Source organism: Mesorhizobium sp. M0145, from assembly GCF_040322355.1.
Lineage (GTDB): Bacteria > Pseudomonadota > Alphaproteobacteria > Rhizobiales > Rhizobiaceae > Mesorhizobium.
In genome coordinates this window covers 225,998-330,498 of the sequence record NZ_JAMYTK010000004.1, presented here as the reverse complement: position 1 = coordinate 330,498, position 104,501 = coordinate 225,998, and the positions used below count along the sequence as shown (strand labels likewise).

At 63.4% G+C, this 104,501-nt stretch carries 104 protein-coding genes and 3 pseudogenes (1 of these 107 cut by a window edge); 66 read left to right on the top strand and 41 right to left on the bottom strand.

The features are described from left to right. From NKJ28_RS10625 to NKJ28_RS10610, 4 genes and pseudogenes are all read right to left on the bottom strand, one after another. Nucleotides 1-409 (bottom strand): annotated as a pseudogene (locus NKJ28_RS10625) (IS4 family transposase); the annotation flags it as partial. Nucleotides 410-487: 78 nt separating this feature from the next. Beyond that, on the bottom strand, nucleotides 488-844 hold the full coding sequence (locus tag NKJ28_RS10620; protein ID WP_352569431.1) for a DUF488 domain-containing protein: 357 nt from the start codon (nucleotides 842-844) through the stop codon (nucleotides 488-490). A 57-nt stretch (nucleotides 845-901) separates the two neighbouring features. Further along, entirely contained in the window at nucleotides 902-2,158 is a 1,257-nt protein-coding gene (locus tag NKJ28_RS10615; protein WP_352569432.1) for an aminopeptidase, read from the bottom strand. An 80-nt stretch (nucleotides 2,159-2,238) separates the two neighbouring features. After that, nucleotides 2,239-3,153 carry a LysR substrate-binding domain-containing protein gene (locus NKJ28_RS10610; protein ID WP_352635402.1) on the bottom strand — a complete coding sequence of 305 codons (915 nt, stop codon included), beginning with the start codon at nucleotides 3,151-3,153 and terminating at the stop codon, nucleotides 2,239-2,241. 97 nt (nucleotides 3,154-3,250) lie between these two features. On the opposite strand from NKJ28_RS10610, the gene NKJ28_RS10605 reads away from it, so the two are divergent. From NKJ28_RS10605 to sbmA, 3 genes are all read left to right on the top strand, one after another. Continuing rightward, nucleotides 3,251-3,457 (top strand): hypothetical protein, encoded by a 207-nt coding sequence (locus NKJ28_RS10605; RefSeq protein WP_023674059.1) that lies wholly within the window; start codon nucleotides 3,251-3,253, stop codon nucleotides 3,455-3,457. A 152-nt stretch (nucleotides 3,458-3,609) separates the two neighbouring features. Next, nucleotides 3,610-4,725, top strand: coding sequence for a YbfB/YjiJ family MFS transporter (locus NKJ28_RS10600; RefSeq protein ID WP_352635431.1), 1,116 nt, complete (start codon nucleotides 3,610-3,612; stop codon nucleotides 4,723-4,725). Nucleotides 4,726-4,839: 114 nt separating this feature from the next. Beyond that, nucleotides 4,840-6,117 (top strand): peptide antibiotic transporter SbmA, encoded by a 1,278-nt coding sequence (gene sbmA / locus NKJ28_RS10595; RefSeq protein ID WP_031211034.1) that lies wholly within the window; start codon nucleotides 4,840-4,842, stop codon nucleotides 6,115-6,117. Between the two features lie 27 nt (nucleotides 6,118-6,144). On the opposite strand, the gene NKJ28_RS10590 is transcribed toward sbmA, so the two are convergent. Next, the gene (locus tag NKJ28_RS10590; RefSeq protein ID WP_352635429.1) at nucleotides 6,145-7,137 is read right to left on the bottom strand and encodes a polysaccharide deacetylase family protein; all 993 of its coding nucleotides are present in this window, start codon (nucleotides 7,135-7,137) and stop codon (nucleotides 6,145-6,147) included. Between the two features lie 204 nt (nucleotides 7,138-7,341). Between NKJ28_RS10590 and NKJ28_RS10585 the strand changes: the two genes are divergently transcribed. Both NKJ28_RS10585 and der read left to right on the top strand, forming a co-directional pair. Next, nucleotides 7,342-8,007, top strand: coding sequence for a tetratricopeptide repeat protein (locus NKJ28_RS10585; RefSeq protein WP_023674063.1), 666 nt, complete (start codon nucleotides 7,342-7,344; stop codon nucleotides 8,005-8,007). A gap of 6 nt (nucleotides 8,008-8,013) precedes the next feature. After that, nucleotides 8,014-9,447, top strand: a complete 1,434-nt coding sequence (der, locus tag NKJ28_RS10580) for a ribosome biogenesis GTPase Der (protein WP_352635400.1) — start codon at nucleotides 8,014-8,016, stop codon at nucleotides 9,445-9,447. A gap of 10 nt (nucleotides 9,448-9,457) precedes the next feature. Here the strand turns inward: der and NKJ28_RS10575 are convergent, their stop codons facing one another. Then, complete coding sequence (locus tag NKJ28_RS10575) at nucleotides 9,458-10,375, bottom strand: LysR substrate-binding domain-containing protein (RefSeq protein WP_352635398.1); 918 nt, start codon at nucleotides 10,373-10,375, stop codon at nucleotides 9,458-9,460. Between the two features lie 120 nt (nucleotides 10,376-10,495). On the opposite strand from NKJ28_RS10575, the gene NKJ28_RS10570 reads away from it, so the two are divergent. The 7 genes from NKJ28_RS10570 to NKJ28_RS10540 all read left to right on the top strand — a co-directional run bounded on the left by NKJ28_RS10570 (nucleotide 10,496) and on the right by NKJ28_RS10540 (nucleotide 16,022). Further along, on the top strand, nucleotides 10,496-11,815 hold the full coding sequence (locus tag NKJ28_RS10570) for an MFS transporter (protein WP_352635396.1): 1,320 nt from the start codon (nucleotides 10,496-10,498) through the stop codon (nucleotides 11,813-11,815). A 107-nt stretch (nucleotides 11,816-11,922) separates the two neighbouring features. After that, nucleotides 11,923-13,107, top strand: coding sequence for a cell wall hydrolase (locus tag NKJ28_RS10565; RefSeq protein WP_352635394.1), 1,185 nt, complete (start codon nucleotides 11,923-11,925; stop codon nucleotides 13,105-13,107). Nucleotides 13,108-13,362: 255 nt separating this feature from the next. Further along, a complete protein-coding gene (locus NKJ28_RS10560) occupies nucleotides 13,363-13,761 on the top strand; it encodes an AtpZ/AtpI family protein (RefSeq protein WP_352635392.1) in 399 nt (132 codons plus the stop codon). 70 nt (nucleotides 13,762-13,831) lie between these two features. Beyond that, on the top strand, nucleotides 13,832-14,590 hold the full coding sequence (locus NKJ28_RS10555; RefSeq protein WP_352635390.1) for a F0F1 ATP synthase subunit A: 759 nt from the start codon (nucleotides 13,832-13,834) through the stop codon (nucleotides 14,588-14,590). A 66-nt stretch (nucleotides 14,591-14,656) separates the two neighbouring features. Continuing rightward, nucleotides 14,657-14,881, top strand: coding sequence for a F0F1 ATP synthase subunit C (locus NKJ28_RS10550; protein ID WP_006206606.1), 225 nt, complete (start codon nucleotides 14,657-14,659; stop codon nucleotides 14,879-14,881). Nucleotides 14,882-14,944: 63 nt separating this feature from the next. Then, nucleotides 14,945-15,520 carry a F0F1 ATP synthase subunit B gene (locus tag NKJ28_RS10545; RefSeq protein WP_352635388.1) on the top strand — a complete coding sequence of 192 codons (576 nt, stop codon included), beginning with the start codon at nucleotides 14,945-14,947 and terminating at the stop codon, nucleotides 15,518-15,520. A gap of 10 nt (nucleotides 15,521-15,530) precedes the next feature. Next, nucleotides 15,531-16,022, top strand: coding sequence for a F0F1 ATP synthase subunit B (locus NKJ28_RS10540; RefSeq protein ID WP_352635386.1), 492 nt, complete (start codon nucleotides 15,531-15,533; stop codon nucleotides 16,020-16,022). Between the two features lie 251 nt (nucleotides 16,023-16,273). Here the strand turns inward: NKJ28_RS10540 and rnhB are convergent, their stop codons facing one another. After that, nucleotides 16,274-16,969 carry a ribonuclease HII gene (rnhB, locus tag NKJ28_RS10535; RefSeq protein ID WP_352635384.1) on the bottom strand — a complete coding sequence of 232 codons (696 nt, stop codon included), beginning with the start codon at nucleotides 16,967-16,969 and terminating at the stop codon, nucleotides 16,274-16,276. Between the two features lie 167 nt (nucleotides 16,970-17,136). Then, the gene (locus tag NKJ28_RS10530; protein WP_254818651.1) at nucleotides 17,137-18,291 is read right to left on the bottom strand and encodes a PA0069 family radical SAM protein; all 1,155 of its coding nucleotides are present in this window, start codon (nucleotides 18,289-18,291) and stop codon (nucleotides 17,137-17,139) included. Between the two features lie 151 nt (nucleotides 18,292-18,442). Here NKJ28_RS10530 and NKJ28_RS10525 point away from each other — a divergent pair, with 151 nt between their 5' ends. Together NKJ28_RS10525 and NKJ28_RS10520 are read left to right on the top strand one after the other, a co-directional pair. Next, nucleotides 18,443-18,946, top strand: a complete 504-nt coding sequence (locus NKJ28_RS10525) for a glycosyltransferase (protein ID WP_292664385.1) — start codon at nucleotides 18,443-18,445, stop codon at nucleotides 18,944-18,946. 185 nt (nucleotides 18,947-19,131) lie between these two features. After that, a complete protein-coding gene (locus tag NKJ28_RS10520) occupies nucleotides 19,132-20,106 on the top strand; it encodes a phytanoyl-CoA dioxygenase family protein (RefSeq protein ID WP_352571418.1) in 975 nt (324 codons plus the stop codon). 33 nt (nucleotides 20,107-20,139) lie between these two features. Here the strand turns inward: NKJ28_RS10520 and moaB are convergent, their stop codons facing one another. The 6 genes from moaB to NKJ28_RS10490 form a co-directional block, all read right to left on the bottom strand. Beyond that, the gene (moaB, locus tag NKJ28_RS10515) at nucleotides 20,140-20,682 is read right to left on the bottom strand and encodes a molybdenum cofactor biosynthesis protein B (RefSeq protein WP_352540121.1); all 543 of its coding nucleotides are present in this window, start codon (nucleotides 20,680-20,682) and stop codon (nucleotides 20,140-20,142) included. Then, nucleotides 20,669-21,571, bottom strand: coding sequence for a 4-(cytidine 5'-diphospho)-2-C-methyl-D-erythritol kinase (locus NKJ28_RS10510; RefSeq protein WP_352571430.1), 903 nt, complete (start codon nucleotides 21,569-21,571; stop codon nucleotides 20,669-20,671). Before NKJ28_RS10510 ends, moaB begins: the two co-directional genes overlap by 14 nt. A gap of 26 nt (nucleotides 21,572-21,597) precedes the next feature. Next, on the bottom strand, nucleotides 21,598-21,783 hold the full coding sequence (locus tag NKJ28_RS10505) for a membrane protein (protein WP_023674078.1): 186 nt from the start codon (nucleotides 21,781-21,783) through the stop codon (nucleotides 21,598-21,600). Between the two features lie 81 nt (nucleotides 21,784-21,864). Then, on the bottom strand, nucleotides 21,865-22,722 hold the full coding sequence (locus NKJ28_RS10500) for a S49 family peptidase (protein ID WP_352456850.1): 858 nt from the start codon (nucleotides 22,720-22,722) through the stop codon (nucleotides 21,865-21,867). Between the two features lie 87 nt (nucleotides 22,723-22,809). After that, on the bottom strand, nucleotides 22,810-23,610 hold the full coding sequence (locus tag NKJ28_RS10495) for a tRNA1(Val) (adenine(37)-N6)-methyltransferase (protein WP_352571417.1): 801 nt from the start codon (nucleotides 23,608-23,610) through the stop codon (nucleotides 22,810-22,812). Further along, nucleotides 23,610-23,834, bottom strand: a complete 225-nt coding sequence (locus NKJ28_RS10490; protein ID WP_023674082.1) for a putative signal transducing protein — start codon at nucleotides 23,832-23,834, stop codon at nucleotides 23,610-23,612. The genes NKJ28_RS10495 and NKJ28_RS10490 overlap by 1 nt, the downstream gene beginning before the upstream one ends. A gap of 160 nt (nucleotides 23,835-23,994) precedes the next feature. Between NKJ28_RS10490 and NKJ28_RS10485 the strand changes: the two genes are divergently transcribed. After that, a complete protein-coding gene (locus NKJ28_RS10485; RefSeq protein WP_292663011.1) occupies nucleotides 23,995-25,011 on the top strand; it encodes a polyprenyl synthetase family protein in 1,017 nt (338 codons plus the stop codon). Nucleotides 25,012-25,037: 26 nt separating this feature from the next. On the opposite strand, the gene NKJ28_RS10480 is transcribed toward NKJ28_RS10485, so the two are convergent. Next, nucleotides 25,038-25,532 carry an MFS transporter gene (locus NKJ28_RS10480; RefSeq protein ID WP_352635381.1) on the bottom strand — a complete coding sequence of 165 codons (495 nt, stop codon included), beginning with the start codon at nucleotides 25,530-25,532 and terminating at the stop codon, nucleotides 25,038-25,040. After that, on the bottom strand, nucleotides 25,418-26,473 hold the full coding sequence (locus tag NKJ28_RS10475) for an MFS transporter (RefSeq protein WP_352635379.1): 1,056 nt from the start codon (nucleotides 26,471-26,473) through the stop codon (nucleotides 25,418-25,420). The genes NKJ28_RS10480 and NKJ28_RS10475 overlap by 115 nt, the downstream gene beginning before the upstream one ends. Before the next feature lie 104 nt (nucleotides 26,474-26,577). Here NKJ28_RS10475 and NKJ28_RS10470 point away from each other — a divergent pair, with 104 nt between their 5' ends. The 5 genes and pseudogenes from NKJ28_RS10470 (at nucleotide 26,578) to NKJ28_RS10450 (ending at nucleotide 33,745) form a co-directional block, all read left to right on the top strand. After that, nucleotides 26,578-27,183, top strand: coding sequence for a TetR/AcrR family transcriptional regulator (locus NKJ28_RS10470; RefSeq protein WP_352635377.1), 606 nt, complete (start codon nucleotides 26,578-26,580; stop codon nucleotides 27,181-27,183). 211 nt (nucleotides 27,184-27,394) lie between these two features. After that, a complete protein-coding gene (locus NKJ28_RS10465; protein WP_352635427.1) occupies nucleotides 27,395-29,170 on the top strand; it encodes a tetratricopeptide repeat protein in 1,776 nt (591 codons plus the stop codon). A gap of 327 nt (nucleotides 29,171-29,497) precedes the next feature. After that, nucleotides 29,498-30,211 (top strand): annotated as a pseudogene (locus NKJ28_RS10460) (glycine--tRNA ligase subunit alpha); the annotation flags it as partial. Between the two features lie 147 nt (nucleotides 30,212-30,358). Next, nucleotides 30,359-30,541 (top strand): annotated as a pseudogene (locus NKJ28_RS10455) (glycine--tRNA ligase subunit alpha); the annotation flags it as partial. 447 nt (nucleotides 30,542-30,988) lie between these two features. Then, complete coding sequence (locus tag NKJ28_RS10450; protein WP_352635375.1) at nucleotides 30,989-33,745, top strand: glycine--tRNA ligase subunit beta; 2,757 nt, start codon at nucleotides 30,989-30,991, stop codon at nucleotides 33,743-33,745. Between the two features lie 56 nt (nucleotides 33,746-33,801). Here NKJ28_RS10450 and NKJ28_RS10445 read toward each other — a convergent pair whose 3' ends face one another. Then, nucleotides 33,802-34,233 carry a hypothetical protein gene (locus tag NKJ28_RS10445; RefSeq protein ID WP_352635373.1) on the bottom strand — a complete coding sequence of 144 codons (432 nt, stop codon included), beginning with the start codon at nucleotides 34,231-34,233 and terminating at the stop codon, nucleotides 33,802-33,804. Nucleotides 34,234-34,391: 158 nt separating this feature from the next. On the opposite strand from NKJ28_RS10445, the gene NKJ28_RS10440 reads away from it, so the two are divergent. The 3 genes from NKJ28_RS10440 (at nucleotide 34,392) to NKJ28_RS10430 (ending at nucleotide 37,574) form a co-directional block, all read left to right on the top strand. Then, complete coding sequence (locus NKJ28_RS10440) at nucleotides 34,392-35,372, top strand: L-threonylcarbamoyladenylate synthase (protein ID WP_352635371.1); 981 nt, start codon at nucleotides 34,392-34,394, stop codon at nucleotides 35,370-35,372. An 18-nt stretch (nucleotides 35,373-35,390) separates the two neighbouring features. Further along, complete coding sequence (locus NKJ28_RS10435) at nucleotides 35,391-36,821, top strand: FAD-binding oxidoreductase (protein WP_352635369.1); 1,431 nt, start codon at nucleotides 35,391-35,393, stop codon at nucleotides 36,819-36,821. 186 nt (nucleotides 36,822-37,007) lie between these two features. Then, a complete protein-coding gene (locus NKJ28_RS10430) occupies nucleotides 37,008-37,574 on the top strand; it encodes a DUF6101 family protein (protein WP_023674094.1) in 567 nt (188 codons plus the stop codon). A 173-nt stretch (nucleotides 37,575-37,747) separates the two neighbouring features. Here NKJ28_RS10430 and ubiA read toward each other — a convergent pair whose 3' ends face one another. Next, nucleotides 37,748-38,731, bottom strand: coding sequence for a 4-hydroxybenzoate octaprenyltransferase (ubiA, locus tag NKJ28_RS10425; protein ID WP_352635425.1), 984 nt, complete (start codon nucleotides 38,729-38,731; stop codon nucleotides 37,748-37,750). Nucleotides 38,732-38,887: 156 nt separating this feature from the next. Between ubiA and purD the strand changes: the two genes are divergently transcribed. Beyond that, on the top strand, nucleotides 38,888-40,165 hold the full coding sequence (gene purD / locus NKJ28_RS10420; protein WP_352635367.1) for a phosphoribosylamine--glycine ligase: 1,278 nt from the start codon (nucleotides 38,888-38,890) through the stop codon (nucleotides 40,163-40,165). Between the two features lie 21 nt (nucleotides 40,166-40,186). On the opposite strand, the gene NKJ28_RS10415 is transcribed toward purD, so the two are convergent. The 3 genes from NKJ28_RS10415 to NKJ28_RS10405 all read right to left on the bottom strand — a co-directional run bounded on the left by NKJ28_RS10415 (nucleotide 40,187) and on the right by NKJ28_RS10405 (nucleotide 42,363). Further along, entirely contained in the window at nucleotides 40,187-41,344 is a 1,158-nt protein-coding gene (locus NKJ28_RS10415; RefSeq protein WP_502902172.1) for a glycoside hydrolase family 25 protein, read from the bottom strand. A 138-nt stretch (nucleotides 41,345-41,482) separates the two neighbouring features. Beyond that, on the bottom strand, nucleotides 41,483-41,986 hold the full coding sequence (locus NKJ28_RS10410) for a GNAT family N-acetyltransferase (protein WP_352635365.1): 504 nt from the start codon (nucleotides 41,984-41,986) through the stop codon (nucleotides 41,483-41,485). Continuing rightward, a complete protein-coding gene (locus NKJ28_RS10405; RefSeq protein ID WP_352635363.1) occupies nucleotides 41,983-42,363 on the bottom strand; it encodes a type II toxin-antitoxin system TacA family antitoxin in 381 nt (126 codons plus the stop codon). The genes NKJ28_RS10410 and NKJ28_RS10405 overlap by 4 nt, the downstream gene beginning before the upstream one ends. A 159-nt stretch (nucleotides 42,364-42,522) precedes the next feature. Between NKJ28_RS10405 and NKJ28_RS10400 the strand changes: the two genes are divergently transcribed. Further along, entirely contained in the window at nucleotides 42,523-44,286 is a 1,764-nt protein-coding gene (locus NKJ28_RS10400) for an acyl-CoA dehydrogenase family protein (protein ID WP_352635361.1), read from the top strand. Between the two features lie 53 nt (nucleotides 44,287-44,339). Continuing rightward, a complete protein-coding gene (locus NKJ28_RS10395) occupies nucleotides 44,340-45,092 on the top strand; it encodes a crotonase/enoyl-CoA hydratase family protein (protein ID WP_352635359.1) in 753 nt (250 codons plus the stop codon). Nucleotides 45,093-45,164: 72 nt separating this feature from the next. On the opposite strand, the gene NKJ28_RS10390 is transcribed toward NKJ28_RS10395, so the two are convergent. Both NKJ28_RS10390 and pdxH read right to left on the bottom strand, forming a co-directional pair. After that, on the bottom strand, nucleotides 45,165-45,524 hold the full coding sequence (locus tag NKJ28_RS10390; RefSeq protein ID WP_352635357.1) for a hypothetical protein: 360 nt from the start codon (nucleotides 45,522-45,524) through the stop codon (nucleotides 45,165-45,167). 331 nt (nucleotides 45,525-45,855) lie between these two features. Further along, nucleotides 45,856-46,473 (bottom strand): pyridoxamine 5'-phosphate oxidase, encoded by a 618-nt coding sequence (gene pdxH / locus NKJ28_RS10385; RefSeq protein WP_292663882.1) that lies wholly within the window; start codon nucleotides 46,471-46,473, stop codon nucleotides 45,856-45,858. A gap of 39 nt (nucleotides 46,474-46,512) precedes the next feature. Here pdxH and NKJ28_RS10380 point away from each other — a divergent pair, with 39 nt between their 5' ends. Then, nucleotides 46,513-46,974 carry an RT0821/Lpp0805 family surface protein gene (locus tag NKJ28_RS10380; RefSeq protein ID WP_352635355.1) on the top strand — a complete coding sequence of 154 codons (462 nt, stop codon included), beginning with the start codon at nucleotides 46,513-46,515 and terminating at the stop codon, nucleotides 46,972-46,974. Between the two features lie 100 nt (nucleotides 46,975-47,074). Next, entirely contained in the window at nucleotides 47,075-48,004 is a 930-nt protein-coding gene (locus NKJ28_RS10375) for a DnaJ C-terminal domain-containing protein (protein WP_352578626.1), read from the top strand. 76 nt (nucleotides 48,005-48,080) lie between these two features. Here the strand turns inward: NKJ28_RS10375 and NKJ28_RS10370 are convergent, their stop codons facing one another. After that, nucleotides 48,081-49,319, bottom strand: a complete 1,239-nt coding sequence (locus NKJ28_RS10370) for a YcaO-like family protein (protein ID WP_023674104.1) — start codon at nucleotides 49,317-49,319, stop codon at nucleotides 48,081-48,083. Between the two features lie 169 nt (nucleotides 49,320-49,488). Between NKJ28_RS10370 and NKJ28_RS10365 the strand changes: the two genes are divergently transcribed. Next, nucleotides 49,489-51,219, top strand: a complete 1,731-nt coding sequence (locus NKJ28_RS10365; RefSeq protein WP_031211050.1) for an adenylate/guanylate cyclase domain-containing protein — start codon at nucleotides 49,489-49,491, stop codon at nucleotides 51,217-51,219. A gap of 10 nt (nucleotides 51,220-51,229) precedes the next feature. Here the strand turns inward: NKJ28_RS10365 and NKJ28_RS10360 are convergent, their stop codons facing one another. Beyond that, nucleotides 51,230-51,808: a hypothetical protein gene (locus NKJ28_RS10360; protein WP_023674106.1), complete on the bottom strand. Its 579-nt coding sequence runs from the start codon at nucleotides 51,806-51,808 to the stop codon at nucleotides 51,230-51,232. Between the two features lie 173 nt (nucleotides 51,809-51,981). Here NKJ28_RS10360 and NKJ28_RS10355 point away from each other — a divergent pair, with 173 nt between their 5' ends. The 4 genes from NKJ28_RS10355 to NKJ28_RS10340 all read left to right on the top strand — a co-directional run bounded on the left by NKJ28_RS10355 (nucleotide 51,982) and on the right by NKJ28_RS10340 (nucleotide 56,459). Beyond that, nucleotides 51,982-53,349 carry a S8 family serine peptidase gene (locus NKJ28_RS10355; RefSeq protein WP_023674107.1) on the top strand — a complete coding sequence of 456 codons (1,368 nt, stop codon included), beginning with the start codon at nucleotides 51,982-51,984 and terminating at the stop codon, nucleotides 53,347-53,349. After that, complete coding sequence (locus NKJ28_RS10350; RefSeq protein ID WP_352635352.1) at nucleotides 53,340-54,497, top strand: DUF1501 domain-containing protein; 1,158 nt, start codon at nucleotides 53,340-53,342, stop codon at nucleotides 54,495-54,497. The genes NKJ28_RS10355 and NKJ28_RS10350 overlap by 10 nt, the downstream gene beginning before the upstream one ends. Nucleotides 54,498-55,021: 524 nt before the next feature. Further along, nucleotides 55,022-55,840 (top strand): enoyl-ACP reductase FabI, encoded by an 819-nt coding sequence (fabI, locus tag NKJ28_RS10345; RefSeq protein ID WP_031211054.1) that lies wholly within the window; start codon nucleotides 55,022-55,024, stop codon nucleotides 55,838-55,840. Between the two features lie 31 nt (nucleotides 55,841-55,871). Further along, on the top strand, nucleotides 55,872-56,459 hold the full coding sequence (locus NKJ28_RS10340) for a histidine phosphatase family protein (protein WP_352635350.1): 588 nt from the start codon (nucleotides 55,872-55,874) through the stop codon (nucleotides 56,457-56,459). A gap of 63 nt (nucleotides 56,460-56,522) precedes the next feature. Here the strand turns inward: NKJ28_RS10340 and NKJ28_RS10335 are convergent, their stop codons facing one another. Continuing rightward, a complete protein-coding gene (locus NKJ28_RS10335) occupies nucleotides 56,523-56,786 on the bottom strand; it encodes a DUF1344 domain-containing protein (protein ID WP_023716902.1) in 264 nt (87 codons plus the stop codon). Nucleotides 56,787-57,061: 275 nt separating this feature from the next. On the opposite strand from NKJ28_RS10335, the gene aroC reads away from it, so the two are divergent. Next, a complete protein-coding gene (gene aroC / locus NKJ28_RS10330; protein WP_352635348.1) occupies nucleotides 57,062-58,162 on the top strand; it encodes a chorismate synthase in 1,101 nt (366 codons plus the stop codon). A gap of 105 nt (nucleotides 58,163-58,267) precedes the next feature. Next, nucleotides 58,268-59,368: a 3,4-dihydroxy-2-butanone-4-phosphate synthase gene (gene ribB / locus NKJ28_RS10325; RefSeq protein ID WP_352635347.1), complete on the top strand. Its 1,101-nt coding sequence runs from the start codon at nucleotides 58,268-58,270 to the stop codon at nucleotides 59,366-59,368. A 58-nt stretch (nucleotides 59,369-59,426) separates the two neighbouring features. Here the strand turns inward: ribB and NKJ28_RS10320 are convergent, their stop codons facing one another. After that, complete coding sequence (locus NKJ28_RS10320; protein WP_352635345.1) at nucleotides 59,427-60,650, bottom strand: MFS transporter; 1,224 nt, start codon at nucleotides 60,648-60,650, stop codon at nucleotides 59,427-59,429. 118 nt (nucleotides 60,651-60,768) lie between these two features. On the opposite strand from NKJ28_RS10320, the gene NKJ28_RS10315 reads away from it, so the two are divergent. From NKJ28_RS10315 to NKJ28_RS10285, 7 genes are all read left to right on the top strand, one after another. Next, nucleotides 60,769-61,422: a TetR/AcrR family transcriptional regulator gene (locus NKJ28_RS10315; protein ID WP_352615266.1), complete on the top strand. Its 654-nt coding sequence runs from the start codon at nucleotides 60,769-60,771 to the stop codon at nucleotides 61,420-61,422. A gap of 133 nt (nucleotides 61,423-61,555) precedes the next feature. Continuing rightward, nucleotides 61,556-62,482 carry a histone deacetylase family protein gene (locus NKJ28_RS10310; RefSeq protein WP_023674116.1) on the top strand — a complete coding sequence of 309 codons (927 nt, stop codon included), beginning with the start codon at nucleotides 61,556-61,558 and terminating at the stop codon, nucleotides 62,480-62,482. Between the two features lie 3 nt (nucleotides 62,483-62,485). Then, nucleotides 62,486-62,737 (top strand): exodeoxyribonuclease VII small subunit, encoded by a 252-nt coding sequence (locus NKJ28_RS10305; protein WP_352635344.1) that lies wholly within the window; start codon nucleotides 62,486-62,488, stop codon nucleotides 62,735-62,737. Between the two features lie 109 nt (nucleotides 62,738-62,846). After that, nucleotides 62,847-63,113, top strand: a complete 267-nt coding sequence (locus NKJ28_RS10300; RefSeq protein ID WP_023716908.1) for a DUF2277 domain-containing protein — start codon at nucleotides 62,847-62,849, stop codon at nucleotides 63,111-63,113. A gap of 9 nt (nucleotides 63,114-63,122) precedes the next feature. After that, nucleotides 63,123-64,043, top strand: coding sequence for a pirin family protein (locus NKJ28_RS10295; protein WP_023674119.1), 921 nt, complete (start codon nucleotides 63,123-63,125; stop codon nucleotides 64,041-64,043). Between the two features lie 81 nt (nucleotides 64,044-64,124). Continuing rightward, complete coding sequence (gene dxs / locus NKJ28_RS10290; RefSeq protein WP_352635342.1) at nucleotides 64,125-66,038, top strand: 1-deoxy-D-xylulose-5-phosphate synthase; 1,914 nt, start codon at nucleotides 64,125-64,127, stop codon at nucleotides 66,036-66,038. Between the two features lie 210 nt (nucleotides 66,039-66,248). Next, nucleotides 66,249-66,542, top strand: coding sequence for a hypothetical protein (locus NKJ28_RS10285; protein WP_352635340.1), 294 nt, complete (start codon nucleotides 66,249-66,251; stop codon nucleotides 66,540-66,542). Nucleotides 66,543-66,569: 27 nt separating this feature from the next. Here NKJ28_RS10285 and NKJ28_RS10280 read toward each other — a convergent pair whose 3' ends face one another. Continuing rightward, complete coding sequence (locus tag NKJ28_RS10280) at nucleotides 66,570-66,971, bottom strand: GFA family protein (protein WP_023674122.1); 402 nt, start codon at nucleotides 66,969-66,971, stop codon at nucleotides 66,570-66,572. A 175-nt stretch (nucleotides 66,972-67,146) separates the two neighbouring features. On the opposite strand from NKJ28_RS10280, the gene NKJ28_RS10275 reads away from it, so the two are divergent. The 4 genes from NKJ28_RS10275 to NKJ28_RS10260 all read left to right on the top strand — a co-directional run bounded on the left by NKJ28_RS10275 (nucleotide 67,147) and on the right by NKJ28_RS10260 (nucleotide 70,104). Continuing rightward, nucleotides 67,147-67,926: a TlyA family RNA methyltransferase gene (locus NKJ28_RS10275; protein ID WP_352635338.1), complete on the top strand. Its 780-nt coding sequence runs from the start codon at nucleotides 67,147-67,149 to the stop codon at nucleotides 67,924-67,926. Beyond that, entirely contained in the window at nucleotides 67,923-69,164 is a 1,242-nt protein-coding gene (locus NKJ28_RS10270) for a class I SAM-dependent RNA methyltransferase (RefSeq protein WP_352635336.1), read from the top strand. The genes NKJ28_RS10275 and NKJ28_RS10270 overlap by 4 nt, the downstream gene beginning before the upstream one ends. 75 nt (nucleotides 69,165-69,239) lie before the next feature. Continuing rightward, a complete protein-coding gene (locus tag NKJ28_RS10265; RefSeq protein ID WP_352635334.1) occupies nucleotides 69,240-69,611 on the top strand; it encodes an antitoxin Xre/MbcA/ParS toxin-binding domain-containing protein in 372 nt (123 codons plus the stop codon). Continuing rightward, nucleotides 69,577-70,104: an RES family NAD+ phosphorylase gene (locus NKJ28_RS10260; protein WP_502897587.1), complete on the top strand. Its 528-nt coding sequence runs from the start codon at nucleotides 69,577-69,579 to the stop codon at nucleotides 70,102-70,104. The genes NKJ28_RS10265 and NKJ28_RS10260 overlap by 35 nt, the downstream gene beginning before the upstream one ends. Before the next feature lie 248 nt (nucleotides 70,105-70,352). On the opposite strand, the gene NKJ28_RS10255 is transcribed toward NKJ28_RS10260, so the two are convergent. The 3 genes from NKJ28_RS10255 to NKJ28_RS10245 form a co-directional block, all read right to left on the bottom strand. Further along, complete coding sequence (locus tag NKJ28_RS10255; protein WP_352635330.1) at nucleotides 70,353-71,060, bottom strand: NAD-dependent deacylase; 708 nt, start codon at nucleotides 71,058-71,060, stop codon at nucleotides 70,353-70,355. 66 nt (nucleotides 71,061-71,126) lie between these two features. After that, on the bottom strand, nucleotides 71,127-72,539 hold the full coding sequence (gene tldD, locus NKJ28_RS10250) for a metalloprotease TldD (RefSeq protein ID WP_352456885.1): 1,413 nt from the start codon (nucleotides 72,537-72,539) through the stop codon (nucleotides 71,127-71,129). Between the two features lie 128 nt (nucleotides 72,540-72,667). Further along, entirely contained in the window at nucleotides 72,668-73,192 is a 525-nt protein-coding gene (locus tag NKJ28_RS10245; RefSeq protein ID WP_023674131.1) for an invasion associated locus B family protein, read from the bottom strand. A 359-nt stretch (nucleotides 73,193-73,551) separates the two neighbouring features. Between NKJ28_RS10245 and coxB the strand changes: the two genes are divergently transcribed. From coxB to NKJ28_RS10185, 12 genes are all read left to right on the top strand, one after another. Next, nucleotides 73,552-74,442, top strand: coding sequence for a cytochrome c oxidase subunit II (coxB, locus tag NKJ28_RS10240; protein WP_352635328.1), 891 nt, complete (start codon nucleotides 73,552-73,554; stop codon nucleotides 74,440-74,442). A 38-nt stretch (nucleotides 74,443-74,480) separates the two neighbouring features. Further along, a complete protein-coding gene (ctaD, locus tag NKJ28_RS10235) occupies nucleotides 74,481-76,133 on the top strand; it encodes a cytochrome c oxidase subunit I (protein ID WP_031211058.1) in 1,653 nt (550 codons plus the stop codon). 76 nt (nucleotides 76,134-76,209) lie between these two features. Continuing rightward, complete coding sequence (locus NKJ28_RS10230) at nucleotides 76,210-77,154, top strand: heme o synthase (protein ID WP_352483710.1); 945 nt, start codon at nucleotides 76,210-76,212, stop codon at nucleotides 77,152-77,154. Continuing rightward, nucleotides 77,151-77,318 carry a cytochrome c oxidase system small membrane protein gene (locus NKJ28_RS10225; RefSeq protein ID WP_502898063.1) on the top strand — a complete coding sequence of 56 codons (168 nt, stop codon included), beginning with the start codon at nucleotides 77,151-77,153 and terminating at the stop codon, nucleotides 77,316-77,318. Before NKJ28_RS10230 ends, NKJ28_RS10225 begins: the two co-directional genes overlap by 4 nt. Before the next feature lie 7 nt (nucleotides 77,319-77,325). Next, complete coding sequence (locus NKJ28_RS10220) at nucleotides 77,326-77,958, top strand: cytochrome c oxidase assembly protein (RefSeq protein ID WP_352593359.1); 633 nt, start codon at nucleotides 77,326-77,328, stop codon at nucleotides 77,956-77,958. Between the two features lies 1 nt (nucleotide 77,959). Further along, nucleotides 77,960-78,841: a cytochrome c oxidase subunit 3 gene (locus NKJ28_RS10215; protein ID WP_023674137.1), complete on the top strand. Its 882-nt coding sequence runs from the start codon at nucleotides 77,960-77,962 to the stop codon at nucleotides 78,839-78,841. Nucleotides 78,842-78,923: 82 nt separating this feature from the next. Then, nucleotides 78,924-79,310, top strand: a complete 387-nt coding sequence (locus NKJ28_RS10210; RefSeq protein ID WP_352593362.1) for a DUF983 domain-containing protein — start codon at nucleotides 78,924-78,926, stop codon at nucleotides 79,308-79,310. Next, on the top strand, nucleotides 79,307-80,062 hold the full coding sequence (locus tag NKJ28_RS10205; RefSeq protein WP_352593365.1) for an SURF1 family protein: 756 nt from the start codon (nucleotides 79,307-79,309) through the stop codon (nucleotides 80,060-80,062). Before NKJ28_RS10210 ends, NKJ28_RS10205 begins: the two co-directional genes overlap by 4 nt. A 107-nt stretch (nucleotides 80,063-80,169) precedes the next feature. Then, nucleotides 80,170-81,174 (top strand): 4-hydroxy-3-methylbut-2-enyl diphosphate reductase, encoded by a 1,005-nt coding sequence (gene ispH / locus NKJ28_RS10200; RefSeq protein WP_352593368.1) that lies wholly within the window; start codon nucleotides 80,170-80,172, stop codon nucleotides 81,172-81,174. A gap of 5 nt (nucleotides 81,175-81,179) precedes the next feature. Beyond that, nucleotides 81,180-82,142, top strand: a complete 963-nt coding sequence (locus tag NKJ28_RS10195) for a homoserine kinase (RefSeq protein WP_352635325.1) — start codon at nucleotides 81,180-81,182, stop codon at nucleotides 82,140-82,142. Then, a complete protein-coding gene (rnhA, locus tag NKJ28_RS10190; RefSeq protein ID WP_352593371.1) occupies nucleotides 82,139-82,666 on the top strand; it encodes a ribonuclease HI in 528 nt (175 codons plus the stop codon). Before NKJ28_RS10195 ends, rnhA begins: the two co-directional genes overlap by 4 nt. A 42-nt stretch (nucleotides 82,667-82,708) precedes the next feature. Next, nucleotides 82,709-83,302, top strand: coding sequence for a histidine phosphatase family protein (locus tag NKJ28_RS10185; RefSeq protein WP_352456891.1), 594 nt, complete (start codon nucleotides 82,709-82,711; stop codon nucleotides 83,300-83,302). Nucleotides 83,303-83,306: 4 nt separating this feature from the next. Here the strand turns inward: NKJ28_RS10185 and NKJ28_RS10180 are convergent, their stop codons facing one another. The 3 genes from NKJ28_RS10180 to NKJ28_RS10170 form a co-directional block, all read right to left on the bottom strand. Further along, complete coding sequence (locus NKJ28_RS10180; protein WP_352571387.1) at nucleotides 83,307-83,786, bottom strand: DUF2938 domain-containing protein; 480 nt, start codon at nucleotides 83,784-83,786, stop codon at nucleotides 83,307-83,309. 147 nt (nucleotides 83,787-83,933) lie between these two features. Further along, nucleotides 83,934-84,434 (bottom strand): peroxiredoxin, encoded by a 501-nt coding sequence (locus NKJ28_RS10175; RefSeq protein ID WP_023674145.1) that lies wholly within the window; start codon nucleotides 84,432-84,434, stop codon nucleotides 83,934-83,936. A gap of 82 nt (nucleotides 84,435-84,516) precedes the next feature. Next, nucleotides 84,517-85,323: a protein-disulfide reductase DsbD domain-containing protein gene (locus tag NKJ28_RS10170; protein WP_023674146.1), complete on the bottom strand. Its 807-nt coding sequence runs from the start codon at nucleotides 85,321-85,323 to the stop codon at nucleotides 84,517-84,519. 147 nt (nucleotides 85,324-85,470) lie between these two features. Here NKJ28_RS10170 and NKJ28_RS10165 point away from each other — a divergent pair, with 147 nt between their 5' ends. After that, nucleotides 85,471-86,079, top strand: coding sequence for a YqgE/AlgH family protein (locus NKJ28_RS10165; RefSeq protein WP_031211061.1), 609 nt, complete (start codon nucleotides 85,471-85,473; stop codon nucleotides 86,077-86,079). A 24-nt stretch (nucleotides 86,080-86,103) separates the two neighbouring features. Here NKJ28_RS10165 and NKJ28_RS10160 read toward each other — a convergent pair whose 3' ends face one another. Genes NKJ28_RS10160 through thrC form a run of 4 tightly spaced genes read right to left on the bottom strand, consistent with a single transcriptional unit; the run spans nucleotide 86,104 to nucleotide 92,311 of the window. Next, nucleotides 86,104-88,992, bottom strand: a complete 2,889-nt coding sequence (locus NKJ28_RS10160) for an EAL domain-containing protein (protein WP_352635322.1) — start codon at nucleotides 88,990-88,992, stop codon at nucleotides 86,104-86,106. A 2-nt stretch (nucleotides 88,993-88,994) separates the two neighbouring features. After that, nucleotides 88,995-89,591 (bottom strand): GNAT family N-acetyltransferase, encoded by a 597-nt coding sequence (locus NKJ28_RS10155; protein WP_254818464.1) that lies wholly within the window; start codon nucleotides 89,589-89,591, stop codon nucleotides 88,995-88,997. 15 nt (nucleotides 89,592-89,606) lie between these two features. Continuing rightward, nucleotides 89,607-90,899 carry a M16 family metallopeptidase gene (locus NKJ28_RS10150; protein ID WP_023674150.1) on the bottom strand — a complete coding sequence of 431 codons (1,293 nt, stop codon included), beginning with the start codon at nucleotides 90,897-90,899 and terminating at the stop codon, nucleotides 89,607-89,609. Between the two features lie 14 nt (nucleotides 90,900-90,913). Then, nucleotides 90,914-92,311 (bottom strand): threonine synthase, encoded by a 1,398-nt coding sequence (gene thrC / locus NKJ28_RS10145; RefSeq protein WP_352593386.1) that lies wholly within the window; start codon nucleotides 92,309-92,311, stop codon nucleotides 90,914-90,916. Nucleotides 92,312-92,439: 128 nt separating this feature from the next. Here thrC and NKJ28_RS10140 point away from each other — a divergent pair, with 128 nt between their 5' ends. Beyond that, the gene (locus NKJ28_RS10140) at nucleotides 92,440-93,138 is read left to right on the top strand and encodes a hypothetical protein (RefSeq protein WP_023674152.1); all 699 of its coding nucleotides are present in this window, start codon (nucleotides 92,440-92,442) and stop codon (nucleotides 93,136-93,138) included. A gap of 38 nt (nucleotides 93,139-93,176) precedes the next feature. On the opposite strand, the gene NKJ28_RS10135 is transcribed toward NKJ28_RS10140, so the two are convergent. Then, on the bottom strand, nucleotides 93,177-93,866 hold the full coding sequence (locus NKJ28_RS10135) for an HAD family hydrolase (RefSeq protein ID WP_023674153.1): 690 nt from the start codon (nucleotides 93,864-93,866) through the stop codon (nucleotides 93,177-93,179). Nucleotides 93,867-94,046: 180 nt separating this feature from the next. On the opposite strand from NKJ28_RS10135, the gene NKJ28_RS10130 reads away from it, so the two are divergent. Continuing rightward, nucleotides 94,047-95,180 (top strand): site-specific DNA-methyltransferase, encoded by a 1,134-nt coding sequence (locus tag NKJ28_RS10130; protein ID WP_023674154.1) that lies wholly within the window; start codon nucleotides 94,047-94,049, stop codon nucleotides 95,178-95,180. A gap of 65 nt (nucleotides 95,181-95,245) precedes the next feature. On the opposite strand, the gene NKJ28_RS10125 is transcribed toward NKJ28_RS10130, so the two are convergent. Continuing rightward, a complete protein-coding gene (locus NKJ28_RS10125; RefSeq protein WP_023674155.1) occupies nucleotides 95,246-95,857 on the bottom strand; it encodes an HAD family hydrolase in 612 nt (203 codons plus the stop codon). Nucleotides 95,858-95,868: 11 nt separating this feature from the next. Then, a complete protein-coding gene (gene mutY / locus NKJ28_RS10120; protein WP_023674156.1) occupies nucleotides 95,869-96,981 on the bottom strand; it encodes an A/G-specific adenine glycosylase in 1,113 nt (370 codons plus the stop codon). Between the two features lie 49 nt (nucleotides 96,982-97,030). On the opposite strand from mutY, the gene NKJ28_RS10115 reads away from it, so the two are divergent. The 5 genes from NKJ28_RS10115 to asnB form a co-directional block, all read left to right on the top strand. Beyond that, nucleotides 97,031-97,531 (top strand): DUF721 domain-containing protein, encoded by a 501-nt coding sequence (locus tag NKJ28_RS10115; protein ID WP_023674157.1) that lies wholly within the window; start codon nucleotides 97,031-97,033, stop codon nucleotides 97,529-97,531. Nucleotides 97,532-97,660: 129 nt separating this feature from the next. Continuing rightward, complete coding sequence (locus NKJ28_RS10110; protein WP_352571386.1) at nucleotides 97,661-98,386, top strand: DsbA family protein; 726 nt, start codon at nucleotides 97,661-97,663, stop codon at nucleotides 98,384-98,386. Between the two features lie 117 nt (nucleotides 98,387-98,503). Next, nucleotides 98,504-101,962, top strand: a complete 3,459-nt coding sequence (smc, locus tag NKJ28_RS10105) for a chromosome segregation protein SMC (protein ID WP_352635317.1) — start codon at nucleotides 98,504-98,506, stop codon at nucleotides 101,960-101,962. Between the two features lie 109 nt (nucleotides 101,963-102,071). Continuing rightward, nucleotides 102,072-103,043, top strand: coding sequence for an NAD-dependent epimerase/dehydratase family protein (locus tag NKJ28_RS10100; protein ID WP_352455763.1), 972 nt, complete (start codon nucleotides 102,072-102,074; stop codon nucleotides 103,041-103,043). A gap of 186 nt (nucleotides 103,044-103,229) precedes the next feature. Continuing rightward, nucleotides 103,230-104,501, top strand: partial view of an asparagine synthase (glutamine-hydrolyzing) gene (asnB, locus tag NKJ28_RS10095; RefSeq protein WP_352635315.1) — the 5' portion only. Its footprint extends 666 nt past the window's final position; the window shows 1,272 of its 1,938 coding nt (coding positions 1-1,272); its start codon is at nucleotides 103,230-103,232; its stop codon lies off the right edge, out of view.

Sequence of the window (104,501 nt, the reverse complement as noted above, 5' to 3'; positions counted from 1 at the left end):
TGGCATGCAGCCGCCAGTCCGTGCCGGCACTGCCGGGGCGCGAGATCGAACTGCCGTCGACAACGCGCAGCCGACGCCCCGTCGGCGCGGCGCTTTTGGCGCAAGCGTTTTGGAGCAAGGCGCCGGCAATGTCGCCAAGCCAATCGGCCGCTCCGCGCAAGCGCTTCAAAAGAGCAACATCCGAAAGGCTCGCAACGTCATTCACCCCGGCCCAGGCGGCAGCCGAGCGCAGGCTCATCGCGCCGGGGCCATAAGCCAACGCCAGGCGCAGCAATGTCGCTGCGTCCGCAACATTGCGACGACGCACCAGCGCTCCCGTCGCCCGCGCCGTCGCCTCAAGGTCAAGCGATTGCGACAGCCTCGATATCAGAGCCTGCCAGTCGGTTTCGATCGAATCATTCGTTCCCATCTGGCCGAGGAATCACATCTCGATTCCACCAGTCCACATCTAAGTTAGCGCTTATGGGGCGCTGTCCCGCCGGCGTGGCTAATTGATCCCACGTAAATAGCTCGCCAGTGCCACCGCATTGTTGTGCGCCTCGTCATGGGCGCCGTAGAGCAGCGTCACCTTGCCTTCACGGAGCAAGGCACGTAGTTCCGCCACCGCCTCGCCGTTCCGGTCGAGCTCATCGCGGTATCGCCGCTGGAACTCCGCCCAGCGCGCCGGCTCATGGCCGAACCATTTGCGCAACCCATTGCTTGGCGCGATGTCCTTTAGCCAGAGCGTCAGCGCCGCGTCCTCTTTGCGGACGCCGCGAGGCCATATGCGGTCGACGAGCACCCGCTGCCCGTCATCGGGCGCCGGCGGCTCATAGATGCGCTTGACCGCGAGCTCCATTGCCAACTCCGCATGGGCCAGCAGGCGCCGCTGCTTGCTGGCCTTCGTTTAGAGATCCCGGGCCTAAACCCACTCGCCCTTGCGCATCACCGGCACGCGGCTGCCGTCCTTATGGACACCGTCTATGTCGATCTTGTCCGAGCCGATCATCCAGTCGATGTGGATGAAACTCTTGTTGCCGCCGCGCGCCGCGATCTCGTCCTGGCTGAGCGAGGCGCCGTCGACGAAGCACTTCGAATAGCACTGGCCGAGCGCGATGTGGCAGGCGGCGTTCTCGTCGAACAGCGTGTTGAAAAACAGCAGCCCGCTCTTGGCGATCGGCGAGGAATGCGGCACCAGCGCCACCTCGCCGAGACGGCGCGAGCCTTCGTCGGTATCGAGCACCTTTTGCAGCACATCCTCGCCCTTCGTGGCCTTGGCCTCGACAATGCGGCCCGCCTCGAAACGCACCGCAATGCCGTCGATCAGGGTACCCTGATAGGACAGCGGCTTGGTGCTGGTGACATGGCCTTCGACGCGCCTTGCATGCGGCGTGGTGAAAACCTCTTCGGTCGGGATGTTGGGGTTGCAGGTGATGCCGTTCTTGGCGGTCGAGGCGCCGCCCATCCACTCGTGGCCGTCGGCCAGCCCGACGGTCAGGTCGGTGCCGGGGCCGGTGAAATGCAGTGCGTGGAAATTGTGGCCGTTCAGCCATTCGGTGCGGCTCTTCAACGCCGCATTGTGCGCCGTCCAGTTGCCGATCGGGTCTTCGACATCCACGCGCGAGGCGGCAAAGATAGCGTCGGCGAGCTTGGCCACGGCGACGTCTTCGGCATCGTCCGGAAATACCTGCTTGGCCCAGGCCTCATCGGGATAAGCGACGATGTTCCAGTTGATGTCGAAGCCGGTGATCTTCTCCAGCGCCGGCTGGTAAGCCATCGAATTCGCCTTGTTGGCACGCGCCACCTTTGCCGGGTCCTGCGCCGAAAGCAGCGACGGATCCTCGCCGCGCACGGCAAGCCTCGCCGCATTGTTGGCGAAGGCTTTTGTCATGCCTTCATAGAGCCAGCCGGCGGCGCGGTCGAAGCCGGCGTCGGCGCCGTAGCGGAAGCGCGCGAGAGTGATCTCATCGTCGTTGAAGATCGGCGTCACCAGGCCCGCGCCTGCCTTGTAGGCGTGCTCGACGATCCGCCGCGTCAAAGGCAGCGCGGCAATAGACGAGGTCAGCACCAGATCCTGCCCCGGCTGCAATTGCAGCCCGACCTTGACGGCGACCTCCGCCAGCCTGTCGAGCTTCACCGGGTCGATGCTTGCGGAAACGCCGCGCGAATGTGTGGTCATGATCCTGCCTGCCGTGATTGGGGACTGTTTCTTACATAGACCGGCGCTGCCGACCTTTCCACTGTGATGTGCCGGCAGGTTTAGCGCGTGCTCTCGAGCGACCTGAACTGCGCCATCGTCGCCTCGATCTCTTCGCGGATCCAGGTCTTGAAATCCCTGACCTTACGGCTTTCGCTCTTGATGGCCGAGGTCACCAGCCAATAGCCGAGCCCGCTCTGGGCGCGTATGCCGAACGGCGCAACGAGACGGCCGTCGGCCAGCGCGTCGGCGGCCAGCAACTGCCAGCCGAGCATGACGCCGTGGCCGGCAATCGCCGATTCCAGGCACAGCATCGGATCGGTGAAGCGCGCGCCCTTCATGAAGGTGACAGGCTCCACTCCGGCCGCTTCGAACCAGCTCTCCCAACTGATCATCGATCTTTCGTCCGTGATCGCACAGGTCAAAGCAAGGTCCTCGATCGATTTCAGCTTGCTGGCGATCACCGGTGCACAGACCGGAAACACCTCCTGCGCCAGCAGCAATTCGGCCCGCCCGCCCGGCCATTTGCCGTCGCCGAGCCGAATGGCGACGTCGATGTCCGAACGATCGAGATCGGCAAGCCCAACCGAGGCATCGATGCGCAGAAGCACGTTCGGATGCCGGGCGAAATGCCGCGACAGCCGCGGCAGCAGCCATTTCGAGGCGAAAGCCGGCGCCACCGAAACCACCAGCGTGCACTCCGAGCTTTCATCGGCAAGCGCCACCGCCTGTGCGAGTTCGCGGAAGCCTGCGCTGAGCCGCGCGGTAAAGACGGTGCCGAATTCCGTCGCCACCAGGCCAGCTGGCGTTCGTTCGAATAGCGCCCGGCCGAGCTGCTTTTCTGTTCGGTTGATCTGCTGGCTGACGGCGCTGACCGAGACGTTGAGCTCGCCGGCCGCCGCCGCGAGCGAGCCCAGGCGGGCAACAGTTTCCACGGCGCGCAAGCCGTTGAGATGGACGCGGTTCAGAGTAGCCATACAGTTTTTCTAAACTGGAGCGGCTGAAATCTCAATTGCCAGACGCTAAGGAACGGCGGATTCTAAGTGGGCTACTCAGAGTGAGGAGGCAAATCCGATGAAGATTTTGTCATGGCTTGGCGCCTTTTCCCCGATCGGGGCGCAGCCGCACCGGGATGACAGCCAGGCCACCAGCTGGGTGACCGATCCGCTGTCGCATCCGGTGCTCGACACCATGTCGGAGCGCGAACTCGCCGACATGCCATTCAGGCTGACCGCGTGTCGTACCCGCTTCGAGACGGCGCCAAGGACCTGCTGCGGCTGAACAAGGACTTGCTGGCACTTCAGGTGAGCCGGCCGCCGACGCGGCTGCGCAACCCTTCTGGCCCAACAAAAGGCGGATTGTCTGACCGGCAGGCGCACCTATTGTGCATCGCGATGAAAGCCGCTTCGCCCTTGCGCCTGGCAATCGCCGGCATGATTGCCCTGGCCGTCGCCATGGGAATCGGCCGCTTCGTCTATACGCCGATCCTGCCTGGCATGATGGAAGAGCTCGGCCTGTCGCCGGCTGATGCCGGCTGGATCGCATCGGCCAATTATCTCGGCTATCTCGTCGGCGCGCTTGCCGCCACCGGCGGCTGGGCGCAAGGCCGCGAGCGCCAGCTGATGCTGGCCGGCCTTGCCGCCACCGCGATCCTCGCCGGCCTGATGGGCCTGAGCGGCACCATGCCCGGCTTTCTCCTCATCCGCTTTCTTGCCGGCCTCGCCAGCGCCTTCGTGCTGGTCTTCATGACCAGCATCGTTTTCGGTCATCTCGCCGCGGCCGGGCGAAACGACCTGCAGGCGCTGTATTTCGGCGGTGTCGGCCTCGGCATCGCGGCGTCCTCGGCGCTGTTGGCAGTCCTCGTCACCGAACATGCCGGCTGGGCGGCGGGCTGGCTGTGGTCCGCGGTGATTTCGGCCTGCGGCTTTGCCGTCGTCGCCTTGCTGGCCGGCGGCACCTCGGCCGCGAACAGCACCACCGAGAGCGAGCCGGCACTGCCGAAAGACCGGTCGCTGGTGAAGATCATCGTCGCCTACGGCCTGTTCGGCTTCGGCTACATCGTCACGGCAACGTTCCTGGTCGCCATCGTCCGCCAGGGCGGCGGCGGCCGCGTCTTCGAGGCCGTGGTCTGGATGGTCACCGGACTTGCCGGTTTCCCATCGGTCTGGCTGTGGCAGAAGCTTACGGCTAAAATCGGGCTCTATGCCACCTACGCCCTGGGGTGCCTGGTCGAGGTGGTCGGCGTCAGCGCCAGTGTCGTCATGGGCGGGCGCACCGGGCCGCTGCTCGGCGGCCTTCTTGTCGGCGGCACCTTCATCGCCATAACCGCGCTTGGCCTCCAGGCCGGACGGCAGCTTGCCCCGCAAGCACCACGCCGGATGCTGGCGGTGATGACGGCCGCCTTCGGCCTCGGCCAGATCATTGGCCCGATCGTCGCCGGTCTGCTTGCGCAGGCCTCGGGTAACTTTTTCCTTGCCTCGATCGTGGCCGCCGCCGTCCTGCTCGCCTCGGGTGCGATCGCCTGGTCGGCTGCGCCAAAATCGCCATGATTATGGTCTTGCTCGGCGCCGGGCGTTGGGCACGGGCATTTTCTTTCCCGCTAATGTGTGACTTTATGCCCGCTGAACCCGCTGATTTGCGCATCGACCGAGGATTTCGCCACAGTGTTCGTATCGTTTTTTCCGCAGCCGAAGCTGTTCTTCAGTTCGGTCGCCGTCTGGAGCCTCGCGGCCGTTCTGTTTTGGTTTTTTGGAGGAGAGCAACTTGGAGCAGTGTTTGGACTGCCCCCGATGGCCGCCGGCGTCGACAAGATCATTGGCGTGTCGCTCTTTTGGTCGAAGCCATTTCTCTGGTTCTATATATATTTTGCGGCTGTCGTCCTCATCTTCTACGGCTTTTGGGCCTGGTACCGACCTCATCCATGGCGGAATTGGTCGATCCTTGGCACCTCACTGATTCTCTTTGTGATCTATTACCAGGTGCAGGTAAATGTCGCCTTCAATGACTGGTATGGCCCTTTCTACGATCTTATTCAGAAGGCTTTAGGCACACCGTACTCTACGACGCCGTGGGACTTCTATATCCAACTGCTGACAATCATGTGGATTGCGCTTCTGGCTGTGACCGTTGGCGCCCTCAACCGGTTTTTTGTAAGTCATTGGATATTTCGTTGGCGCACCGCAATGAACGAATACTACATGACCAACTGGGAAAGATTGAGGCGCATCGAAGGTGCGTCCCAGCGTGTTCAAGAAGACACGATGCGCTTCTCCAGCACGATGGAGGATCTGGGCGTAAGCTTAGTCGGGTCCATCATGACACTGATAGCGTTCCTTCCCGTGCTGCTGCATCTCTCTGAAAACGTCACGGAACTGCCGATTGTCGGCACGGTGCCTTACTCCCTGGTCGTTGTAGCAATCCTTTGGTCGGCCTTCGGAACTACTTTCTTAGCTGCGGTAGGAATCAAACTGCCGGGTCTCGAATTCCGCACCCAACGTGTCGAGGCAGCCTACCGCAAAGAATTGGTCTATGGTGAGGACGATGCAGATCGCGCCCAACCGCCAACTGTCGCTGACCTTTTTAGAAGTGTAAGAAGCATCTATTTTCGTAAATACTTCCACTACTTATATTTTAACGTCGCTAGAATATTCTATCTACAGATCGACAATATATTTCCATATATTGTTCTTGTCCCTACGATGGTCGCGGGAAAGATCAAGCTCGGCGCTCTGAACCAGATTCTCAACTCCTTTGAGCAGGTCCGATCTTCATTTCAGTATCTGGTCAATGCCTGGCCGACGGTCGTGGAACTGATCTCGATCTACAAACGCTTGCGCGCCTTCGAGGCCACGCTCGAAGGCGAGCCGCTGCCGGAAATCGACCAGCGTTATCTCGAACGTGAGCAAGCCGGCTTGCGTCCGGAGGATCAGCCGGCAAGCTGAGATGGGGCAGCGGCGATCACTTGCGGCTCAGCCGCCCACCGCTGCCTGTCTTTCGCCTCGCCGCGAAACGTAGTCGCGAAAACTGATGCACTCGACATCGGACCTGGTGCAGACCTCGCCGGCAAAGCGTTCCAGCGCGTTCCAGTAGGCGCCGTCGTTCATCAGCGTGAAATGGAAGCCGAGCTCAAGCGGAATGCGCTTGCCCTGGTATTGCGCGTCGAAGGCGGCGCGAAAGGCCTTATAGGTCCGGTCGGCAAACTCTTCTGCCATGCTCGGCCGCTCGAAGCCGCCGGAATGCCTGACATAGAGATTGTAGTCCATGGCGATCACACGCCTTGAGTTCGGCCCTTCCGGGATCTGCGGCAGCGAAAAGCGCGTGATGCCGTTGACGGTTGGCGGCTCGACCGGCCCACGCGAGACGCCGCTTGCGTCGAGCAGGAAACCGGCCGCGGGCAGCGCCTCGTAGAGCGCCTTGTTTGCCGACAGATAAGGCGCGCGGAAGCCGACCACCGATTTGCGGGCGAAATCGCGCCAGCCCTTCGGTTCGGGAGCGATGCCGTTGATCGAATAGGCGTTTTGGAGAATGTGCTTGAACGAGCCGAACTCGCTCAGCCAGTCGGCCTTGCTCCAGTCCTTGCCGTCGAAGTGCCCACAGCCATGGCTGCCGATGTCGTGGCCTTCCGACGCCGCAAGGTTGATCTGCTCGAGGCGCTCGGCGATTTCCTGTTTGGAGGCGGCAAAGCCGATGTTTGATTTGCCGGCTGTCTTGCCGGGTGCGGTGTATTCCTTGCGCGTCTCGGGCGACAGCAGGAACACGCAGGAGACAAAATAGGTGAAGTGCGCACCTGTGCGCGCGGCCAGCGCCCGGCTGCGCTGCCACTGCGAAATGTCGCGGGCGCTGTCGAATGAGATGATCACGACCTGTTTCGGCTTTGCCGGCGCCGCCGGCGGGTCGGCGCAAGCCGCGCCGGCAGCAAACACGGCAATGGAAAACGCAATAACGCGGGACAAACGGGGCAAAGGCATCTGACCGGATCAAGGAATGTAGAAGCGACGCCTACCGGTGAAATATGGCACGGGTAGGATCGACCTGTACGGCCGCCGTTGGCCGCGACTGCCTCGTGAATAGGCGATTTTCCTGCCGAACCCCTTCCATGCCGGCAAAATTTCGCTAAAACGCGGGCTCATCAACCGCCCCGGCCGGGGCATGAATGGTTTTGATCCATGTCGGACGACAGTTTTATCCGCGAAGTCAACGAAGAGATTCGTCGCGACCAGGCGCATGCGCTGTGGGATCGTTTCGGTCCCGCCTTGCTTGTGCTGGCTGTGCTGGTGGTGCTCGGCACTGCCGCTGTCGTCGGCTACCGCTATTGGGACGAAACTCGCGCCAACCGCTCGGGCGATGCTTTTTCGCAGGCGCTCAAGCTTGCCAATGACGGGAAGAACGACGAGGCGCTTGCCGCTCTGGAGGCGTTGGAGAAGGACGGCTACGGCGCCTATCCGCTGCTCGCCCGCATGCGCGCGGCAACCGTCAAGGCGGACAAGGGCGACGTCGACGCCGCCGTCAAGGATTTCGACGAGGTCGCCGCCGACACCAAGATCCCCTCCGGCATTCGCGACATGGCTCGTCTCAGGGCAGCGCTGCTTCTGGTCGACCACGGCTCTTTCGCCGATGTCTCCAGCCGCGTCGAGGCGCTCACCGCCGACACCAACACGCTGCGCCATACGGCGCGCGAGGCGCTTGGCCTTGCCGCCTGGAAGGAAGGCAAGGCGGCCGATGCATTGAAGCTGTTCGACCAGATCGCCGCGGATGACGGCGCCCCGCGCAACACGCGCGAGCGGGCGACTTTGATGTCCGAGCTGATCCGCGGCTCGGGCGGCGTGTCGTGATAGTCCATGACCTTCAAAGTCGCCATCATCGGCCGGCCTAACGTCGGCAAATCGACCCTTTTCAATCGGCTGGTGGGAAGGAAGCTGGCGCTTGTCGATGATACGCCCGGCGTCACTCGCGATCGCCGCGTCCATGCCGCAAAGCTCTACGACCTGCATTTCGACGTCATCGACACCGCCGGCTTCGAGGATGCGGCTGCCTCGACGCTGCCCGGCCGCATGCGCGCCCAGACCGAGATCGCCATCCGCGAGGCCGACCTGATCTTTTTTACGATCGATGCCAAGTCCGGGCTGATGCCCGACGACAAGACGTTCGCCGAGATCGTGCGCAAGTCCGGCAAGCCGGTTGTCGTCGTTGCCAACAAGGCTGAGGCGCGCGGCGCCCAGGGCGGCATGCTGGAGGCCTGGGAGCTCGGCCTTGGCGAACCGATCCCGGTCTCGGCCGAACACGGCCAGGGCCTGCCCGATTTGCGCGACGCGGTGATCGCAGCACTTGGCGAGGCGCGCGCCTTCGGCGAGGACGAAGAGGCCGGCGAGGATGAGGTCGCCGCCAGCGAGGTGCTGATCGGCGAGGACATCACCGACCCGGACGCCGAGCCGGGCTATGACGACACCAAGCCGATGCGCATCGCCGTCGTCGGCCGCCCCAACGCCGGCAAGTCGACGCTGATCAACGCACTGATCGGCGAAGAGCGGCTGTTGACCGGTCCTGAGGCCGGCATCACTCGCGATTCCATCTCGGTCGACTGGGACTGGCATGGCCGCCGCTTAAAATTGTTCGACACCGCCGGCATGCGCCGCAAGGCCAGGATCCACGAAAAGCTCGAAGTGATGTCGGTGCAGGACGGCTTGCGCGCCATCCGCTTTGCCGAGATCGTCATCATCGTGCTCGACGCCACCATTCCCTTCGAGAAGCAGGATCTGCAGATCGCCGACCTGATCATCCGCGAGGGCCGTGCCCCGGTGATCGCCTTCAACAAATGGGACCTTGTCGATCATCCCCAGGAGTTGCTGGCCGAGCTGCGCGAAAAAACCGAGCGGCTGCTGCCGCAAGCGCGCGGCATGCAGGCGGTGCCGGTGTCGGCCGAGACCGGGCGTGGCCTCGACAAGCTGATGGACGCTGTCATCAGGACGCATCGAGTTTGGAACAGCCGTGTGTCGACCGGCAAGCTCAACCGCTGGCTGGAAGGCATCCTGGCGCATCATCCGCCGCCCGCTGTCGCCGGGCGTCGGCTGAAGATCAAATATGTCACGCAGGCCAAGACGCGGCCGCCGGGCTTCGTCGTCTCCTGCTCACGGCCGGATGCGATGCCGCAATCCTACGTCCGCTATCTCTCGAACAGCCTGCGCGAGGCTTTCGACATGCCCGGCGTGCCGATCCGCATCGCCTTGCGCACCTCGGACAATCCTTTCGCCGGCAAGGCAAAGAAGCGCCACTGAGCCTCTGCCTTTACGCTACGTTGCGCAGAACGGGCGCCGGTTGCGTCTGCGGCAAGGCTTCAAGCGCTGCCTGCAGCAGGATGTCGCCAAGCCGCGCTGCCACGGGGTCGGGCTCGGCCTCCTTGCGATGCAGGAACAGCGCCATCTTGGGCAAGGCGGGCAGCCCGGCGATCTCCGGCGTCATCGCCCTGACGGTGGCCGGCAGGCCGATATCGGTGCGGATCGTCAGTCCGAGCCCGGCGGCGACGGCTGCCCAGATGCCGCCAAGGCTCGGGCTGGAGAAGGCCATCCGCCATGCCAGGCCGGCGCGGTCGAGCGTTTCGGTCGCCACACTGCGCAGCAGGCACGGCGCTTCGAGCGCCACCAGCGGCAACGCCTCGCCATCGCGCAGGCTGGTCTCGATCTGTTTTGCCGGGCCGATCCAGCGCATCTGGACGTCGGCGACATGCCGGCTGCAGGGCAGCGTCGCGCCATTGTGCCAGGCAAGCGCGATATCGAGGCTGCCCGAAATGATCCGTTCGGCAAGCTCATGGCTGCGTGCGATCCTGGCCTCGATCTTGACCTTGGGATGGGCGCGGGCGAAGCGCCCGAGCACCTCCGGCAGCACCGCCTCGCCGAAATCCTCCTGTAGCCCAAGCCGCACCCAACCCTCCAGCTCGACATCGTGGATGGCGGAGGCGGCCTCGTCATTGAGCTCGATCAGCCGCCGCGCGTAGCCGAGCATGGTCTCGCCCGCGTCCGTCAGCGCCAGGCCACGCCCAGATTTGCGGAAGATCGGCGTCGCCGCCTGCTCCTCCAGCTTCTTCAATTGCGCACTGATTGCCGAGGTCGAGCGGCCGAGCCGGTCGGCGGCCTTGGCGAAGCTGCCCAGCTCCATGCCGGTGACGAAGCTGCGCAGGACGTCGAGATCGAATGTCACGCGTCGCATGCCAATAATCCTGATATTCGGGACATTATGTCAAAAACTTCCTGATATTCAGTACGAAGCTATGGCGGTAGAGAGAGCGCGTCAAGACCGAATGCAGCCGACCCATGCAGGAGCTGAACCATGTCCGCTGTCGCCACACGAGCAGAATGCAAACCGCTTCGCACGGCCGCCGTTACCACCCCGTCAGAGGCGGCGGCACTTCGAGCCAATCATCGCTGGAAGGTGCTGGGCATCGGCGTCGCCGCCAATGCCTGCTTTTCCGCGACCTTCTCCGGCATTCCGGCGACGGCGGTGTTCCTGCGCTCGGGCTACCATCTCTCCAATGGCGAACTCGGCCTGGTGCTTGGCCTTCTCGGCCTGGGCGTGGCGCTGAGCGAATTGCCGCGGGGGCTGCTGACCGATCGCTGGGGCGACCGCCGCGTGCTGCTGACCGGGCTCGGCGCAACCGCGCTATGGCTGCTTGTCATGGCCGCGCTGGTCGTGCCGTCACCGGCCCATATTCCCGGCATCGCGCTTCTCGCCGCTGCCCTGCTGGTCACCGGATTGCTCGGCGGCAGCGTCAACGGCTCCAGCGGCCGCGCCATCATGGCCTGGTTCGGCGAAGGCGAGCGCGGCTTTGCCATGAGCATCAGGCAGACGGCGGTGCCGCTTGGCGGCGGGCTTGGCGCGCTCGTGCTGCCATCGCTCGCTTCAGCCCATGGCTTCACGGCAGTCTTCGGACTTCTGGCGGCTGCATCCGCGGTCTCGACCTCGCTCGCCTGGCGCTGGCTGCATCAGCCGCCGGCGCATGACGATGCCAATTCGGGCAGCATGGCATTGTCGGCCGGCCCGGCGCCGCTGCGCAACCCGGCCGTCTGGCGCATCGCAACAGCCATCGGCCTGCTTTGCTTTCCGCAGGTGGCGGTGCTCACCTTTGCTTCCGTGTTTCTGCATGATTTCGCCGGCATGGGAACAGCCGTGGTCAGCGCTAGCCTGGCTGCCGTGCAGGTCGGCGCCATGGTCATGCGCGTCTGGAGCGGCCGCTACACCGACCGTCACGGCAACCGCCGGTCGTTCCTGCGTCTGTGCAGCCTGTTGAGCGTGGTCGCCTTCACCGTGCTTGCCGCGCTCGTCTTGTTGGCGGCCCAATTCTTGTCAGGCCAAGCGCCGATGCTGTCGCCGGCGATGGTCGCGATGCTGGTCGTGGCCGGTATCTGCGTCTCCTCCTGGCACGGCGTTGCCTACACCGAGCTTGCGACGCTGGCCGGCGCCAGCCAGGCCGGAACGGCGCTCGGCCTTGCCAACAGCCTGGTCTTCATCGCCTTCTTCCTGGTGCCGATCGCCATTCCCGGGCTTCTCGTGCTCTGCTCGTGGGCAGGCGTCTGGCTGGGTGCGGCTATTTGCGCGCTGATCGCCTGGCCGATCTTTCTTCCGTCAAGCGACGGCCGCAAAAGCGCCTGACTTCGACACGAGATGGGAAAACAACGTTCTAAGCTGTTAACGCCCCATCAAGGTTAATGCATCATTGTAGCTCTCCAGTGGGGTCCGTTGCGTTTCTGGAGAGTTCCGTGCATCGACGTATTTTGACGCGGCTTGTCGCCGCCGCCGGTGAGAAAAAGCGTTCCTTCCTGTCTCCGTTCATTATTGGCCTTGGCATCTGGATCGGCTTTCCGACGGTCGCTGCCTATCAGGACATGACCAGCCTGGTCTCCGGCCTGGAGGCGCCGAGCGTCCGCTGGAACGCCTATGTCGAGAAATCCGTCGCAGGCTCCGTTCACGCCGCCGAAATGCCCTTCCTCGATTCCAGCAGCACCGGCTCGCTCTCCGGCTCCGGTGTCCAGTTGCCGGGCGTCGGCGCCGTCTCGTTTCGCGGCAAGGGCGGCATCGCCGGCACGACGCCGGACGAGAACCGCATCACGCGTGCCGACAAGAAGGGCCGCATCATCCAGGTCTCGCCCGTCTCGCCGCCGAAGAACTTCAACGCCGGCTCTATCTTCGAGCGCACCTCCTCGCTGCTCCGCCCAAGCATGGACAGCGGCCTGAGGATGGCCTTCGCCAAGCCCGAGATCAAAGGCAAGGAAATCCAGATCGCCGCCGCCTTCCACACGCGCGTCGACAAGAAGCCGGATCCCGGCGTGCCGGCGATGCTTGCCGCGCTGGTCAACAACGATCATCCCGACGTGCTGGCGACCGCCTACGCCTCGTCCGCTCCCGATTATGCACAGGCGTCGCCCTTCGAGGCCTTGCTGCAGGACGAGGACCCGAACGATGGCCGGTTCATTCCGCCGCTGAGCAAGGGCGATCATTTTTGGATGCAGACGCCGCTGCCGGCGAGCGTCTTTTCCAAACCGGAGCAGGCCTGTCTCGCCAACGGCATCTATTTCGAGGCGCGCGGCGAGACCGTGCGCGGCCAGGCCGCCGTTGCCCAGGTCATCCTCAACCGCGTCCGCAACCCCGCCTATCCGAACTCGATCTGCGGCGTCGTCTACCAGAACGACAATTGGTTCAACCGCTGCCAGTTTTCCTTCGCCTGCGACGGCAGGAAGAAGCGCATCGACAACCCCGCTGCCTACCAGACTGCACAGGATGTCGCCATGGCCGTCACAGCCGGCAAGATCTTCATTCCGGAAGTCGGCTCGTCGACCCATTATTATGCCAACTACGTCCATCCGGGCTGGGCGCGGACGATGAAGAAAATGACCAGGATCGGCCTGCACATCTTCTACCGCACCTATGGCGGCGGCTGGAGCTGAGCGCTCGGGCAGCCCTTGCATCTTTCCCACGAGAGCGGCCGATCGAAGACCCATCGCCGCGGGGATTCGGCCACGGCCCGCCAGAGACTGTGTCGGGCACGATGTCGCACCCAGGCAAGTAACTGATTTATAACGAAAAAATACTTGAGCTTGAACGTCCGCCCGTGACTTGACGGGCGCGGACCCTCTAACTATGTTGCCGGCGACTTTAAGAAGCGGACGGACGGTGACGGTCTGACCGGGCAGGGGGGTTGCGTGGCCGACAAGAATGGGCCAGACGGAACCGGAAAAACCGGCCGCGGCAAGCAGCATGAAGCCGATATCCGCGACGAGGATCTTGAGCGCCGCCGGCGCGACCTTGAAGCATCGCTTGCGGCAAGGCGGCCGGACCGGCTCGAGGGGAAAGACGACGCGAAAGCGGGCAGTGCGGCCGGGTACGGCCAGGCGCTCAAGCTGTCCAGCGAGTTCATCGCCGGGATAGTGGTCGGTGCGGCTCTCGGCTGGTTTATCGATCGCGTGGCGGGGACATCGCCATGGGGTCTGATAGTCGGGCTGCTGCTGGGTTTTGGCGCCGGCGTGCTCAATGTCCTGCGTTCAGCCGGGCTTGTGTCGGAATTCGGAACGGGCGACAAGCCGCGCGATCCGAAAGAATGAATTGAGGCGCCGCATGCCGGCGCATTGAACAGGATACTGAAGCCGTCTGCGGCTTTGATGGGGATTTAAAGTGGCTGCTGACAAGGTCGATCCGATCCACCAATTCCAGATCCATCCGATCATTCCGATTCACATCGGCGGCTACGACCTGTCTTTCACCAATTCGGCTCTGTTCATGCTTGCGACGGTTGCTGTCGCATCGGCGTTTCTCTACCTCAGCACGTCGAGCCGCAGCCTCGTCCCGGGCCGCCTTCAGTCGGTCTCGGAAATGGCCTATGAATTTGTCGGCAATATGCTGAGGGACGCCGCGGGCACGCAAGGCATGAAGTTCTTCCCCTTCGTGTTCTCGCTGTTCATGTTCGTGCTTGTCGCCAACCTGCTTGGCCTGTTCCCGTATTTCTTCACCGTCACCAGCCACATCATCGTCACTTTCGGCCTTGCGGCGCTGGTGATCGGAACCGTGATCGTCTACGGCTTCATGAAACATGGCCTTGGCTTCCTGAAGCTGTTCGTACCGAAAGGCGTGCCGATCGTCATGATGTTGCTGGTCGTTCCGATCGAGGTGATTTCCTTCGTCTCGCGGCCGGTCAGCCTCTCGGTTCGTCTGTTCGCTAACATGCTCGCCGGCCACATCACGCTGAAAGTGTTTTCGGGATTTGTCGTCAGCCTGAGCGCACTCGGCACGCTTGGTATCGCAGGTTCGATCCTGCCGCTGGCGATGGCCGTGGCGTTGACGGCTCTGGAGTTGCTCGTAGCGCTCTTGCAGGCCTACGTCTTTGCCGTGCTGACCTGCATGTATCTGAACGACGCATTGCATCCCTCGCACTAATTGGATTTCCGGCATTGCCGCCGGATGGAATCGCAACGGAATTTTAGATCCAAAGGAGTTGAACAAATGGACGCAGAAGCAGCAAAGTACATCGGCGCCGGCATCGCATGCCTCGGCATGGGCGGCGCGGGCATTGGCCTCGGCAACATTTTCGGCAGCTATCTGGCGGGCGCGCTGCGCAACCCGTCGGCCGCCGACGGCCAGTTCGGCCGCCTGATTTTCGGCTTCGCCGTGACCGAAGCGCTGGGTATTTTCTCGCTTCTCATCGCGCTTCTCGCTCTGTTCGGCTGAACATTGAAGAATTGAACAGGCCGGCCGCGATGCTGCGGCGGGCCTGAATTTCGGGGATAGTCCATGTTCGTGACATCTGCCTTTGCGCAAGAGACCGCGCCCGCCGTCGAAGGCGGCAGCGCTGGGACCGGCGTGCCCGCCGAGGCGCACGGCACGTTTCCGCCATTCAATCCGGCGACGTACCCGTCACAGCTGCTGTGGCTGGCAATCACCTTCGGGCTGTTTTATCTCTTCTTGAAACGGGTGGTGATGCCGCGCGTTGGCGGCATCATCGACGTGCGCAACGACCGCATCACGCAGGATCTCGATCATGCTGCCCGGCTGAAAGGCGAGGCCGATGCCGCCGTTGCCGCCTATGAGCAGGAATTGGCGGAAGCCAAGGGCAAGGCCAATGCGATCGGTCAGCAGGCCAACGATGCGGCCAAGGCGGAAGCCGAAGCTGCCCGCAAGACGATCGAGGCAGCGCTTGACCAGAAGCTTGGCGAGGCCGAGGCGCGCATATCTTCCATCAAGGCCAATGCCATGAAGGAAGTCGGCACGATCGCCGAGGACACCGCTTCGGCCATCGTCGAGGCGCTTGTCGGCGGCAAGGCCAGCAAGGCCGAAATCGCGGCCGCGGTCAAATCCGTGGCCGGGTGAGGAGCGCATCATGGACGCCACATCTCTCGCGACGCTTTGGGCAACGGTTGCCCTCGTAATCTTCCTCGGCATCGCCATCTACATCAAGGTGCCGGGCATGATCGCCAAGGCGCTCGATGCGCGTGCCGACAAGATCAGCAGCGAGCTCGAGGAAGCGCGCCGGTTGCGCGAAGAAGCCCAGCAGCTGCTTGGCCAATACCAGCGCAAGCGCAAGGAAGCCGAGCAGGAGGCCGCGGCCATCGTTGCCGCCGCCAAGCGTGAAGCCGACATGCTTGCCGCCGAGGCGCACAAGAAGACCGAGGACTATGTCGCCCGGCGTACCGCTTTGGCCGAGCAGAAGATCGGCCAGGCCGAGCGCGAAGCAATCGGCGAAGTGCGTGCCAGCGCCGTCGATATCGCGGTAGAGGCCGCGCGCGCGCTGCTGGCCGGCAAGATCGACGCCAAGGCCGGCGCCGACCTGTTCAACGCCTCGCTGCACGATTTGAAGTCGAAGCTGAACTGAACGGCTACATCGACAAGTCATCGAAAGCCGCCTGGGAAACCTGGCGGCTTTTTCTGTGGGCGAAAGCGGCTGAGCGCGTAATCTCCCCCCTCGAGGGGGAGATGGCCGGCAGGCCAGAGGGGGTCGCCGCGCGTGAAGCGCCAGCCTTCTCTTTCGTCCCGCATGGCGTCGCGCCAGGACGTACCGACCCCCTCTGTCGCCTTTGGCGACATCTCCCCCTCGAGGGGGGAGATCACACCTAGCCGAATCGCTCAATCCAAACCCGAAAAACCCTCTTCCTCCAGCACCTCGGTGCCGCCGAACCGGAACGGCGCGAAGGAGGCGCGGTGCAGCCGCGCCACCGGCCCGTGCAGATCGATCGCCGTGCGATGGCGCACAGTGGCGTAGCCCATATGCAGTTCGAAGCCGTAACGCGCATGATGGCTGCCGCAGCCGCACATCATGCGGTCGCGGATCACCTTGGCGACGATCGAGGCTGCGGCGATCGACTGCGAGCGCTGGTCGCCCTTGATCAGTGCTTTGCCCTCGCAGGGCAGGCCGGGCGGCACGTCGCGGCCGTCGGCCAGCGCCAGCTTCGGCCGGATTGACAGGCCGGCCACGGCACGGCGCATCGCCTCCAGGCTGGCCTTGAGGATGTTGCTGGCATCGATGCCTTCGGCGCTGACCGACGCCATCGTTACGGCGAGCGCGGAGCCGAGGATTTTCAGGAACAGCGCCTCACGCTGCAAATGCGTCAGCCGCTTGGAATCGTCGAGGCCGTCGGGGATGTTGGCGGGATCGAGCACCACCGCTGCCGCCACCACCGGCCCGGCGAGCGGGCCGCGGCCGGCCTCGTCCATCCCCGCCACCGGCCACAGGCCTTCGGCCATCGCCCTCGTCTCGAACGAGAAGTCGGGTTTCTCGACGATTTCGAAGAGAAGCGGAGAATCGGAACGCGGGCGAGCCATGGTGCGGCGAGGTTCGCATCGGCTCCGATTCTCCGCAAGTCCCCTCCGGGTCGGGCGGGGCACCGGACCAGGAGGGGGCTACCGTCTGCAAGCCCGGGGACAGGACAGGCCGGACGGGATTTTTCGCCTGCTGCGGCCGCTTCAAGCGGCTGGCGCGAGACGCTTTGTCACAGCAGCATCAGCTGCTCGGTTGCCTTGGCAGCGGGGACGAACTGGTCGGTCCTCAGCGAGCGCCGCTCGGCATTGAGGCCGAGCCGTTTGGCGGCGATCTCGAAGCGCCGGCCAATCTGCCAGGCATACGGGCCGGAGCCTTTCATGCGCTTGCCCCATTCCGAATCGTAGTCCTTGCCGTCGCGCATCGACCGGATCAGCGACATGACGTGGCGATAGCGGTCGGGATAGTGGCGCAGCAGCCAGTCCTTGAAGATTGGCGCGACCTCCAGCGGCAGGCGCAGCAGCACATAGCCGGCCTCGCGTGCGCCCGCTGCCTGTGCCGAATCGAGGATGCGCTCCATTTCCGGGTCGGTCAGTCCGGGGATGATCGGCGCGACCATCACCGAGGCCGGAATGCCGGCGTCCGAAAGCTGCCTGATCGCCTCCAGCCGCTTGGTCGGCGTCGACGCGCGTGGCTCCATGGTGCGCGCCAGCATGCGGTCGAGCGTCGTCACCGACAATGCCACCTTGGCCAGCCCGCGTTCGGCCATGCGCGACAGAATGTCGATGTCACGCGTCACCAGCGCCGATTTGGTGACGATGCCGACCGGGTGCCCGCGCGCCTCCAGCACTTCGAGGATCTCGCGCATGATCCGGTATTGCTTCTCGATCGGCTGATAGGGATCGGTGTTGGTGCCGATGGCGATGGTGCGCGGCTGGTAATTATCCCTGGACAATTCCTTGTCGAGCAGCCGCGCCGCATCCGGCTTGGCAAACAGCTTCGATTCGAAATCCAGCCCCGGCGACAGCCCCATGAAGCTGTGCGTCGGCCGCGCGAAACAATAGACGCAGCCATGTTCGCAGCCACGATAGGGGTTGATCGAGCGGTCGAAGGAGATGTCGGGCGATTCGTTGCGGGTGATGATGGTGCGCGGCTTCTCGACCTGTACCTCGGTCTTGAAGGGCGGCAGCTCCTCCAGCGAATTCCAGCCGTCGTCGAACACGTGCCGGCTGACCGGCTCGAAACGGCCGGACGGATTGATGCCCGCCGACCTGCCGCGATTGCGGTCGGGACGGACGCGCATGCCGCTCTGCTCGATCATCGCATTCGCCATCTCGGCCCTGCCAGCGCCGAAGGCTGCAATATCGGCACGCACGATCTGTTCCATTTTGGCCCTTTCCCAGGGACTGTCCGCCCGCTGTCGAATCGCTCTGCTCATGAATGTATTCCTATCGCATTGACGAGAACAAAGCAAGAACTTTCTCGCGGCGCGCCGCAAAAACTGGCGCTGCCCACCGCTTTCCGCTATTCGGCTAAACATGCTCAGCGTCCTGATCGAAACCCTGAATGACGAGGAGGGCCTTGCCCGCACGCTCGCCTCGCTGATCGGCGGCGCGGTCGAAGGCGTGGTGCGCGACGTTCTCGTCTGCGATACCGGCTCGACCGATCAGACGCACCGCGTCGCCGAACATGCCGGCTGCCACTATGTCAGCGGCGGCATCGCCGCCGGCATCAGGCAGGCCAAGGGCGATTGGCTGCTTTTGCTGGAACCGGGCGCGCGGCTGGGGGAGGGCTGGATCGACGAGGTCGTCGCTCATACGGCGAGGCAAACCATGGCGGCGCGATTTTCGCGGGCACGCGGCAGCCGCGCGCCGTTCCTGTCACGGGTCTTTGCCGGAAATCGCGCTCTCGCCGAAGGCTTGGTGATCAGCAAGCGACAGGCCGCCGCGCTGTCGAAGAATGCCCGCAGCGCGGAAGCGATCGCCCGCGGCCTGGCGACCAGAAGGCTCCACGCCGAGATCTGGGTCGCGCCGCGGAAGTGACGGCTTACCGTGCCGGTTCGGGGAACGCCCAAGCAAATTTTCTGGCGGGTCGTGGTTTATTGTGCATTGCACAAAATCTGGCCGGGGGTTACCATTCCCAGCGATATGGGCGAATAGGGTTTGGGGTGTGCCGGAGCGGCGACGACTAACGTCGATGCTGTTCCCTCGACATTTTGAGGACCCCGATGACCCTTTCAAGCCCTGACAAGTCCGGCGCTGCAAGCCTCGAGGCGATCGCGCGCAACGGCGGCACGCTGCGCCGCATCGCCGCCCGCATCCCGACCTATCTTTCCGACCTTCGCGAGAATCCGGCATGGCTGCCGATGTTCATGCTGGCCCGCACCATGCCGGCGCGGCGGCTGCACTGGCGCGGTGCAAAGCCTGTTCGGCCGGCGCGCAACGTCGGTGAAACGATGTTCGCCGGCGTCGACCGCGATGCCGTCGTCGGCGCGCTGCGGACGGAGGGGCTCTATTCGGGCCTGATGCTGCCGGCCGCCATCCATGAGGAGATCGCCCGCTTCGCCGAGCGCACGCCATGCTTCGGCAATTTCGACCGCCGGCTGGAATTCCTGCCCGAAAAACACGCCGATGCCGAAAAGCATTTCGGCCGTCCGCTGCTCAGCGGCCATTATTTCGAGCGGGTCCTCGACTGCAGCGCGGCGGTCGCCGTGCAGCGCGATCCGCTGCTTCTCGACATCGCGGCGCACTATCTCGGCAGTCAGGCCAAGCTGATCACCACCCGTGTCTGGTGGAGCTTTCCGACCGGTGGCGTCTCGGACGCCGACAAGAACATGGCCTCGCTCGGCAAATACCATTTCGACCTCGACGACTGGCGCATGCTGAAGTTCTTTTTCTACCTGGTGCCGGTCGACGCCGACACTGGGCCGCATGTCTATGTCCGCGGCTCCCATAACCGCCGCATCCTGAAGCATCAGCTGACGCTGCTGGTCGGCCATTCGGCGGAAGAGGTGCTGGGCGTCTACGGCGAGCAGAGCCCGGTCACGCTGACCGGGCCGGCCGGCCTCGGCTTTGTCGAGGATCCGTTCGGCTTCCATATGGGCACCGTGCCGACGCGCACGCCGCGGCTGATGATGGAGGTTGGCTTCGGCGTGTCGCCGCCGTCGCGCCGGCGTTTTCACGGCGAGCCGGTCATTCGCTAAACCGAGGTCGCTTGGCTGATACCTCGGTTCGTCTCAGCCGCGCCGCAAATGCTCGTCCAGCCGCGGCATGATCTCGACGAAGTTGCAGGGCATGTGCCGATAGTCGAGCTGCGGCTTCAAGATGCCGTCCCAGGCGTCCTTGCAGGCGCCGGGCGAGCCCGGCAGCACGAAAACGAAGGTGGCGTTGACGACGCCGCCGGTTGCTCGGCTCTGGATCGTCGAAGTGCCGATCTTGTCGTAGGAGATGCGGTGGAACACTTCGGAAAAGCCGTCCATGCGCTTTTCGAAGATCGGCTCCAGCGCTTCCGGCGTCACGTCGCGGCCGGTGAAGCCGGTGCCGCCGGTGGTGATGACGACATCGATCGCTTCGTCCCTTGACCAACCCAGGACCTTGTCGCGGATCTTGTCGCGGTCGTCGGTGACGATGTCGCGGGCGGCCAGGACATGGCCGGCCTCGGCAATGCGGTCGGCCAGCGTCTGCCCGGATTTGTCGTCGGCGAGGCTGCGCGTATCGGAAACGGTCAGTACTGCGATGTGCACGGGAACGAAGGGGCGGCTCTCGTCAATCCTGGCCATGGGCATCAACCTCCGATGTCACGCTTCGCGTCGCGGCGACAAACCAGTCGGGATGGCGGCCGCGGATATCGACGGCCGCGCGCTTGGCCACATTGCCGGTCTCGAACAGCCCGAAGCAGGTGGCGCCGGAGCCGGACATCCTGGCAAAACCGGCTCCGGCCTTGTTCAGCACGGAAAGCGCCTTGCCGATGGCGGGCTGGATTGCACGCGCCGCAGGCTCGAGATCGTTGCGGGTGATCTCCAGCCAGTTGCGGATGCTGTGGAAGTCGAGGCTGTGCGGCAGCGGCGGCAGCCCCGCATTGTCGCGGCGGCCAAGCGCCTCGAACACGTCGGCCGTCGAGACGGCAGTGCCGGGATTGACGAGCACCAGACCCAGCGCCGGGAAACCCGGCACGAGCGTCAGCTCGTCGCCGACGCCGCGGGCTATCAGCGGCTTGGCAGCGAGGCACATCGGCACGTCGGCGCCGAGCGACAGGCCGATCCGCGCCAGTTCGGCATCGCCGACATCAAGTCCCCAGGTCTGGACCAGGGCGCGCAGCACAGCCGCCGCATCGCTCGACCCGCCGCCGACACCGGACGCGACCGGCAGGTTCTTTTCGAGCCTGATGGCGACAGCCGGTGCGTGCTGGGGACCGGCCTCGCGCCGCAGTGCATCGCGCGCTCTCACCACCAGATTATTGTCGTCGACCGGCACCGCGGAGGCGTATTTGCCAGACACGGAAAACCCATCGCTGTCGGCAAGTTCCGTCTCGATGCGATCGCCGAAGCGCGTGAACACAGCCAGGCTTTCGATCGTGTGATAACCGTCGGCGCGCTGGCCGGTGACGTGCAGCGCGAGATTTATCTTGGCGTGCGCATGCGACGCCCGGATGCTGGCCTCGGCGTTCACTGGCTCGGCCGCGAGGGGGACGACGGTCAATCCTTGGCCAGACGGTATTCGCCGGTCTTCGGGTCCTTGACCAATGTTCCCATTGTACCGTTGGCGGCCTGCTTTTCGGTACGCCGCACCTTGGCGGTCACACGCTCGGCTTCCCTGACGAAGGAGCGGTAGCCGAAATAGGCGGCAATGCCGACGACGGCGAAGAAAATGATCTGCGGCATGTCAAACTCCTCCCTCGCAAGGCCGGCAAGGCGGCCGGTCGGGTCGGTTGATGATTTATGCTAGACGCTTTCACCAGCTTTTCAAAGCCCGAAGCGCGCCCACAGCGCGCGCTCTTCCGCCGCATCGATGACGCCGCTTGCCGCGGCGGCGGCGATATCGGGCGCCGAAAAGCTCGAGCCGAACAGGCCGAAGCGGCCGAACAGGCCGCGCGGCGCGGTGATCAGCTTGAGCTGGGTTTTCGGCCCGAAACGGCTCTTCAGCACGCTGCGCATGTCGCCGAGCGCATCGACCAGCCCGAGCTCTAGCCCTTTTTTGGCCGTCCAGAACAGGCCAGTGAACAGGTCGGGATCGTCCTTGAGCTTGCTGCCGCGCCTGTCCTTGACGAGGTCGATGAAGGTCTCGTGGACCTCGAGCTGCAGCGCCTTCAGGCGCTCGACGTCTTCCTTCTTTTCCGGCTTGAACGGGTCGAGCACCGCCTTGTTCTGGCCGGCGGTGTGGACGCGGCGCTCGACACCGATCTTCTTCAACAGCTCCGGAAAGCCGAACGAGGCCGACACCACGCCGATCGAGCCGACGATGGAGGACGGGTCGGCAAAGATCTCGTCGCCGGCGACCGCGATCATGTAGCCACCCGATGCCGCCACGTCCTCGACGAAAACCAGGACTTTCTTGTTCTTCTCGCTCGCCAGGTCGCGGATGCGCCTGAAGATCAGCCGCGACTGCACCGGCGAGCCACCTGGCGAATTGATCGAGATGGCGACCGCCGGCGCGTCGAAGGAAAACAGCTTTTCGAGAAGGCCGGCGGTGGAAGCGAGCGACAAGCTCGGCCGGAACTGGCCGCCGCCGGGCATGATCGTGCCGTGCAGCCGGATGACCGGAATGGTGACGACGGTGGAGCGCCAGGACTTCGGCAGCAGGCGGTTGAAAAGGCGTTTCACGAGGGGGCTGTCTCCGGTCGATATGCTTGAGGCATGTAGGAATTCGCCGGCCAACGGCAATGCCGTCACCCCGGCAATCAAAATGGATCAGTCTCCGAACAGCGACGCCAGCCCGTTATTGATCAGCTCCGCCCGTTCCGAGGGGCCATTGCCTGAATAGGCATGCAGCATCAGCGGCGGCCGGATCGACAGTTTGCCGCGTGCGCCGAGAATTGCCCGGACGACGATGCGGATCGCTGCCGCCTCGGGGCGAGGGTGGACGGCCAGCATCTCGGCGTCGCCGAAGCGGCCGGCAATGGCATCGAGGATGGCGCCGAGCTGTTCCGGCCTGGCGATGACGGCCAGCCCGCCGCCCGGCCTGACCACCGCGGCCGCGCTGCGGACCCAGCTGTCGAACAATCCATCCTCCGAGACATGCGCGGCCTTTCTCAGCGGATCGGGCGTCGCGCGATCCTCGGCGGCATTGAACGGCGGGTTCATGACGACGAAATCGAAGCTGTTGTCCTCGAGGCCGGCGGCCGCTCGCGCCCGGCCCGACAGCGCGACATCGGCGACAAGCACCGAGGCGCGGTCGCTGAGATGCGCATTGCCGGGATGGGCAAGCGTGGTGGTGGCGAAGGCCGCCATTTCCGGGGAACGCTCGACGAGCACGGCCGCGGCACCGGGGCAGCGCGACAGGACCGCCAGGCCGGCGGCACCGGCACCCGCGCCAAAATCAGCAAGCCGCCCGGCGAACGAGGACGGCACGGCAGCCGCCAGCATCATCGCATCCATGCCGGCGCGGTGGCCCGCCTTTCTCGGCTGCACCAGCCAGAAGCGACCGCGATGAAAGGCGTCGACCGTATGAGCCGGCATGTCCGGGACAAGGGCAGCGGGCGACGCGGACATTATTTTTGGCGGATCTCGTTGGCGATGCCGGCATCCGTCAGGATGCGCCGCGCCGCATCGGCCTTGTCGGCGTCCACCATGACACGGCGGGGCAGGATGCCGATCGAGCCGTCGAGGACGCTCATATTCTGGTCGGCGACGAAACAGCCGATGCCGGCATCGCGCATCAGCGATTCGACAAACGAAATGATGACGGCGTCGTTGGTGCGGATGAGCTCTATCATCGGATGAAACTCGCAGTTTGCGGCGTTGATGTAAACGTAGGCGTGATCATGTACCAGAGCCGGCGCGCCAATTCGCCTCTTGCCGCGCCGGTGGGTGACACCCTAGAGTCTGTCCAGGGACCATGTTGCCGTCGTGCATATCGAGGTTGGGAGTTTTGCCGTGGGTGTCGTTCTCAACATTGAAAACGGGAAGCGCGAAGCCGCCTCGATAAAGGACCTCATCGACCTGACCGCGGCCGACATGGGGCGCGTCAACAAATTGATCCTGTCGAAGGCCGGCTCCGATGTCGAGATGATTCCGGAGATAGCCAACCATCTGATCTCGTCCGGCGGCAAACGGCTGCGGCCGATGCTGACGCTCGCCGCCGCCCAGATGTTCGGCTATTCCGGCGACGGCCATGTCAAGCTCGCCACATCGGTCGAATTCATGCATACCGCGACACTTCTCCACGACGATGTTGTCGATGAAAGCGGCATGCGGCGCGGCAAGAAGACGGCACGCATGATCTGGGGCAACCAGGCCAGTGTTCTGGTCGGCGATTTCCTGCTCGGCCAGGCCTTCCGCATGATGGTCGATGTCGGCTCGCTTGAAGCGCTCGATATCCTGTCCAGCGCCGCTTCGGTCATCGCCGAAGGCGAGGTGATGCAGCTTGCCGCCGCCAAAAACCTCGAGACGACCGAGGACGAGCATTTCGCGGTGATCAAGGCCAAGACCGCGGCGCTGTTTTCGGCCGCCGCCGAGGTCGGCCCCGTCATCGCTCAGGCGACGCGCAATGATCGCGCAGCACTCCGCTCCTACGGCATGAATCTCGGCCTTGCCTTCCAGCTGATCGATGACGCGCTGGATTACGGCGGCACCAGCAAGGACCTCGGCAAGAATGTCGGCGACGATTTCCGCGAGGGCAAGGTCACGCTGCCGGTGATCCTCGCCTATCGGCGCGGCACCAAGGCCGAGCGCAGCTTCTGGAAACGCGCCATCGAGGACAATGCCGCCGACGATGCCGGGCTGGAGAAGGCCATCGGCCTGATGCTCCGCCACGGCGCAATTGCCGACACCATCGGGCGCGCCCGCCATTTCGGCGAGATCGCCCGCGACGCGCTGGCGCCGCTCGAGGCGACGCCGCAGAAATCGGCGCTGATCGACGTCATCGATTTCTGCATCAGCCGGGTGAATTGAGAGGCATCGGCGCCCCGCGCCTGTTCTCATCGCGCCTTTGCCGGAAGCACCATTGCTGCCAGCAGACTGACGACGATGCCCGCCGCCGCGAGCCAGAAGGCAACCTGGATGCCGTCGGCGACGGCAATTTTCAACGCATTGCCGGACAATTCGCCGATTTGGCTGTTCGCAATCGCAATCAGCACGGCCATGCCGATGGCGTTGCCGACATTGAGCGTCGTCGAAGCCATCCCCGAGGCGACGCCTTGCTGGTCATGGGCAACGCCGGAAGCGGCGGCAATCCACATTGCGGTCCAGACGATGCCTTGTCCGACGCCGGAGACGATCAGGCCGGGTACGAGGGCCAGATAGCTGCTGTCTGCAGTCGCGCCTGATACCATCCATGCTGTGCCGACCGCGCCGACGATCATGCCGCCGACCAGGGTGCTGCGCGTCGAAAAGCGCGTTGCCAGACGCTCGCCGGCTTGCGTGCCGGTGGCGATGGCGACCGACGGCACGAGAAAGGCGAGGCCTGTCTGCAAGGCAGTGAAGCCGTGCACGTTCTGCAGCAGCACGGTGAGGAAGTAGGGCAGCGCGCGCCGAAAGTGACCATGTAGAGGAAGGTGATCGTCATGCCGGCGATGAGGCTGCGGTTGTGGAACAGGCGCAGCGGCATCAGCGGATCGGCGCTGTTGGCCTCGATCACGGTGAAGGCGATCAGGAAGAATGCCGCCAGTGCCGCGCTGGCGATGATTGCGCCAGAGCCCCAGCCATATTCGGGCCCTTGAACCAGGGTGAAGACAAGCAGCGTCGCGCCGGCGGTGACGGTCAGGGCGCCCGGCAGATCGAAGCTGCGCTGCTCGTGCCACTTGCGATCGCGCGGGATGATGGCGAAAGCCGCGATGATGGCGATCCCGGCCAACAGCACGTTGACGTAGAAGACCGACGGCCAGCCGAAGGCGCTGGTCAGAAACCCGCCGGCAAGCGAACCGAGCGTCAGGCCGCTGGCGCCCGCGCCGCCCCAGACGGCGAGCGCCCGGTTGCGTTCCGGTCCCTCGGCGAACAGGCGGTTGATCAGCGACAGCGTCGCCGGAAACAGGAACGCGGCGCCGATGCCTTGTACGGCGCGGGCCGCGATGATGATTTCCGGCGACCAGGCGAGGCCGCCGATCAGAGATGAGAGCGCGTAGAGCCAGAGCGCGAAGATGAAGACGCGGCGCTGGCCGATCAGGTCGGCCGCCCGGCCGCCGAACAGCAGGAAGCCGCCGGTGAACACGGTGTAGGCGCTGACCACCCACTGCAGGGTCTGGCCTGAAAATCCGAGGCCGGCGCCGATCTCCGGCAGCGCCACGAAGACGATGTTGAGGTCGAGCGAGATGATGAGCTGCGCGAAGGCGAGGAGCGCCAGCGTTGCGCCATGTTTCGCCCTGCTTGCTCCCTGCGTTATCGCCCCGAGCGGCGCGCCTTGGTCGAGTGAACTCATGCCGGACTCCTTGTCGACAATTATTTAATGATCGACAAAGAATTGAGATTTGCAATCCGAAGTCAAGCGGATTATTTGTTGATCGACAAAAATTGGAGACCGCCATGGCAGGCAGGCCAAGGCAATTCGACCGCGACCAGGCGCTGGAGAAAGCCCGCGACGCTTTCTGGAGGCGCGGCTACGAGGGCACTTCGATGGCCGATCTCGTATCGGCGCTTGGCCTCGCATCGGCGCGCATCTATGCCGCCTTCGGCTCGAAGGAGGATCTGTTTCGCGAAGCAGTGGCGCTTTACGAGGCCAATGAGGGCGGCTTCGCCACGCGCGCGCTGCAGGAAGAACCAAATGTCCGGCGCGTCATCGAGCGCATGCTTCGCGACGCCGTCGAAATCTATACGCGGCCCGGGCGGCCGCAGGGCTGCATGGTGGTGACGGCCGCGACCAATTGCGCCGTCGAAAACGACGCCGTGCTGCAATGGCTGGCGGAGCATCGGCTGGCGCGTACCGCGTCGATCGTCGAGCGATTGAAAAAGGCCGTGCGCGATGGCGAATTGAAGCCGGATACCGATGCCGAGACGCTGGGTGACTATTACGCCACGCTGATGCACGGCCTTTCGGTCCAGGCACGCGACGGCGTGCCGAAAAAGCGGCTGCACGATCTTGTCACCGTCGCCATGCAGGCGCTCGACGCAAGCCTTTCGCAAGCGCCCTGAGTTTTCAGGGCCGTGACGCCGGTTTCCCATTGCCGGAGTGTCGCAATGCGGTCGTGCGACCTCTTTCGGCATGGTTTATTAATTGCTTGACCCGATTGTGAATTCGGGCCGGGTTGAAGCACGACCCCAAAAAGGCCATGCTTTACCTGTAAAGATCGAGTCTACGGCGATCCCGCTGACGCGGAGATGGCGTTTGGCTGAAAGGGATATGATGCGGCAAGGATATGCGCGCTGGCTGACGGGGCTGGCAATCGCGACGGGCATGGCGATTTCGGCTTTGCCGGCGCATGCCAAACAGACCGCCGAGCCGGTCAGGATCACATCCTTCTCGGGGGCCTATCTCGCCGCCAGGATTGCCGACGGCGACAACGACCTCGACAGCGCCATTTCCTATTACAAGCAGGCGCTTGCGTTCGATCCGAACGATACGGGACTGCAGCAGAGTCTGATGCTGTCGCTGATCGCGCAGGGGCGCTTCGACGAATCCCTGGTCTATGCCGACAAGCTCAAGGCGGTTCCCGATGTCGAGCGCTTCTCGCGCCTGGCGCTGGCCATCGATTCCTTCCACAAGAAGGATTTCTCCAAGGCCGAATACTGGCTCAAGCTGTCGCTCGAATCCGATCTCGACCGGCTGATCTCCGGCGTCATGACCGGCTGGGCCAAGCAGGGTGCGGGAGACGCCGGCGAGGCCATGGCTTCCATCGACAAGCTGCAGGGCCCCGACTGGTTCAGCCTGTTCAAGTCCTTCCACCGCGCCTTGATTGCCGACGCCTCCGGCCTGCCCGACAGGGCGGATGCGCTCTACACCGCCACCGTGCAGGACACGGCGGCAGGCGGTGCGGCCCCCGAAACATGGATGCGCAACGCGCAGGCCTACGCCTCTTTCCTCGCCCGCAAAGGCGACAAGGCCAAGGCGCTGTCGGTGCTCGACAAGGCCGAGGCGTTCGCCCCCGGCAAGGTCGAGATTGCGGCCCTTCGCGACAAGATCAACAAGGGCGAAAAGATCGAGCCCTTCGTTGCCGGTCCGTCGGACGGCGCCTCGGAAATCCTGCTCGATCTCGCCACCGCGCTCAACCGCGGCGGCGGCGAGCCGTTCGTGCGGCTTTATCTGCAATATGCCCTGGCGCTGCGGCCCGACAACGACGCGGCGCTCGTTCAGCTTGCCGCCGTTGCCGAGCAGTTGAAAGATGGCGAGGGCGCCATCGCGCTCTATCGCCGCATTCCCGCTGGCTCGCCGCTGAAGGAGCTTTCGGACCTGCAGCTTGGCCTCAACCTTGCCGATCTCGACCGCAACGACGAGGCGATCACTCACCTCAAGGCCATCGTCGATGCGCATCCCGACGACATGCGCGCCTATCTGGCGCTCGGCGGCGTCTATTCCTCGAAGGAGGATTTCCGCTCCGCCGCCAATCTTTACGACAAGGCGGTCGAGGTGCTGAAGGCGCCGACCGCCGCCAACTGGAACATTTTCTACCAGCGCGGCATCGCCTATGAGCGACTGAAGGAATGGCCGAAGGCCGAGCCGAATTTCCGCAAGGCGCTGGAGCTCTACCCCGACCAGCCGCAGGTTCTGAACTATCTCGGCTATTCCTGGGTCGACAAGAGCATGAACCTCAAGGAAGGCCTCGCGATGATCCAGAAGGCCGTCGACCTGAGGCCGAGCGACGGCTACATCGTCGATTCGCTGGGCTGGGCCTATTACCGCCTTGGCCAGTTCGACGATGCGGTGCGCGAAATGGAACGCGCCGTTTCGTTGAAGCCGGAGGATCCGGTGCTCAACGATCACCTCGGCGACGTCTACTGGCGCGTCGGCCGCAAGCTGGAAGCCACCTTCCAGTGGAACCAGGCCCGCGACCTGAAGCCGGACCCGGACGTGCTTGCCGCCTTGCAGCAAAAGCTGATGAAAGGCCTGCCGCCGATCGAATCCAACACGGCGCAGGAAACCCCGAACGTAAAGCCCGTGCCGGCGCCCGCGCCGAAGGGGTGATCAATCGCTGCAGGTTTGCGCCGCCCCTCATCGCCCTGCCGGGCACTTCTCCCCGTATGGTGACGGGGAGAAGGACGCCTTCGCAAAGGATTTCGCCAATCTCCAGCGTTGCAGAATGAGTACCGAGGTCGCGGCCAGCCCCTTCTCTCCGTCACTATACGGGGAGAAGATGCCGGCAGGCAGATGAGGGGCGGCGCCGAGATCGATAACTGGTCTGAAGTGATTGCCCGAAGGGGTAACCTGTCGCCTTGACGCTCGGAGGTCGGGCATCTACGAGGTGCCGCATCCCCGCCGGAGGCCGCCGTGACCGTTGATATCCCTGCCCACATGCACCCCAGCCGCTCGTTCCAGGGGCTGATCCTGACGTTGCATAATTACTGGGCGGACTATGGCTGCGTCGTCCTCCAGCCTTACGACATGGAAGTCGGCGCCGGCACATTCCATCCGGCAACGACATTGCGCGCGCTCGGCCCAAAACGCTGGAACGCGGCCTATGTCCAGCCCTCGCGCCGCCCCAAGGACGGCCGCTATGGCGAGAACCCGAACCGGCTGCAGCACTATTACCAATACCAGGTGATCCTGAAGCCCAATCCACCCAATCTGCAGGAGCTTTACCTCGGCTCGCTGGCCGCGATCGGCATCGATCCGCTGCTGCATGACATCCGCTTCGTCGAGGACGACTGGGAAAGCCCGACGCTGGGCGCCTGGGGGCTGGGCTGGGAGTGCTGGTGCGACGGCATGGAGGTGTCGCAGTTCACCTATTTCCAGCAGGTCTGCGGCATCGAATGCGCACCGGTGGCGGGCGAGCTCACTTACGGGCTGGAACGGCTGGCCATGTATGTGCAGGGCGTCGACAATGTCTACGACCTCAACTTCAACGGCCGCGAAGGCGCCGACAAGGTGACCTATGGCGACGTCTTCCTGCAGGCCGAGCAGGAATATTCGCGCCACAATTTCGAATTTGCCAACACCGCGATGTTGCTGCGCCATTTCGAAGACGCCGAAGCCGAGTGCAAGGCGCTGCTCGAAGCCGGCGCGCCCATCTCCCCCCTTGAGGGGGAGACGCCCGCGAAGCGGGCAGAGGGGGGCGCCTCAGAAGGCACCGCAGGTCAGGCGTCGAGCACTGCACGAGCGACCCCTCCCGGCCAGACCTTGTCTGGCCACTCTCCCCTCAAGGGGGAGGGATATCACCGCATGGTCTTCCCGGCCTACGACCAGTGCATCAAGGCCAGCCACGTCTTCAATCTGCTCGACGCACGCGGCGTCATTTCGGTCACCGAGCGCCAGAGTTACATCTTGCGCGTTCGCAATCTGGCCAAGGCCTGCGGCGAGGCGTTTCTGCTGACGCAGGCGGGCGGAATGGCGGCTTAGCTCCAGGCGGTTTCGGCAGGGGCGCTGATTGGCAATGCGCCCTGGCCGCTTGCACCGGCTATTGTCCGCAACGCTTGTCTGACGCCGGGCATCGAGAACGTGCCATGCACCTGCGCTGTAAAACAGGCGCTGAGCGCGAGGATCTGCAGGAATGTCGATGCCGTTTTCATGCTCGTTCAGCCAATAGCTCTCTGCCTGAGCGTTGGTCGCTTCAGCGCTGCGTTCGGTTCAGGGAAATCTTTGATCCAAGGACGGGCGGACCGGCGCGTGTCCGACAGGCGGCTGAATTTTTTCGGAATTCGCTGTTGGACGCCTTGATCGTGCTGGCCCGATCTTGCTGGGAAGGGTGACAGCAGCCGACCGAGTTGCTATGCCCCGCTTACCTTCGCCTCGATGGGGGAGGACGCCGCGAAGCGGCGGCTGTTTCTTGTCGCGTGAGCTCTTTCAATGCCTGACCTGCTTCTAGAACTTCGTTCCGAGGAAATCCCCGCTCGCATGCAGCGCAAGGCGGCCGGCGACCTGAAAAAGCTGTTGACCGACGGTCTGGTCGACGCCGGGCTGATCTATGAGGCGGCGCGCGAATATTGGACGCCGCGCCGGTTGACGCTCGACATTCGCGGCCTGACCGCGCGCTCGAAGGACATCAGCGAGGAGATCAAGGGGCCCTCGACCAAGGCGCCCGAGCCGGCGGTGCAAGGTTTTCTGCGCAAGGCCGGCCTTGCCTCGATTGCCGAGGCGCATGTTCATTCCGATCCGAAGAAGGGCGACTTCTACGTCGCCCATATTTCCAGGCCGGGCAGGCCGGCGGAGCAGATCATCGCCGAGCTGGTGCCGGGCATCATCCGCAACTTCCCCTGGCCGAAATCGATGCGCTGGGGGCCGGCTTCGGCCAAGCCCGGCTCGCTGCGCTGGGTGCGGCCGCTGCAATCGATCCTGTGCACCTTCGGCCCAGAAACCGAGGAGCCGGTGGTCGTCGATTTCGAGATCGACGGCATCCGCTCCGGCAATGTCACCTACGGTCACCGTTTTCATGCGCCGGGCACCATCACGGTGCGCCGCTTCGACGATTATGTCGCCAAGCTGGAGGCGGCCAAGGTCGTGCTCGATGCCGACAGACGCAAAGAGATCATCCTTGCCGATGCCAGGAATCTCGCCTTCGCCAGCGGGCTCGATCTCGTCGAGGACGAGGGGCTGCTGGAGGAAGTGTCGGGCCTGGTCGAATGGCCTGTCGTGCTGATGGGCGAATTCGAGCAGGATTTTCTGGCCATTCCGGCCGAGGTGATCAGGCTCACCATCCGCGCCAACCAGAAGTGTTTTGTGACGACGCGCCAAATCTCCCCCCTCGAGGGGGAGATGTCGCCGCAGGCGACAGAGGGGGTCGCCTCGCGTGAAGCGCCAGCATCTCCTGTCCGCGATAGGGAGTCGCGTCAGGTCGTGCCGACCCCCTCTGGCCTACCGGCCATCTCCCCCTCAAGGGGGGAGATCAGCCAATCGCCGCTCTCCAATCGTTTCATCCTGACCGCCAACATCGAGGCCAAGGATGGCGGCAAGGAGATTGCCCATGGCAACGGCAAGGTGGTGCGTGCCCGCCTGTCCGACGCGCTCTATTTCTGGAAGACCGACCAGGGCGATCTGCCGGATCTCGACCAGCTCCAGGCATCAGCGCAAAAGTTCGGGCTTGATCTCAAAAAGCCGCTCGACCAGCGCATGGCCCGCCTCGACCACCTCAATGTAACGTTTCATGCCAAGCTCGGCACGCAAGGCGAGCGGGTGGAGCGGATTGCCAGGCTGGCCGAAGAACTGGCGCCAATCGTGGCGCAGTCGATCTCCCCCCTTGAGGGGGAGATGGCCGGCAGGCCAGAGGGGGTCGCTTCGCGTGAAGCGCCGGCGTCCTCTGTCCAAAATAGGAAGCCGCGTCAGGACGTGCCGACCCCCTCTGTCGCCTTCGGCGACATCTCCCCCTCGAGGGGGGAGATTACTGCGCTGGCGCGCCGCGCCGCCGTGCTCGCCAAGGCCGACCTCACCACCGAGGTGGTCGGCGAGTTCCCGGAACTGCAAGGCGCCATGGGCCGCAAATACGCGCTGCTGCAGGGCGAGCACCCCTCCGTCGCCGCCGCCATCGAGGAGCACTACAAGCCGCAGGGCCCGTCCGATCGCGTGCCGACCGATCCGGTGTCGGTGGCCGTGGCGCTTGCCGACAAGCTCGACACGCTGGTCGGGTTTTGGGCCATTGATGAAAAGCCGACCGGATCGAAAGATCCCTATGCGCTGCGGAGGGCGGCGCTGGGGGTGGTCAGGATTTTGGTCGAGAATGAGGTCCGATTGGAGATTGCTATGCAGTTCATCCGTTCAGGGCGTCATCTAATGGCGCAACTGCTTCAAAAGGAGGCCGGCAAAGCCGAGGCTCGGCTTGCACCCATGCGAGCAATGGAAGAACTGTCCGGAAAAGGCTTGTTGAGCCAACTGACCAGCCTATCCGAACGCGCCTCTCAACTGATGTTTAGCGACGCCGATGTACCGCCTCAGGATTGGGAGATTGATCGCGCCCGCGACCTCCTCGCCTTCTTCCACGATCGCCTAAAAGTCTATCTCCGCGACCAGGGCGCCCGGCACGACCTGATCGACGCCGTACTCGCGGCAGGTTCGCGCCCAATCTCCCCCCTAGAGGGGGAGATGTCGGCGAAGCCGACAGAGGGGGGCGCTGTCCCGCCGGCCTCTCGGCGCGAGGCACCCCCCTCTGCCCTGCCGGGCATCTCCCCCTCAAGGGGGGAGATTGGCCAGAACGACGATCTCCTGCAGATCGTCCGCCGCGTCGAAGCACTCGGCTCCTTCCTCGACACCGAGGACGGCAAGAACCTGCTTGCCGGCACCAAGCGCGCGGCCAACATCGTGGCTGCCGAGGAGAAGAAGGGGACAGCGATCGCAAGCAGCGTTGAGCCGGCTCTGTTCCGGGAGGACGCCGAAAAAACCTTGTTCGCGGCGGTGAATCAGGCTGAGAGGCAAGCCGGCGAAGCAATTCAAAACGAAGACTTTTCCGCCGCCATGCTGGCGCTTAGTGTGTTGCGCGAGCCGGTTGATTCATTCTTTGAGAAAGTCCTCGTAAACGATGAGGACCAGGCGGTGCGCGCCAATCGCCTGGCGTTGCTCGCCCGCATCCGCGCGGCGACTGACCGGGTCGCGGATTTCTCCAAGATAGCCGGCTGACATCCGCGAAAAAAAGCGCTCTCGCGCGGCCCTGGCTTCCGGCGCTGCTTCAGGCGCTATTTGGGCTGGTCGGGAGCTGCTAGCGGCGCAGGCTGCGGCGCTGCCGGCCCAGGGGTTTTGCTGGCGACCTTTGGGTCGGCTTTGCTGTCCGCGGCGGGCGCGGCAGCGGTGGCCGGCGCGGCTTTGGGCGCGGGCGTTGCAAAGGCATCGCCGACAATACCGCCGCGGATGATCATCGGGCTTCCGTCGAAGCCATGACTCGGCTGGCTCGGGATCGCCGCGACCTTTTCATCGGTGACGTTTTCATTGACGTCAGGCAACTTGTCGCCGAGCGCGACGATCGACGGTGTTTTCGCCCGTTCGAGCGCGCTGGCACTTACAACCGAAGGCGTCGCCGTTGTTTGCCCGAGAAAAACGAGCGACGAGGCCTGTGCCGTGCCGGCCATAAACGCCAGACCAAGCGCTCCAAGGATACGCATCGAAAGCATGATAATTCCCTTGCCCAACAAGACGGCACCGTAGCCGAGGGCAGTTGATGCCGGCTTGCGGGGAAACAGAGCATTTTAGTGATTTGCGATTGGCCTACGCCCGGACTTGCTCCGTCGGCGTCAGCGTATTAGGCACCCGCATCCGTGAGGTGACGACAGTGGCTGAAATTCGTGCCGTCGGCGAGGCGATGGAAAGGGCGTTGGCGCTGCTCGAGAGCGGCGATGTCGTCGCCATCCCGACCGAGACCGTCTATGGGCTGGCCGGCGACGCGACCAATGGCGTTGCCGTGGCTCGTATCTTCGAAGCCAAGGGCCGCCCTCGCTTCAACCCGCTGATCGCCCATATAGCCGACGCGGCGATGGCCGAGCGCATCGCGCTGTTCGACCCGCTGTCGGAAAGATTGGCGCAGGCATTCTGGCCGGGGCCGCTGACGCTGGTGCTGCCGCAACGGCCCGGCAACGGCATTCATCCGCTGGTCACCGCCGGCCTGGAAACGATCGCGCTGCGCATGCCGAAAGGCTTTGGCGGCGAGCTGATCGCCAGGTTCGGCCGTGCGCTGGCGGCGCCCAGCGCCAATTCCTCGGGCAGGATCAGCGCCACGACGGCCGAGGCCGTGGCCGCCGATCTCGGTCCCCGGATCAAGCTTGTGGTCGACGGCGGCGCGACGCCGGTCGGGCTGGAATCGACCATTGTCAAAGTCGAAGCTGGAAAGCTGCGGCTGCTGCGGCCGGGCGGCATTGCCGCCGAAGAGATCGAAGCAGTGGCCGGGACAAAGTTGCTGCGCGGCGCTTCGGGCATCGAGGCGCCCGGCATGCTCGCCTCGCACTATGCGCCGGGTGCGGCGGTGCGGCTCAATGCTGCGGAGGTCGCACCGGGCGAAGCCTTGCTGGCCTTCGGCCGCCGCCGTGCCGAAGGCTGGCGCGATGCAGCCGCCCTGCGCAACTTGTCGGAGACCGGCGACCTGCGCGAGGCGGCAAGCAATCTCTTCGCCCATCTGCAGGATCTCGATGGCAGCGGCGCCAAAACCATCGCCGTCGAGCCGATCCCGTTCGAAGGGCTGGGCGAGGCGATCAACGACCGGCTTTCGCGCGCCGCCGCCCCGCGTGACAAGATCGCCCCGCGTGACAAGATGGATTGAGCACCATAGTTTCGACCCATGAACGACATTTCCCCCGATCTCGACCCCGCCGTCGTCGCGCGCTTTGCGGCAATCGTCGGCGACAAATATGCGCTGCGCGACCAGCAGGACATCGCGCCTTACCTCACCGAGCGGCGCGGACTTTGGCACGGCAGGACGGCTTTGGTGCTGAGGCCGGGGAACGTCGAGGAGGTCAGCAGCATCATGCGGCTGGCGACCGAAACCGGCACGCCCATCGTGCCGCAAAGCGGCAACACCGGGCTGGTCGGCGCCCAGGTGCCGGACGCATCCGGCCGCGAGATCGTGCTGTCGCTGTCGCGGCTGAACCGCATCCGCGAAATCGATACGCTGTCCAACACGGTCACGGTCGAAACCGGCGTCATCCTGCAGACGCTGCAGGAAGCGGCCGATGCCGCCGACCGGCTGTTTCCGCTGTCGCTTGCCGCGCAAGGCTCCTGCCAGATCGGCGGCAATCTCTCGTCCAACGCCGGCGGCACCGGCGTGCTTGCCTACGGCAATGCGCGCGAGCTCTGCCTCGGCGTCGAAGTGGTGCTGCCGACCGGTGAAGTGTTCGACGATCTGCGCAAGCTGAAAAAGGACAATACCGGCTACGATTTGAAGAACCTGTTCGTCGGCGCCGAGGGTACGCTCGGCATCATCACCGCCGCCGTGCTCAAGCTGTTCCCCAAGCCCAAGGGGCGCGAGGTGGCGTTTGCCGGCCTGTCATCGCCGGAGGCGGCACTGTCGCTGTTCAGCCTCGCGATGGACCGTGCAGGGGCAGCGCTCACCGCCTTCGAGCTGATTGGCCAGAGGCCCTACGACTTCACGCTTGCCCACGCGCAAGGCGTGGTGCGGCCGCTGGCCGGCGATTGGCCGTGGTATGTGCTGATGCAGATCTCGTCGGGCCGTTCGGCCGAGGATGCCAGGGCCCTGATCGAGGAGGTGCTGGAGGCAGGCCTCGAGCAAGGGATCGTCGGCGATGCGGTGATCGCGGCAAGCATGGCCCAGGGCGATGCGTTCTGGAATTTCCGCGAGGTACTGCCCGAGGCGCAGAAACCGGAAGGTGCCTCGATCAAGCACGACATCTCGGTGCCGGTGGCGTCAATCCCGCCCTTCATTGAAAAGGCCGCCGGCGCCGTGCAATCGGTCAGTCCCGGCGCGCGCGTCGTCTGCTTCGGCCACATGGGCGACGGCAACCTGCACTATAACATCTCCCGGCCGGTCGACGGCGATGACGAGGCGTTTCTCGGCCTTTACCACGTCATGAACAAGGCCGTGCACGACGTCGTGCGCGCGTTTCATGGCTCGATCTCGGCCGAGCACGGCATCGGCCAGTTGAAGCGGGACGAATTGATCGCGACGGCGCCGCCAATGGCGATCGAGCTGATGCGCAGGGTGAAGGCTGCCTTCGACCCGGCCGGTATCATGAATCCGGGTAAGGTTATCTGATCCTTTCGCCGGCCTGCGCCGGTTCGCATTCCGATAACCATCCGCCCCGGATCAGCAAAATTTAACCGACTTTCTTAAGCGCGAGGATAAGAAGCCCGCGCTAATGTTTCTCCACAAACGAGGCTGGGAAAACCGGCCCGGAGAACCGGAAACACCGGCTCTCAGGAGAAACAGGAAAGGCACGATATGAACACTGGACTGAAGCCAGTCTGGGCCGGGCGCAATATGCGCCTCGACCCATTCCGCCTGCCGCAAGTGGTGAGCTACGCCACGCGCGACGACTATGGCGACGTTACCTTCACCATCGACCAGCGCGGCGCGGTTATCCGCCGCACGCTGGAGATGAGCGGCGTGCCGGCGATCATCGCTCTGCCCGCCAACGCGTTTCGCGGCGTCGCCGCCCGCGCCATGGAGGATCCGGATGGCAATGTCACAGTGACGCTTGAGCTTCTGCACAACGACCCGATGCTGTCGGTGCCGCTGCTGGTGGCCGACGATCTCGACGATGTCGCCGCCGACTGGCGCGCCTGGGCCGATGCCTACCGCCTGCCGATGCTGCTGATCGAGGCCGACGGCATTGCCCGCACGCTGGAAGAATCGCTCGGCGCCGCCATCAAGGCGCTGCCGGCGCAGGACCGCCGGAAGGGCCGCGTCTCGACCATGCGCCGCCCGCGCTTCCTCGCCCGCCGCCGTGCCGGCGACCTCGGCCTCAGGCTGGTGATCGGCGGCGAGGAGCTTATTTCGCGGGAATAGGCCTGAGCGCCTCTTCCTTCTCCCCTTGTGGAAGAAGGTGGCCGAGCGAAGCTCGGTCGGATGAGGGGTGTTCCAGGGAACGCCGACGCCTCATTCCGTCCAACACCCCTCAACCGTTTTGGCGCTACGCGCCAATCCACCTTCTCCCACAGGGGGGAGAAGGGAACAGGCCGCTAAACCAGCGGCTTCAGCGTCACCCAAGCCGCGCCGCCGATCAGGCCGAGGAAGATCAGCCAGCCGACCTGGTTGTTCGATCTGAACAGCCTCAGGCACTGGTCCGGGTCGTCGATGTCGAGCACGGCGATCTGCCGCGCCATATGGGCGCCGGCGGCGATCAGCCCGGCGAGCGCCGGTACCGGTGCCTGTGCCGAGGCAAAGGCGATGGCGAAGCAGACCAGCGCTCCGCCATAAAGTCCGGTCAGCCAGGCCTTGGTGTTGTCGCCGAACAGGCGCGCCGTCGAGCGCACGCCGACGATGGCGTCGTCTTCCTTGTCCTGATGCGCATAGATCGTGTCGTAGCCGATCACCCACAGGATCGAGCCGATATAGAGCATGATTGGCGGCCCATCGAGATCGCCGAACTCGACCGCCCATCCCATGAGCGCACCCCAGGAAAAGGCAAGGCCAAGAACGAGTTGCGGCCAATTGGTGTACCGCTTCATGAACGGGTAGACGGCGACGATGACCAGTGAGCCGATGCCGAGCGAGATGGCGAAGCTGTTGAACTGCAAAAGTACGGCGAGGCCGCCCAGTGCCTGCAGGACAACAAACATCCAGGCCTGCCGGCGCGTGACCTTGCCGGCCGGCAGCGGCCGCGAGCGCGTGCGTTCCACCTGGTTGTCGATGTTCTCGTCGACCAAATCATTGTAGGTGCAGCCGACACCGCGCATGGCGAACGCGCCGAGAAAAAACAATAGCAGATGCCACGGCGACGGCAGCAGCGAGAGCAGCGGATCCGTCGGACGCGGATAGGCGCTCGCGGCAAGTGCAGCCGACCACCAGCATGGCCATAGCAGCAATTGCCAGCCGATCGGCCGGTCCCACCGGGCAAGCTGCGCATAGGGCCACACCCCCCGCGGCAGCGCGCGATAGACCCAGTGGCCGCTCGGCGCATCGGCGACGCGGCCCTGGGCCGCTTTCGACTGGACGGTTTCCATTTTGCTGGAGTGGCAGCAGAGGCGAATGCCGTCAAGCGTCAAGCAGCCCCCGCACGCTCGCCACGCGCAATCGGCGCTTCGGCAGCCAAATGTCTTGACCCGTCGCGCGCGGCGCAATAGCGCAGTCCTGGTCTTGGAATGACGAGGAATCTGGGCATGCGTGTTTTGCTGATCGGCTCCGGCGGACGAGAGCATGCGCTGGCCTGGAAGATCGCGGCGTCGCCGCTGCTGACCAAACTCTACGCGGCGCCCGGCAATCCGGGCATCGGCCACGAAGCCGAACTGGTGAGGGTCGATATTGCGGATCACGCAGCGGTGGTCCGGTTTTGCCGCGAGAATGAAATAGACCTCGTCGTGGTCGGGCCGGAAGGGCCGCTGGTCGCCGGCATTGCCAACGACCTGCGGGCCGAGGGCATCCGCGTCTTCGGCCCGTCAAAAGCGGCGGCACGGCTGGAAGGATCAAAGGGTTTCACCAAGGATCTCTGCGCCAGATACGGCATCCCGACCGCCGCCTATGGCCGCTTCGGCGATCTGGCTTCGGCCAAGGCCTATGTCGAGAAGACGGGTGCGCCGATCGTCATCAAGGCCGACGGCCTCGCTGCCGGCAAGGGCGTCACCGTCGCCATGACGCTTGACCAGGCGCTGGCCGCGCTCGAGGCCTGTTTCGACGGCTCCTTCGGCCAGGCCGGGGCGGAAGTGGTGGTCGAGGAGTTTCTCGTCGGTGAAGAAGCAAGTTTCTTCTGCCTGTGCGACGGCACCACCGCGCTGCCCTTCGGTACCGCGCAGGACCATAAGCGCCTCAGTGACGGCGACACCGGCCCGAACACCGGCGGCATGGGCGCCTATTCGCCGGCCCCGGTGATGACGCCGGAGATGATCGACCGCACCATGCGCGAGATCGTCGAGCCGACCATGCGCGGCATGGCTGAAACAGGCGCACCGTTTTCCGGCGTGCTGTTCGCCGGGCTGATGATCACTGACAGCGGGCCGAAGCTGATCGAATACAACACCCGTTTCGGCGACCCGGAATGCCAGGTGCTGATGATGCGGCTGAAGGACGATCTCCTGGTCCTGCTCAACGCAGCCGCTGACGGCCAGCTGGCGCATACTTCAGTGCGCTGGCGCGACGAGGCGGCGCTCACCGTGGTGATGGCAGCCAGGGGTTATCCCGGCACGCCGGAAAAGGGCTCGGTCATTCGCGGCGTCGAGGCGGCGGCAGGCGACGGCGTCGAGATCTTTCACGCCGGCACCGCCATCAACGGCGGCGCACTCGTCGCCAATGGCGGCCGCGTGCTCAACATCACGGCGACCGGCCGCACCGTCGGCGAGGCGCAGAAGAAGGCCTACGCCGCGCTCGACCGGATCGACTGGCCGCAAGGCTTTTGCCGCCGCGACATTGGCTGGCTGGCGGTGGCGCGCGAGCAGGCGAACTGATGCTTCGGGCGGCCTTCGGCCTCAGCGCAAGCCGTGGTCGAATTCAGTCGAGACGCTGCTGACCGCGTCGGCGGTGGAGACAAATCCTGGCACCGATGCCGCACGCTTTTCGTTTCGCGTCCAGGCGACATATTCGGCAATCCCGCGCGGAAGGCCCGGCGCCGCCTTCGCCGCAGGCATTTGAAAGCCGCTGCTGAACCTGGCCAGGCGCGCCCTGAATACCGCGACCATCTCCTCGAAGCTTGCTGGCGTCACGCTAGCGTAAGCGATGGTGCCGCCGGCGAGCCCGGCTTCGCGTGAGAGCGGCACCGGTATCGAGGTGAGATAATCCGGCTGCACGTCGATCAGGCCGCCGAACGGCCACTGCGCGCGCAATACCGTGGCGTTCATCGGCGCGACGCTGACGTCGATATCGTTGGGTGTGCCCGCGACCCTGTAAGGGCAGCGGAACCGGCCGCAATTTGCTCGCGCCGAAAACTGCCAGAGCGCATAACCCTGCCAGTTGCCCATCGGAAAATGCACGTCGATGTCGGGCTTGTAGCGCGCATACCACAGCGGCAGCCGCGACAGCAGCTGGTATTTGTATCTGTTGTCGGCGATGTGCCGGGCGGTCGTTCCATTGGTGTAGAGCACTGGAAAGCGGCCGAGCCGCCGATGCACCTGGCGGACGAATTCTTCGGCGTCGTCCAGCGACATCCACTGCGTCGGATCGTCGTCCTCGATGTCGAGGGCAAGCAGGTCGTCCGGCCCGAGTTCGGCGAACTCGATGAAATGATTGGCCTGGCCGACCGGGTTGCCGGGGCGGGCGAGGTGATAGGCGCCCCATTTCAAGCCAAGCGCCTTGGCCACAACCTTGCGCGTCTGGAACAACTCACGCGCCACCGCATGGCGCTTCCAAAGCGTCTTGCACAGCCGCACCTCGGTCTCGTCGCCGAAACAGAAATAGGGTGGCGGCATTCCGTCGGATGCCTTGTTGATGAAGCCGACAAGACGCTTGTCGGTGGCAAGCCTGGTCCAGTCGATGGAATTGTATTCGTAGGCGTCGACGACCAGCGCCCGGTCGGCATCCTTCCACGGTTCGGAGAAATCCGAGGCCTTTGCCGGCGTCAGCATCAGGGTCATCGCGGCCGCGACAAGGAGAAGCGCTGAGCGGACAAGGGGGCGCGCCGGCGTTTTCAAACAGCAGATCCTTGCTGGCCAAAGCCAAATCCTGAACCGCCATGGTTAAGGAAATGCTTCGGGTGCCGAAGGGGCGAGTTGGAGCGCTGGCGAAACGACCCTTGGTGCTCCTCAAGAGCAAGGCGATGGTTGCGATTATTAGCCAAATAGTTTCAACGCTGTTGCTATGGGCAGGAACAGTGATAGCGGGCGGCTCTGAAATGGGGTGAAGCCATGCTTGCGATAATACGCGACCGCCTGGTCATCCTTGGCATCGACAATCAACGCGAAGGCTGCTGGGGCAGCGCTAACGCTGCGTCGCAGCGCATCCACGATCAGCGCCGACCCGACCCGCCGCCGCTGGTATCGGGCATCGACGGCCAGCCTGCCGACCAATATCGCGGGCAGAACCGGGTAGCGTGGCAGATGTTTTGTCTGTTCGTCAGGCAAGGACGCGATCGGTATGCTCGACGCCGCCAAAGTGTAATATCCGGCGATCGCGCCGACATCGTGATCCACGGCAACGAAGCAGTTGCCGACTCGGCGTTTGACATCCTGGCTGGCTTGCTCCCGTATATAGCGGTCGAGCGCCGACACCCCGCAGCTGAACGCCTTGCGATCATGCGATCCGCCGAGCGGTTCGATGATGATGGTGAAATTCACCGGGATTCGACGACAAGCCGTTTGTGGGCGTCGGCGGCCTTGCGCAGTGCTTCATTGGGCTCGGGCGGATTGAGAATCGCCTCCATCATGGCGCGCTGATCCTCGACGGAAATACGCAGGATGGTGGTGTTCTCGATAGTACGCTGCGCCGCCTCTTGAGCGGCGGCGACCACGAAGTCGCTGACGCTGCGGCCCTGGATTTCGGCGGCACGTTTCACCACGTCCAGCATATCCGGCGAAATACGGGCTTCGAGACGGGCGGTGCGGGTCTGTTGGTTTGGCATTATCGTCATCCCTGATGCTGCCTTGTACGGGAAATAACCGTACAAAACAAGTGCGTCGTCCGGCTCGAAGTAATTTTGCATACGAGCCAGCAATTGCAAAATCCGCGTGACAAAGTTTGACGTTTACGTAAAAAGAAGATGGACAGGGAACTCCGAAAGCAGATGATTTTGCATCGGCACAGGTCTTAAGTAGACCTGCCAGACTGGGGAGGGCCAGACTGGGGAGGGCCGGGCTGAGGAGGAGCGAACGCCATGTATCGGGCACCGGTCGAGGAGATCGCCTTCACCCTGAAGCATGTCGCCGGCTTGAAGCCGGCGCTCGATGCAGGCAATTTTGGCGAACTCGGCGAGGACCTTGTCGACGCCATTCTGGCCGAGGCCGGCCGCTTCGCCAGCGAGGAGGTGGCGCCGCTCTACACGGTCGGCGACCAGCACGGCGCGGTGCTCAACGGCGCTGCCGTCACTACCCCGCCCGGCTGGAAGGAACTTTATCGCCGCTGGATCGGCGGCGGCTGGAATGCGCTGTCCGCGCCGGAAGCGTATGGCGGCCAGGCGCTGCCGGCCATGCTCGGCGTCGCCGCGCTCGAAATGTGGAACTCCGCCTCGATGGCGTTCGGCATCGCCCCGACGCTGACCATGGCCGCGGTCGAAGCACTCGACAAGCATGGCTCGAAGGCACTCAAGGTCAAATATCTGGAAAAACTGGTCTCCGGCGAATGGATGGGCACCATGAACCTGACCGAGCCGCAGGCAGGCTCGGACCTGAATGCCTTGCGAACCCGCGCCGAACCGGCCGGCGACGGCACCTACCGCATCTTCGGGCAAAAGATATTCATCACCTATGGCGAGCACGATTTCACCGACAACATCATCCATCTGGTGCTGGCGCGGCTGCCGGACGCGCCGGCCGGCACGCGCGGCCTGTCTTTGTTCCTGGTGCCGAAATTCCTCGTCGGAGACGATGGCGCGCTGGGCAGGCGCAACGACGTCTTCTGCTCCGGGCTGGAGCACAAACTGGGCATCCACGCTTCGCCGACCTGCACGATGATTTATGGCGATGGCTTCGAAGGCAGCAGGCCCGGCGCGATCGGCTGGCTGGTCGGCGAGGAGAACAAGGGCCTCGCCTGCATGTTCACCATGATGAACAATGCGCGCCTTGCCGTCGGCATGCAGGGCGTCGCGGTCGCCGAGGCGGCGACGCAGAAGGCGCTCGCGTATGCAAACGACCGCCGGCAAGGCAAAGCGGGAAGCTGCCGCGGTGCCGGCATGGCGCCGATCGTGCATCACCCCGACATCCAGCGCAGTCTTCTGACCATGAAGGCGCTGACCCAGATTGCCCGTGCCATCTGCTATTCCTGCGCCCACGCCATCGATCTCGCGTCACAGAGCGAAGATGCAAAGCACTGGCAGGAGCGCGCCAATCTGTTGACGCCGCTGGCCAAGGCCTTTTCGACCGATGTTGGCGTCGAGGTCGCCTCGCTTGGGCTGCAGGTGCATGGCGGCATGGGGTTCATCGAGGAGACAGGCGCCGCAGCACTTTATCGCGACGCGCGCATCGCGCCCATTTACGAAGGCACCAATGGCATCCAGGCGATCGATCTGGTGACACGCAAGCTGCCGCTCGGCGGCGGCCGGCATGTGCATGGCTACATCGCCGAGCTCAAGGCCGTCGCCGATGCGGTGCGAGCGTCGAACCTTGAAGGCTTCGGCCGCACCGCCGATCGCCTCGACCAGGCGCTCGACGAGCTCTCCCAGGCAACTCGTTTCCTGCAAGACCTGCAGCCCGAAGGCCGTTCGGACGAGGCTCTGGCCGGCGCCACACCTTATCTCAGGCTGATCTCGCTTGCCGCGGGCGGGGCCTATCTGGCGCGCGGCGCGCTTGCCGACCAAAACCGCATCGCGCTTTGCCGGTTCTTCGCCGAGAACCTGCTTGGCGAAGTGGGCGCGCTGAAGGAGCGCGTCGTCGGCGGCGCCGACAGCCTTGCCGTTGCCGGCAAGACGCTGATTTCAGCCTGACGTTCGCACGCGCCGAAATTCACAAAGGCCCGAAATTCACAAAGGACCAATCCGTGACAGACCACATCCTCGTCGAACGCCAGGGCGCCATCCAGATCATCCGCATCAACCGTCCGGACAAGAAGAACGCCCTGACCCGCGCCATGTACGCGACGATGTCGGCGGCTCTTGCCGGCGGCGACGCCGATCCGGCGATCCGCGTCAATGTCTTTCTCGGCGTGCCCGGTGCCTTCTCGTCCGGCAACGATCTTGCCGATTTCATGGTCGTCGCCTCGGGCGGCGAAAGCGGTACCGAAGTCTGGGATTTCCTGATGGCGCTGGCCAAGGTGGAAAAGCCGATGGTTTCCGGCGTCGACGGCATTGCGGTCGGTATCGGCACCACGCTCAACCTGCATTGCGACCTGACCTTCGCCACGCCGCGCACAATATTCCGGACGCCCTTCGTCGATCTCGGCCTTGTGCCGGAGGCCGGTTCGAGCCTGCTCGCGCCGCAGATCCTCGGCCGCCAAGGCGCCTTCGCGCTGCTTGGCCTCGGCGAGGGCTTTTCGGCCGAGAGGGCGAAGGGCGCCGGGCTGATCTACGAGGTGGTCGAGGAGGGGGAACTCGAAGCATCGGTATTGGCGGCGGCGGGCCAGATCGCCGCCAAGCCGCCGCAAGCGCTGAAGATCGCGCGCGACCTGATGCGCGGCTCGCGCGACGCCCTTGTCGAGCGCATCGGCCAGGAAAGCCAGCATTTCCGCGAGCGGCTCAAATCCGACGAGGCCCGAGCAGCCTTGACGGCCTTCATGACCAGGAAGAAGGCCTAGACCTTCTGGCCTTGTCTCGCATCGTGGACCCGCCGGCAGCAACCGGCGGGTTTTCTGGCCATGATCTCTTTGTCACATCGCCATTTTTTTACATTCGGCCTGGGCCTTTGCCGAAGACGTGTCGATCATGAATGTCTTGCCTTTGGCGTCGGTCATCAACATCATGCAATGCTTGATCGGTTTCGCCATTTTCATCATTTCGGCGCTCATCTTCGCGTCGGGCATCATGGTGCCCATATGCCCATCGGGCATGATCGCCATAACCTCCCCACCCTTCATCACCGTCATTGTCCCCATCGCATCCTCCGCAAAGGCCTGCGAAGCGAAAAGGCAGGCAAGACCGGCCATCGTGACCAACCTGAGTGAATGCATTGCTTCCTCCTGAATTTGCGCCAGCGGCGCGTTGAGCCCTTCCCTGGTTCGTTCCGGCAAGCTGGAACGTTTCACGCACACGAGATCGTGATAGTGGGAATTGGAAATCCGGCAGAAGCGGCCCGGCCTTGGCCGCCTTCATGACCAGGAAGAAGGGCTGAAAAAATGGGCGCCGGTGCGGAAGCTGCCGATCTCCCCCCTTGTGGGGGAGATGTCCGGCAGGACATAGGGGGCGCCGTAGAGCGCTACCCTTTGGTTCAGCCTGCGAGCCACTGAGAACGGGCGCAAGGGCGCGATTTCGATCAATTGACAGATTGGCGCGAAGCGCCCCCCTCTGCCCTGCCGGGCATCTCCCCCATAAGGGGGGAGATCGGCGCTCCACCGTCGTGCCCTACGGATAAAGCCTCACCTTGTCCCAACCGCCCTCGGCGTTGCGCGAAAACACGACACGGTCGTGTAGCCGGAACGGACGGTCGTGCCAGAACTCGATGGTCTGCGGCACGATGCGGAAGCCCGACCAGTGTTTTGGCCGCGGGATGTCGCCGATCGCATGGCGCGCCGTGTATTCGGCGACCGCTTTTTCCAGCGCGAAGCGGCTCTCCAGCGGCCGCGACTGTTTGGACGCCCAGGCGCCGATGCGGCTGCCGCGCGGACGCGTCGCGTAGTAGGCGTCGGCTTCGGCGTCGGTGACGATCTCCACCGGGCCGCGCGCCCGCACCTGCCGGCGCAGCGATTTCCAGTGGAAGCACATCGCCGCTTTCATGCTGCCAAGGATCTCACGGCCCTTGGCGCTCTCGAAGTTCGTGTAGAAGACAAAGCCGCCCTCGTCGAAGCCCTTGAGCAGCACCATACGCACATTCGGCATGCCTTCGGCATCAACGGTCGCTAGCGCCACGCTGTTGGGGTCGTTGATCTCGCTCTTCGTCGCGTCGTCGAGCCACGCCGCAAAGAGCCGGAACGGCTCCGCCGCCTCGGTAAAGTCACCGCTTGTTAACCCGGTTTCGCTCATAGTTTTCCCAAATTTGTCGCCGGCTGGGGAGATTGCCGATTGTCGCGTATCGCGCAAGCTTTTGACAGTGGGCAATGGAGCGTTATTGCTTCGGCCAGCGCCAAAGCCATGATCGTGATAATCGTCCTGCCGCTTGCCGCCTGTGGCGGCGGCGGCTTCAGCCTGGAGCAGGCGGAGGTCGACCGCTCGATACTGACCTCGAGCACGCCGGCCTCAGTCACGCCGCTCGATCAGGACCGCGCCTCCGACCAGGCCACGATCCGCAATGCCGTGTCCTCCGCCGACGTCGAGCAACTGGCCGGGCAGGCCGTTCCGTGGGCGAATGCCGACACCGGCTCGCGCGGCTCCATCACCGAGCTGGCGGAATTCAGGGCTAACGGCGAGACATGTCGTCGCTTCACCGCATCGCGCGAAAGCTTCGACGGCGTCGCGCTGTTCAAAGGCGAAATATGCCTGGCCGGCGGCAGCATCTGGCGCATACAGGACTTAAAGGCGCTCTGATTTTCCGCCGGCGACATGGTGGTAAGCCACTGGAATTCCTTCCTATGCGAGCGCATATAGGAGGCGATTATGGACTCACTCCTTCTCCAGGGCAGTAAGCATGCGCGACCCCTATGAGGTGCTGGGCGTTGCCAAGAACGCATCGGCCAAGGACATAAAATCCGCATACCGGAAGCTCGCCAAGAAGTATCATCCGGACCAGAATCCGGATGATCCCAAGGCGAAGGACCGTTTTGCCGCCGCCAACCAGGCTTACGAGATCGTCGGCGACGAGAAGAACCGGGCGGCATTCGATCGCGGCGAGATCGACGCCGATGGCAAACAGCGTTTCCAGGGTTTCGAAGGCGCGGCTGGCGGCGCCGATCCTTTCGCCGGTTTCCGCCGGCAGCAAGGGCCGGGCGGCGCGCATTTCGAATTCCGCACGGGCCGTCCCGGCGGCGATCCGTTCGACGGCAACAGCGACATCTTCAGCCAGATCTTCGGCGATGCTTTCACCCAGCAGCGCGGCGCCGGCACCGGCGGCCGCCGTCAGGCCCCGACCGCCGCCGATCTCAACGTGACGCTGGACGTCACCATCGAGGAAGCCGCCACCGCGGAGAAGGTGACGGCGATGTTCCCCGACGGCCGCAAGATGGCGGTCAAGTTGCCGGCCTATGTCGAGGACGGTCAGACCATCCGGTTGAAAGGCCAGGGTGAGCAAGGACCGGGGCAGCCGGGCGATGCGCTGGTTAAAATCCGTTTCCGCCGGCACCCGCGCTACCGCGTCGAGGGCCGCGACCTGCATGTCGACCTGCCGGTGGAACTGGCCGATGCGGTGCATGGCGCCAAGGTGGCGGTCGAGACTCCGACCGGCAGGATTGCGGTCAATGTTCCCCCTTGGTCGAGCTCGGACAAGGTTCTGCGGCTGAAGGGCAGGGGCCTACCGGAAAAGGCCGGCGGTCACGGCGATCTCTACGCGCATGTGCGGCTGATGCTGCCGGAAGGCGGCGACGCCGAGCTCGAGGCGCTGATGCGCCGTCGAAAGGCCTGACGGTCGAAAGGCCAGCGCTTAATGCCGTGTGTGTAAAGCGGGCACTCCGGGGTGGGCATGCCCGCGACCATCCGGATCACAATGGAAAGGGAACCTCGTTGATGGCCTGGGAAACTGATGGCTTCAAACCTAGGCGCACAGGAACATCATAGAGCCTGCCGCCGCCCAACCGGGGCTTGGTAGGACGAAGTCCAGGTACAAACACTCGTGCAACAGGCGATTCGGCGTTGTGCGTCAGGTTGACCGCGAAGATCTCAAGTTCCTGCTCGTGGCAGATGTCGAGGCAATAGTTCCAATCCAGTCGCAACTCGGCCGACGAGGCCTGAACTGCTGAATTGCCGGAAAGGTGAGGAAGGCGATGAATGTTCTCGTCCATGTGCCACCGATAGAGGTGCAGCGCGCCGGGGGTGAAGGCCGCCGTGCCGGACGTATCGGCGTTCCGTTTGAGCAGGGTAAGGTTCGCCTCACATTCTGCAAGTTCCCCCACCGCGCGCCGGGCCGCCTCCGACATGGATCGTCCGGCCGCGAATCCGAACGCAATCGCGTCACCGCCCACGTGATGAGAAATTGCAGCGACAATGGGGATGGGCAGGTCAAGCGTCAGGAGCAGAAGCCGCAATTCGCGGTTCTGCGTCAGCAGCCAATCGGCGTACTGGGACGCCAGTCCATCCGACAGCGAAGTCAGGTCTATCCGAGGCAGAACCAGCCGATTGTACCACCATATGGCTGTTGCATCGCGCTCCACGACTTCGCAGAAGCCGCGCACGACCGCGTCCTCTATGCTCGATCCCCTCGCAAGACCATTGGAGTCCGCCGGGGGCAGACCTGATGACTCATCGTTGGGATACCCGAGAAAGCACAATCCCGCAGGCACCCAGGCCTCGCTCGTGCTGAAGCGCGGATCGCTCCGGATCCAGTCCAGCGGCTGCGACCTGCGCCAGCGGATCGGGACCGCGCGGCTATCATCGACGTTTTTGTTCCAATGCAGCCGCTCGCAATACTGCGCATCACTGAAAAGTGTGAGTGCAGGCGGCTCGATCACGCGCCCGCGCAATTCGCCGGCGCGGGCGCGTGAGAGTCGCTCATGAGGGATCATCTGGGCGAAATAGGTTTCATCGGCCTCATACCCGCAGGCGGTTGCCGCCTCCTGGGTGGTGTTGCCCCACCCTGACACAAAACGAGAAGGTCTGGCCCCTCGGACGGGGCCGACCGCGACCGTGATCGGGCATCTGAGCGTGGGATCGGTGATCACGATGGGGCCGTAAACCAGGCTTGACCCGCCGGCCCCTGCCTCGGACGCCCGCCGCTCCGGCATTATGGACCCTTCACCCAAGCACGGCCCTCACATGTTCAATCCTCTACAGTATCGGCACCAATTGCTCATTCGCACGCTGACACGCACTGGAGTATGATGCAAACTCCTGCGAGACGCTTTGATATCGTCAAGCCGACGTCGAACATAATATAACCCGCCGAGGGAGAGAATGAACGCGGGCGACAGCAATCTTCAGCGACGTCTGACGGCTATCCTGGCTGCTGACATGGTCGGTTACTCGTCGCTGATGGCCCGCGACGAAGAGCGCACCTTCGCGCTCGTCAAACATCTCATGCAGGACGAAATAGAGCCTAGGATCACGCAGCACCGGGGACGGGTTGTGAGAACGACCGGAGACGGGATGCTCGCCGAGTTTCCAAGCGCTTTCGGAGCCGTGCAGTCAGCAGTGGAAGTCCAGGAACTGCTTGTCGGCCAGTCTTCGGGGAAGGCCAGCCAGGAAATTTTTCTCCGGATTGGGATCAACTTCGGTGATATTATTGTCGATACCGATGGCGATGTGTTTGGAGATACCGTCAACATAGCCGCGCGCCTGGAACAGTTCGCCAGCCCGGGCGGTATCTGCCTTTCCGGAAAGGTACACGACGAAGTTCGCGACAAATTTAATCTTCCGTTTGAATATTGCGGCGAACAGCATCTCAAGAACATTCCACGCCCGATTCCCGTATACTCGTTGTTCCAAAAGCCCAAAGGGCTGCCACCTGCATCGACTGCGCAGGTGGCTGGTCCGAGCAAGCCCTCCATCCTCGTTCGCCCGTTCAAGAGCGCGGGCGACGTCCAACCCTATTTCAGTGGCGGCTTCACCGAAGACATCGTCACGGAACTGACGCGCTTTACTCAGCTTACGGTTGCGTCCCATTATACGTCGACGCGGCTCAAGGATGTGGACCTGGTCGCGGATAACGGCGTGGATTTCGTCATCGAAGGCGGGATCCGCCGCATGGGCCGGCGAATGCGCATTACATGCGAGCTGGTCGACGCAACCTCGGGTGAGTGCTTGTGGGCCGAGCGCTACGACGGGGACGAGCAGGACATCTTCGATGTCCAGGACGAACTGATCGGGAAGATCGTCGGGACCGTTATCGGCCGTCTTACGGCCGCAGGCGCCGAGAAGGCGCGGCGTAAACCACCTGCCAATCTCGCGGCCTATGAGTGCGTGCTCCGGGGCAATGCCCTGCCCCTGGGCGACATCGCGGCCGAAATGGAGGCTCGACAGTGGTATCAGCGAGCGATCGAGCTCGATCCATCCTACGGGCGCGCGTACGCCAAGCTCGCCCACTATAAGCAGCTTGAATGGTTTCGCGACATGGGGCCGTCGGATGCGGTGCTTGCCGAGGCTTATGACATCGCCAAAAAAGCGGTGGCGCTTTCCCCCAATGATCCAGTCTGCCTGAACATACTGGGCTGGGTGCTCCTCCACCGTCGTGATTTCGACGTCGCATCTCAGCTATACACACGCGCGCTCGAACTCAATCCGCACGATCCCGAGCAGGTCTCCTATCAAGGGACTTATCAAACATTTGCCGGCGAGCCCCAAAGTGCCTTGGACTGGTTCGAACGGGCGCGAGTGCTCGATCCCCTATACGAGCCTTCATGGTATTGGCCGTTCCGCGGTCTTGCCCATTTCATTGCCCACCGTCCGGATAAGGCAGTCGTCGATCTGGGCCGCTCGTCCACCATGCCGACCTGGGTTAAGGTCTATCTGGCTGCAGCGAACGCCCTGCTTGGCCGAAACGAAGAGGCGAAGAGCTACACGTATCTGGTTCTGCGTGGCGCACCGGAGTTCTCCGGGCGGCGGTTCGCCACCAAGGAACCTTACAAGCTGGAGGGTGACCGTAACACGCTGCTCAACGGCATGCGGGAAGCGGGATTGCCCGAGTAGGGACTGGCGACTATCTGCAGCCGAAGAGCACGGCCGTGGCGAGCTCGTCATGGTAGTGCCTGCCCTGGGCGTATTTGTGGTAGTCGTGGAGATAATCGATCAGATCGCTGCGGGTCAGGACCCCCCTCGGCACCTGGGGCACCACCACATTGATCAAGTTCGGTTCGTCCACGTGAACTTCGACAGACACTCCCGTTTCCACGATGTCTTCCAGCACCATTTTGAGATCACGCTTCAGGTCCGCATAGGCGGCAGCATCCGGGATCGCGTCGCCCCCGTCGAGAGGGTCATCCTCGTATTTTATGGGCTGCCCATTCAGATCTTCTATCGTTAGTGTCTGCGAATGTGGCGCTGTTCCGGCGGCGGCGGTCCGGACCCTGATGTTGCCGATAGCACGGCCTGCTTCCGGCCGAAGTCTGATAGTATCACCGACGGCGAAAATCTGCCGATCAATGGTAATTGTTAGGGGATCTGTTGAATCCATGGACAAGATACGTGACGAGGCCGGCAAAAGCTTGAGCCAGGCCCCTACGATCGCTGCGCCGATCTCTTGGACTTGCCGACCTGGCTTCAATTCTGCCCTGGGCATCGCCGAGGCTCCCCTCCGAGGTCAATGCAAATAGCCTAAACGCATTTTGCATCTGTCGCAAGCAATGCGCAGGCGGCATGCTCGCATCGACTCGATGTTTTCATGGACAGAAAGCCGTATTGGGAGCATTCTGATCCTCGCGGTATCAGTAACGACAGCCGGAGGGTGTACGAATGATACTTGCTCAACTTCGTGTGCTGTTGCTCGGCTGTCTCCTCGCCGTTGTCGGAACAGCGAGACCGGAAGCGTCAGGCGAGGAGGGCTTCACCGACAGCGGTGACATCGAAAAGACTTTCATCGTCGACATCGCCAGGGCGGCGGAGTTACGCAAGGATATCGGCGCGCTAAACAAGTTCATCGCAGGCAAGGGCAAGCTGGAAGCGGTGGACATGCCGGATATCGGTATCAGCATCGTGACGGGGACCTTTTCCGAGAGCGAGATCGAAGAGCTGCGCTCCAGGGGATATGAGGAGCCGGATCCTTTCGTGGTGAACCTGTTCGATGGTGCCACCTGCGAGGGGCCGGAACTCCTGGGCATCTCGCCGACTGCGGATGTTGTCCCTCCCAGCGTCTGCAGGGTCGTCGGGTCACCACAGCCGGTGGCTTCAGGATCGCCCACCGTATGGATCATCGACAGCGGAGTGGATTGGAGCGTTGTCACCGCCGGGCTCCTCAAGGTTCAGGAAGCCATCGATTGCACGAGCAGCCCATGCCAGACCGTGTCGAGCCTCGACGACACAGTAGGGCACGGGACGATGGTGGCAGCAGTTATCGGCGGAAAGCGTGTCAAGCAGGGCGACCAGTATATAGGTCTGGTTGGTGTCAGCCCCGACGCCCCGCTCAAGATCGTAAAGGCCTTCAGTAAGCTGAAGACCGAAATTTTCGGCCCGCCTCTTCTCGCGCTTCGCCATGTTCGGGACAACGCGGTCGCTGGGGATATTCTGAACTTGAGTTGGGGTGCATTATATCTGGAGAGCACCAGACGCGGAAGCACGTTGCAAGATCTTAAATTTCTCGACGCCCTTCTTTATCAGATCGCCGACCGTCAGGTGCGCGTTGTGGTAGCTGCGGGCAACCCCCGGGAAGACGAAGAGGGCCCTTGGGTACAGTCTTATTTCCCGGCCAATGCGGCGACTTATTTTTCGCCTGTGACGACAGGAAACAAGGTGGGAGCGATATACAGCGCTTCGGCTTCCAACAGCGAATATATTCAGGTGGCAACTCCTGGGAAATGCCAAGGCATCAGCAACGCCTGGTGCGACACGCTATGGCGCGGGGGGGCGTTCGGCGCGTCCTATGCCGAACCGGGCGTCAATGTCCTGTCACTGTGGAAGAGCCGAAAGAACGGCAAGCTCCGGAGGAACATCTGTTCGGGCACATCTTTCGCAGCCCCGGCACTTGCCGGCCTTTTGGTTCGCAACGCGCAGCCGACTAACAAGGCTCTGACAACGGGAAGTCTTAGCCCGAATACGGATCTGCTAGGGTATATGACCGCGGGTACGCCGGTGAACCCAAGTTCGGACGAGCCTAAATGCAACTGACCCGAAGGGCAGCGCTGCAAGGTTTGGCCTTGGCGTCCGCGTTCGGTAGCGTGCGTCTGGCCGGTGCCTCGCTTGTGGACGAAGATCCTCGCCTTCTGCTCGTCCACGTGCGTGGCGGACTCGATGCACTAGCTGCCGTGCCGCCCTACGGCGATCCGCATTTTGCCTCGGCGCGCGGGCCCCTCGTGCCTTTCCCGAACTCTGGCGTCGCCGAGATGCTCAAGCTCGACGGGCTCTTCGCGCTTCATCCGGCGCTCGGGTCTCTCCTGCCCCACTACTCGTGCGGCGAGTTGCTCATCGTGCCCGCGACCGCCATTCCGGATGTGGGCCGGTCCCACGCGGCCGCCCAGGCGGCGCTGTTCGACGGCGATATCGACGGCGGCAGCGCCGGATGGCTCGACCGGGCTTCTTCTGTACTGTCGGGCCGGCAGAAGGCGGTGTGGCGGGGCAGACCGGCCGATCGATCGATGGACATGCTGGCCCATCTTGCGCTGGCCAATCCTCGGCTCGAACTCGTCCGCCTCTACGCCGAGGGCACTTGGCCGTCCGGCGCAAAAGGCAGCGAAAGCCTGCTGGAACAACATGCCGCATGCGACGCGGCTCGCTTCGGCGACGCGGCCAGGAGCGCGGCGCTTGCCCTGTCAGCTACGGGCGGACCGCGGATCGCGATGCTCGAGGTGGCCGGCTTCGACACGCATGTGGCGCAGGGAGCGGACTTCGGAAGGCTGGCGCGGAGTTTGAATGGGCTGGCGCGGGGCCTCATTGCATTTGCCCAAGCGTCCGGGCCTGCCTGGAACAGGACGGCGGTGCTGGTGGTCACGGAGTTCGGCCGTTCCGTGGTGCCCAACACCGACGGCGGCACTGATCACGGCGTCGCGAGTGTCACCTTGTTAATGGGTGGCGCCGTTGCCGGCGGGCGAGTAGGCAATCGCTGGCCCGGTCTTGCTCGAGACCTGCTTCATGGCGGAACAGACTTGGCTGCTACGACGGACGTACGATCGATCATAAAGGGCGTGCTGACGGAACACCTGCGTCTTCCTGACCGAGCAATGGCTGAAATTTTCCCAGGCGCTGCCGGGATACCGGCGGTGCGTGGACTGTTTATCGGGAGCCGTTGTCCAGGCGGAGGTCGACTGGCTTCGATGTGATCTCCAGCGCGGTTTAGCTTCTTATCCGCGTCGGCTACGGGACGCATCGGACTGCAATAGGCGGACGCCTAATCTTAAGTGGCCGCTTCTAAGAAGCTTCCGGAATCACGGCTATTGTGAAGGGTTTCGAATGCCGGCCTCCCAGCGCGGTCGCCTATAATGTCCGGTTTAAGGCAATGGCCGAGCTAACTTGAATGGCCGAGATGAGGCGCAAAGCGGTCGCCAACGGCCCAAAGTATGGAAGTCGGCTCGGGGTCATGAGCGTGACTTCGGCCGCTGGCCAACGAAACTTCCGCCAAAGGGTCATCTTCCGCCGTGCCACACCGACACCAGTGTCGGATTTTTCCACTGGCCCACGACCGCAAGGTCAAGGCGCTACAGCGTCCTTTGCGCGCCCAAAGGACGCGCGGCGCTGTTGAGCAACCGCTTTGTCCCCCGAACTGTCCGCTTTGAACGCTTGAAGGGGCACTGTGGCTGTGCGATAGGCACTCCACAAAGTAGAGAACCTTGCGGAGAGCGCTGACATGGCGGGTGGACGGGGCCTTATGGCCGGCAAGCGCGGCCTTATCCTTGGCATCGCCAACAATCGCTCGATCGCTTACGGCATCGCCAAGGCCTGTGTCGACCACGGCGCCGAGATCGCGCTGACCTATCAGGGCGAGGCGTTCAAGAAACGCGTCGAGCCGCTTGCCGCGGAACTGGGCGCGCATGTCGCCGGCCATTGCGATGTGACCGACCCGGCCAGCCTCGATGCGGTGTTCGCCGATATCGCCAGCCATTGGGGCAAGCTCGATTTCCTCGTCCACGCCATCGCCTTTTCCGACAAGGACGAGCTGACCGGCCGCTATGTCGAGACGACGCGCGACAATTTCCTGCGTACAATGGATATTTCGGTCTATTCCTTCACCACCATCGCCAAACGTGCCGAGGCGCTGATGACCGATGGTGGGTCGCTGCTGACGCTGACCTATTACGGCGCGGAAAAGGTGATGCCGCACTACAACGTCATGGGTGTTGCCAAGGCGGCACTCGAAGCCAGCGTGCGCTATCTGGCCGTCGATCTCGGCGCCAAGAAGATCCGTGTCAACGCGATCTCCGCCGGCCCGATCAAGACGCTTGCCGCATCCGGCATCGGCGATTTCCGCTATATCCTGAAGTGGAACGAATACAATTCGCCGTTGAAGCAGACGGTCACGCAGGAGGAGGTCGGCGATTCCGGCGTCTATTTCCTGTCCGACCTTTCGCGCGGCGTCACCGGCGAGATCCATCATGTCGATTCCGGCTATCATGTCGTCGGCATGAAGGCGGTCGACGCGCCGGATATTTCGACCGTCAAAGACTGACGCCACCGTCTGACCTCTTCCGGAAGACCCGATGTACCCGCTCGTCTATATCGTGCGCCACGGCCAGACGGCGTGGAACGCCGAGGCCCGGCTGCAGGGGCAGGCCGATACCGACCTCAACGAGCTTGGCCGCGAGCAGGCTAGCCGCAACGGGCGCAGGCTGGCCGAACTCATCGACAAGCCCGAAGATTTCGAATTTGTCGCCAGCCCGATGCGGCGCACGCGCGAGACGATGGAGCGCCTGCGCGCGGCGATGAAGCTCGATCCGCACGCCTATCGTACCGAGCCGCTGCTCGTAGAATTGAGCTTTGGCGACTGGCAGGGTTTCACCTTTGCCGAACTCGAGGCGAACGATCCCGGTTCGACCAGGCACCGACGCCTCGATAAATGGAACTTCCAGCCGCCCGGCGAAGGCGCCGAAAGCTATCAGATGCTGCTCGAACGGGTGAAGCCGTGGTTCGACGCGCTCGATCGCCAGACGGTCTGCGTGACCCATGGTGGCGTCATGCGCGCGCTGTTCCGCTTCGTGCTGGGGATGTCCGAACAAGATGCGGTCAGCATGGAAGTGCCGCAGGACCGCGTGCTCAGGCTGGACGGCCGGCGCCTGGAGTGGCTTTGAGACCGATGACGTAGCCTATGTTGAGATCAGGTCGGGCCGGCCTCAGCTGAATATCGACGCGCCCTATTCCGTCGATCCGGTGTCCGGCAGTTCCATGTCGGTGACGACGTTCTCGCCATTCGTCACGTCGTAGGCGAGGACGATGTCCATGCCTGGCTTCAGCGCATCGAGGTCGGTTTCGGCGTTCAGCTTGTAGGACTTGCCGTCGTCCAGCGTCAGCGTCAGCGCATCCTTGTCGACCTTCTTGATCAGGCCTTCGGTCTGGCCGGCGAAGGCGGCGGTGGAAATCAACAGCGTGGCGGCAACAGCGCCAATCAGGATACGCATCATCGTCCTCTTTAATCATTGCCGGTACAGCGGCTCGGTCCAACGGAACGGAACTGAGCAGAAACCAATCGAATGTGTCAAAACTAAATCCGCGGGATCACAGTTTGACCACTGTGGAAAACGCCAATAGAAGGCAGGCGACAGCGCCGCGCGTCCTCCTGGACGCGCAAAGGACGCTGTAGCACTTTTGATTTTGTGCATGATCCTTTCCGAAAATCGCTCCGATTTTCGGGGTCATGCGCTGAGCCGGCTCCGACGCCGGCAGGGCTGGTTCCATGTCGCACAACACGTTCGGCCATCTTTTCCGCGTCACCACCTGGGGCGAAAGCCACGGGCCGGCGCTGGGCTGCGTCGTCGACGGCTGTCCGCCAGGCATCCGCTTCACTCGCGACGAGATCCAGGCCGAACTCGACAAGCGCCGCCCCGGCCAGTCACGTTTTGTGACGCAGCGTCGCGAACCGGATGAGGTGAAGGTCCTGTCCGGCTTCATCCTCGATGAGGACGGTGAGACGATGATCACCACCGGCACGCCGGTGTCGATGCTGATCGACAATGTCGACCAGCGCTCCAAGGATTATGGCGACATAGCCCGTCAGTTCCGGCCGGGCCATGCCGATTACACTTACGAGGTCAAATACGGCCTGCGCGATTACCGCGGCGGCGGCCGCTCCTCGGCGCGTGAGACGGCGGCGCGGGTGGCGGCCGGAGCGCTTGCCCGCAAGGTCGTGCCCGGCATGGTGGTGCGCGGCGCGCTGGTGTCGATGGGCGATAAATCGATTGATCGCGCCAATTGGAACTGGAATTTCGTCGGCGACGCCGAAAACCCATTCTTCACTCCCGATCCGGCGTCCGTCGCCGTTTTCACCAAATATCTGGACGGCATTCGCAAGGCGGGCTCCTCGGTCGGTGCGGTCATCGAGATCGTCGCCGACGGCGTGCCGGCGGGGCTTGGCGCGCCGATCTATGCCAAGCTCGACCAGGACATCGCCGCCGGCCTGATGTCGATCAACGCCGTCAAGGGCGTCGAGATCGGCAACGGTTTCGAGGCCGCCCGCATCACCGGCGAGGAGAATGCCGATGAGATGCGCATGGGCAATGACGGCAAGCCGGTCTTCCTGTCCAACAATGCCGGCGGCATCCTCGGCGGCATCTCGACCGGCCAGGCGATCGTCGCGCGTTTCGCCGTCAAGCCGACCTCGTCGATCTTGACGCCGCGAAAGTCGATCGACAAGGACGGCAACGACGTCGAGATCATGACCAAGGGCCGCCACGATCCATGCGTCGGCATCCGCGCCGTGCCGATCGGCGAGGCGATGGTTGCCTGCGCCATTGCCGATCATTATCTGCGTCATCGGGGACAAACGGGAAGGGAGTAGGGGAGTAGGGGAGTAGGTTACGCAACTCCCACGACAGCATTTTTTCCTTTCCCCTACTCCCGTACTGCCCTACTCCCGTATTCCCTGCGAGCGAAGCGAGCACTTATGCCTTACGACCAGAAGAAAATCGTCGAAGCCCTGCGCGCCTTCGAGCGCGGCGAGATCGTCGTCGTCATGGACGATGACGGGCGCGAGAACGAGGGCGACCTGATCGTAGCCGCCGTCCATTGCACGCCGGAAAAGATGGCGTTCATCGTTCGCAACACGTCGGGCATCGTCTGCACGCCGATGCCGCGCGAGGAAGCAAAGCGGCTCAACCTGTCGCCGATGGTGGCCGACAATGATTCCGCCCACACCACCGCCTTCACCGTCAGCGTCGATTTCAAGCACGGCACCACGACCGGCATTTCGGCGGACGACCGCACGCTGACGGTGCGCAATCTCGCCAATGGCAATGTCGGCGCGTCCGATTTCGTGCGCCCCGGCCACATCTTTCCGCTGATCGCGCGCGAAGGCGGCGTGCTGATGCGTTCGGGCCATACCGAAGCCGCTGTCGACCTCTGCAAGCTCGCCGGCCTGCCGCCGGTCGGCGTCATTTCCGAGCTGGTCAATGATGACGGCACTGTCATGCGTGGCCCGCAGGTGCAGGCCTTCGCGGAAACGCACGGGTTGAAGCAGATTTCGGTTGCCGACCTAATCGCCTACCGGCAACGCAAGGAAACGCTGGTCGAGCGCGTCGCCTGTTCGGACATCGAGACGCCGGGCGGCAAGGCGCAGGTCTTCACCTACACGCTGCCCTGGGATTCCATGCATCACGTGGCGGTCGTCTTCGGCGATATCCGCGACGGCGTCGAGGTGCCGGTGCGCCTTCATTCCGAGGACGTGGTCAGCGACGTCTTCGGCACCAGCCACCGGCTGGACGCCATCATGAAGGCGATGGGCGAGCGCCAGCGCGGCGTCATCGTCTATCTGCGCGAAGGCTCGGTCGGCGTCGCCCATCAGGAGCGCAAGCGCCCGGCTGCCGGCGACCGCGAGGATCACGAAGAGGCTCGTCGCCGCGAAAACGAATGGCGCGAGATCGGCCTCGGCGCGCAAATCCTCAAGGATCTCGGCATTTCCTCGATAAACCTGATCGCCTCGCGCGAGCGCCATTATGTCGGCCTCGAAGGCTTTGGCATCCACATCGCCAAGACCGAGATTCTTTAGGCCATTCTCACGGTGCTGGTATGCGCCCGGCCCCGGCTCGGGCCGGACGCACCGGAAACTATTCCGCAGCGACCGCGGCTGCGTCGCATGCAGCCATGTCGCAGTTCGGCGCGGCAAGGCTGCGCTGGCCGGCGAGCACGATGACCAGCGCGATTGTGCCCGATGCCACCGATACCCAGAACCCGTTCTGCGCGCCGAAAGCGTCCACCACCCAGCCGGCGGCGAACGAGCCGAGCGCCATGCCGATGCCGATGCCGGTCATCACCCAGGTCACGCCTTCGGTCAGCACCGCCTCGGGCACGCGCCGTTCGATCAGGCCAAATGCCGTGATGAAGGTCGGCGAGATCGCCGCGCCGCTGACGAAGACGGCCAGTGCCAGCAGCGGTACTGTGTCGGCGACGAGCAGCGGCAGCGTGGTAAGCGCAATGATGGCGATTGCGATGCCAAGCTGAAGTTGCAGCGGCAGTTTCAGGTTCAGGGCGCCAATGATGATGCCGACGACGAACGATCCGAGCGCGTAGACGCCGATGACGAAGCTGGCGGCCCCTGGCTGGCCAAGCTCCTTGGTGATCGCCACCGTGCTCACCTCCGTGGTGGCGAAGGTCGCGCCGATGAAGATCAGGGCCAAGGTGATGATCTGGACCGGCCGCAGGCGGATTGCCGAGCCGCCTGAACCATGTTCCACCGGTCGGGCTCGCGGTTCGGTCGAGCGCTGCAGGATGAAGGCCGTCGAACCGAAGGCGAGGAACAATGTGCTCGCGAGCACTCCCGCTTCCGGGAAAAGCGCGACGCTCAGCCCTACCGACAGCGATGCGCCGGCGATGTACACCAGTTCGTCCGCCGCCGACTCGAAGGCGAACGCCGTGTTCAGCTCGGGGCGGTTGCGAAAAATCTCGGTCCAGCGTGCGCGCACCATTGCCGGGATGCTGGGCATGACGGCGGCGAGCAGCGCCGAGACGAATAGCGTCCATATCGGCCAATGCTGATTGGCCGCCGCAATCAGGATTGCGAAAGCGAGCGTGGAAATCACAGTGGTCGGCACCACAATCCGCGTCTGGCCGAGGCGGTCCACCAGCCGTGATACCTGCGGGGCGACGAAAGCGTTGGCCAGCGCATATGTCGCGGAGACGGCGCCGGCCAGCCAGTACTCGCCATCGGTCTGCGACAGCATTGCGACGATCCCGATCGGAGCCATGGCGATCGGCAGCCGGGCAACGAAGCCGGCCGCGGCGAAGCCCTTGGCGCCGGGCGCGCGAAAGATCTGGGAATAGGGATTTTGCATGGTCTGGCTCCTCGACAACGGCCGGTTCGGCGATTACATACGTGGCGTATGAGTTTAAATAGATCATACGCGGCGTATGTCAATTGGCATACGAGACGTATGTTAATAGGGCCAGAGCATGCATAGACCACGCAAGGAGATGATTGCCGAAACCCGCGCCAAGCTGATCGGGGCGGCGCGCCAGGCCTTCGGCACGCTCGGCTATGCCGAAGCCTCGATGGACGATTTCACGGCATCGGCCGGGCTGACGCGCGGTGCGCTCTATCATCACTTCGGCGACAAGAAGGGCCTACTCCAGGCGGTCATTGCCGAGATCGATGCCGAAATGTCGGCCCGGCTGAAGGTCGTTTCGGCCAAGCCGGACAATCTCTGGCAGGGCTTTGTCGACGAATGCACCGCTTATATCGAGATGGCGCTGGAGCCGGAGATCCAGCGTATCGTGCTTCGCGACGGGCCGGCGGTGCTCGGCGATCCATCGCAATGGCCAAGCCAGAGCACATGCATCCGCTCGATGACAGAGAGCCTGCAAAGACTGAGCGACGAGGGGACAATTCTCGCCGTCGATCCCGAAGCCGCGGCAAGGCTGGTCAGCGGCGCCTCGCTGCATGCGGCGCAGTGGATCGCAAATTCGAACGATCCCGAAGCGACGTCGAAGAAGGCAGTGAAGGCATTCAAGGTTCTTCTGGAAGGGCTGCTCAATCGCACCGGCAAGCTGCCTAAGCCTGATCGATCGTCAGCGAAGCAGCCCCAGATTGACCGATCACCGGCCTGAGGTCGTTCTTTTCGCCGATCCCAGGCGGCTCGCGGTGGGCTCAGCCGACGCCGATTGCCTAAACCCTGTTGAACATCGCCTCACCAGCGCGCGAAAACATGGCCAAAGCGGCGAGGCGCGCCTATATCGGGGCATGGTCACGAGACTTTACACCCACCCGATTTTCCTCGAGCACATAACACCGCCCGGTCATCCGGAGCGGCCGGACCGTTTGCGCGCCATAGAGCGTGTGCTTGACGACGAGGCCTTCGCGGCGCTCGATCGCGTCCAGGCGCCCGAAGGCGACGAGGCAACCATCCTCTACGCGCATCCGCCCGAATTCGTCGAACGTGTCCGCGCAGCGATTCCGGACACCGGCATCGCCCGTATCGACGCCGACACCACCGCCAGCCCGAAGAGCTGGCAGGCGGCCGTGACCGCGATCGGCGCAGCCAACGCCGCGGTCGACGACGTCTTCACCGGCCGTGCCGAAAACGTCTTCGTCGCCGCACGGCCGCCCGGCCATCATGCCGAAAAGACCACCTCCATGGGTTTTTGCCTGTTCAACACCGCCGCGATCGCGGCACGCTACGCGCAGAAGAACCATGGCGCCGACCGCGTCGCCGTCGTCGACTGGGATGTGCATCACGGCAACGGCACGCAGGACATTTTCTGGGACGATCCATCAGTGCTCTATTGCTCGACACACCAGATGCCGCTTTACCCGGGAACCGGGGCCGTGAGCGAAACCGGCGCCGGCAACATCGTCAACGCGCCGCTGGCGCCGCAGAGCGGCAGCGATAGTTTCCGCGACGCCTTTCTGTCACGCATCCTGCCGGCGCTCGACAATTTTGCGCCCGACCTCATCATCATCTCCGCCGGTTTCGATGCCCACCACCGCGATCCGCTGGCCGAGATCAACCTGACCGAGGATGATTTCGACTGGGCGACCGGCCAGTTGCTCGAACGAGCCGGGCGCCGTAGCCGCAACCGGCTCGTCAGCGTGCTCGAGGGCGGCTACGATCTGCAGGGATTGGCATTTTCAGTCGCCGCCCATGTCGGGCGGCTGATGAAGGGATAGATGATGGCTGGTGAGACCAACGAGGACGTCAAGGCGATGAGCTTCGAGCAGGCGCTCGAGGCGCTGGAGAGGATCGTCGACGATCTGGAGCGCGGCGACGTTCCGCTCGACCAGTCGATCCGCATCTACGAGCGCGGCGAGGCGCTGAAGGCGCATTGCGACCGGCTGCTGAAGGCGGCCGAGGACAAGGTCGAGAAAATCAGGCTGTCGCGTGACGGCAAGCCCGTGGGGACAGAGCAGTTGGACGCGGATTGAGGCGCGGCGTCGAACGACAATTTTGCTTACCGGCTTTGGACATCATCACGATTGAGGGTAAAACTCATCCCGTTTGAAACGGCTCCAGGACGAGAGGAGATTGCGAGCGATGTGCAGAAACATCAAAACCCTGTTCAATTTCGATCCGCCGGCAACCAATGACGAGGTCCGCGACGCCGCGCTTCAGTTCGTCCGCAAGCTGAGCGGAACGACGCGGCCGTCGAAACAGAACCAGCATGCGTTCGACCATGCCGTCGAGGCCATTGCCGCCTCGGCGCGCGAATTGCTCGACAGCCTCGAGACGACGCAGCATCCGCGCAATCGCGAAGAGGTGGCGGCCAAGGCGAAGGCCAAATCTGCACTTCGCTTCGCCTGAGGGGACCGCGTGAGCTTCTTTCCCGGAAACGATCCGCAGATGGGCGATGCCTTCGCCAGCGATCAGATCGAGCTGATGGTCATTCCGAACGCCAAGGATATTGGCGGATTTCAGGTTCGCCGCGCCTTGCCGACGGCCAGGCGCCGGCTGGTCGGACCCTTCATCTTCTTCGACCGCATGGGTCCAGCCGTACTGCGAGCGGGCCAGGCGCTCGACGTGCGTCCGCACCCACATATCGGCCTGTCTACGGTGACTTACCTGTTCGATGGCAAGATCAGGCACCGCGATTCGCTCGGCACCGAGATGGTAATCCAGCCCGGGGACGTGAATTTGATGACCGCCGGCCGTGGCATCGTCCATTCGGAGCGGACGCCGGAAGAACTGCGCGGCGCGCCGATGTCGGTTTCCGGCCTGCAGACATGGCTGGCGCTGCCGGACGGCAAGGAAGAGGTCGCGCCGGTCTTCGAGAACACCGCGGCCCTGCGCCTGCCCGAAATCGATGCGGAGGGCGTTAGCGGCCGTGTGATCATCGGTGCGTTTTCCGGACTGCGCTCCCCGGTCGCCACCGCTTCGGACACGCTTTATGCCGATCTCAGGCTGGCGCCGGGTGCCAGCGTGAAAATCCCGGCCGATGCCGAGGAGCGCGCCATCTATACGCTGGAAGGCGAGGTTTCGATATCCGGTGACCGCTTCCCGGCCGAGCGGCTGCTGGTTTTCCGGCCCGGCGATGAGATCGTTGTCTCATCGGAACGCGGCGCCCATTTCATGCTGTTTGGCGGCGCCTCGCTCGGTTCGAAACGCTATATCTGGTGGAATTTCGTATCGTCCTCAAAGGAACGCATCGAGCAGGCGAAAGAAGAATGGAAGACAGGCCGCTTCGATATCGTTCCTGGAGACGAGCAAGAGTTCATCCCGCTGCCCGAAAGCTGATGCGCGTTACCGCCACATTTACATTCGCCGGCCAGCGGCATATTTCACGATGAACAGAAAATCTGACCAGGCTCGCAAACAGTGAACGCAAAGCCCGATACGCCGCTTCTCGACAAGGTCCGCGTCCCAGCCGATTTGCGCACGCTTGCCGAAGGCGACCTGCCGCAGCTGGCGTCAGAGCTTCGCGCCGAACTGATCGACGTCGTTTCCCACACCGGCGGCCACCTCGGCGCCGGCCTTGGCGTCGTCGAACTGACCGTCGCGCTGCACTACGTCTTCAACACGCCGGACGACCGGCTGATCTGGGACGTCGGCCACCAGGCCTATCCGCACAAGATCCTGACCGGCCGCCGCGACCGCATCCGCACGCTGCGGCAGGAGGGCGGCCTGTCCGGCTTCACGCGTCGCGTCGAGAGCGAATACGATCCGTTCGGCGCAGCCCACTCCTCGACCTCGATTTCAGCCGGCCTCGGCATGGCGATGGCGCGCGATCTGTCCGATGGCCGCAACAATGTCATTGCCGTCATCGGCGACGGCGCCATGTCGGCCGGCATGGCCTATGAGGCGATGAACAATGCCGGCGCACTCGATGCCCGGCTGATCGTCATCTTGAACGACAACGATATGTCGATCGCTCCGCCGACCGGCGCAATGAGCGCCTATCTGGCCCGTCTGGCGTCGGGCAAGACCTATCTGGGCTTGCGCGATTTCGGCAAGAAGCTGACGTCGTATCTCGGCGAGCGCGCCGATCGCGCCATCAAGCGAGCGGTCGAGCATGCGCGCGGTTACGTCACCGGCGGCACGTTGTTCGAGGAAATGGGGTTCTACCACATCGGCCCGATCGACGGTCACAACCTCGAGCACCTGATCCCGGTGCTGAAGAACGTCCGCGACAATGCCGACGGCCCGGTGCTGATCCACGTCGTGACCCAGAAGGGCAAGGGCTACGCCCCGGCCGAGGCGGCGGCCGACAAATATCATGGCGTCAACAAATTCGACGTCATCACCGGCGCCCAGGCCAAGGCGCCCGCCAATGCGCCGAGCTACACCAAGGTGTTTGCCGAAAGCCTGATCCAGGAGGCCCGAGAGGACGACCGCATCGTCGCCATCACCGCCGCCATGCCGAACGGCACCGGGCTTGACCTGTTCGGCGAAGCGTTTCCGGCGAGGACCTTCGATGTCGGCATCGCCGAGCAACATGCGGTGACCTTCGCCGCCGGCCTTGCCACGGAAGGCTTCAGGCCTTTCGCGGCGATCTACTCGACCTTCCTGCAGCGCGCCTACGACCAGGTCGTCCACGACGTGGCGATCCAGAAATTGCCGGTGCGCTTTCCGATCGATCGCGCCGGCTTCGTCGGCGCCGATGGTGCCACCCATTGCGGCGCCTTCGACACGACCTTCCTGGCGACGCTGCCCGGTTTCGTCGTCATGGCCGCGGCCGATGAGGCCGAGCTGCGCCACATGGTACGCACCGCTGCAAGCTACGATGACGGCCCGATCGCCTTCCGCTACCCGCGCGGTAACGGCGTTGGTGTCGAGATGCCGCAACGCGGCTCGGTATTGGAGATCGGCAAGGGCCGGATCGTCAGGGAAGGCACCAAGGTTGCGCTGCTTTCCTTCGGCACCAGGCTGCAGGATTGCCTGGCCGCGGCCGAGGAGCTTGGCGCGGCCGGGCTTTCGACCACGGTCGCCGATGCCCGTTTTGCCAAGCCGCTCGACGAGGACCTGATCCGGCGGCTGGCCCGTTCGCACGAGATACTGGTGACGGTGGAAGAGGGCGCGGTCGGCGGCTTCGCCAGCCATGTGCTGCAGTTCCTGGCCCATGAAGGGCTGCTGGAGAGCGGCCTGAAGGTGCGCCCGCTGGTGCTGCCCGATACATTTGTCGACCATGCCAAGCCGGAAAAGATGTATGCCGATGCCGGGCTGGACAGCGCCGGCATCGTGCGCACCGTGTTCGTGGCGCTGGGGCATACCGCGCAGGCCCAGCGCGCCTAGCTTTTAGACGCATTCCCGCGACGCCGACGCGATTCAACTTGGCTGCAAGATGCCAGTCTGAATCAAATTCTCAACTGCTTGAATAAAATTGCCGGCGGACGGTCGTAAGATGCTGTTTACGCTGCCGTTTGGTGATCTGCTTACCGTGTCCTTTGGCCGTTTTTCAACGCCGCCCTGCTAGAAGGCAACCAGGCAGCGGAAAGCAGAACAATGAGATCGCTTTTGGGCGGCATCGCGCTTGCGGCCATCTTCGTCTTGTCGGCTACAGCCGAAACGCGCTACGACCGCAAACTCGAAAAGGCGGTGATGGGCATCGTCGCCGGTAAGATCGGCGAAATCCGCGGCGGCTTTTCCTACAAGCAGGCGCCGCAATTCGTCGTCGTGCCCGATACCTTGCCGAAGACGTCCAGTTCCGCTGACCGACCGCGCACACAGGTGTCCGGCGACAGCAGCGACGGTCTGACGCCGGCCGTCGAACGGCGGGTTTCGCGGACCATATTCTAAAGCATGATCCCGAAGAGACTCTAGAAACTAGAACCACATGTCCCGCACACAGCGACCATCTCTCGGCAAATCCTCGAATGTATCGAGACCCTCGAAATGGTCGATCGGGAGATCGGCGACGGCCTCGGGCGGCGCAAGCCTCACATTGACGGCGATGCGGTAGCGCCCAGCCGCCTCGGGATGCAAACCGCGCCAGGCCAGGACGCAAGCGCAGGTTGGGCAGAAGAGAATCTCAAGCGAAGGATGAGCCTTTCCGACGCGCCGATAGGCGCTTACGGGCCCGGCAAGGCGGATGCGTTCGTCGACATAGTCGTAAGCCCAGAGCGTGCCGTAGCGACGGCAAAGTGTGCAATTGCAGGCAGTGATCGAACCGGGATCGCCCTCCAGGGTCCAGTGGGCTGCGCCGCAGTGGCAGGTTCCCGTCAGCATGTTCCTCCTCCACGTTTCGACGGCTAAACGGCATCTCTTTCTTAGCATTGCGTCGGGTCTCGTGCGAGGCTCGACAAACAGCGCAGCGGCTTGATGCGCTCACCGCCTTTCCAACTATGCCTTGTCTGATCGCCAAATTCCTTGCCATCATCGTTGGCTTTCGCCATGAAGGCCGATGACTTCCCTTCCGCCAGCCAGCATACGCCAGCGGCTCGACGAATTGCTCGTCCAGCGCGGCCTGTTTGCCAGCCGCTCGCGTGCCCGCGACGCGGTCGAGCGCGGCACCGTGACGGTCGATGGCATCGTCGCCCTCAAGCCGGGCCAGGCCGTTCTGCTTGAGTGCAACATCGTCGTTGACGATCCGGCGCAAGGTTACGTGTCGCGCGCTGCACTGAAGCTGAAGGCTGGTCTCGACCATTTCGCCCTCGACCCCACCGGCAGCGAAGCGCTCGATGTCGGCGCCTCGACCGGCGGCTTCACGCAGGTGCTGCTCGAACGCGGCGCGGCGCATGTCACGGCGATCGATGTCGGGCACGGCCAGATGCACTCCAACATCGCCGGCGATCCGCGCGTGACGGTAATTGAAGGCCTGAATGCGCGCGAACTGTCGGCCGCCGATCTCGGCGGCCGTGTGCCGGATTTCATCGTCTCGGATGTCAGCTTCATATCGCTGAAACTGGCGCTGCCGCCGGCGCTTGCCTTGGCCAGGAATAGCGCAAAAGCTGTGTTTCTGGTCAAGCCGCAATTCGAGGCCGGCCGCGAGGCGATCGGCAAGGGCGGCCTGCTGAAGGACCCCTATGATGCGGCGCGCATTGCCGGCCTGATGCAGGACTGGCTCGATGCCATTCCCGGCTGGCGCTCGCTGGGGCTTCATCTGTCACCGATAGAGGGCGGCGACGGCAACCGCGAGTTCCTGCTCGGCGGCATCAAGGACGTCGAGACCCAGAAGCGATGAGCACCCGTTTCACGATCGCAAGGTTGGGCTCGCAGGGCGACGGCATCGCCGAGACAGAAACCGGCGAGGTTTTCATTCCGTTCGCGCTGCCGGGAGAGGTCGTCACCGCCGCGCGGGAGAAAGATCGCGCCACCTTGATGTCGGTCCTTGAGGCTTCGCCGTTGCGGGTCGATCCGCCGTGCCGGCATTTCGGCGCGTGCGGCGGCTGCGCCGTCCAGCATCTCGAGACTGAAGCCTATCACCGGTGGAAGCGCGAAAAGGTCGTGCATGCGCTGAAGAGCAAGGGCATCGCTTGCGATGTCGGGGCGCTGGTGCCGTGCGCGCCGCACACGCGCCGCCGCGTCGTCTTCACCGCCCGGCGGAGCGAGGCGGGAATGCAGTTCGGCTTCGTTCGCGCGCTGTCATCCGAGATCATCTCGATCGAGGAATGCCCGATCTCGCTGCCGCAGATCGTCGCTGCGCTCGACCGTTTGAGGATGCTTGCCGGACTGATCTGCACCACGACCAAATCGTTCCACATGGCGGTGACGGTGACCGGTTCCGGCCTCGATGTCGCGGTTCACGATTCCGGCAAGCTCGGCGAGAACCAGCGCCGCGTCGCTTCCAACTTCGTCATCGCCGAGGGGCTAGCCAGGCTGTCGGTCGACGGCGAGATCATTATCGAACCAAAGAAACCGGTCGTCCTGTTTGGCGGCGTCGCCGTCGCAGTGACTCCGGGCGCTTTCCTGCAGGCGACCGAGGCTGCCGAACAGGCGATGGCCAACATTGTCGGCCAGCATTTCGCGCGCGCCAAAAAGGTCGCCGATCTCTTCGCCGGCTGCGGCAGCTTCGCGCTGCGCCTGGCCGCAAGATCGGAGGTTCACGCGGTGGAAGGCGATGCGGCAGCACTCGCGGCGCTTGACCGGGCATTCCGTTTCGCCAGCGGCCTGAAGCGGGTGACCGGCGAACGTCGCGACCTGTTCCGGAGGCCGCTCACATTCAAGGAGTTGAATGCCTTTGACGGCGTTGTCTTCGACCCCCCTCGCGCCGGCGCCGAGGACCAGTCGAAGCAGATCGCGCGCTCCGACGTGCCGCTCGTCGCCGCGGTATCTTGCAATCCGGTAACGCTGGCGCGGGACCTACGCATCCTCATGGACGGCGGCTACACCCTGAAGAGCGTGACGCCGATCGACCAGTTCCTGTGGTCGCCGCATGTCGAGGCCGTGGCGCTGTTGGAGAAGCCGAGACGAAGGCGCTAGCAGCCAGGGCTTGAAACGCGCACCAAAAAAGCACATTTTAAGCGCACGTCGTTCAAACTGTGCTAGGAAATTGCCATGAGCACCGCAGCCTTCGAAATTTCGGCATCGCGCTTCGGCGAGGAGCGGGCGCCGTTTCTCTCTCCAAGGCGGGTCGCTGAACTGCTAGGGGTCAATATGACAGAACTGGCGGGGCTGACCGGTCTCGCGCGCAACACGCTTGCCGCCAAGTCCGGTGCGCGCAAGGTCGACGCCGCATTGAGTCCCATCGTCCGTATCCTGGCGATGGCCGGCGAGATGGCCGGTGATGAACATCGTGCGGCGATCTGGTTCAAGCATCAGCCGATCCCCGGTTGGGCCGGAAAGACCGCCTACGATCTGGTTCGCGAAGGCAAGACGGACAAGGTGCTTGCCTATCTGGAGGCAGTCCGCTCCGGCATCTATGCCTGAAACCAGGCTGACCCTGTGGCGCGCTTTTGTGCCGCGCTGGGCACATCTGCCGAGTGACGGCGCGGCCCGCTTCGGCGGCCGCTGGAATCCGATTGGCGCGCCGGCGATCTACGCCGCCCGGGAACTGTCCACGGCTTGGGCCGAGTACAATCAGGGTTTCGTCCAGCATCCGGCGCTGATTGCACAGTTGGAACTATCAGGCGCCCGGCTGGCCGACCTGACAGACGCCGATACGCTGGCGAAGCTTGGTGTAACGGCCGACATTCACCGATGCGAATGGCGCGACATGCTGGATAGAGGCTTTGTGCCCGAGACGCACCAGCTGAGAGACCGCTTGCTTGCCGACGGGCTGCACGGCGTGATCTACCCGTCCTTCATGTCGCCCGGCGGCACATGCGTCGCGCTGTGGCGCTGGAGCGAAAACGATGCTCCAGGTCTTGAAATCATCGATCCCGACCATCGCCTGCCGAAAACAGCGGCTTCATGGCTTTAGGGCAGTTCGAGCCGCGGCGAGCACACCCGCCTCCATCTCTTCCAACGTCTTCGGCCTGCCTTTGTGGGGCAGGGATCCAAACACGTCCTCTGGCCGCGTTAAAGGCAAGACTGGAACAGGCAGTACGACTTGATCGTCGGTCGAACTGGTGACTTCTAGCTTTTCTCCGGCAGCGGTCACAGTTCCTCTCCCGACATAACAAAGATGCTGATCGCGCGCTGAATTCAAGGCTGCATAGCCAGACGGTGCTAGCCTGCGCCTGAAAGGACGCGCTCGACGAAGGCGGGCACCACTTGTGTCGCCGGCCCTTCCATCTGCTCGTCGAAACGGGAGGCCCAGCCGGCGCATTTCAGATTGAGTTCGGCTGTTAGGGCTCCGGCCGCGCGTGCCTCCTCCACGAAACCTGCTGCCGGGTAGACACTCCCACTGGTGCCGATGGCCACGAACAGGTCGCAGCGCCTCAGCGCTTCGCCGATCTCCTCCATGCGGTAAGGCATTTCGCCGAACCAGACCACGTCAGGCCTCAATTGACCTTTTGCACCACACGCTGGACAGGCCGAATGGGCAGCGATGTCGTCAGCCCAGGTGCTGCTTTGCCCGCAGCTCAGGCAAAGGGCATGGCCCAGTTCTCCATGCATATGGATCAGTTTGCGCGAACCGGCGCGCTCATGCAGGTCGTCGATATTCTGCGTGACGACGAGGACGTCGCCTGGGAATTTCTGCTCGAGCTTGGCCAGCGCGGCGTGTGCCGCATTCGGCTCGACGCTGCCCATCTGCCGCCGGCGCATATTGTAGAAATCCTGCACCTTTACGGGGTCGCGCACAAAACCTTGCGGCGTGGCCACGTCCTGCAGGTCGTATTTCGCCCAGACCCCGTCGGGATCCCGGAACGTGGCGACGCCCGATTCCGCGGAAATGCCGGCGCCTGTCAGGATGACGATTTTGGCTTTGGACATGGTCGAAGACACCGGGCATTCGGAACATCATTTAGAAGGCGATGTTACCGGAACGCGCCAGCGGCATCAAACCCTGGTGCCGCCGACTGTCATCTGGTTCATCCTGAGATGCGGCTGGCCGACGCCGACCGGCACGCCCTGTCCGGCCTTGCCGCACATGCCGATGCCGGTGTCGAGCTTCATGTCGTTGCCGATCATCGCCACACGATGCATGGCATCCGGCCCGTTGCCGATCAGCATGGCGCCCTTGATCGGTTGCGTCACCTTGCCGTTCTCGATCATGTAGGCTTCGGTGCAGCCGAACACGAACTTGCCCGAAGTGATGTCTACCTGGCCGCCACCGAACGACACGGCATAGATGCCGTTCTTGACCGAGGCGATGATCTCGTCCGGCTCCATGTCGCCTGCTGTCATGTAGGTGTTGGTCATGCGCGGCATCGGTTCGTGCGCATAACCTTGGCGTCGCCCGTTGCCGGTGGCTTTCATGCCCATTAGCCGGGCGTTCTGACGATCCTGCATGTAGCCGACCAGCTTGCCATCGTCGATCAGCACGTTATGGGCCGATGGCGTGCCCTCATCATCGACGGTAAGCGAGCCACGCCGCTCGGGCATGGTGCCGTCGTCAACGACGGTGACGCCTTTCGCTGCCACCTGCTGGCCAAGCAGGCCGGCAAAGGCCGACGTCTTCTTGCGGTTGAAATCGCCCTCCAGCCCGTGGCCGACCGCCTCGTGCAACATGACGCCCGGCCAGCCGCTCGACAGCACGATGTCGAAAGTGCCGGCAGGTGCTGGAACCGCTTCGAGATTGACCAGCGCTTGCCGCAATGCCTCCTTGGCCGCGTGCCGCCAGCTGTCCTCGATCAGGAATTCACCAAAATCCTTGCGGCCTCCCATGCCGTAGGAGCCGCTCTCCTGGCGGTCGCCGTCGCCGACCACCACCGACACGTTGATCCTGACCAGCGGACGGATGTCGCGCACCATCTGGCCGTCGGCGCGCACGATCTCGACATGCTGCCAGGAGGCGGCGAGCGACGCCGTCACCTGCCTGACGCGCGGATCCTCGGCCCGCAGCCATGCATCGATTTCCTGAAGCAGCTTGGCCTTGGCCTCGAAGGAAGGCGAGGGGATAGGGTTTCCGTCGCCGTAGAGATGGCGGTTGGTGCGGGCAGGCGCTGCGGCAAGCGTACCGGAATAGCCGCTCTTCACCGTCGAAACGGCATCGGCGGCGCGCAGCAGCGAGGCTTCGGAGAGATCGCTGGAATGGGCGTAGCCGCTGGCTTCGCCGGCGACGGCGCGCAGGCCGAAACCCTGGTCGGTGTTGAAATTCGCGGTCTTCAGCTTGCCATTGTCGAACATCAGCGATTCGCTTTCGCTATATTCGAGAAACAGTTCGCCGTCGTCGGCGCCGTTAATAGTCTCGGCAACGATTTGCTTGATGCGATCGTCGGAAATGTCAAATTGGCCGATCAGGCTGTTCATGGCAGGTCCATTCGCAGGAGGATTGTTTCCCACGATGTAGGCGCGAAGGCCCGCACAGACAATCTGAAATGAGATTTGCCGTGACCTCGGCCGGTCAACATCACTGGATCATGCTACAAGACCCAGTCTCAAGGCAGGGCGGCGAAGCCGTCGGCGAAACCCTTGAGGTCGACGGGAATGCCGATGCCCTCTTCCGGCGTCTGGAAGACGATGAAGGTGGCGGACGTACCGGTCTTCAGCGTGTCGAGCAGCGGCTTTTCCAGGATGACCTCGGCATAGCAGCCGTCCTGGAAACAGCGCACGAAATAGGCGCGGCCGATATCCTTGCCGTCGACATTGAGGCCGAGGCCGTTGGGCAACAGCACGCCGAGCGGCGCCAGCACACGCAGGATTTCGGCCTTGTTGTCGGCTGTGCGCAGCACGACAACGGAAAGACCCATTTCCGGACGGTCCTCGGCGACGACGTTCTGCATCATCACGCATTGTTCGGATGTAGCACCGGCGGGCGTATCGCAGATGATCGACCACGCCCCATGCGTTGACTTCACCGTGCCGCTTGGCTGCGCGGCATTGGCCAGGCCGGCGCCGGACAAGGCTATTGCGGCGGCAACAAAGATGACCTTCGCCAAGGTTCTCGAAAGCCAAGGGTTCATGACGGCTCCATTGCGAATCACGGCACTTTAAGCCGCACTAAACCCAAGTAAAGGACGAGACCCCAGCGATCTGCCCCGACACAGGCGACAATGCGCTTTTCAGTGCCAATTTCGCCCTAATTGCGACGGCTCCGCACGCCGCGCGGCTCATTCTACCCGGATGCCGCTCCGGTGATTCGCGGCAAGCAGTCACCGCACGAAGCCACAGCCGCGCTTGCGCGCAAAAATGCCGCACGGGTTCCGGCGCTCCTTTCTTGCGGAGGCAAATAGAGTATGGTTTGAACCAGCCTTGAATTGTCCGGGATTCCCGTCCCGGCATTGTTCGACATTCTTGCGGTCCGATCGCGAGGAACTGGGAGATGACGAGGGCGATGAGAAAATTCCTGGCAACCGCCAAAATCGTAGCTAGTGCCGCCGCCACGTTGTTTGCCGCTGCATCCGCTCATGCAGCCCAGCCCCAACCTTGGGAAACCAGTTTTCAGCCTCCGGCAACCGACATTATGCGGCAGATCGAGTGGTTCGGGAACTACTCTTTCGCGTTCATCATTGTGATCACCGCCTTGGTGCTTTTCCTGATCGCCTACTGCATTTTGCGGTTCCGGGCGAGCGTCAACCCGACGCCGTCGCGCACCAGCCACAACACGCTGATCGAGGTCATCTGGACTGTCGGTCCCGTGGTCATCCTGCTCTGTCTCGCCATTCCCTCGTTCCAGCTGCTGACCGCGCAATACACGCCGCCGGAAGAAGCCAAGCTGACCGTCAAGGCGACCGGCAATCAGTGGAACTGGGACTACGAATACCAGGTCGACAACACGCTTTCCTTTAATTCCGCGATCCTTCAGGATGCCGACAGGGCTGCTGCCGGCAAGGAAGATCGCGCCGAGTATCCGCGCCTGCTCGCCGTCGACAATGAGATGGTGGTGCCGGTCAGCACCATGACCCGCGTGCTGGTGACGGCGACCGACGTCATTCACGCCTTTGCCATGCCGTCCTTCGGCATCAAGACCGACGCGGTGCCGGGCCGCATCAACGAGGTCTGGTTCAAGGCCGACAAGGAAGGCCTCTATTACGGCCAGTGCTCGGAACTCTGCGGCAAGGACCACGCCTTCATGCCGATCGCCATTCGCGTCGTCTCCGATGCACAATACAAGACCTGGCTGGCGGCAGCCAAAACCGACCTTCCCGGCGCCAACAAGGCGCTGATGGCCGAGGTCGATGGCACGAACAAGGTAGCGGCCGCCGGCAATTGATGCCGCGACCAGAAAAGATTCAGGGAACGGAGCCGACCATGGCGCACGCTGCAGCTCACGACGACCACGACCACAAGCCGTATCATGGCTGGGTCCGGTGGGTGTATTCGACCAACCACAAGGACATCGGTACGCTTTATCTGATCTTCGCGATCATGGCGGGCTGCATCGGTGGCGCCTTGTCGGTCGTCATGCGCATGGAATTGCAGGAGCCGGGCATCCAGATATTCACTGGCCTGGCGCAGATGGTCTACGGCATGAATGGCGACGCCGCCATCGACGGGGGCAAGAGCATGTACAATGCTTTCACCACCGCGCATGCGCTGATCATGATCTTCTTCATGGTGATGCCGGCGCTGATCGGCGGCTTTGCCAACTGGATGGTGCCGATCATGATCGGCGCGCCGGATATGGCCTTCCCGCGCATGAACAACGTCTCGTTCTGGCTGCTGCCGCCGGCTTTCATCCTGCTGATTTTCTCGGCCTTCGTTCCGAGTGCGCCCGGCGCCTACGGCGTCGGCGGCGGCTGGACGCTTTACCCGCCGCTGTCGACATCGGGCCAGCCCGGACCGGCCATGGACCTGGCGATCCTGTCAATCCACATCGCCGGCGCCTCCTCGATTCTTGGCGCCATCAACTTCATCACCACCATCTTCAACATGCGCGCGCCCGGCATGACAATGCACAAGATGCCGCTGTTCGCCTGGTCGGTGCTGATTACCGCCTTCCTGCTGCTGCTGTCGTTGCCGGTGCTGGCCGGCGGCATCACGATGCTGTTGACCGACCGCAATTTCGGCACCACCTTCTTCGCCCCGGACGGCGGCGGCGATCCGATCCTGTTCCAGCACCTGTTCTGGTTCTTCGGCCATCCGGAGGTCTACATTCTGATCCTGCCGGGTTTCGGTATCATCAGCCATATCATCTCGACCTTTTCGAGGAAGCCGGTGTTTGGCTATCTCGGCATGGCCTATGCGATGGTTGCCATCGGCGCGGTGGGCTTCATCGTCTGGGCCCACCACATGTACACGACGGGCCTGTCGCTCGACACCCAGCGCTATTTCGTCTTCGCCACCATGGTCATCGCGGTGCCGACGGGTGTGAAGATCTTCTCGTGGATCGCCACTATGTGGGGCGGGTCGATTTCGCTCAAGACCCCAATGCTGTGGGCGATCGGCTTCATCTTCCTGTTCACTGTTGGCGGCGTCACCGGCGTGCAGCTGGCCAATGCCGGCCTCGACCGCCCGCTGCACGACACCTATTTCGTGGTCGCGCACTTCCACTACGTGCTGTCGCTGGGCGCGGTCTTCGCGATCTTCGCCGGCTGGTACTACTGGTTCCCGAAAATGACCGGCTACATGTACTCGCCGGTGATCGCAAACACCCACTTCTGGGTCACTTTCGTCGGCGTCAACCTGGTCTTTTTCCCGCAGCACTTCCTCGGGCTTTCCGGTATGCCGCGTCGTTATATCGACTATCCCGATGCCTTCGCCGGCTGGAATATGGTGTCGTCCTACGGCTCGTACATCTCGGCTGTCGGCGTCGTCATCTTCCTGTTCGGCGTCTTCGAGGCGTTCCAGAAGAAGCGGGTCGCCGGCGCCAATCCTTGGGGCGAGGGTGCGACCACGCTGGAATGGCAGCTGCCTTCGCCGCCGCCGTTCCATCAGTGGGAACAGTTGCCGAAGATCAAGTAGGCGGTTGCCTCCTTTAATACGGAACCGCCGGCCGGCCGGCGGTTTTGGCCAACGGAATGATGGACTTTAAGTACGCATGGCCCTTGCCGAAGACAGACTGATTGACGAGCCAGGCTTCCGCATGTCGGAAGCGACGGCGGGCGATTTCTTCGCCCTGCTGAAGCCGCGCGTCATGTCGCTGGTGGTGTTCACCGCGTTTGTCGGCATGGTCGCCGCCCCGGTGACCATCAATCCGCTGCTGGCGGTGATCGCGATCCTGGCTATTGCCATCGGCGCCGGCGCCTCCGGTGCGCTCAACATGTGGTATGACGCAGACATCGATGCGGTGATGACGCGCACCGCCGGCCGTCCCGTGCCGGCCGGCCGCATCCGGCCAGGCGAGGCATTGAGTTTCGGGCTGGTGCTGTCGGTTCTGTCGGTGATGACGCTCGGCGTGCTGGTCAACTGGTTGGCAGCATCGCTTCTGGCCTTCACGATCTTTTTCTATGCCGTCATCTATACGATGTGGCTGAAGCGCTGGACGCCGCAGAACATCGTCATCGGCGGGGCTGCCGGTGCCATTCCGCCGGTCATAGGCTGGGCGGCGGTAACCGGATCGGTGAGCCTCGAAAGCTTGGTGCTGTTCCTGATCATTTTCCTGTGGACGCCACCGCATTTCTGGGCGCTCGCGCTCTTCAAGTCGGAGGACTACGCCAAGGCAGGCATTCCGATGATGCCGAATGTCGCCGGCCAGGCCTCGACCAGACGCCAGATCTTTGCCTATGCGCTGGTCCTCGCGCCGGTTGGCGTGCTGCCCTGGGTTCTCGGCTTCACCACGCCAGCCTATGGCGTCGTTGCATTGCTGCTCGGCGCCGGCTTCGTCTGGTATGCGTGGAAGGTGCTGCAAATGGCCGATGACGATCGGGCGATGAAGCCGGCCAAGGCCTTGTTCGGCTATTCGCTGCTCTATCTCTTCGCCATCTTCGCCGCCTACCTTGGCGATTGCGTCGTCGCGCGCGCGCTGACCATTGGTGGAGCATGAGCATGGCCGAAAAGAAGCTTGAACTGGTCACGCTGACCGAACGTCAGCAGAAGGCCCGCCGCAATCGCTCGGCCGCAATCGGTTTCGCGCTGGCGGCGCTGGTCGTCATATTCTACGTCGCGACCATCGTGAAATTTGGTCACAGCCCCACCGGCTCGATGTGAGCTGAACATGACCAGGCAAACAGTCACCGATCCTAAGAAGAAGAATACGAACCGCGTCGTCGCCGGCGTCTGCATCGCGTTCTTCGGCGGCATGATCGGCATGGCCTACGCCGCGGTGCCGCTCTACGCGATGTTCTGCCAGGCGACAGGCTACGGCGGCACCGTCAAACGGGCGACCCAGCAATATGCCGATCGGGTGCTCGATCGCGACATCACCATCCGCTTCGACGCCAACACCGCCGGCGTTCCCTGGCAATTCCAGCCGGTCGCCCGCTCGATCACCATCAAGATCGGCGAGACCGCCGAGGCGCATTTCAGCGCGACGAACAAATTCAGCCGGCCTATCACCGGACGCGCCACCTTCAACGTGCAGCCTGAACTGGCCGGACCTTACTTCAACAAGGTCGAGTGTTTCTGCTTCACCGACACGACACTGAAGCCGGGGGAGACACTGGACATGCCGGTCGTCTTCTATGTCGATCCCGACATCGTCAACGCGCCGGAATTGAAGGATCTGACGACGATTACCCTGTCCTACACGATGTTCCCGGTCGACAAGACCAAGCCGGTCGCATCATCGGTGCCGGCCGACGGCCGCCGCAACAAGATTTCAGATACCGAAGCAAGCCTCGGGGGTTGATATGGCAGACGCACACGCAAAACCACAACATGACTACCACCTTGTCGACCCGAGCCCGTGGCCTTTCCTGGGCTCCGTCGGGGCGCTGGTGACCGCGTTCGGCGGCGTCTGTTACATGCAATACCTCAAGGGCGGCGATTTCCCGATCTTCGGTTTCAATGTCGCCAATCCATGGCTGTTCTTCATCGGCCTGCTGATCGTCATCTACACGATGTTCGCCTGGTGGTCGGATACGATCAAGGAGGCGCATGAGGGACACCACACCCGTGTCGTGTCGCTGCATCTGCGCTACGGCATGATCATGTTCATCGCCTCCGAGGTGATGTTCTTCGTCGCCTGGTTCTGGGCCTTCTTCGACGCCAGCCTGTTTCCGGGCGAGGTCCATCAATACGCCCGTACCGCCTTCACCGGCGGCGTCTGGCCACCCAAGGGCCTCGAAGTTCTCGACCCTTTCCATCTGCCGCTCTACAACACCGTCATCCTGCTTCTGTCAGGTACCACGGTGACCTGGGCGCACCACTCGCTCATCCACGGCGACCGCAAGGGCCTGATCAATGGCTTGGTGCTGACCGTCGGCCTCGGCATGCTGTTCACCATGGTGCAGGCCTACGAGTACATGCACGCGCCGTTCGGCTTCAGGGATTCGATCTACGGCGCCACCTTCTTCATGGCGACCGGCTTCCATGGTTTCCACGTCATCATCGGCACGATCTTCCTGTTGGTCTGCCTGATCCGCGCCATGAAGGGCGACTTCACGCCCAAGCAGCATTTCGGCTTCGAGGCCGCCGCCTGGTATTGGCACTTCGTCGACGTGGTGTGGCTGTTCCTGTTTGCCTCGATCTACGTCTGGGCATCGAACGGCGCGATGATCGAACCGCACTGAGATCGAGCTGAGGAAATCGACAAGGCGGCTGCGGCGACGTGGCCGCCTTATCTTTTGCGGCAAATGCTCCTAGGATGACCTCATGAGCGACGACAAGGCGATCTGGCCACCAATCGATCCGATCTCGGCCGGCTTGCATGGCCGCTGCCCCCGCTGTGGCGAGGGCAAGCTGTTCTCCGGGTTCCTCACGGTCGGTGATCGCTGCTCCAATTGCGGCCTCGATTATTCCTTCGCCGATGCCGGCGACGGGCCGGCGGTGTTCGTTATCCTGATCATCGGCTTTATCGTCGTCGGCCTGGCGTTGTGGATGGAGGTGACGCTCAATCCGCCGCTCTGGCTGCATCTGCTGCTGTGGATTCCGCTGACGCTGGTGCTTTGCCTGGCGGCGCTCCGGCTGATCAAGGGCGTGCTGCTGACGCTGCAATACCGCAACAAGGCGGCCGAAGGCCAGCTGGACCGCGGCGAATGAGCGAGGCATCAGGTTTGGTGGCCGGCCGGTCGCGGCCGAAGCGCGCATTGGCGCTCGGCCTGGGTATCGTCGTGTTTTTGATCCTGCTGGCGCTCGGCACCTGGCAGGTTCAGCGCCTGCACTGGAAAGAGGGCCTTCTCCAGACGATAGACCAGCGCACGCATTCGGCGCCTGTGCCATTGGCCGAGCTCGAAAAGCGGTTTGCTGCCGCCGGCGACGTGGACTACACGCCGGTGATAGTGACCGGCACTTTCCTGCATCAAGACGAGCGGCATTTCCTCGCCACCTGGGAAGGCCAGTCCGGTTTCGACGTCTTCACGCCGCTACAGCTCGACGATGGCCGTTTCGTGCTGATCAACCGCGGCTTCGTGCCTTACGATTTCAAGGATCCAGCCAAGCGGCCGCAGGGGCAGGTAACGGGCAAAGTGACGGTGACGGGGCTCGCCCGCAACCCGCTGCCGGCCAAGCCCTCGATGATGCTTCCCGACAATGATCCACAGAAGAATATCTTCTACTGGAAAGATCGTGACGCGATGGCCTCGAGCGCCGGCCTGCCGACAGGTGCGGCGCTGGTGCCGATCTTCATCGATGCGAACGCCACGCCCAACCCCGGCGGGCTGCCAGTTGGCGGTGTCACCGTCATCGACCTGCCGAACAGCCATCTGCAATATGCGATAACCTGGTACGGCCTTGCCGCCGCCCTTGCCGGCGTCCTGATCTCCTGGCTCCGCCGCCCGGCGAAAGACCAATGATCGCCGCCACTACCCTTGACAGGGCAGGGCCGCGCACCTCATTTCGCGCCTTGAGCTCAGAAGTCATAGTCCGATCAACCGGCCTACAATCAGCGTAAGATGCAATCATGCTTCACACAAAGCCGCCGCTGACCATCCGGCTCTGCCAGCCCCGCGGTTTCTGTGCGGGCGTTGACCGTGCCATCCAGATCGTCGTGCTGGCGCTGAAGAAATACGGCGCGCCGGTCTATGTCCGCCACGAGATCGTGCACAACCGCTACGTCGTCGAAGGGCTGCAAAGCCTCGGCGCGGTGTTCATCGAGGAGCTCTCCGAGATCCCGCCCGAGCATCGCCAGAGCCCGGTCGTCTTTTCGGCGCACGGCGTGCCGAAATCGGTGCCAGCCGACGCCCAGTCCCGCAACTTGTTCTATCTCGATGCGACTTGCCCGCTGGTCTCGAAGGTCCATAAGCAGGCAATGCGCCATCAGCGGCTTGGCCGCCACGTGCTTTTGATCGGTCATGCCGGGCATCCGGAGGTGATCGGCACAATGGGCCAGTTGCCGGACGGCGCGGTCACTCTGATCGAGACCGAGGCCGACGCCGCAAGCTTCGTGCCCGCAGACCCGCAAGCGCTCGGCTTCGTCACCCAGACGACGCTGTCGGTCGAGGACACCGCCGGTATTATCCGCGCCCTGCGGCAGCGTTTTCCCGAGCTGCACGCGCCGGCGGCGGAATCGATCTGTTATGCCACCACCAATCGCCAGGAAGCGGTCAAGGAAACAGCGGCCGGCGCCGATCTCTTCCTGGTTGTCGGCGCACCTAACTCCTCCAACTCGCGGCGCCTGGTCGAAGTGGCCGAGCGCGCCGGCGCCTCGATGTCGCTTCTTGTGCAGCGCGCCTCCGAAATTCCGTGGAATGAGATTGCCGGCATTTCGACGCTCGGCCTGTCGGCGGGCGCCTCGGCGCCGGAGATCATCGTCGACGAGATCGTCGATGCGTTCAGGCAGCGCTTCGACGTGACCATCGAGCTGGCCGTGACGGCGACGGAGACGGAGGACTTTCCGGTGATGCGGGTGTTGCGCGATGTCGAACTGACGGCTGCCGACATGGCCTTCGTCAACGGGGCCGCGTAGCAACGATGGCGGTTTACACCGACGTCAACGAGGGCGAGCTCGGCGCATTCCTCAGGAACTATCCGGTCGGCGACCTCTTGTCCTACAAGGGCATCGCCGAAGGTACCGAAAACTCGAATTTTCTGCTGCACACCAGCAGCGGCTCCTACATCCTGACGCTTTACGAGAAGCGCGTCGAAAAGGCTGACCTGCCGTTCTTTCTCGGCCTCATGGCCCACCTCGCCAGAAAGGGCATTTCGTGCCCGCTCCCGGTCACCGCACATGATGGCGGTGTGATCGGAACACTTGCCGGCCGGCCGGCGGTCATCATCACCTTTCTCGAAGGCCTGTCGCTGCGGCGGCCGACGGCTGCGCATTGCGGCGAGGTCGGCAAGGCGCTGGCGGCACTGCATCTCGCCGGCGCGGATTTTCCGATGACCCGCCCCAACGCCCTTGCCATCGATGGCTGGCGCAAGCTGTGGAATGCCGCCCGCGCCCGCGCCGACGAGGTCGAGCCGGGACTGGCTGCCGAGGTCGATGCCGATTTCGCCGATTTCGAGCGGAACTGGCCGAACGGTCTGCCGCGAGGCATCATCCATGCCGATCTTTTCCCGGACAATGTGTTCTTCCTCGGCGAGAAACTGTCCGGGCTGATCGACTTCTATTTCGCCTGCAACGACCTCTACGCCTATGACGTTGCCACGTGCCTGAACGCCTGGTGCTTCGAGAAGGATTTTTCCTTCAATCTGACCAAGGGCACGGCGCTGCTTGCCGGCTACCAAAGCGTGCGGCCGTTGAGCAGTGACGAGAAAGCTGCGCTGCCGATGCTGGCGCGCGGCTCGGCGCTGCGCTTCATGCTGACCCGGCTCTACGACTGGCTGACGGTCCCGGACGGCGGGCTGGTGATGAAACGCGACCCGACCGAGTATATCCGCCGGATGCGCTTCCACCGGGCGATCAACTCTCCTTCCGAATATGGACTGACATGACCAAGCGCGTTGAAATCTTCACCGATGGTGCCTGTTCGGGCAATCCCGGGCCTGGCGGCTGGGGCGCAATCCTGCGCTTCAACGGCGCAATTAAGGAGCTCCATGGCGGCGAGGCTGCCACCACCAACAACCGTATGGAACTGTTGGCGGCCATCTCGGCGCTTAATGCGCTCAAGGAGCCCTGCGCCGTCGATCTTTATACCGACAGCAACTATGTCAAGGACGGTATTTTCAGCTGGATCGACGGCTGGAAGCGCAACGGCTGGAAGACGGCCGCCAGGCAGCCGGTGAAGAATGCCGAGCTGTGGCAGCAGCTCGACGCGGCGCGTAACCGCCATCAGGTCACCTGGCATTGGGTCAAGGGCCATGCCGGCCATCCCGAGAACGAGCGCGCCGACGAATTGGCGCGGCTCGGCATGGCGCCATTCAAGAAAGGCCTCGTCAAGACTGCGGCGCCAGACCCAGGTTCACAGTCAAAGCAGCCGGCCGCCACAAAGGCGCGGCGCTCGACGCAAAGCTATTGAATTCCGGCTGCGGGTCCGCTCTCTGGCAGGAAAGCTCTTATCATGCCGATTGCATACTACATCACGCATCCCCAGGTTCAGGTCGATGCCAACGTTCCAGTGCCGGAGTGGGGACTGTCCGACATCGGGCGAGCGAGAACATCTGCAATGCTCGATCAGCCGTGGGTTGGGTCGATCCGGCGGATCGTGTCGTCGGGTGAACGCAAGGCGATAGAAACCGCCGGGATACTCGGAAGGCATCTCCGCCTTGCAGTCGAGGTGAGGGAACGGATGCATGAGAATGACCGATCGGCAACCGGTTTCCTGCCGCCATCGGAGTTCGAGGCGGTCGCCGACCAATTCTTCGCCAATCCAAACAGCAGCATTCGTGGATGGGAGCGAGCTATCGAAGCCCAGCGTCGTATTCTAAGCGAGGTAGACACTGTGCTACGCACCGACGCCGCCGTCGACGTTGCTTTCATAGGTCACGGAGGTGTCGGAACGCTCCTGCTGCTCTCTTTGAGCGGTCGGGAAATCAGCCGCGAGGCGGATCAGCCAGCGGGCGGTGGGAACTACTTCGCATACGATATCAGCGCGCGTCGCGTTATCCATGGATGGCAGCCGATCGACAGGCCGACGCAGCGCCGCGACGGTTAATTACCTATCGGATCAGCAGGGCGGTGCCGAACAGTCCGATGGCAAACACCGTATGCGACACAAGATTGAGGGCGCGGACCTGCATCGGATTGGGGCGCTTCGAAGCGGCCCAGCCGGCGCCCATGCCGGGCGCCAGCAGAAACCATCCGGCGCCGACGGTGACGATACCGAGCATAAAAGCCGGCAGGAAGGTCGGCGCGGTGAGCCAGGCCGTTCCGGCCAGCACGACCAGTATGATGCCGTAGACGATGCCGACAGCATAATGAAAGGCCCAGCCAAGTACTGATTCATGCGGGTAGGGCGAGGCCTCGCCAATGTCGTCATGGAAGACCTCGCCTTCCCTGAGATGCCAGACCCAGCGGCCGACCAGCCCCCAGTTCGGCCGCGGTTGAGCAAACGCCTTGCTCAGGAAAATCGCCCAGACATCCATAAGCGCGGTTGCGCCGATGCCGATCGCGACGCTGCGCCAGACGATGTCAGACATAATCGAGGTCCCCAAAAGCAAGCAGTCCCGAAGAGCCGACGCATGGTCCCGAAAACCGGGTCGGCTTTCGGAAGGATCATGCGCCGATGCAAAAGTCAGCGTCCTTTGGACGTTGAGCGCTCGAAGGCGCCCTTTGCCGTGCCTGGCCTAGGCTGTCGCCAGGACGGAAAGCTGTCCGAGAATGTGAGCCGCACCGGATTCGTCGACGCCGGGCTTTGTCTCGACATTGAGTGCGGTGACCTTGCCGTCATCGACGATCATCGAAAAACGCTTCGAGCGTAGCCCCATGCCGCCGCTGGAGAGGTCGGCGTCGAGGCCGACCGATTTGGCGAAATCGCCATTGCCATCGGCAAGATAAAGGATTTTGCCTTCACCGCCGCTGAAGCGGGCCCAAGCCCCCATGACGTGAACATCGTTGACCGAGACAACGGCGATAGTGTCGACGCCGCGCGCCAGGATGGCGTCGTAATTGTCCAGGTAGCCGGGCAGATGATTGTTGCTGCAGGTCGGCGTGAAGGCGCCTGGAACGCCAAACAGCACGACCTTCTTTCCTGAGAATATCTCGCCCGTCGTGATCGGCCTTGCACCGTCGGCGGTCATTGTCTTGAAGGTCGCATCGGGCAGTTTGTCGCCAACGGAGATCGTCATGATGGTCCTCGCTTGGAAATGGAAGGGAGTGTCCTTGCGATAGCGAATTAAGGCGCGCCCGGCAACCGTCCAGACGTTGGCATCACGGGAATGGCAACAGGCCTTCGACCGCGCCTGCGGCACTTGTCAGTGTGTAGTGCAGGCCGCCATCGGTTGGCGTTGTCGACGGCCTGTCGAGGATCGGCACCGTAAAGATCAGCTTGCCATCCTTTTCGCTGCGTGCCGGGGCACCGAACATGTAGTCGCGTTCGCCGGCAACGAAGAAGTCGGCGCCCTCGGGGCTGCCCGGAAAGCTCGCTTCGACAATCAGCGTTTCGTGGTCGCCCGGCAGTACGTTTATGCCGAAATCGGGCGTTGCCGTGGCGGGCAGGGTGGCAAGGCCCGCCTTGACCAGTGCCGCATCCTCGGCGTTGTCGGGATCGGCGCCGGGATCGACGGTCAGCCTTGTCTGCACCGGGATGCAGATGGTTTCGCAAATGCCGAGGAAGATGTCCGCATCGATGACGGCCGGCTGGCCGGGCGCGGCAAGCGTGAACGTCACCGGCAACGAAACCGGGTGGTCGTAGCCGGCCCATTTGCCATAGCCGTCGTCATGGCGCTGCGGCGGCGGAAACGAAAGCGTCGCGTCGGCAATGTTGGTGCTGGCCGAGACGTCGATCTGTGGCGGCACGCCCGCATCACCCGGATCGCGCCAATAGGTCTTCCAGCCCGGCTTCAGCGCAATGTCGAGGACGCCCTGGAGACGTCCGGCCTCGTCGGCTTTGCCGCTTGTTACCAGCCGCACCCTGCCGCCTTCGCTGTTGTACCAGGCCGACGAGGAGGCTGAGGCGGGGAAGCCGGTCGCCGATCCAATGGCCACACCAAGCAGCAGGATTTTCAAGCTTTGCATGGCGATGATTTGATCGTCCGTTGATGGCCGCGCAATGATTTCATGACGCCGCCGGCATCATATTTGCGTGACCTTCGGCTTTTGAGCCTGATCAAATCGGGCGCCGCCCATCTTTTCGACGCCCCGGAAACGCGTTACGCTGTGGCCATGGATTTGTTGCGCCATAAAAGGACGGCCGCAGGACCCGGCTTTCTCGACGATCAGTTCCTGATTGCCATGCCCGGCATGAAGGACGACCGCTTCACGCGCTCCGTCATCTACATTTGCGCGCACAGCGACGAAGGCGCGATGGGGCTGATCATCAACCAGACGCAGCAGATGCTGTTTCCGGACCTGCTCGTCCAACTTGGCATCATGAACGAGCTGGAGGCAATTCGCCTGCCGCCGCCGGCGCGCGACTTCGTCGTGCGCAATGGCGGACCGGTGGATCGCAGCCGCGGCTTCGTTCTGCATTCGGGCGACTACCGGGTGGAATCCTCGCTCGCCGTGTCCGATGATGTCTGTCTCACCGCGACCGTCGACATATTGCGCGCCATCTCCTCCGGCCGCGGACCCCGGCGGGCTCTGATGGCGCTCGGCTATGCCGGCTGGGGTGCAGGCCAGCTTGAAAACGAGATCGTCGAGAATGGCTGGCTGACTTGCCCGGCAAGTGCCGAGCTTCTGTTCGACGCCGACATCGATCGCAAATATGACCGGATCCTCGCCTCGATCGGCATCGATCTCGCGCATCTCAGCCTGGCTGCCGGTCACGCCTGAGCCTCATCACGTCCCCGAAACTTGTCACGCTTGAGTGAGCGGATACTGTTCCTTCAGCGTCTTCAGCACCTGGTCGCCCGGCATCGGCGCGCCGAACATGAAGCTCTGCACGTATTCGCAGCCCATCTGCCGCAACTCCAGCGCATCGCTCTCGTCCGAAATGCCTTCGGCGACAACCGACAGGCCGAGTTCATGCGCCATGTTGACCATGGATTTGAGCAGCACCGCACGTTTCGGCGTCGCGTCGTCGACGAAGCTCTTGTCGATCTTGATAGTGTCGAACGGAAAGCGCGTCAGATAGGCCAGCGATGAATAGCCGGTGCCGAAATCATCCAGCGACAGGCCGATGCCAAGCTGCTTCAACTTGGTCAGCACATGGGCGGTCTGCTCGGGATTGTCCATCACCAGCGATTCGGTGAGTTCGAGCCGGAAGCAGCGCGGTTTCAGGTTGGCTCGCGCGATCACCGAGCGGACGTCGCTGACCAGGTCGCGGCGGATGAGCTGGCGGCTGGACAGATTGACCGAGACCGACAGCGGCGCATCGCCGATCTGCTTTTGCCATCCCGCCAGGTCTTCGGCAGCCTGCTGCATGGCAAACAGCCCAAGCTGCACGATCAGGCCGCAGTTTTCGGCAACCGGAATGAAATCCGCCGGCGGGATCATGCCGCGCCGCGGATGGTCCCAGCGCAGCAGCGCTTCGAAGCCTGCGACGCTGCCGTCCTCCAGCCGCACGATCGGCTGGTAGGCAAGCGTGAATTCGCGTCGTTCGATGGCGCGGCGCAGATCGGACTCGAACTGCAGCCGGTCGGTGCCGACGGTGCGGAAGGCGGGACGGAACGGCTCGATCCGGTCGCCGCCGAAGCGCTTGGCCTGATGCATGGCAAGCTCGGCATCCTTGACCATGTCCTCGGCCGAGGTCTGCGTGGCGGTCCAGGTGATCAGCCCGATCGAGGCCGTCAGCACGATCTCGCGCTTGGCGAAGGTGATCGGGTTGTTGATGGCGTGCTTGATGGCATCGGCAATGGCCGCGATGCGGGCCGGATCCTGCTCCGACAAAAGCATCAGCGCGAACTGGTCGCCGGCAAAGCGCGACAGCGAATCCTTCGGCTTGAGCAGTCGGTGCAGCCGCCGCGCGATAGTCAAAAGGATGGTATCGCCGGCCGAGATGCCGAGCCCGTCATTGACCTGCTTGAACCGGTCTATGTCGATGACGAAGACGGTCGGGCGCACCTTCTCTTCGGTGCGGGCAATCGAAATGATCGCCTCCAGCCGGTTCATGAACAGCTCGCGGTTGGGCAGGCCGGTCAGATTGTCGTGCACGGCGTCATGCAGCAGCCGTTCCTCGGATTTCTTCTGCTCCGTCACGTCGACCATGGTGCCGACGCAGCGGATGACCTCGCCGTCCGAGCCGATCACCGGCCGGGCGCGCAACGAAAACCAGTGATAGTGCCCGTCGGCGCCGCGCAGGCGAAAGTTTTGCGACACCCGGCCGCGCCGGTGCTCGAGCACCACGTCGAGTGTCGTGCGAAACGTGTCGCGGTCGTCGGCATGCAGCACCGGCAGCCAGTTGCGGGCAGGGCCGCCGAGGCTGTTGGGGGCAAGACCGAGCTGAATGCTGACGTCGGGACGAGTGACGACGCGGTCGCGCAGCACGTCCCAGTCCCACACAGTATCGCCCGATCCGGCAACCGCCAGCGCCTGCCGCTCAAGGTCGGAGAACAGGCCCTGATGCAGCGCGCCGCCGGCAAAAGCGTGCTGCATCACGGTGAAGCCGATCAGCAGGATGATGAGGATCAGCCCACCGCCCAGCGCCGGCTGAGCGATATCGTTGTCCAGCATGCCGGTGATTGCCATCCACGATCCGCATAGCCACAGCAGAACCATCACCCAACTGGGCACCAGCATGATGGCGCGGTCGTAACCGCGGATACCGAGGAAGATGATCAGGCCGAGCCCGGTCAGCGCGGTGGCGGCGAAGGACAGCCTGGCAATGCCGGCGGCAACCGCCGGATCGATGATGGCGACACCGGCGATCAGCACCAGCCCGAGAATCCAGACCAGTGCGCCGTAGCTGAAATGGCCGTGCCACCGGTTGAGGTTGAGATAGGCAAACAGGAACACCACGAAGGTCGCCGCGAGCGCCACCTCCGTTCCGGCGCGCCACATCTGCTCATTGCCCGGTGAGATCTCTATGATCTTGTTGAGAAAGCCGAAATCGACGCAGATATAGGCAAGCACCGCCCAGGCTAGGGCCGCCGTTGCCGGGAACATCGAGGTCCCCTTGACGACGAAAAGGATGGTCAGGAACAGCGCCAGCAGGCCGGCGATGCCGATGACGATGCCACGAAACAGCGTGTAGGAATTGACCGAGTCCTTGTAGGATTCAGGATCCCACAGATAGACCTGCGGCAGCTTGGGCGAGGCGAGCTCGGCGATGAAGGTAATCACCGTTCCCGGGTTCAGCGTGACCCGGAACACGTCGGCGTCGGGGCTGGTCTGGCGGTCGAGCGCAAAGCCCTCGCTGGGCGTGATCGCGGCGATACGGGTCGAGCCGAGATCCGGCCAGAACAGGCCGGAATTCACCAGCCGGAAATGCGGTGCGACAATCAGCCTGTCGAGCTGCTGGTCGGTGGTATTAGCGAGCGCGAACACCGCCCAGTCACCGGTCGAGCGCGCATCATTTGCCTCGACCTCGATGCGCCGCACGATGCCGTCCGGGCCTGGCGCGGTCGACACCTGAAAATTCTCGCCCTGGTTCCGGTAGATCAAGACGGCCCCCGAAAGATCGAGCGCAACGTCGTCGCGGGCGATCTTGATCGGTTCTATGGCAAAGGCCGAGGACGCCGCGCAGAGCGTGACGATTGCCGCCAGCATAAAGGCAAGCAGCGACCCCTTGCGCAGAAAATTCGTCAAAATCAGTCCTTTGTTCCAACGCCCGGCGGATCGTCCGCGATTCGGGCGTATAGGTAATGGTCCTGCCAGATGCCGTTGATCCTGAGATAGGATCGTAGCAGTCCTTCGCGCCGGAATCCGGCTTTTTCAAGCACGCGGATCGACCGGGCGTTGTCGGGAATACAGGCAGCTTCGATCCGGTGCAATCGCAGCGTTTCGAAGGCGAAACGCGTCACCACTTTGACGGCATCGGTCATCAGGCCGCGTCCGCTGAAGCGCTCGCCGATCCAGTAGCCGATATGGCCGCTTTGGGCGACGCCGTGGCGGATATTGCCGAGGGTGATACCGCCGGCCAGCTTGCCGCTGCTTTTCTCGAAGATGAAGAAGGCGATCGCCGTCCCCTGCGCGTAGTCCTCGCGGTAGCGCCCGATACGATGCCGCCACGCCGTGCGGTCGAGTTCGTCAGGGGTCCATCGCGGCTCCCACGGCTCAAGAAAAGCGCGGCTTTCACTGCGCAGCACCGACCACTCGCGATAGTCGTTGGTCAGCGGTACGCGCAGCGTGACAAGCTCGCCCTTCAGTGCCGGCAGGTCGCGGCGAAAGAAAGGGAGCGCGAACACGACGCTCGAATAGGCTTAGACGGCAAGCTTACGGGCAGTGGTCTGCGTGCCCGAAAGCGAATCGAGGATTGCCTCATAGGGCGCGAGCGTACCCACCGGCCCGACGGCTGTAAGCGTCGGCTTGGTCGAAAAAAGCCGGGACGACAGATCCGTCAGCCGCTCGACAGTCAACGCCGCCAGCCGCTCCATCAGCTCTTCCTTGGCGATCGGCCTGCCGAACAGAAGCAACTGCCTGGCGATCTGCGAGGCGCGGCTGGCCGGGCTCTCGGCCGACATGATCAGCCCGGCGCGGTATTGGGCACGCGCCCGGTCAAGCTCCTCCTGCAGGATGTTTTCACCGGCCTTTTGCAGCTCGTCGATGATCACAGGCACCAGCTCGGCAATATCGCTTTGTCCGGTCGCCGCATGGACCCCGAAGACGCCGGTGTCGGAAAAACCCCAGTGGAAGGCATAGACCGAATAGCACAGGCCACGTTTCTCGCGGACTTCCTGGAAAAGTCGCGACGACATGCCGCCGCCCAGGATCATCGACAGGACCTGGGAGGCATAGAAATCGCGGACGTGATAGGCGCGGCCCTCGAAACCCAGCACGATCTGGGCGTCCATCAGGTCGCGGTCCTCGCGAAAATCGCCGCCGACATACTGCGCATATTGCGGGATGGTGCCGTCGGCCTTGCCGCGGAAGCTGCCGAGACGCTTTTCGACCTCCCGCACGAAATCGTCGTGCTTGATATCGCCGGCCGCCACCATCACCATGTTCTCGGCGCCGTACTGTCGTTCGATGAAGTCGTGCAGCTGCTTCGAAGTGAAGGATTTGACGGTTTCCGGCGTGCCAAGAATCGAGCGGCCGATAGTCTGGTGGCGGAAGGCGGTCTCGGTAAAGTGATCGAAAACGACGTCGTCGGGCGTATCGTGCGCGGCGCCGATCTCCTGCAGAATCACATGCTGCTCTCGTTCCAACTCCTGCGGATCGAATTCGGATTCCTGCAGGATGTCGGAAAGGATATCGACGGCCAGCGGCACGTCGTCGCTTAGAACCCTTGCATAATAGGAGGTCGTCTCGACGCTGGTGGCGGCATTGATCTCGCCGCCGACGTCCTCGATCTCCGAGGCGATCTCGAAGGCGCTTCGCCGCCTGGTGCCCTTGAAAGCCATGTGCTCGAGCAAGTGCGCCATTCCGTGCTCTTCGTCACGCTCGTTGCGTGCGCCCGACTTGACCCAGGCGCCAAGGGCAACAGATTCGAGGCTTGGAAGGGTTTCGGTGGCGACTGTCAGGCCGTTCGACAGACGGCTTACCTCAACACCCATATGGCAATTACTCCCTAACGCGCCGCCCGCGTGTGGCGGCCGAGATAATCTTCCACCATTTTCAGGTCGGATGGAAGTACCGTGTATTTTTCCTGGGCGCTCATCAACCCGCCTAGCCATGCAGGCAGGGCAGGCGACACGCCGCTGGCGGCTTCGACGGCGGCGGGAAACTTTGCCGGGTGCGCAGTGCCCAGCACCACCATCGGCACCTCACCCGCAGCCTTGCCGGCGGCCACATGCACGGCCGCGGCCGTATGCGGGTCGAGCAGATAGCCGCTCGCCGCAAGTGTGGTGCGGATGGTGGCGGCGACCTCGTCCATGGTGGCGCGGCCGGCGTCGAATTCGGAGCGGATCTTGGCGATTTCGCCGGGCTCGATGGTGAAGGCGCCGGACTGCTTGAGCCCGTTCATGTAGCGCCGTACGGTCGAGGCATCGCGGCCGGACGCTTCGAACAGCAAGCGTTCGAAGTTCGAAGACACCTGGATGTCCATCGAGGGCGACGTGGTCGAAAAGACCCCCTTCATGCGGTATTCGCCGGTCGCCAGCGTGCGCGCCAGAATATCGTTGTCGTTGGTGGCGATGATCAGCCGTTCGATCGGCAGCCCCATCTTCTTGGCGGCATAGCCGGCGAAGATGTCGCCGAAATTGCCGGTCGGCACGGTGAAGGAAACCGGCCTGTCGGGCGCGCCGAGCGACAGGCCGGACGAGAAATAATAGACGATCTGGGCCATGATGCGGGCCCAGTTGATCGAGTTGACGCCGGACAGCGATACCCGGTCGCGAAAACCGTGGTCGTTGAACATGGCCTTTACCAGGCCCTGGCAGTCGTCGAAATTGCCTTCGATCGCCAACGCATGGACGTTTGCGGCGGTCGAGGTCGTCATCTGCCGCTGCTGTACCGGCGAGACGCGGCCGTACGGGAAAAGCACGAAGATGTCGGTGCGGTTGCGCCCGGCAAAGGCATCGATGGCGGCCCCTCCGGTGTCGCCGGAGGTGGCACCGACAATGGTGGCGCGCTGGTCGCGCTCGGCCAGCACATGGTCCATCAGCCGCGCAAGAAGCTGCATCGCCACGTCCTTGAACGCGAGCGTCGGGCCGTGGAACAGCTCGAGCACGAAGCTGTTCGGCCCGGTCTGCACGAGCGGGCAGACGGCCTCATGGCGGAAGGTCGCATAGGCTTCGCGCACCAGCCGTTCGAACACCGGCGCCGCGATCTCGCCGCCGAGGAACGGCGACAGCACACGGATGGCAAGATCGGGATAGGCAAGGCCGCGCATGGCGCGGATCTCGGCTGCGGAAAAATGCGGCCAGGCGCTCGGCAGGTAGAGCCCGCCGTCGCGCGCCAGTCCGGCCAGCACCGCGTCGGAAAATCCAAGCGCGGGCGCTTCCCCGCGGGTACTCACATATTGCATCGTCACGTTTCCATTGCTGCCGGGAATTTTCGCCCGCCGCGAGGTGGTGGATTTCTGCGCAGGCTCAGTCGCATTTTTGCCGCGCGGTTGATATACGTCACCGGCTTTGCGAGAGGGAAGTGCAGTTCATGGCGTTTCATTCATTCAACGGTCGTTTTGTCGCGGGTCTGGCGCTCGCCGGCTTTATGCTTGCCGCCGCAGGTTGCCAATCGAGCGACAATGGAATTCTCGGCTTCGGCAAAAAGGATACGACACCGCCACCGCCACCCGATCCCAAGGTGCTTTCCAGCCAGCTGCAGGCCTATTGCCCGAAAGTGACGTTGCGTGACGGCACTGCCTTCTTCAATACCTACGCCAAGAGCGGTCCGAAGCCGAAGAAAAAAACCGATGTTGCCGCCGAGGAAGCCGCCCAGCCGGCAGCGGACGCGGCTGGCGCCGATCAGCCGGACGATTCCGCCAAGATCATCTATCAGGCTTCGATCACCGATGTGACCCGCGACTGCAGCCGCGCCAACGGCTCCTTGTCGATGAAGATAGCCGTCGCCGGCAAGGTCGTGCCTGGCCCGATGTTCACCCCCGGCACCATCACCATGCCGATCCGCATCGCGGTGATGCACGGCACCGAAGTTCTCTATTCGCAGCTTCACTCCTATCAGGTCCAGGTTACCGATCCTTCGAGTGCCACGCAGTTCGTCTTCACCGATTCCAACGTCGTCGTTCCGGAGCCGACGGCGAAGGACTACCAGGCATATGCCGGGTATGACGAGGGCGCTCCGAAAGTAGCGACAGACAAGCCGAGGAAGAAGAAAGCCGCCGCGACCAACTGAGCCGCTGCATTCGCGCCACGGCGGTTGGAGGCGGCCTCTCAGGCGTCCGCCGACCATTCCGACAGCGCGGCGATCACGCTTTTCAGTTCCGCCCAGCGGCGGATGACCGTTTCCGCGCCGGCCTCGGTCAGCGCATCGGCGTGGCCGGGATAGCTGTGCGCCGCGCCGGTGAAGCCGATGACGCGCATTCCCGCCGTCTTGGCGCCGGTGACGCCATGCACCGAATCCTCGATGACAAAGGTGTTCGCAGGATCGGCCTTGAGCTTTTCCGCGGCGAACCGAAACACGTCCGGCGCCGGCTTGGATTTCCCGGTCGGGGTTTCCAGCGAGGAAAAGATACGGCCGGCAAAGAACGGCAAAAGCTGCACCTTCTCCAGCATGAATTCGATTCGCTCCGAACGCGAATTCGAACAGACGCAGCGCGGCACTGCTACCGCGGCGACAGCCTCGTGCGCCCCGTCGATGGCACGCACGTCGCTGCGCAGCCGACGATCGACCAGCTGTTCCTCCTTGTCGATCAGCGAGGCCTGGAACGGGATCCGGGACTTTTCCTCGACCCGCATCATGATGTCCTTGAAAGTCAACCCGGCATAGACCTCGGAAATCTCCTCGGCCGATATCTCGTAGCCGGCCGAGGTCAACAGCTCGGCATCGATCCGCGCGGCGATGATTTCGGAATCGACGAGCACGCCGTCGCAATCGAAGATGACAAGGTCTGGCTGGGGCATGGTGATCCGGAAAGCGGGATGAGGGGAATGCCGAGGGCCCTTTGGTCCAAACGGCTCAGGCGGCGCGGCATACACCAACAGGCCGGGCTTCGCAAATTCGGCGGGCTGCTTCACTGAATATTTACGCTGATCGGTAACCATAACGGACAGTAAACAGTAACGCGTGCCTTGGGTGTCACAATGTCTGCCGTGCGTCTTCTCGACGAGCTTTCCGATGCTCCCCAGCAATCCGAGTGGCTGGATACGATCCTGAAGGGCGACTGCGTCGCCGCGCTCGAACGGCTGCCGGAAAAGTCGATCGACGTGATCTTCGCCGATCCGCCCTATAATTTGCAGCTCGATGGCGATCTGCACCGGCCCGACCAATCCAAGGTCGATGCCGTCGACGACCATTGGGACCAGTTCGACAGTTTTGAGGCCTACGACGCCTTCACCCGCGCCTGGCTGCTGGCGGCGCGCCGTGTGTTGAAGCCCAACGGCACGATCTGGGTTATCGGCTCCTACCACAATATTTTCAGGGTCGGGGCAAAGATGCAGGACCTGGGCTTCTGGATCCTCAACGACGTCGTCTGGCGCAAGACCAATCCAATGCCCAATTTCCGTGGCCGCCGTTTCCAGAACGCGCATGAGACGATGATCTGGGCATCGCGCGACCAGAAGGGCAAGGGCTACACTTTCAACTACGAGGCGCTGAAGGCATCGAACGACGACGTCCAGATGCGCTCGGACTGGCTGTTTCCGATCTGCACCGGCGGCGAGCGCCTGAAGAACGACAATGGTGACAAATTGCATCCGACGCAGAAGCCGGAAGCGTTGCTTGCCCGCGTCATGACGGCATCGACCAGGCCGGGCGACATCGTGCTCGACCCGTTCTTCGGTTCAGGAACCACCGGGGCTGTGGCCAAGCGGCTTGGCCGCCACTTCGTCGGCATCGAGCGCGAACAAACCTATATCGATGCCGCCATGGAACGTATCGATGCGGTCCGGCCGCTGGAAGGCGCCAATTTGACGGTACTGACCGGCAAGCGCGCTGAGCCGCGCGTCGCCTTCGTCACGCTTCTCGACAATGGCCTGGTGGCGCCAGGCGCCACGCTTTACGACGCCAAGAAGCGCTGGGCGGCAAAAGTGCGCGCCGACGGCACGCTGGCGATCGGCGACAGTGCCGGGTCGATCCACAAGATCGGCGCCGAGGTGCAGGGGCTGGACGCCTGCAACGGATGGACCTTCTGGCATTATGAGCGCAGCGGCGGCCTGACCCCGATCGACGAGCTTCGCCGCATTGCTCGGCTAGGCATGGAGCGGGCGGGCGCCTGACGGCTTCCGAGTTGCGACAGATCGGTTAATGCGAAGGCTCAACCAACTCCTGGAACCGATTCAAATCACACTTTGATCCCAAGGCGCTCAAGGTCCGCCCTGAGCGTCTTTGCATCGGTGAACAGCACCGACTGCCAGCCCGCCGCCTTGGCGCCGTCGACGTTCTTCTGGCTGTCGTCGATGAACAGCGTCGCTGACGGTTCGAGGCTGAACGCGGCGACGTGGTGGTCATAGATGGCGCGATCCGGCTTGATCTGGCGGATGTCGCCGGAAACGGTGACGCCGCGCGGCCGATTGAGGAAATCGAAGCGCTCGCGGGCCTCGGCGAGCGTATCCGCAGCGAAATTGGTGAGCATCGTCACGTCATGGCCGCTGTCGATCAGGCCGATCATGATGGCGACGCTGTCCTCATAGGCGTGAGGCACCATCTCGTGCCAGTGCCGGCGGAAATTGCGGATATTTTCGGCGTGCTCGGGATATTGCGCGATCGCCAGCGCTTCGGCCTCTTCCCAACTGCGGCCGCGATCCTGCTCGATGTTCCAATCATGCGTGCAGACATTGTCGAAGAACCATTTCCGTTCGTCGGGATCGGGGATCAAGCGACTGAAGGGCAGGTCCGGATCATAGTGGATCAGCACTTTGCCGATGTCGAAAACGATGTGGCGGATTTCAGTCATTCTTCTCTCTTTCAACGCGGCCGCTGCTTTTTCGTCGCGCCCGGCATCGCCGCTTCGATTACCTTTTTCATGACGCTCGGCAGCGCTTCCCCGGAAATTTCATGGGCCAGCGACCAGAAATGCCCGACCGGGGCGGCAACGTCGGTCTCCGCCTTGAACACGTCGAGTTCAAGCGCAAAATGGGTAAAGATATGGCCGATGCGTCCGGCCTGCTGCCAGTTGCCGGGGAGCGGGGCCGCCGCTTCCGTGGTGGCGCCGTCTATGCGCGCCGTCCAGCCGGTCGTCGGCACCTCAGTCATGCCGCCGAGCAGGCCTTTGTCCGCGCGCTTGCGCAGAAGGATGGCGCCGTCGCACCTGACGGCAACGAAGGCGGCACCGCGGCGTAAGGGTCTTTCGGCCTTGGGCAGGCGGACCGGAAAGCGTTCGGGGTCGCCCGAGATCGTGGCGCTGCAGTCCACGCGAACGGGGCACAGAATGCAGCGGGGCCGGCGCGGCGTGCAGATCGTCGCGCCCAGGTCCATCATCGCCTGCGCGAAGTCGCCGGGCCTTGTCAGGGGAACCATGCGTTCGACCTGGCCGCGTATCTCGCCCTTGGCTTCGCCCAGCGGCGTGGCGATCGAAAACAGCCGTGAGACGACCCGTTCGACATTGCCGTCGACGACCGCGGCTGGTCGGTCGAAGGCGATCGCTGCGATCGCCGCCGCCGTATAGGCGCCGATGCCGGGCAGTTCCTTCAAGCCGGACTCGCTGTCCGGAAAGCGGCCGCCTTGCCGCGCGACGAGATCGGCACAGGCTTTGAGGTTACGGGCGCGGGAATAATAGCCGAGCCCGGCCCAGGCCTTCATGACGTCTTGGGTCGGTGCCGCCGCCAGCGCCTGGACCGTTGGCCATTTCTGCATGAACGCCTGAAAATAGGATTTTACCGCCTCGACCGTGGTTTGCTGCAGCATCACCTCGGAAAGCCAGACCAGATAGGGATCGGGCCGCGCCCCGCCCGCCAGCGCGCGCGGCGAAACGCGCCAGGGCAGGTCGCGGTGATGCGCGTCGTACCAGGCAAGCAGCCGGGAGGCGATCTCGACATTGTCTCCGGATACGGCCTTGCGGGTCTGGTCGTGCAGTGCCATTGATCGAGGGTCGGCCCTAATCCATTGGTGCTGAAGCTGGAGAACGCACATGGCAGGGAAAAGGCCCTTCGGCAATCCCGTTCCGGTGAGCGATCTCGCAACCGAGATCCTCGACCCGGTGCTGCGCAAGCGGGCCGGTATGTCGATCGGACTGGTCCAGTCATGGGAAGAAATTGCCGGGCCGCGGCTTGCCGGCCGCTCGCGCCCGGAAAAGATCCAGTGGCCGCGCCGCATGCATGAGGACGATCCTTTCGAACCGGCGGTGCTGGTGATTGCCTGCGAGGGTGTAGCGGCACTGCATCTGCAGCACGAGACCGGCGAGATCATCAACCGGGTCAATGCCTTCCTCGGTTTCAATGCGATCGGCCGGATCAGGATCGTGCAGAAGCCGGTAATGGCGGGCAAGGACAAGCCGAAACCCAGTTTGCGGCCGCTGACTGCGGCCGAGAAAGCGAAGCTGTCGGGCACCGTTGGTTTGATCGAGGACGGCGGGCTGCGCGCCTCGCTGGAGCGGCTTGGCGCCACCATTCTCGGTCAAAAGAAACCGTGATCTCGCGCTATCGTGATGGTATGCCCGGATTTGGCGATTGGAATAGGGGCGGTAATGCCTTAATTCGCGCCAACTCTCGCTTTTTGTAGACTTTGCATTGCAAAATCCAACTATTGCCAGGTGATTCGTATGATCCGTTCCTTGTCCCGCAGAAACCTTTTGACTTCGCTGGCCGCAATACCAGCGGTGGCGCTGCTTGCCGCCTGCAGCGACTCGGGCGAGAAAGCCGAGGCGCAGGATGTGAAGCCTGCGGCTCCGGAACCTGCGAAGCCGGCCGCTCCGGCCGCCGCGGCGGCGCCGGAGGCTCAGGGCACGGTCGATATGGCGGCACTGCTGAAGCCCGGCGCATTGCCCGACATGCAGCTCGGCAAGCACGATGCAAAGGTCACTATCGTCGAATATGCATCGATGACCTGCCCGCATTGCGCGCATTTCGCCGAGACCACTTTTCCGGAGCTGAAGACGAAATATATCGACACCGGCAAGGCCCGTTACATACTGCGCGAGTTTCCGTTCGATCCCAGCGCCGAGGCCGGTTTCATGCTGGCGCGCTGCTCCAAGGACAACTATTTCCCGATGGTCGACGTACTGTTCAGGCAGCAGGCGAACTGGGTTGGTGTGAACAATACCAAGGACGCACTGCTGCAAATCGCCAAGCTTGCCGGTTTTACACAGGAGTCCTTCGAGGCCTGCTTGACGGACCAGAAACTTCTGGACGATGTGAGATCTGTCCAGAAGCGCGGCGCCGACGAATTCAAGGTCGATTCCACACCGACCTTTTTCATCAACGGAAAGACCTACAAAGGGGCGATGTCGATTGCGGAAATGTCGGCCATCATCGACCCTCTGCTCTGACGTTTCGGCAGCGCCGAAGCGGCGTAGCTTCGGCGTGCGCACTTCTTTGTCTTGCCGCGGGTTCTCCTTGCAAAACCGCGGCACAGTTTTGCGAAACTTGGCTATGGGCCGGCGCGAATGAAGTTCTCGCGCCTTCGCCTCCTCGGCTTCAAATCCTTCGTCGAACCCGGCGAGTTCGTCATCGAACGCGGTCTGACCGGCATCGTCGGGCCGAACGGCTGCGGCAAGTCGAACCTGGTCGAGGCGCTGCGCTGGGTCATGGGCGAAAGCTCCTACAAGAACATGCGTGCGTCCGGCATGGACGACGTCATCTTTTCCGGCTCGGGAACGCGTCCGGCCCGCAACACCGCCGAAGTCACGCTGTTCCTCGACAATAGCGACCGCACCGCGCCGTCCGCCTTCAACGACGCCGACGAATTGCAGGTCTCGCGCCGCATCGAGCGCGAGGCCGGCTCGCTCTACCGCATCAACGGCAAGGAGGCTCGCGCCAAGGACGTTCAGCTGCTGTTCGCTGACCAGTCGACCGGCGCCCGCTCGCCCTCGATGGTCGGCCAGGGCCGCATCGGCGAGCTGATCCAGGCAAAGCCGCAGGCGCGCCGCGCGCTGCTGGAGGAGGCGGCCGGCATTTCCGGCTTGCACACACGGCGCCACGAAGCCGAGCTGCGGCTGAAGGCGGCGGAACAGAACCTCGAAAGGCTGGACGACGTCGTCGGCGAGCTGGAGGGTCAGATCGAAAGCCTGAAACGCCAGGCCCGCCAGGCCTCGCGCTTCAAGAACCTGTCGGCCGACATCCGCAAGGCCGAAGCGACGCTGCTGCATCTGCGCTGGACGCTGGCCAAGACGCAGGAAGGCGAAGCGCGTTCGGCGCTGGCGATTGCCACCGCGCTGGTCGGCGACCGTGCCGCCGCCCAGATGGCTGCCGCCAGGGAACAAGGCATCAACGCCCACCGGCTGCCGGACCTGCGCGATGCGGAAGCCGCTGCCGCCGCCGCCTTCCAGCGTCTATCGATCGCCAAGGCGCAGATCGAGGAAGAGGCAGGCCGCATCCGCGCCCGCCAGGCTGAGCTCGACCGCCGACTGCAACAGCTCGATGGCGACCTTGCCCGCGAGGAGCGCATGGTCCGCGACAATGCGGATATCCTCGAACGCCTCGCCGCCGAAGAAGCCGCGCTCAACGCCGAAAACGCCGGCGCCGCCGAGCGCGAGGCCAGCACCCGCGCGGCTTTCGAGCAGGCGGCATCGACGCTTGCCTCGAGCGAGGCCAGGCTCGCCGCGCTGACCGCCGAACGGGCGGAGGCTGCCGCCTCGCGCAACCAGATCGAACGGACGCTGCGCGACACCGCTGAGCGCCGCGACCGCTTTGCCCGCCAGCTTGCCGATGTCGACCGCGAACTGTCGGAGATCGTCTCCAGGGTCGCCGGCCTGCCCGATCCCGCCGAGAAGCGGCTGCTGGTCGATCAGGCGCTGACGCTGCTCGAAGAGGCTGAGGCAGCCGCCATTGCCGCCGAACAGGCGGTCGCCGAGGCGCGTGCAGGCGAAAGTGCTGCCCGCCCACCGGTTCAGGACGCAAAGGCCGAGCTGGCGCGGATCGAAACCGAGGCCCGCACGCTGGCCAAGATCCTCAACGCCGCCAGCGGCGATCTATTTCCCTCGGTGCTGGAGCAGATCAGCGTCGAGCGTGGCTACGAGACGGCGCTGGGTGCCGCGCTTGGCGAAGATCTCGACGTGCCGCTCGACCGCAGTGCGCCGGTACATTGGGGCCAGAGCGAAATCCAGCCTGCCGACGCCGCATTGCCCGAAGGCATAAGGAGCCTCGCCAGCGTTGTGCGTGCGCCGGCACAGCTGGCCCGCAGGCTGGCCCAGATCGGCATTGTCGAAGCCGCCGACGGAAGACGGCTGCAGACGCTGCTTGCTCCCGGTCAACGGCTAGTCAGCCGCGAAGGCGCGCTCTGGCGTTGGGACGGCTTCACCGCCAGCGCCGATGCCCCGACCGCCGCCGCGCAGCGGCTGGCGCAGAAAAACCGGCTGGCCGAGCTCGATGCCGAAGCAGTCCATGCCACGCGCACCCTGCGCGAAGCTGAACAAGCCCTTGCCCAGGCCGAACAGGCGCTTGCCCAGGCGAGCGAGGCCGAACGCAACGCCCGACAGGCCGGGCGCGACGCCCAGCACGGGCTCGACGCTGCCCGCAATACGCTGGCCGAGGCCGAAAAAGCCGGCGGCGAGCTGTCGAGCCGGCGTGCAGCACTTGACGAGGCGCGCGCACGCATTGTCGACAGCCATGAGGAAACGGCGGCGGCATTCGTCGAGGCGGAAATGCTGCTGCAGGACGCGCCCGATCTCGGCGATCTGCAATTGCAGCTCGAGCAGTCGGCCGCCAACGTCGCCCGCGACCGCGCCGCCCTTGCCGATGCGCGTGCCGTTCACGAGGGCCTGAGGCGGGAAGCCGAGGCACGTGCGCGTCGGCTCGACGCCATCAGCGTTGAACGGCGCAACTGGGTCGAGCGCGCCGAAAACGCCTCGACGCAGATCGCGGCGCTCGGCGAACGCAAGGCAGAGGCCGAGGCCGAGCGCGAGCAACTGGCCGACGCTCCCGACGAGATTGACGCCAAGCGGCGCGCCCTGCTGTCGCAGCTCGCCGAGGCCGAAAGCCTGCGCAAGGCAGCGGGCGACCGCTTGCAGGAAGCGGAGAACCGGCAGTCCGAGCTGGACAAGGCTGCGACTGCTGCCATCCAGTCGCTGGCCGAGGCGCGCGAATCCCGCGTTCGCGCCGAAGAGCGGCTGACCGCCGCCGACGAGCGTCGGCTGGAAGTCGAGGCGCGCATCCAGGAAACGCTGAACACGCCGCCGCATCTGGTGATCCGCCACACCGGCCTCGAATCCGACAGCCCGATGCCCGAAATGGCCGAGATCGAGCGTCAGCTCGACCGGCTGAAGGTCGAACGCGAACGGCTCGGTGCCGTCAATCTGCGCGCCGAGGAGGAGCAGAAGGAACTGTCGGACCGGCTGGAGACCATCGTCTCCGAGCGCGACGACATCATCGAGGCGATCCGCAAGCTGCGGCAGGCGATCCATAGCCTGAACCGCGAAGGCCGCGAGCGGCTGCTCGCCGCCTTCGAGGTGGTCAACGGCCATTTTCAACGGTTGTTTTCGCATCTGTTCGGCGGCGGCACCGCCGAGCTGCAACTGATCGAGTCCGACGATCCGCTCGAAGCGGGGCTCGAGATCCTGGCGCGCCCGCCCGGCAAGAAGCCGCAGACGATGACGCTGCTGTCCGGCGGCGAGCAGGCGTTGACGGCGATGTCGCTGATCTTCGCCGTGTTCCTGACCAATCCGGCGCCGATCTGCGTGCTCGACGAAGTCGACGCGCCGCTCGACGACCACAATGTCGAGCGTTTCTGCAATCTGATGGACGAAATGGCCGCAACCACCGAAACGCGCTTCGTCATCATCACACACAACCCGATCACCATGGCGCGCATGGACCGGCTGTTTGGGGTGACCATGGCCGAACAAGGCGTCAGCCAACTGGTGTCGGTTGACCTGCAGGCGGCCGAAGCCATGCGCGAGGCAAGCTGACGCATCAGCTTAATGGTGGTCTCCACCTCGGCTTTCGACTATAGCACGACAAAATGGGCCGGATCTGCCGCTCCAGATACCGGCCCGGCTATGCGCGTGGAGAAGCTTGTTGCCTATACTTGTCACCGGAGCCGCGGGATTCATTGGCAGCCACGTTTGCCACCATCTGCTCGACCGGGGAGAAGCGGTCGTCGGCGTCGACAACATGAACGACTATTACGACCTGGCGCTCAAAAAGGGGCGGCTTGCCCGCCTTCTGCCCCATAAGGATTTTTCGTTCCACCAGATCGATATTGCCGAACAGGGCGCGCTTGCAGCCGCTTTGGCCGGGCAAGGCATCGTTAGGATCGTGCACCTTGCAGCGCAGGCGGGCGTGCGCCACTCACTCGACAATCCGCGGCTCTATATCCGCTCCAATGTCATGGGCCACCTCGAAGTGCTCGAATTCTGTCGCGCCGAACCGGCATTCGAGCATCTGGTCTATGCCTCGTCGAGCTCGGTGTATGGCGGCAACCGCAGCGTGCCGTTCAGCGAAGCCGATCAGGTCGACAAGCCCGTTTCGCTTTACGCTGCCACCAAGAAAACCGATGAGTTGATGAGCCACACCTACGCCCATCTGTTCGGCATACCGCAGACCGGCCTGCGGTTTTTCACGGTCTACGGTCCCTGGGGCCGTCCCGACATGGCCTATTGGATGTTCACCCAGGCGATGCTCGAGGGCAAGCCGATCCGGGTCTTCAACAATGGCGAAATGTGGCGCGATTTCACCTACATAGACGATGTTGTGAAGGCGGTTGTCGCCGTGCTCGACAAGCCGCCGGCGGCTGACGTTCCGCCGAACAGGCTCTACAATGTCGGCAACAACCGGCCGGTGCGGCTGGGCGACTTCATCGACATTCTGGAAAGGCTGCTCGAGGTCAAGGCAATCCGCCACAACGAGCCGATGCAGGCGAGCGACGTCGAGAAGACTTACGCCGACATGACCGCGCTGGAGCGGAATTTCGGCTTCAGGCCTAGCGTTTCGATAGAGGACGGGCTGAAGAAGTTTGTTGACTGGTACCGGCCGTACTCGAAGCAGTGATTTGCATCGCTCGCCGTGACGCCTTCAAGCGTGACACCTTGGAGTGGGGCGCAAGTCGGTCCGCAAAAGCACCATTTTGTCCTAACATCCTGTTAACCACATGCTTGCTGAAAAGTATCCGATTAACCTTTGAGGCGCTTATGACCGCTATGTTTCGTGGCTTGCTGTTCAGTATGAGCTGTGTGGATGTGCGGATTCGGGGGCTATTTCGGTTCAGTCCGGGATGCGGAAGCTTTGCTTGCGCGCATGACGTCTGCGATCGCCCATCGCGGGCCGGATGAACAAGGGAAATTCGTAGCGCCCGAGGCTGGGCTTGGGCATGCGCGGCTGTCGGTGATTGGAATTGGTGATGGCCAGCAGCCGATGTCCGACGAAACCGGCAATTTGACGATTGCGTTCAACGGCGAGATCTTCAACTACGTGGAATTGCGCGAAGGGCTGCTGGCCAAGGGCCGACGCTTCCGCACGTCGAGCGATACCGAAGTTCTCCTGCAGCTGTATGACGAGATGGGCGAAGACTGCCTGTCGCTCCTGAACGGTGATTTCGCCTTCGCGATTTGGGATAACCGGCGGCGGCGGATGGTGCTTGCAAGAGACCGCATGGGTGTTCGGCCGCTGTTCTACACCAGCAAGGACGGGGTGCTCTACTTTGCGTCGGAGATAAAGGCCCTCCTGAAGGTACCCGGCGTCTCGGCCGAAATCGATCCGATTGCACTCGACCAGATCTTTACGCTGTGGGCGCCGATCGCTCCACGCACGGCTTTCCGCAACATCCACGAGCTGGAGCCGGCAAGCGTGATGATCGCGACACAGGGGCAAGTCACGGTCAAACCATATTGGCACCTAGACTACCCGTATCCGGATACGCCATCGAAGATCACCAATGAGGACGACGCGGCCGAGGAACTGCAGGCCCTTTTGACCGACGCGGTGAGGCTTCGCATGCGCGCCGACGTGCCGGTCGGTTCCTACCTTTCGGGCGGGCTCGATTCATCCCTCGTTTCGGCACTCGCGGCCGGCATGACTCCTCTTAAGCTGCAGACATTTTCCGTGACGTTCGACAGCGCCGAGCATGACGAAAGCGCCTTCCAGACCGAAATGGCGTCAGCACTTGGCACGCGCCATCGAACCATTGCGTGTCGTGCCGGCGATATCGCCGGTGTGTTTCCCGAAGTCATCCGCTTTACCGAGCGGCCGATCATCCGCACCGCCCCGGCCCCCCTCTATCAATTGTCTGGCCTCGTTCGCCAGGCCGGTTTGAAAGTGGTGCTGACAGGCGAAGGCGCCGACGAGGTCTTTGCCGGTTATGATGTCTTCAAGGAAGCGCGGGTTCGCCGTTTCTGCGCGCGACAGCCGGCATCGCGCATCAGGCCACAACTGTTCCGCAAGCTTTATCCCTATCTGCCGGGCCTGCAACAGCAGTCCGTGGAGTACCTGGCTGCGTTCTTCGGAACCGGC

What these genes read in the sequence shown, in the direction of transcription:
- NKJ28_RS10615 (WP_352569432.1), bottom strand. Translation starts at nt 2,158, where the DNA reads ATGACCACACATTCGCGCGGCGTTTCCGCAAGCATCGACCCGGTGAAG.
- NKJ28_RS10610 (WP_352635402.1), bottom strand. Translation starts at nt 3,153, where the DNA reads ATGGCTACTCTGAACCGCGTCCATCTCAACGGCTTGCGCGCCGTGGAA.
- NKJ28_RS10605 (WP_023674059.1), top strand. Translation starts at nt 3,251, where the DNA reads ATGAAGATTTTGTCATGGCTTGGCGCCTTTTCCCCGATCGGGGCGCAG.
- NKJ28_RS10600 (WP_352635431.1), top strand. Translation starts at nt 3,610, where the DNA reads ATGATTGCCCTGGCCGTCGCCATGGGAATCGGCCGCTTCGTCTATACG.
- NKJ28_RS10585 (WP_023674063.1), top strand. Translation starts at nt 7,342, where the DNA reads ATGTCGGACGACAGTTTTATCCGCGAAGTCAACGAAGAGATTCGTCGC.
- der (WP_352635400.1), top strand. Translation starts at nt 8,014, where the DNA reads ATGACCTTCAAAGTCGCCATCATCGGCCGGCCTAACGTCGGCAAATCG.
- NKJ28_RS10575 (WP_352635398.1), bottom strand. Translation starts at nt 10,375, where the DNA reads ATGCGACGCGTGACATTCGATCTCGACGTCCTGCGCAGCTTCGTCACC.
- NKJ28_RS10570 (WP_352635396.1), top strand. Translation starts at nt 10,496, where the DNA reads ATGTCCGCTGTCGCCACACGAGCAGAATGCAAACCGCTTCGCACGGCC.
- NKJ28_RS10550 (WP_006206606.1), top strand. Translation starts at nt 14,657, where the DNA reads ATGGACGCAGAAGCAGCAAAGTACATCGGCGCCGGCATCGCATGCCTC.
- NKJ28_RS10545 (WP_352635388.1), top strand. Translation starts at nt 14,945, where the DNA reads ATGTTCGTGACATCTGCCTTTGCGCAAGAGACCGCGCCCGCCGTCGAA.
- NKJ28_RS10540 (WP_352635386.1), top strand. Translation starts at nt 15,531, where the DNA reads ATGGACGCCACATCTCTCGCGACGCTTTGGGCAACGGTTGCCCTCGTA.
- rnhB (WP_352635384.1), bottom strand. Translation starts at nt 16,969, where the DNA reads ATGGCTCGCCCGCGTTCCGATTCTCCGCTTCTCTTCGAAATCGTCGAG.
- NKJ28_RS10530 (WP_254818651.1), bottom strand. Translation starts at nt 18,291, where the DNA reads ATGGAACAGATCGTGCGTGCCGATATTGCAGCCTTCGGCGCTGGCAGG.
- NKJ28_RS10525 (WP_292664385.1), top strand. Translation starts at nt 18,443, where the DNA reads ATGCTCAGCGTCCTGATCGAAACCCTGAATGACGAGGAGGGCCTTGCC.
- NKJ28_RS10520 (WP_352571418.1), top strand. Translation starts at nt 19,132, where the DNA reads ATGACCCTTTCAAGCCCTGACAAGTCCGGCGCTGCAAGCCTCGAGGCG.
- moaB (WP_352540121.1), bottom strand. Translation starts at nt 20,682, where the DNA reads ATGGCCAGGATTGACGAGAGCCGCCCCTTCGTTCCCGTGCACATCGCA.
- NKJ28_RS10505 (WP_023674078.1), bottom strand. Translation starts at nt 21,783, where the DNA reads ATGCCGCAGATCATTTTCTTCGCCGTCGTCGGCATTGCCGCCTATTTC.
- NKJ28_RS10495 (WP_352571417.1), bottom strand. Translation starts at nt 23,610, where the DNA reads ATGTCCGCGTCGCCCGCTGCCCTTGTCCCGGACATGCCGGCTCATACG.
- NKJ28_RS10490 (WP_023674082.1), bottom strand. Translation starts at nt 23,834, where the DNA reads ATGATAGAGCTCATCCGCACCAACGACGCCGTCATCATTTCGTTTGTC.
- NKJ28_RS10475 (WP_352635379.1), bottom strand. Translation starts at nt 26,473, where the DNA reads ATGAGTTCACTCGACCAAGGCGCGCCGCTCGGGGCGATAACGCAGGGA.
- NKJ28_RS10470 (WP_352635377.1), top strand. Translation starts at nt 26,578, where the DNA reads ATGGCAGGCAGGCCAAGGCAATTCGACCGCGACCAGGCGCTGGAGAAA.
- NKJ28_RS10465 (WP_352635427.1), top strand. Translation starts at nt 27,395, where the DNA reads ATGCGGCAAGGATATGCGCGCTGGCTGACGGGGCTGGCAATCGCGACG.
- NKJ28_RS10450 (WP_352635375.1), top strand. Translation starts at nt 30,989, where the DNA reads ATGCCTGACCTGCTTCTAGAACTTCGTTCCGAGGAAATCCCCGCTCGC.
- NKJ28_RS10445 (WP_352635373.1), bottom strand. Translation starts at nt 34,233, where the DNA reads ATGCTTTCGATGCGTATCCTTGGAGCGCTTGGTCTGGCGTTTATGGCC.
- NKJ28_RS10435 (WP_352635369.1), top strand. Translation starts at nt 35,391, where the DNA reads ATGAACGACATTTCCCCCGATCTCGACCCCGCCGTCGTCGCGCGCTTT.
- NKJ28_RS10430 (WP_023674094.1), top strand. Translation starts at nt 37,008, where the DNA reads ATGAACACTGGACTGAAGCCAGTCTGGGCCGGGCGCAATATGCGCCTC.
- ubiA (WP_352635425.1), bottom strand. Translation starts at nt 38,731, where the DNA reads ATGGAAACCGTCCAGTCGAAAGCGGCCCAGGGCCGCGTCGCCGATGCG.
- purD (WP_352635367.1), top strand. Translation starts at nt 38,888, where the DNA reads ATGCGTGTTTTGCTGATCGGCTCCGGCGGACGAGAGCATGCGCTGGCC.
- NKJ28_RS10400 (WP_352635361.1), top strand. Translation starts at nt 42,523, where the DNA reads ATGTATCGGGCACCGGTCGAGGAGATCGCCTTCACCCTGAAGCATGTC.
- pdxH (WP_292663882.1), bottom strand. Translation starts at nt 46,473, where the DNA reads ATGAGCGAAACCGGGTTAACAAGCGGTGACTTTACCGAGGCGGCGGAG.
- NKJ28_RS10375 (WP_352578626.1), top strand. Translation starts at nt 47,075, where the DNA reads ATGCGCGACCCCTATGAGGTGCTGGGCGTTGCCAAGAACGCATCGGCC.
- NKJ28_RS10370 (WP_023674104.1), bottom strand. Translation starts at nt 49,319, where the DNA reads ATGCCGGAGCGGCGGGCGTCCGAGGCAGGGGCCGGCGGGTCAAGCCTG.
- NKJ28_RS10365 (WP_031211050.1), top strand. Translation starts at nt 49,489, where the DNA reads ATGAACGCGGGCGACAGCAATCTTCAGCGACGTCTGACGGCTATCCTG.
- NKJ28_RS10360 (WP_023674106.1), bottom strand. Translation starts at nt 51,808, where the DNA reads ATGCCCAGGGCAGAATTGAAGCCAGGTCGGCAAGTCCAAGAGATCGGC.
- NKJ28_RS10355 (WP_023674107.1), top strand. Translation starts at nt 51,982, where the DNA reads ATGATACTTGCTCAACTTCGTGTGCTGTTGCTCGGCTGTCTCCTCGCC.
- NKJ28_RS10350 (WP_352635352.1), top strand. Translation starts at nt 53,340, where the DNA reads ATGCAACTGACCCGAAGGGCAGCGCTGCAAGGTTTGGCCTTGGCGTCC.
- fabI (WP_031211054.1), top strand. Translation starts at nt 55,022, where the DNA reads ATGGCGGGTGGACGGGGCCTTATGGCCGGCAAGCGCGGCCTTATCCTT.
- NKJ28_RS10340 (WP_352635350.1), top strand. Translation starts at nt 55,872, where the DNA reads ATGTACCCGCTCGTCTATATCGTGCGCCACGGCCAGACGGCGTGGAAC.
- NKJ28_RS10335 (WP_023716902.1), bottom strand. Translation starts at nt 56,786, where the DNA reads ATGCGTATCCTGATTGGCGCTGTTGCCGCCACGCTGTTGATTTCCACC.
- aroC (WP_352635348.1), top strand. Translation starts at nt 57,062, where the DNA reads ATGTCGCACAACACGTTCGGCCATCTTTTCCGCGTCACCACCTGGGGC.
- ribB (WP_352635347.1), top strand. Translation starts at nt 58,268, where the DNA reads ATGCCTTACGACCAGAAGAAAATCGTCGAAGCCCTGCGCGCCTTCGAG.
- NKJ28_RS10320 (WP_352635345.1), bottom strand. Translation starts at nt 60,650, where the DNA reads ATGCAAAATCCCTATTCCCAGATCTTTCGCGCGCCCGGCGCCAAGGGC.
- NKJ28_RS10315 (WP_352615266.1), top strand. Translation starts at nt 60,769, where the DNA reads ATGCATAGACCACGCAAGGAGATGATTGCCGAAACCCGCGCCAAGCTG.
- NKJ28_RS10310 (WP_023674116.1), top strand. Translation starts at nt 61,556, where the DNA reads ATGGTCACGAGACTTTACACCCACCCGATTTTCCTCGAGCACATAACA.
- NKJ28_RS10305 (WP_352635344.1), top strand. Translation starts at nt 62,486, where the DNA reads ATGGCTGGTGAGACCAACGAGGACGTCAAGGCGATGAGCTTCGAGCAG.
- NKJ28_RS10300 (WP_023716908.1), top strand. Translation starts at nt 62,847, where the DNA reads ATGTGCAGAAACATCAAAACCCTGTTCAATTTCGATCCGCCGGCAACC.
- NKJ28_RS10285 (WP_352635340.1), top strand. Translation starts at nt 66,249, where the DNA reads ATGAGATCGCTTTTGGGCGGCATCGCGCTTGCGGCCATCTTCGTCTTG.
- NKJ28_RS10280 (WP_023674122.1), bottom strand. Translation starts at nt 66,971, where the DNA reads ATGCTGACGGGAACCTGCCACTGCGGCGCAGCCCACTGGACCCTGGAG.
- NKJ28_RS10275 (WP_352635338.1), top strand. Translation starts at nt 67,147, where the DNA reads ATGACTTCCCTTCCGCCAGCCAGCATACGCCAGCGGCTCGACGAATTG.
- NKJ28_RS10270 (WP_352635336.1), top strand. Translation starts at nt 67,923, where the DNA reads ATGAGCACCCGTTTCACGATCGCAAGGTTGGGCTCGCAGGGCGACGGC.
- NKJ28_RS10265 (WP_352635334.1), top strand. Translation starts at nt 69,240, where the DNA reads ATGAGCACCGCAGCCTTCGAAATTTCGGCATCGCGCTTCGGCGAGGAG.
- NKJ28_RS10255 (WP_352635330.1), bottom strand. Translation starts at nt 71,060, where the DNA reads ATGTCCAAAGCCAAAATCGTCATCCTGACAGGCGCCGGCATTTCCGCG.
- tldD (WP_352456885.1), bottom strand. Translation starts at nt 72,539, where the DNA reads ATGAACAGCCTGATCGGCCAATTTGACATTTCCGACGATCGCATCAAG.
- NKJ28_RS10245 (WP_023674131.1), bottom strand. Translation starts at nt 73,192, where the DNA reads ATGAACCCTTGGCTTTCGAGAACCTTGGCGAAGGTCATCTTTGTTGCC.
- coxB (WP_352635328.1), top strand. Translation starts at nt 73,552, where the DNA reads ATGACGAGGGCGATGAGAAAATTCCTGGCAACCGCCAAAATCGTAGCT.
- ctaD (WP_031211058.1), top strand. Translation starts at nt 74,481, where the DNA reads ATGGCGCACGCTGCAGCTCACGACGACCACGACCACAAGCCGTATCAT.
- NKJ28_RS10230 (WP_352483710.1), top strand. Translation starts at nt 76,210, where the DNA reads ATGGCCCTTGCCGAAGACAGACTGATTGACGAGCCAGGCTTCCGCATG.
- NKJ28_RS10225 (WP_502898063.1), top strand. Translation starts at nt 77,151, where the DNA reads ATGAGCATGGCCGAAAAGAAGCTTGAACTGGTCACGCTGACCGAACGT.
- NKJ28_RS10220 (WP_352593359.1), top strand. Translation starts at nt 77,326, where the DNA reads ATGACCAGGCAAACAGTCACCGATCCTAAGAAGAAGAATACGAACCGC.
- NKJ28_RS10215 (WP_023674137.1), top strand. Translation starts at nt 77,960, where the DNA reads ATGGCAGACGCACACGCAAAACCACAACATGACTACCACCTTGTCGAC.
- NKJ28_RS10210 (WP_352593362.1), top strand. Translation starts at nt 78,924, where the DNA reads ATGAGCGACGACAAGGCGATCTGGCCACCAATCGATCCGATCTCGGCC.
- NKJ28_RS10205 (WP_352593365.1), top strand. Translation starts at nt 79,307, where the DNA reads ATGAGCGAGGCATCAGGTTTGGTGGCCGGCCGGTCGCGGCCGAAGCGC.
- ispH (WP_352593368.1), top strand. Translation starts at nt 80,170, where the DNA reads ATGCTTCACACAAAGCCGCCGCTGACCATCCGGCTCTGCCAGCCCCGC.
- NKJ28_RS10195 (WP_352635325.1), top strand. Translation starts at nt 81,180, where the DNA reads ATGGCGGTTTACACCGACGTCAACGAGGGCGAGCTCGGCGCATTCCTC.
- rnhA (WP_352593371.1), top strand. Translation starts at nt 82,139, where the DNA reads ATGACCAAGCGCGTTGAAATCTTCACCGATGGTGCCTGTTCGGGCAAT.
- NKJ28_RS10185 (WP_352456891.1), top strand. Translation starts at nt 82,709, where the DNA reads ATGCCGATTGCATACTACATCACGCATCCCCAGGTTCAGGTCGATGCC.
- NKJ28_RS10180 (WP_352571387.1), bottom strand. Translation starts at nt 83,786, where the DNA reads ATGTCTGACATCGTCTGGCGCAGCGTCGCGATCGGCATCGGCGCAACC.
- NKJ28_RS10175 (WP_023674145.1), bottom strand. Translation starts at nt 84,434, where the DNA reads ATGACGATCTCCGTTGGCGACAAACTGCCCGATGCGACCTTCAAGACA.
- NKJ28_RS10170 (WP_023674146.1), bottom strand. Translation starts at nt 85,323, where the DNA reads ATGCAAAGCTTGAAAATCCTGCTGCTTGGTGTGGCCATTGGATCGGCG.
- NKJ28_RS10165 (WP_031211061.1), top strand. Translation starts at nt 85,471, where the DNA reads ATGGATTTGTTGCGCCATAAAAGGACGGCCGCAGGACCCGGCTTTCTC.
- NKJ28_RS10150 (WP_023674150.1), bottom strand. Translation starts at nt 90,899, where the DNA reads ATGGGTGTTGAGGTAAGCCGTCTGTCGAACGGCCTGACAGTCGCCACC.
- thrC (WP_352593386.1), bottom strand. Translation starts at nt 92,311, where the DNA reads ATGCAATATGTGAGTACCCGCGGGGAAGCGCCCGCGCTTGGATTTTCC.
- NKJ28_RS10140 (WP_023674152.1), top strand. Translation starts at nt 92,440, where the DNA reads ATGGCGTTTCATTCATTCAACGGTCGTTTTGTCGCGGGTCTGGCGCTC.
- NKJ28_RS10135 (WP_023674153.1), bottom strand. Translation starts at nt 93,866, where the DNA reads ATGCCCCAGCCAGACCTTGTCATCTTCGATTGCGACGGCGTGCTCGTC.
- NKJ28_RS10130 (WP_023674154.1), top strand. Translation starts at nt 94,047, where the DNA reads ATGTCTGCCGTGCGTCTTCTCGACGAGCTTTCCGATGCTCCCCAGCAA.
- NKJ28_RS10125 (WP_023674155.1), bottom strand. Translation starts at nt 95,857, where the DNA reads ATGACTGAAATCCGCCACATCGTTTTCGACATCGGCAAAGTGCTGATC.
- mutY (WP_023674156.1), bottom strand. Translation starts at nt 96,981, where the DNA reads ATGGCACTGCACGACCAGACCCGCAAGGCCGTATCCGGAGACAATGTC.
- NKJ28_RS10115 (WP_023674157.1), top strand. Translation starts at nt 97,031, where the DNA reads ATGGCAGGGAAAAGGCCCTTCGGCAATCCCGTTCCGGTGAGCGATCTC.
- NKJ28_RS10110 (WP_352571386.1), top strand. Translation starts at nt 97,661, where the DNA reads ATGATCCGTTCCTTGTCCCGCAGAAACCTTTTGACTTCGCTGGCCGCA.
- smc (WP_352635317.1), top strand. Translation starts at nt 98,504, where the DNA reads ATGAAGTTCTCGCGCCTTCGCCTCCTCGGCTTCAAATCCTTCGTCGAA.